The 115343-nt window shown below is 31.2% G+C and carries 94 protein-coding genes, 6 tRNA genes, 3 rRNA genes and 1 other RNA gene (2 of these 104 running past the window's edge); 11 read left to right on the forward strand and 93 right to left on the reverse strand.

The window, feature by feature from the left end; translation table 4 throughout:
* The 10 genes from CXP39_RS03215 to CXP39_RS03260 form a co-directional block, all read right to left on the reverse strand.
* Positions 1-1273, reverse strand: partial view of a hypothetical protein gene (locus CXP39_RS03215; protein ID WP_027048600.1) — the 5' portion only. The gene continues 338 nt to the left of window position 1, outside the view; only the first 1273 of its 1611 coding nucleotides appear in the window; it begins with the start codon at positions 1271-1273; its stop codon lies off the left edge, out of view.
* A 17-nt stretch (positions 1274-1290) separates the two neighbouring features.
* Positions 1291-2484 (reverse strand): hypothetical protein, encoded by a 1194-nt coding sequence (locus CXP39_RS03220; RefSeq protein WP_027048601.1) that lies wholly within the window; start codon positions 2482-2484, stop codon positions 1291-1293.
* A 227-nt stretch (positions 2485-2711) separates the two neighbouring features.
* Positions 2712-3779, reverse strand: coding sequence for a hypothetical protein (locus tag CXP39_RS03230; protein WP_027048603.1), 1068 nt, complete (start codon positions 3777-3779; stop codon positions 2712-2714).
* A 198-nt stretch (positions 3780-3977) separates the two neighbouring features.
* Positions 3978-7049, reverse strand: a complete 3072-nt coding sequence (gene potCD, locus CXP39_RS03235; protein ID WP_027048604.1) for a spermidine/putrescine ABC transporter permease/substrate-binding protein — start codon at positions 7047-7049, stop codon at positions 3978-3980.
* The gene (potB, locus tag CXP39_RS03240) at positions 7013-8026 is read right to left on the reverse strand and encodes a spermidine/putrescine ABC transporter permease (protein WP_036256570.1); all 1014 of its coding nucleotides are present in this window, start codon (positions 8024-8026) and stop codon (positions 7013-7015) included. The genes potCD and potB overlap by 37 nt, the downstream gene beginning before the upstream one ends.
* A gap of 24 nt (positions 8027-8050) precedes the next feature.
* Entirely contained in the window at positions 8051-9109 is a 1059-nt protein-coding gene (gene potA, locus CXP39_RS03245; RefSeq protein ID WP_027048606.1) for a spermidine/putrescine ABC transporter ATP-binding protein, read from the reverse strand.
* Between the two features lie 79 nt (positions 9110-9188).
* The gene (locus tag CXP39_RS04090; RefSeq protein ID WP_281253156.1) at positions 9189-9323 is read right to left on the reverse strand and encodes a hypothetical protein; all 135 of its coding nucleotides are present in this window, start codon (positions 9321-9323) and stop codon (positions 9189-9191) included.
* Between the two features lie 99 nt (positions 9324-9422).
* Positions 9423-10085: a hypothetical protein gene (locus CXP39_RS03250; RefSeq protein WP_027048607.1), complete on the reverse strand. Its 663-nt coding sequence runs from the start codon at positions 10083-10085 to the stop codon at positions 9423-9425.
* Positions 10086-10189: 104 nt separating this feature from the next.
* On the reverse strand, positions 10190-10438 hold the full coding sequence (locus tag CXP39_RS03255; RefSeq protein ID WP_027048608.1) for a hypothetical protein: 249 nt from the start codon (positions 10436-10438) through the stop codon (positions 10190-10192).
* Positions 10425-11276, reverse strand: coding sequence for a Cof-type HAD-IIB family hydrolase (locus CXP39_RS03260; protein ID WP_027048609.1), 852 nt, complete (start codon positions 11274-11276; stop codon positions 10425-10427). Before CXP39_RS03260 ends, CXP39_RS03255 begins: the two co-directional genes overlap by 14 nt.
* Before the next feature lie 99 nt (positions 11277-11375).
* Here CXP39_RS03260 and CXP39_RS03265 point away from each other — a divergent pair, with 99 nt between their 5' ends.
* Positions 11376-11738 (forward strand): hypothetical protein, encoded by a 363-nt coding sequence (locus CXP39_RS03265; RefSeq protein ID WP_027048610.1) that lies wholly within the window; start codon positions 11376-11378, stop codon positions 11736-11738.
* 691 nt (positions 11739-12429) lie between these two features.
* Here CXP39_RS03265 and trxA read toward each other — a convergent pair.
* The 17 genes from trxA to CXP39_RS03350 form a co-directional block, all read right to left on the reverse strand.
* A complete protein-coding gene (gene trxA, locus CXP39_RS03270) occupies positions 12430-12741 on the reverse strand; it encodes a thioredoxin (RefSeq protein WP_027048611.1) in 312 nt (103 codons plus the stop codon).
* 17 nt (positions 12742-12758) lie between these two features.
* The gene (locus CXP39_RS03275; RefSeq protein WP_027048612.1) at positions 12759-13592 is read right to left on the reverse strand and encodes a Cof-type HAD-IIB family hydrolase; all 834 of its coding nucleotides are present in this window, start codon (positions 13590-13592) and stop codon (positions 12759-12761) included.
* A 107-nt stretch (positions 13593-13699) separates the two neighbouring features.
* Complete coding sequence (locus CXP39_RS03280; RefSeq protein WP_036256577.1) at positions 13700-14530, reverse strand: DNA adenine methylase; 831 nt, start codon at positions 14528-14530, stop codon at positions 13700-13702.
* Positions 14530-15372 (reverse strand): DpnII family type II restriction endonuclease, encoded by an 843-nt coding sequence (locus CXP39_RS03285; RefSeq protein ID WP_157823751.1) that lies wholly within the window; start codon positions 15370-15372, stop codon positions 14530-14532. The genes CXP39_RS03280 and CXP39_RS03285 overlap by 1 nt, the downstream gene beginning before the upstream one ends.
* A gap of 108 nt (positions 15373-15480) precedes the next feature.
* Positions 15481-15589, reverse strand: a 5S ribosomal RNA gene (gene rrf, locus CXP39_RS03290).
* A gap of 88 nt (positions 15590-15677) precedes the next feature.
* Positions 15678-18588: ribosomal RNA gene (locus tag CXP39_RS03295) — 23S ribosomal RNA — on the reverse strand.
* A gap of 222 nt (positions 18589-18810) precedes the next feature.
* A 16S ribosomal RNA gene (locus CXP39_RS03300) occupies positions 18811-20337 on the reverse strand.
* The 16S, 23S and 5S rRNA genes sit together here with 2 tRNA genes alongside, the layout of an rRNA operon.
* Positions 20338-20706: 369 nt before the next feature.
* Positions 20707-20790, reverse strand: a tRNA-Leu gene (locus CXP39_RS03305).
* Between the two features lie 6 nt (positions 20791-20796).
* Positions 20797-20872 (reverse strand) — tRNA-Lys (locus CXP39_RS03310).
* Between the two features lie 87 nt (positions 20873-20959).
* Positions 20960-21841 (reverse strand): lipoprotein, encoded by an 882-nt coding sequence (locus tag CXP39_RS04000; protein ID WP_027048189.1) that lies wholly within the window; start codon positions 21839-21841, stop codon positions 20960-20962.
* Positions 21842-21917: 76 nt separating this feature from the next.
* Positions 21918-21993 (reverse strand) — tRNA-Thr (locus CXP39_RS03320).
* A 15-nt stretch (positions 21994-22008) separates the two neighbouring features.
* Positions 22009-22084: transfer RNA gene (locus CXP39_RS03325), tRNA-Val, on the reverse strand.
* A gap of 20 nt (positions 22085-22104) precedes the next feature.
* Positions 22105-22180, reverse strand: a tRNA-Glu gene (locus CXP39_RS03330).
* Positions 22181-22190: 10 nt separating this feature from the next.
* Positions 22191-22266 (reverse strand) — tRNA-Asn (locus CXP39_RS03335).
* Positions 22267-22576: 310 nt separating this feature from the next.
* Positions 22577-23407 (reverse strand): hypothetical protein, encoded by an 831-nt coding sequence (locus tag CXP39_RS03340; protein ID WP_027048190.1) that lies wholly within the window; start codon positions 23405-23407, stop codon positions 22577-22579.
* A 96-nt stretch (positions 23408-23503) separates the two neighbouring features.
* Positions 23504-24358, reverse strand: coding sequence for a bifunctional 5,10-methylenetetrahydrofolate dehydrogenase/5,10-methenyltetrahydrofolate cyclohydrolase (locus tag CXP39_RS03345; protein ID WP_027048191.1), 855 nt, complete (start codon positions 24356-24358; stop codon positions 23504-23506).
* A gap of 8 nt (positions 24359-24366) precedes the next feature.
* Positions 24367-26022: a TrkH family potassium uptake protein gene (locus tag CXP39_RS03350; RefSeq protein WP_425437676.1), complete on the reverse strand. Its 1656-nt coding sequence runs from the start codon at positions 26020-26022 to the stop codon at positions 24367-24369.
* 180 nt (positions 26023-26202) lie between these two features.
* Between CXP39_RS03350 and CXP39_RS03355 the strand changes: the two genes are divergently transcribed.
* Positions 26203-27066 (forward strand): potassium channel family protein, encoded by an 864-nt coding sequence (locus tag CXP39_RS03355; RefSeq protein ID WP_051591869.1) that lies wholly within the window; start codon positions 26203-26205, stop codon positions 27064-27066.
* A 475-nt stretch (positions 27067-27541) separates the two neighbouring features.
* On the opposite strand, the gene gatB is transcribed toward CXP39_RS03355, so the two are convergent.
* From gatB to CXP39_RS03475, 24 genes are all read right to left on the reverse strand, one after another.
* Positions 27542-28978, reverse strand: a complete 1437-nt coding sequence (gatB, locus tag CXP39_RS03360) for an Asp-tRNA(Asn)/Glu-tRNA(Gln) amidotransferase subunit GatB (protein ID WP_027048193.1) — start codon at positions 28976-28978, stop codon at positions 27542-27544.
* On the reverse strand, positions 28978-30435 hold the full coding sequence (gene gatA, locus CXP39_RS03365) for an Asp-tRNA(Asn)/Glu-tRNA(Gln) amidotransferase subunit GatA (protein ID WP_027048194.1): 1458 nt from the start codon (positions 30433-30435) through the stop codon (positions 28978-28980). Before gatA ends, gatB begins: the two co-directional genes overlap by 1 nt.
* The gene (locus tag CXP39_RS03370) at positions 30435-30731 is read right to left on the reverse strand and encodes an Asp-tRNA(Asn)/Glu-tRNA(Gln) amidotransferase subunit GatC (RefSeq protein ID WP_027048195.1); all 297 of its coding nucleotides are present in this window, start codon (positions 30729-30731) and stop codon (positions 30435-30437) included. Before CXP39_RS03370 ends, gatA begins: the two co-directional genes overlap by 1 nt.
* Positions 30724-32736, reverse strand: a complete 2013-nt coding sequence (ligA, locus tag CXP39_RS03375) for an NAD-dependent DNA ligase LigA (protein WP_027048196.1) — start codon at positions 32734-32736, stop codon at positions 30724-30726. The genes CXP39_RS03370 and ligA overlap by 8 nt, the downstream gene beginning before the upstream one ends.
* A 79-nt stretch (positions 32737-32815) precedes the next feature.
* On the reverse strand, positions 32816-34831 hold the full coding sequence (locus tag CXP39_RS03380) for a hypothetical protein (RefSeq protein ID WP_036256360.1): 2016 nt from the start codon (positions 34829-34831) through the stop codon (positions 32816-32818).
* A 39-nt stretch (positions 34832-34870) separates the two neighbouring features.
* Positions 34871-35779: an RluA family pseudouridine synthase gene (locus tag CXP39_RS03385; RefSeq protein WP_027048198.1), complete on the reverse strand. Its 909-nt coding sequence runs from the start codon at positions 35777-35779 to the stop codon at positions 34871-34873.
* A gap of 9 nt (positions 35780-35788) precedes the next feature.
* Positions 35789-36808 (reverse strand): CPBP family intramembrane glutamic endopeptidase, encoded by a 1020-nt coding sequence (locus tag CXP39_RS03390; protein WP_027048199.1) that lies wholly within the window; start codon positions 36806-36808, stop codon positions 35789-35791.
* Positions 36809-36849: 41 nt separating this feature from the next.
* A complete protein-coding gene (locus CXP39_RS03395) occupies positions 36850-37695 on the reverse strand; it encodes a phosphoenolpyruvate-utilizing N-terminal domain-containing protein (protein ID WP_027048200.1) in 846 nt (281 codons plus the stop codon).
* Positions 37696-37815: 120 nt separating this feature from the next.
* A complete protein-coding gene (locus CXP39_RS03400; RefSeq protein ID WP_027048201.1) occupies positions 37816-38082 on the reverse strand; it encodes an HPr family phosphocarrier protein in 267 nt (88 codons plus the stop codon).
* A gap of 75 nt (positions 38083-38157) precedes the next feature.
* Positions 38158-40344, reverse strand: coding sequence for an ATP-dependent helicase (locus CXP39_RS03405; RefSeq protein ID WP_027048202.1), 2187 nt, complete (start codon positions 40342-40344; stop codon positions 38158-38160).
* Positions 40331-41182: an RDD family protein gene (locus CXP39_RS03410; RefSeq protein WP_027048203.1), complete on the reverse strand. Its 852-nt coding sequence runs from the start codon at positions 41180-41182 to the stop codon at positions 40331-40333. The genes CXP39_RS03405 and CXP39_RS03410 overlap by 14 nt, the downstream gene beginning before the upstream one ends.
* 10 nt (positions 41183-41192) lie before the next feature.
* Entirely contained in the window at positions 41193-42155 is a 963-nt protein-coding gene (locus CXP39_RS03415) for a glycosyltransferase (protein WP_027048204.1), read from the reverse strand.
* Positions 42156-42246: 91 nt separating this feature from the next.
* Positions 42247-43611: an asparagine--tRNA ligase gene (gene asnS, locus CXP39_RS03420; RefSeq protein ID WP_027048205.1), complete on the reverse strand. Its 1365-nt coding sequence runs from the start codon at positions 43609-43611 to the stop codon at positions 42247-42249.
* 1 nt (position 43612) lies between these two features.
* Positions 43613-44467, reverse strand: coding sequence for an HAD family hydrolase (locus tag CXP39_RS03425; protein WP_027048206.1), 855 nt, complete (start codon positions 44465-44467; stop codon positions 43613-43615).
* The gene (locus CXP39_RS03430; RefSeq protein ID WP_051591870.1) at positions 44460-45590 is read right to left on the reverse strand and encodes an alpha/beta hydrolase family protein; all 1131 of its coding nucleotides are present in this window, start codon (positions 45588-45590) and stop codon (positions 44460-44462) included. The genes CXP39_RS03425 and CXP39_RS03430 overlap by 8 nt, the downstream gene beginning before the upstream one ends.
* Before the next feature lie 66 nt (positions 45591-45656).
* Entirely contained in the window at positions 45657-46442 is a 786-nt protein-coding gene (locus CXP39_RS03435; RefSeq protein ID WP_027048207.1) for a MurR/RpiR family transcriptional regulator, read from the reverse strand.
* A gap of 119 nt (positions 46443-46561) precedes the next feature.
* Positions 46562-47506 carry a tRNA (adenosine(37)-N6)-threonylcarbamoyltransferase complex transferase subunit TsaD gene (tsaD, locus tag CXP39_RS03440; RefSeq protein ID WP_027048208.1) on the reverse strand — a complete coding sequence of 315 codons (945 nt, stop codon included), beginning with the start codon at positions 47504-47506 and terminating at the stop codon, positions 46562-46564.
* A gap of 87 nt (positions 47507-47593) precedes the next feature.
* Entirely contained in the window at positions 47594-48523 is a 930-nt protein-coding gene (locus CXP39_RS03445) for an ABC transporter permease (RefSeq protein WP_027048209.1), read from the reverse strand.
* Complete coding sequence (locus CXP39_RS03450) at positions 48523-51255, reverse strand: ABC transporter permease subunit (protein ID WP_027048210.1); 2733 nt, start codon at positions 51253-51255, stop codon at positions 48523-48525. The genes CXP39_RS03445 and CXP39_RS03450 overlap by 1 nt, the downstream gene beginning before the upstream one ends.
* Entirely contained in the window at positions 51245-52816 is a 1572-nt protein-coding gene (locus CXP39_RS03455) for an ABC transporter ATP-binding protein (protein ID WP_027048211.1), read from the reverse strand. The genes CXP39_RS03450 and CXP39_RS03455 overlap by 11 nt, the downstream gene beginning before the upstream one ends.
* Before the next feature lie 5 nt (positions 52817-52821).
* Positions 52822-54243: a BMP family ABC transporter substrate-binding protein gene (locus CXP39_RS03460; RefSeq protein WP_027048212.1), complete on the reverse strand. Its 1422-nt coding sequence runs from the start codon at positions 54241-54243 to the stop codon at positions 52822-52824.
* A gap of 1457 nt (positions 54244-55700) precedes the next feature.
* Positions 55701-56363 carry a tRNA (guanosine(46)-N7)-methyltransferase TrmB gene (trmB, locus tag CXP39_RS03465; RefSeq protein WP_027048213.1) on the reverse strand — a complete coding sequence of 221 codons (663 nt, stop codon included), beginning with the start codon at positions 56361-56363 and terminating at the stop codon, positions 55701-55703.
* Positions 56364-56377: 14 nt separating this feature from the next.
* Positions 56378-57784: a magnesium transporter gene (gene mgtE, locus CXP39_RS03470; RefSeq protein WP_027048214.1), complete on the reverse strand. Its 1407-nt coding sequence runs from the start codon at positions 57782-57784 to the stop codon at positions 56378-56380.
* 211 nt (positions 57785-57995) lie between these two features.
* Entirely contained in the window at positions 57996-58562 is a 567-nt protein-coding gene (locus tag CXP39_RS03475; protein WP_051591871.1) for a hypothetical protein, read from the reverse strand.
* Between the two features lie 77 nt (positions 58563-58639).
* Between CXP39_RS03475 and ssrA the strand changes: the two genes are divergently transcribed.
* Positions 58640-59048: a transfer-messenger RNA gene (gene ssrA / locus CXP39_RS03480) on the forward strand.
* 85 nt (positions 59049-59133) lie between these two features.
* On the opposite strand, the gene CXP39_RS03485 is transcribed toward ssrA, so the two are convergent.
* The 12 genes from CXP39_RS03485 to hprK all read right to left on the reverse strand — a co-directional run bounded on the left by CXP39_RS03485 (position 59134) and on the right by hprK (position 71287).
* Complete coding sequence (locus tag CXP39_RS03485; protein WP_027048215.1) at positions 59134-61446, reverse strand: PTS transporter subunit EIIC; 2313 nt, start codon at positions 61444-61446, stop codon at positions 59134-59136.
* A gap of 37 nt (positions 61447-61483) precedes the next feature.
* Entirely contained in the window at positions 61484-61741 is a 258-nt protein-coding gene (locus tag CXP39_RS03490) for a hypothetical protein (protein WP_027048216.1), read from the reverse strand.
* A gap of 92 nt (positions 61742-61833) precedes the next feature.
* Positions 61834-62343, reverse strand: a complete 510-nt coding sequence (locus CXP39_RS03495; protein WP_027048217.1) for a hypothetical protein — start codon at positions 62341-62343, stop codon at positions 61834-61836.
* A gap of 9 nt (positions 62344-62352) precedes the next feature.
* Positions 62353-62802, reverse strand: a complete 450-nt coding sequence (smpB, locus tag CXP39_RS03500; protein ID WP_027048218.1) for an SsrA-binding protein SmpB — start codon at positions 62800-62802, stop codon at positions 62353-62355.
* Positions 62803-62818: 16 nt separating this feature from the next.
* Entirely contained in the window at positions 62819-64936 is a 2118-nt protein-coding gene (gene rnr / locus CXP39_RS03505; RefSeq protein ID WP_027048219.1) for a ribonuclease R, read from the reverse strand.
* Between the two features lie 35 nt (positions 64937-64971).
* On the reverse strand, positions 64972-65262 hold the full coding sequence (gene secG / locus CXP39_RS03510) for a preprotein translocase subunit SecG (protein ID WP_027048220.1): 291 nt from the start codon (positions 65260-65262) through the stop codon (positions 64972-64974).
* Between the two features lie 84 nt (positions 65263-65346).
* Positions 65347-65571 carry a helix-turn-helix domain-containing protein gene (locus CXP39_RS03515; protein ID WP_036256366.1) on the reverse strand — a complete coding sequence of 75 codons (225 nt, stop codon included), beginning with the start codon at positions 65569-65571 and terminating at the stop codon, positions 65347-65349.
* 5 nt (positions 65572-65576) lie between these two features.
* Positions 65577-66509, reverse strand: coding sequence for a DNA-binding protein WhiA (gene whiA, locus CXP39_RS03520; RefSeq protein WP_027048222.1), 933 nt, complete (start codon positions 66507-66509; stop codon positions 65577-65579).
* A 27-nt stretch (positions 66510-66536) separates the two neighbouring features.
* On the reverse strand, positions 66537-67889 hold the full coding sequence (locus CXP39_RS03525; protein WP_051591872.1) for a prolipoprotein diacylglyceryl transferase family protein: 1353 nt from the start codon (positions 67887-67889) through the stop codon (positions 66537-66539).
* Positions 67890-67924: 35 nt separating this feature from the next.
* The gene (gene trxB, locus CXP39_RS03530) at positions 67925-68866 is read right to left on the reverse strand and encodes a thioredoxin-disulfide reductase (protein ID WP_027048223.1); all 942 of its coding nucleotides are present in this window, start codon (positions 68864-68866) and stop codon (positions 67925-67927) included.
* On the reverse strand, positions 68850-70346 hold the full coding sequence (locus CXP39_RS03535; RefSeq protein WP_051591873.1) for a prolipoprotein diacylglyceryl transferase family protein: 1497 nt from the start codon (positions 70344-70346) through the stop codon (positions 68850-68852). The genes trxB and CXP39_RS03535 overlap by 17 nt, the downstream gene beginning before the upstream one ends.
* A 2-nt stretch (positions 70347-70348) precedes the next feature.
* On the reverse strand, positions 70349-71287 hold the full coding sequence (gene hprK, locus CXP39_RS03540) for an HPr(Ser) kinase/phosphatase (protein ID WP_027048225.1): 939 nt from the start codon (positions 71285-71287) through the stop codon (positions 70349-70351).
* Between the two features lie 104 nt (positions 71288-71391).
* Between hprK and CXP39_RS03545 the strand changes: the two genes are divergently transcribed.
* Positions 71392-71628, forward strand: a complete 237-nt coding sequence (locus CXP39_RS03545; RefSeq protein WP_051591874.1) for a S1 RNA-binding domain-containing protein — start codon at positions 71392-71394, stop codon at positions 71626-71628.
* Between the two features lie 94 nt (positions 71629-71722).
* Here CXP39_RS03545 and CXP39_RS03550 read toward each other — a convergent pair whose 3' ends face one another.
* From CXP39_RS03550 to secA, 5 genes are read right to left on the reverse strand one after another with little or no spacing between them, the layout of a single operon-like run.
* Complete coding sequence (locus CXP39_RS03550) at positions 71723-72475, reverse strand: folate family ECF transporter S component (RefSeq protein WP_051591875.1); 753 nt, start codon at positions 72473-72475, stop codon at positions 71723-71725.
* 16 nt (positions 72476-72491) lie between these two features.
* Positions 72492-73601: a bifunctional folylpolyglutamate synthase/dihydrofolate synthase gene (locus CXP39_RS03555; RefSeq protein WP_027048226.1), complete on the reverse strand. Its 1110-nt coding sequence runs from the start codon at positions 73599-73601 to the stop codon at positions 72492-72494.
* On the reverse strand, positions 73601-76438 hold the full coding sequence (gene uvrA, locus CXP39_RS03560; RefSeq protein ID WP_027048227.1) for an excinuclease ABC subunit UvrA: 2838 nt from the start codon (positions 76436-76438) through the stop codon (positions 73601-73603). Before uvrA ends, CXP39_RS03555 begins: the two co-directional genes overlap by 1 nt.
* 11 nt (positions 76439-76449) lie before the next feature.
* Positions 76450-78447, reverse strand: coding sequence for an excinuclease ABC subunit UvrB (uvrB, locus tag CXP39_RS03565; protein WP_027048228.1), 1998 nt, complete (start codon positions 78445-78447; stop codon positions 76450-76452).
* A 58-nt stretch (positions 78448-78505) separates the two neighbouring features.
* The gene (gene secA / locus CXP39_RS03570) at positions 78506-81337 is read right to left on the reverse strand and encodes a preprotein translocase subunit SecA (protein ID WP_027048229.1); all 2832 of its coding nucleotides are present in this window, start codon (positions 81335-81337) and stop codon (positions 78506-78508) included.
* A 79-nt stretch (positions 81338-81416) separates the two neighbouring features.
* Here secA and CXP39_RS03575 point away from each other — a divergent pair, with 79 nt between their 5' ends.
* The 3 genes from CXP39_RS03575 to CXP39_RS03585 all read left to right on the forward strand — a co-directional run bounded on the left by CXP39_RS03575 (position 81417) and on the right by CXP39_RS03585 (position 83784).
* Positions 81417-82010 carry an IMPACT family protein gene (locus CXP39_RS03575; protein WP_027048230.1) on the forward strand — a complete coding sequence of 198 codons (594 nt, stop codon included), beginning with the start codon at positions 81417-81419 and terminating at the stop codon, positions 82008-82010.
* A gap of 51 nt (positions 82011-82061) precedes the next feature.
* A complete protein-coding gene (locus tag CXP39_RS03580; RefSeq protein ID WP_084497575.1) occupies positions 82062-83042 on the forward strand; it encodes a 5'-3' exonuclease in 981 nt (326 codons plus the stop codon).
* Between the two features lie 154 nt (positions 83043-83196).
* Entirely contained in the window at positions 83197-83784 is a 588-nt protein-coding gene (locus tag CXP39_RS03585; RefSeq protein ID WP_027048231.1) for a nucleoside/nucleotide kinase family protein, read from the forward strand.
* Between the two features lie 166 nt (positions 83785-83950).
* On the opposite strand, the gene CXP39_RS03590 is transcribed toward CXP39_RS03585, so the two are convergent.
* Together CXP39_RS03590 and CXP39_RS03595 are read right to left on the reverse strand one after the other, a co-directional pair.
* The gene (locus tag CXP39_RS03590; protein ID WP_027048232.1) at positions 83951-84784 is read right to left on the reverse strand and encodes a Pr6Pr family membrane protein; all 834 of its coding nucleotides are present in this window, start codon (positions 84782-84784) and stop codon (positions 83951-83953) included.
* Positions 84785-84850: 66 nt separating this feature from the next.
* Entirely contained in the window at positions 84851-85450 is a 600-nt protein-coding gene (locus CXP39_RS03595) for an FMN-dependent NADH-azoreductase (protein ID WP_027048233.1), read from the reverse strand.
* A 245-nt stretch (positions 85451-85695) separates the two neighbouring features.
* Here CXP39_RS03595 and CXP39_RS03600 point away from each other — a divergent pair, with 245 nt between their 5' ends.
* Positions 85696-86340, forward strand: coding sequence for a phosphorylase family protein (locus tag CXP39_RS03600; protein WP_027048234.1), 645 nt, complete (start codon positions 85696-85698; stop codon positions 86338-86340).
* A 257-nt stretch (positions 86341-86597) separates the two neighbouring features.
* Here the strand turns inward: CXP39_RS03600 and CXP39_RS03605 are convergent, their stop codons facing one another.
* The 5 genes from CXP39_RS03605 to CXP39_RS03630 all read right to left on the reverse strand — a co-directional run bounded on the left by CXP39_RS03605 (position 86598) and on the right by CXP39_RS03630 (position 94823).
* Positions 86598-89438 (reverse strand): endo-beta-N-acetylglucosaminidase, encoded by a 2841-nt coding sequence (locus tag CXP39_RS03605; protein WP_027048235.1) that lies wholly within the window; start codon positions 89436-89438, stop codon positions 86598-86600.
* A 941-nt stretch (positions 89439-90379) separates the two neighbouring features.
* Positions 90380-91252 carry a hypothetical protein gene (locus CXP39_RS03615; protein ID WP_027048237.1) on the reverse strand — a complete coding sequence of 291 codons (873 nt, stop codon included), beginning with the start codon at positions 91250-91252 and terminating at the stop codon, positions 90380-90382.
* The gene (locus tag CXP39_RS03620) at positions 91253-91960 is read right to left on the reverse strand and encodes an ATP-binding cassette domain-containing protein (RefSeq protein WP_036256370.1); all 708 of its coding nucleotides are present in this window, start codon (positions 91958-91960) and stop codon (positions 91253-91255) included.
* A gap of 1 nt (position 91961) precedes the next feature.
* On the reverse strand, positions 91962-93284 hold the full coding sequence (locus CXP39_RS03625; protein WP_027048239.1) for a hypothetical protein: 1323 nt from the start codon (positions 93282-93284) through the stop codon (positions 91962-91964).
* Positions 93285-93524: 240 nt separating this feature from the next.
* Positions 93525-94823, reverse strand: a complete 1299-nt coding sequence (locus CXP39_RS03630) for a thymidine phosphorylase (protein ID WP_027048240.1) — start codon at positions 94821-94823, stop codon at positions 93525-93527.
* A 106-nt stretch (positions 94824-94929) separates the two neighbouring features.
* On the opposite strand from CXP39_RS03630, the gene CXP39_RS03635 reads away from it, so the two are divergent.
* Both CXP39_RS03635 and deoC read left to right on the forward strand, forming a co-directional pair.
* Positions 94930-96612: a phospho-sugar mutase gene (locus tag CXP39_RS03635; RefSeq protein ID WP_027048241.1), complete on the forward strand. Its 1683-nt coding sequence runs from the start codon at positions 94930-94932 to the stop codon at positions 96610-96612.
* 14 nt (positions 96613-96626) lie between these two features.
* Positions 96627-97289, forward strand: coding sequence for a deoxyribose-phosphate aldolase (deoC, locus tag CXP39_RS03640; RefSeq protein ID WP_027048242.1), 663 nt, complete (start codon positions 96627-96629; stop codon positions 97287-97289).
* A gap of 74 nt (positions 97290-97363) precedes the next feature.
* Here deoC and CXP39_RS03645 read toward each other — a convergent pair whose 3' ends face one another.
* The 16 genes from CXP39_RS03645 to CXP39_RS03720 form a co-directional block, all read right to left on the reverse strand.
* A complete protein-coding gene (locus CXP39_RS03645) occupies positions 97364-97663 on the reverse strand; it encodes a FoF1 ATP synthase subunit delta/epsilon (protein ID WP_027048243.1) in 300 nt (99 codons plus the stop codon).
* A gap of 17 nt (positions 97664-97680) precedes the next feature.
* The gene (gene atpD, locus CXP39_RS03650; RefSeq protein WP_027048244.1) at positions 97681-99090 is read right to left on the reverse strand and encodes a F0F1 ATP synthase subunit beta; all 1410 of its coding nucleotides are present in this window, start codon (positions 99088-99090) and stop codon (positions 97681-97683) included.
* A gap of 18 nt (positions 99091-99108) precedes the next feature.
* Positions 99109-99957, reverse strand: a complete 849-nt coding sequence (gene atpG / locus CXP39_RS03655) for an ATP synthase F1 subunit gamma (RefSeq protein ID WP_027048245.1) — start codon at positions 99955-99957, stop codon at positions 99109-99111.
* Positions 99957-101534: a F0F1 ATP synthase subunit alpha gene (gene atpA, locus CXP39_RS03660; RefSeq protein WP_027048246.1), complete on the reverse strand. Its 1578-nt coding sequence runs from the start codon at positions 101532-101534 to the stop codon at positions 99957-99959. The genes atpG and atpA overlap by 1 nt, the downstream gene beginning before the upstream one ends.
* A gap of 10 nt (positions 101535-101544) precedes the next feature.
* Positions 101545-102096, reverse strand: a complete 552-nt coding sequence (locus CXP39_RS03665) for a F0F1 ATP synthase subunit delta (protein ID WP_027048247.1) — start codon at positions 102094-102096, stop codon at positions 101545-101547.
* Between the two features lies 1 nt (position 102097).
* Positions 102098-102643 (reverse strand): F0F1 ATP synthase subunit B, encoded by a 546-nt coding sequence (gene atpF / locus CXP39_RS03670; protein WP_027048248.1) that lies wholly within the window; start codon positions 102641-102643, stop codon positions 102098-102100.
* 46 nt (positions 102644-102689) lie between these two features.
* Positions 102690-103004: an ATP synthase F0 subunit C gene (gene atpE, locus CXP39_RS03675; protein WP_027048249.1), complete on the reverse strand. Its 315-nt coding sequence runs from the start codon at positions 103002-103004 to the stop codon at positions 102690-102692.
* A gap of 13 nt (positions 103005-103017) precedes the next feature.
* Positions 103018-103896, reverse strand: coding sequence for a F0F1 ATP synthase subunit A (locus CXP39_RS03680; RefSeq protein ID WP_051591877.1), 879 nt, complete (start codon positions 103894-103896; stop codon positions 103018-103020).
* A gap of 44 nt (positions 103897-103940) precedes the next feature.
* A complete protein-coding gene (locus CXP39_RS03685; RefSeq protein WP_027048250.1) occupies positions 103941-104363 on the reverse strand; it encodes an MG406 family protein in 423 nt (140 codons plus the stop codon).
* Positions 104364-104491: 128 nt separating this feature from the next.
* Entirely contained in the window at positions 104492-105115 is a 624-nt protein-coding gene (upp, locus tag CXP39_RS03690) for a uracil phosphoribosyltransferase (RefSeq protein ID WP_027048251.1), read from the reverse strand.
* 80 nt (positions 105116-105195) lie between these two features.
* Positions 105196-106434 carry a serine hydroxymethyltransferase gene (locus tag CXP39_RS03695; protein WP_027048252.1) on the reverse strand — a complete coding sequence of 413 codons (1239 nt, stop codon included), beginning with the start codon at positions 106432-106434 and terminating at the stop codon, positions 105196-105198.
* Positions 106421-106861 carry an RpiB/LacA/LacB family sugar-phosphate isomerase gene (locus tag CXP39_RS03700; RefSeq protein WP_027048253.1) on the reverse strand — a complete coding sequence of 147 codons (441 nt, stop codon included), beginning with the start codon at positions 106859-106861 and terminating at the stop codon, positions 106421-106423. Before CXP39_RS03700 ends, CXP39_RS03695 begins: the two co-directional genes overlap by 14 nt.
* Positions 106862-107022: 161 nt before the next feature.
* Positions 107023-107892: an HAD hydrolase family protein gene (locus CXP39_RS03705; RefSeq protein WP_027048254.1), complete on the reverse strand. Its 870-nt coding sequence runs from the start codon at positions 107890-107892 to the stop codon at positions 107023-107025.
* Positions 107893-107926: 34 nt separating this feature from the next.
* The gene (locus tag CXP39_RS03710) at positions 107927-109345 is read right to left on the reverse strand and encodes a glycoside hydrolase family 1 protein (RefSeq protein WP_027048255.1); all 1419 of its coding nucleotides are present in this window, start codon (positions 109343-109345) and stop codon (positions 107927-107929) included.
* A gap of 7 nt (positions 109346-109352) precedes the next feature.
* The gene (locus CXP39_RS03715) at positions 109353-111926 is read right to left on the reverse strand and encodes a PTS sugar transporter subunit IIABC (protein WP_027048256.1); all 2574 of its coding nucleotides are present in this window, start codon (positions 111924-111926) and stop codon (positions 109353-109355) included.
* 97 nt (positions 111927-112023) lie between these two features.
* Positions 112024-112779: a MurR/RpiR family transcriptional regulator gene (locus CXP39_RS03720; RefSeq protein WP_027048257.1), complete on the reverse strand. Its 756-nt coding sequence runs from the start codon at positions 112777-112779 to the stop codon at positions 112024-112026.
* A 135-nt stretch (positions 112780-112914) separates the two neighbouring features.
* On the opposite strand from CXP39_RS03720, the gene CXP39_RS03725 reads away from it, so the two are divergent.
* On the forward strand, positions 112915-113208 hold the full coding sequence (locus tag CXP39_RS03725) for a rhodanese-like domain-containing protein (RefSeq protein ID WP_027048258.1): 294 nt from the start codon (positions 112915-112917) through the stop codon (positions 113206-113208).
* Positions 113209-113410: 202 nt separating this feature from the next.
* Here CXP39_RS03725 and CXP39_RS03730 read toward each other — a convergent pair whose 3' ends face one another.
* Together CXP39_RS03730 and CXP39_RS03735 are read right to left on the reverse strand one after the other, a co-directional pair.
* Positions 113411-114457: a hypothetical protein gene (locus CXP39_RS03730; RefSeq protein ID WP_027048259.1), complete on the reverse strand. Its 1047-nt coding sequence runs from the start codon at positions 114455-114457 to the stop codon at positions 113411-113413.
* A 219-nt stretch (positions 114458-114676) separates the two neighbouring features.
* A protein-coding gene (locus CXP39_RS03735) for an aquaporin (protein WP_027048260.1) crosses the window boundary here: on the reverse strand, positions 114677-115343 show its 3' portion. Its footprint extends 110 nt past the window's final position; only the last 667 of its 777 coding nucleotides appear in the window; its start codon lies beyond the right edge, outside the window; it ends in the stop codon at positions 114677-114679.

Consider the following 115343-nt stretch of genomic DNA (forward strand, 5'->3'; position numbering starts at 1 on the left):
TTCCATTAATAAGTTCTGGCTCGGCATTAGTTCACTTATTCATTTGGTTCAATATAACGAACATTTTTAGAGTATTGGTTTTTTCATCATATTCCAAAGTTGTAATTATTGCACCTTTATCATCAAAATTTAAATTTTTGTTAATGTCATTGTATAGTTCTGGAGCAGACTCATACTGCTTATTACTATTAAGTATGAAATCATTTATTTGTTTTTGAATTTCTTTGTAAGATGTCTCAACTCGATTATCAATTTTGACTGAATTTAGCTTGAACTCCTTATTTCCATTATCATCAGGTTCTCCCAATCATCTATATTTTTTAGCATCTATTGTTGCTTCAATTGTTGAATCAATTAATGCTATCGGAACAGAAGTATTATTGTCAGAGTTTTCCTTTAACAAATAGCTAATTCCATTATTGTTTAAAGATTTATGAGCAGCGATTTCTTTTTTAAACTCATCAACTGAATTGTACTGTCCTTCAAGAAATTTCACTTTGATTTCTTCAACTTCTTTAGAAAAATCAATATCTTCTCTACCGTCAACTCGTTGTTCAATTTCTAATACTTTTACGGCTCCATTTTTAGTATCTTCTCATTTAAAGTCATCTTTTAAAGAAACACTAATACTAAAATTAACTACTTCATTTACTGGCAGATTTATATCTTGCTCGTTTAAGTCACCACTCACAATTTTATTTATAATGATGTCTTTTGAAGGCAAAATATCATTTGTTGAGTTAGCAATTCTCAAAAGTGTTTTTTTAACATCCAATACTGTTTTAGGTCCACTTTTCGCAAAGCTATTTTGCAAATATAAACTAATTGTTTCCTTAACCTCAGATTCTGTATAAACATTTCTTTCATCAACTTTTACTGCTGTTGTAAATTTTATTGTTGATTTTTCATCATTTTCTCAAGAGCTTTCGCTTATGGGAGTGACGTTAATGTCAAAAATGTAATAACCATTCGCTTTTGAGTTTTCCTTAATTGTGGTTTCGTTAATTTGAGCTTCTACCTTCATGAAATTATTGCTAAGATTTTCAAAGGCACTTTTGGCTAAATCAAAACTGTTGTATGTCATATTTGATAAATTGTTAATTTGTTTTTTAACTTCTGAAAATGTCAATGTGTTTTTTTCATTTGCTTTTGATATTTCACTTTGCTCATTATTATTTTGCAAAATGTCAATTTTTTTTGCTACTTTTGGAGCTGCGATTGCTGTTCCTGCAACAATTGAAGCGGCCCCCATTAATGTTAATATTTTTTTCATTTTTATCCTTTATATACTTAGTAAAACTGGTAATTCTTTTCCAATTCCACTTTGTTATTTTGCCCATTTTTTCATTTATATTCTTCACTTAAAGTAAATCCTATTTGAATTGTATTTTCTTCATTAATCAAAACTGTAATTGATGAATGAACAAGATACTCTTTTTGATAAAGAGTCTGCTCTATTTCAAATATAGTTTGATCAGCTGACAATTTTTGATTTGTAATTTCATTTATTTCTTTGTCTAAACTTTCAAATGATACTGTAAAAGATTTTACGATTACTTCGATATTGAAAATCTTTATTAGCTCATCAGGGTTGATATTTCACTTGTGATTTTTGTCTAATATAATTGACAGATTCATAAGGAATATTTCTTTATCTTGTTTTATGTTGTATTCAACTTTTGTAACAAATGCCTTGTTATCAAATAAAGTTATATCGCTGAAGAACTTTATAGCTTCTTCAACAGATTCAAATTGTTTTTGATCAAATTTTTGTAACTCTTTTTCAATATCATCAACAGCAATTTCTTTACGATTATCAAACTTTATTAATAAATCAAAAACATAATTATCGTAGAGACCATCATCTCAAACGTAGCGTTGTTTGTCTTTAATTGCAGCTTCAATCGTTACTAAAGATTCTTCTCTCTTTGTAGAGTTCTTGTTAACATGATATTTGTACGAAATTTTTTCATCACTATTGTTTTTTAATAAAATGAAGTCATCAAATTTATTATCTTGCAAATCAAAGACAACATTATTGGTGTCTTGCTTAAAGCTTTCTAAAACTTCTTCCTTAAACATAACTTTTCGCTCATCGATTTTGATGCTAATACTAAAAGTCAATGTGTCATAAGGATTGTTTGTATCGTTTCACGCATAATAGTTATTTGGTGTTGCCTCTATTAGAACATCGTAGATTAAAATAGGCTCATCTTTTTGTGTAAACTTTTCTACAAATGTGTCACTATACTTTGCGTTTAATGAGGCTTCTTTTCAGTTACTTTTTTCAATATCGTATATTGGAGAATTCTTTCCGGTTTTTGCTTTATAAGTTTTTTTACCAAAACTATCTACCAATTTAATTTTAAAGTTTTCAATATTAATCTTTGTATCGGCTTGATTTTTTAGTCCATAAAAAATCACTAACCCATATACTCCAATGAAAATGAAAACTGCCAAAATACATAATTTCAAACTTTTCATTTTTGTTTCCTTTTTATATTAGTTATTTCTAATACAAATTAAATAACTAAGCTTTCTTTTTGTTAAGAGATTTTTTTTCTTCTCTTTTGAAAATATATACATTTTTTGTATCGTGTTTTCTGTATTCTTTTTTAAAACATTTTCAGCATAGAACCATCTCTGTTTTTATATACAAATCTTCAGTTCCTACGGATATATTAATTAGACCCACATTTTCTATTGAGCATTTAGAGCATTTCGGCATGTTTACTTTTTCCTTTTTCTATAATAATTTCAAAACTTTGGTTTGAAACTATATTATTTTCGTATTGATAATTTTCTTGTAGTTTTGGGATTACCTCAAAACTAAAAACTTCATTATTAGTTTCCAAATCTTTTATCCTAACTTCTGATACAGCTTCATTATTGTATCTACTACTTAGTCTCGTTTCCAAGTCATCAGCACTTAATATTGGCGACTCTGAATTTAAATATTCTATTAAGTTTTCTAGTTCATTTTTAATAATGCTAAAATGTATTTTTTTAAATATTTTAAAATCTTTGTTCTGATAGAAAATATAAGTTTTTATACTTTCAGAACTCTTATCTAGCCAATAATAATTTTTTTCTTTGAGCAAATTTACATATATTTCTTGATCATTTTTGAAGTATGATATTTCTCCAAATGATACTCCCGATGGTAAACTTATTTGCGAAATTTTTCGAACGACTGTTTCTATTGAATCAAAGTATTGGTTATCTAAAACTTCTTTTATATTTTCAAAAACTAAGTCACTGTCAATTAATACATCTGTATTAAAAAAAACAAAAACTGAAAAACTTTTTTTTGCTGGAGAATTATCAGATCACTCGTAACCATTATTTAACTCAAAAATGGCTTCGTATTCCACTAATTTATTGCTTACTTCATTTTGACTTTTTTTGAGAACTTCAAATTGCTTAATACTTTCATTTTCAGAAAATTTGCTTTCAAATTCTTTCAAAAAATCTTCTTCGAAAATGTAAGTTTGATTGTTGAATGTACTAACTTCTTTTTCAAAATTAATAGCATCTACTATTTTGATTTGAACTTTTTTAGAGGCATTCACTTGGTAAACAAAATATCCGGATATGGCAGCTATGCTAATACATAATAAAAATAGAATTGGTATAACGATTTTCCTTTTTCGAGTATTTATGAAATCGTTTTTAAGATATCAGGCCCTTATTTTTATTCTTTTATATCTGGTCCTAAAAAGTTTTAGCTTATGTTTTCACGCATTTTTTATGCGCTCGACACTATAATTTTTTTTCATAATTCATAAGCTAAACTCCTTTGCCATTAAAACTTTGTATTTTTTATAAAAAACAAGGTTCAAAATAGATGTTAACAAAAAAAAAAAAAAAACAAGTGTGTAGTAAAAATACTACTCCCTTGCTTTTTTAAAAATTTTTTCGTGCTATAAAATGTTTAGCGGTTTTGTCTTTTAAAAAGACCATTGTTTAAAAAGTTTTTATCTTTTACCAGCAACAATACTATTATATTTGTCGACTAAATAATCGTCAACGCGTCCATGATACTGAAAGGCTAATTTTTTATCAGCGGGATCATAACCAGCATCTTTTTGCACAGTAATTGGCTTATATAAATTTTCATAATTGCGATATGTGCCTTCCTCACTAACCATTTCTTCCATTGATTCAACAAAGGGTGAAGTGATTCCAGCGTAATCTGTCAAGTGCGTTGATTTTTCAAATAAGAAATTTAAAAACTTGTACGATAATTCAACATTTCTTGTATCTGTTGAAATTACAACATTATCTGAGAAAACATTAGTTCCTTCTTTACGACCATTAGTTTCTGCATTTGGGCGTCCGTAAATATAACTTACAAATTCGTTATCTTTTTGACTATCTTTTTGTTCTTTAAGAGTTTCTTCATCGTCAAGTTCAGCATCTCCATTATAAACAGCGTTGGCAAATGCTGCATCTCCATTATACATCATTGCAAAATCAAAAAATCCTAAGGCCACTTTATTAATTAAGTCATCTCCATTTAAAGATACTGATTTAGATTGAACCAACTCAGTAACCTTATCTTTAACTTGATCAATTTCAGCATTAGTATCTAAGTTGACTTTTTGAAATTGTACTTGCGCTGCTGCTGCAAAAATATTTTTGGGATCACTATTTAACGCTACACGTTTTTTAGCAGCTGCAGCTTTTCATAAAATATCTCACGATAATGTATTATTATCAATTTGCCCTTTGTCGTTTAGCTGTACTCCATTATCTTTCAAGAAATTCACATTGTCTGGAGTTGGATTAACAACAATCACCAAATCTCCTCAAAAGTAAGGTAATGCATACTCCAAAATTGATCCTGCAATTGCTTCATTTTTTTCTAAATTATTTACTCATGTTGCTTGATTATGTTCAGTTTCTTTAACTTTTGACTGATACATAACATCTAATAATGAACTTTCAATTTCACGACGTTTAGACTCTTCTTTAGTACTTTCAGGTGTTGGGTTAAGTTCTCCATTATTAACAGTTCCGCGAACATTTAACTTCGAATAATCCAGTTTCATCAAACGACCTTCTTCACTCATTTTTTGAACCATATAGTCACTTGGAACCATCACATCATAGTTGAAAGTATACAGTTTGTTGTACAAAGTTTCATTTGAATCATACTCCTGATAATTAATTTTAACATTGTTAGCTTTTTCAAATTCTCCGATCAAAGCTGGGTCAATATATTCACCTCAATTGGCAACAACCAAATCATAAATATTATTCATCACATAAGCAACAGTCAATCCAGCAAATGCTGAAGTTCCAATAAAGGCTACCAAAATTATTTTTCAACTTCGTGCTAAAAATCCTTTTGAATGTGAAATGGTATCAGGATTTGACGGAAAGAATTTTTCTTTGGTTTGCTCAATATGAGCTTGAACTTTTTGAATGTACACTTCCTTATTCAAAATACGTTGTTCATATTTGGTCGTTTTCATTTCCAAATAAGCGGCTCTTTTTTCAAGCAAAAAATTTTCCTTTTCTTGTGAATTGGCATGTCTAATTTGCTTATCAAACTTCGCTGTTATTGACTTGCGAGAATAAACAACTGCATGAAAAATTTGTAACTTATCGTTTAGTTCCAAAATATATGAAGCATTTTTCTGTTTCAGTTCTTTTAATTGCTCAACAACCATGCGCAAGCGATAATGATTTTTACCCTCTTCAACTTCAATTTTTCAATCTTCAAGTTCTTTGATTTTTTTAGCGTATCATGCTAAGGTTTTTTTACTTGGATTAATTTCGGCTTTTAAATCCTTTTGATATGCCCTAATTTCTTTAGTAATTTTTGCAGCCTTTTTTTCGGCTACTTCATCACGATGTTCAATTCATTCAATTTCATCACGTAAAAATGCAATTTTAATTTCTAGCTTTTCAATTTGAATTGTTAATTTTGCAGCCTTTTTAACATCGGCTTTTGTTAACAACAATTGTTTTTCCAAATTTTGAGCTTTTTTTTCGGCTTTAGTCAATCTTGAATAATAACGCTTTTCTTTATTGATTTCGGATCTTAGCTTATATTGTTTTCATTCCAATCGTGAAATGCGTTTATCATATTGTTGACTTGAAGCTAATCATATTTTGAATTTTAAAAAATAATAGCGTGCTCAAAGAGAAATCCTTCAAGTTCGAGTAATCTCAGTTTGAGTTTCAGTATTAATAATCAGCTCATTTAAACTTTTTCTTAGTTTTTGAATTTTTGAATTTTTATATGAGCCATTTTTAATTTTTTGTTTAACTTCTAAACGATGTTGTTTTGTCATTGTGACAGCATTTCATCCAATAATTGCCAAAACAATTACCAACACTAAAATAGTTCCAAAAGCAAAAACATAGGGCTTAATTTTTTTGGCAGTATAAATAAATGATGAAACATTTATTTGATCTCCCCCAGTAAAGTAAGAAATAATAAAGTCATCAAAACTCATTGCAAATGCGATTGCAGTTGCTGTAATAATTGCTGGTTTTAAAATTGGCAAAATAACTTTAAATAGTACTTGAGTATTTTTAGCTCCTAAATCATATGACGCTTCAATCAAAGATTTATCTATTTTTCGTAAGCGAGGCATAACAGTTATTAATACATATGGTACGTTAAATGAAATATGCGCTAATATTAAAGTTACAATTCCAAATTTAAGTCCTGCCATTAAAAACACAATCATTAATGATACAGCGGTTACTACATCAGCATTAATCAGAGGAAGATTGGCAATCCCAAATCAGCTCTTTTGTGTAACCTTTTTTGTTCTACTTAATCCAATAGCTGCCATAGTCCCAATCACTACAGAAATAACTGTTGAAACAACAGCTACAAAAAGTGATGTAATAATTGATTTAATAAACGGTGAGTTATTAAAAAACTTTGAGTATCAGTCAAAACTGAAATTTACTCATGAAGCAGTTGTTTCCCCACTATTAAATGAGAAACCAATCATTACTAAAATTGGAATATATATAAAGGCAATAACTATTGCGAAGTAGCTACTCTTGAAGAATCTTTTCATTTTTTCTTCCCTTTCATTTCAAATTTGCTACTAATTCCACGAATAATCAGCATCAGAGCAAAAATCATAATTGCTAAGACAACTGAAATTGCAGCTCCATATCCAAAATCATTTCCTTTTAAGAAATAAGATTCAATGACTGAGGAAATTAATTGAATTTTTCCATCTCCAATATAATGTACAATGATCAACGAAGTTGAAGCTTGAACAATTACTAAAGAAAATCCCGTTAATACACCAGGCATTGAAGATCTAACCGTAATTGTTCAAAAAGTTTTCATTGGTGATGAACCCAAATCTAAAGAAGCCTCTTCTAAATCAATTTGACGTGATTCCAACGAATCGTAAATTGGAGTAACTGCGAATGGCAAAAACATATAAACCATTCCTATGATAATTGCAATTGGTGTCCCAATTGCATTAGGCATTAATAAATAAAATAATGTTTGCAATCCTAATACTTTTAACAACATCGAAATTCAAATCGGCATTGTTATTAAAACTCACATGTTTTTAGCCAAAATTTGCGAGCGAATTTGGGCCATCATTAAAGCAATTGGATATCCAATGAACACGCATAATAAAGCTGCTACTAAGGCATAAGCAATTGACATTAATAAGGCAATCATAATATTACTATCAGTAAACATTTTTAAGAATTTGGCAATTGTGATTTTAAACATAATTGCATCACCAGTTGGCTGAACAATTGCATAAATCACAATTGATATTAAAGGTAAAATTACCAATGCTGTCATAACAATAAAGAACGGTAACAATATTGGTCAAATCTTTCCTTTGCTAAAATTGAAAAGCTTGGTTTTACCAAGAGACTTATTAAATTCAGCAACTTTAGATTTAATTTTACTGCGTTTTGCAGCAACAATTTGATCATCAATTGCTTCATCTAAATCTTCTTGATTAAAAACTGTTTTTTCAGCAGTAATTTCAAGTTCAAGATTTTTTTCTTGTTTCATTAAGTTTTCTCCTATCTACTGGTGCTAATTGTCAATTTCTTTTCACATAACATGAATATCTTGAATTCCTCATTTAATTGAAACCTCTTCACCAACTTCGTGATTAGCTGTTGTATGAACTTTTCACAAACGGCCCTTTTTAGTTTCAATAAGAACTTCAGAGTATACTCCTTTAAATGTTGTGTTAACAACTGTTCCATTGAAGAAACCATTATTTGGTTTCTTAATTTTAATATCTTCTGAGCGAATTACAATATCAATATTTTCTTCATCTTCTCCAAAGTTAGTATCAACACAATCAAAAACTTTACTATCAAATTTGACTTTCTTATCTTCTAAAAATTTTCCATCTTGAATAACATTTGAAGAACCTACAAACTTTGCCACTCATAAATTTTCAGGCTCATTATAAATCTCTTCTGGTGTTCCAATTTGTTGAATATTTCCATTATTTAATACAACAATTCGGTCACTCATTGACAAAGCCTCTTCTTGATCATGAGAGACCATAATAAAAGTAATTCCAATTTCACGTTGTAAACGCTTTAATTCTTCTTGCATTGTTTTACGTAGCTGAACATCCAGTGCTGCCATTGGCTCATCTAAAAGCAAGACTTTTGGTTTCATAACCAATGCACGAGCAATTGCCACACGTTGCTTTTGACCACCCGATAAGTCCATAATTTTTTTGTTTTCAAAGCCTTCCAAACCAACTTGACGAATTTGCTTCATGACTTCACGTTCAACCATGTCATTTTTAGTCTTTTTGTTGCGCAACCCAAACGCAATATTTTCAAAAACATCTAAATGTGGAAATAAAGCATATGATTGAAAAATTGTATTGAATTGACGTTTATTAATTGGAATAGCCAAAAGGTCTTTTCCTTCAAAAAGAATCTGTCCACTATTAGGCTTTTCAAATCCTCCAATAATTCTTAAAGTCGTGGTTTTCCCACATCCAGATGGTCCTAAAAGAGTAATAAATTCTCCCTCATGAACATTAAAATTTATTCCTTTTAATACCACTTTTCCATCATAGTCTTTTGTGATATTTCTAATTTCCAAAATATTATTTTTTTCCATTTCACTCTCTCCTTTTTAAATCTAAGTACATATTTAAAATCGTTAAGCACGACAAAATAGAAGTCTATTAAATTGACTTCTACTTAAGGGAGAGACTTTCAGTTTCCAAGACTATTTCATGTCTTTTAGAACGAGCGATTACTATGTCTAATCATTTAAAAATTAAGTATTGTTCTGTATTTGACAGTTGTTCTAATTTAATCATCTTTTTCATAGCAATCAGCCCCTTTCTTTTTCTAAATAATTGTATAACATTTTTTTAGAAAAAGAAAAAAATAGCGCTTTATGCGCTATTTTTAAAATATATTAAAACCTATTCGTCAATGAAGCCACTTATAGTCACTCTATTTCCAATATTAACGTAATAATTTGATGGTACATATACATTAGAAGTTTCTAAATCTGTCATAAAGATAAATTGAAAAACTACTTTATCATTTTTGTTATAATAAGATATTCCTGATCTAAGATTAAAACGAATCACAGCAGGATCACTTGGTCAAGCATGCTCAAAATTCATTACTTCTTTTGTAGCAAAACTTGCATTACCAAACTCTTCACGTACTTCGCCATCATATGGTTTTATAAATTCACGAGATTCAGCAAAATAAGACCTATTATAAAAGTCTATTCCATTTAAAGTATATCTATCATAAATATTAACTGGATTGAAATCATTATGAACATTAACTCATTCCACATTAGTATATTTAATATTTGTTTCAATGTCATAGATAAAGGTTTTTTTACTTGGCATTTGAGGAGATGCCGAAGTAACTTTCATAACATTTTCTCCCTCTTGTCCATTTGGAGTAAAATATTTTGATGCAGAGAATCATGCTGGATGATCCGGACTATTTTTTTCTTTTATTTGATTAACTTTTTCATTTGGATTATTTGCACTTCCCATTAATGCAACAGGAATAACTGAACCACTAACTAGTGCTCCAGTAACTAAACTTAATAATAGTTTCATATCAATATTCCTTTCGTCCAACCACACCCACCCGATAATTTCATTATATGCTTTTAAAAAATAAAAAGTCTCTTTTTGAGACTTTTTATTTTTTAAAATTTTTATTAATCAATATTCTTCATATATATTAATTTTTTAAAAACAGTTGAATAAATTAATAACATATTGGTTGTTTTCGATGCCAATGTTACATTAGCCATCGCGTGAACTAACTCACTATCCTTAGCACCCATTAGATTAAATGAATTAATTTCGCTGACCTCTTCTTCAGCACAATTACAAGTTAATAGTACTTCCTTAATTTCTTCTTCTAATTTTTGCAAATCTACTTCAAATTCATTAACTTTTGTCATTGTTTGACTCCTTTAAATTAAATACATTATCAAATAAATATTGACCAACACCACCATCAGTACATTGCGAAGTTATTGCATTGGCACATGATTTAATATGCTGATTAGCGTTTCCCATAGCTACTCCATGACCAGCTCATTTAATTGCATCAAGATCATTTTCCCCATCACCAAAGTAAATAACTTCATCGGCTGTAATGCCAAGTTCTTCAATAACTTTTTTTAATCCTTCTGCTTTATTAACTCCAATTGGATTAATCTCAATATTTTGTTTTGCATCATTAACATAGCTAAAAGCAAATACTGAATAACCCTTAGTCTCAGCTTCCGCACGCATTTTTATCATATGCTCATTTCGCCCAAAAACAATAAATTTAGTAATCGGTGAAACAAACCCTTCACTTTTTTTATATCGCAGCATTTTGCGACGACTACGGATTCACATGAAAATATTAAAAGCAGAAAATCGTACATTTTTATATGCAACTTTTTCATTTTCTGAATATGCAAAAACTTTTGCTTTATATTTTTTAGCAATTTCAAAAATTCAACGAGACTCTTCATCTTTAAAAATTTTAGTATATTCAATGGTAATTTGTCCATCAGCTTCAAACCTAAAAACTTGGCCACCATTTTGTGCTACAAATGGAAGTCCCGTATTCATAATGCCAAGTTCTTTAGCAATATTTCCAATTGTCGAAATGTTTCTTCCTGTTGCAATAACAACTGGTATATTTAATTCCTTTGCTTTGGCAATTGCTGCTTTGGTCAATGGATGAATTCCCCGACTATGACGATATACTGTACCATCAACATCTACTACAATTAATTTATACATTGAATTACCTCATTTCTTTATATTATTAATTATAACAAATTAAAAATATACAATTTATCTATTATTTAGTATCATTTATATATGACTAGGAGATACATAATGGAATTTATGGAGCTAATTGCCGCAGCTCAAAGTTGCGAAACCAGTATTATTGAAATTATTAACAGTGATGAGCAAAGTGAAACTGAATTTAAGGAATTTGCAATTGAAGAGGTCCAACATTTAGCGACACTGTTTAAAACTTTTTTAGTTGAATTGGACAAAAAAGAAGAAAGTGTCGATACTTTATGATTTAGTGCAAGTAAATTGGTCTATGAGTATATTGAATTTGAAACAAAATACGAATTAGAAGAAGATGTTGAATTAGAGACTATTGAGGATGTAAAAATTTTTCGCTTTCAGGTATTAGAATTCTTTTCATCATTTTTTGATGAAAGTGAAGATTTGGATCAGAATGTGTAACACAAAAAAGAGGTACTCATACCTCTTTTTTAAACCATAATGTTGATTTAAATACGGTTTAACCGTTATATGAATATTCAGTTTTGTTTTTTAATATTAAATATTTACTTTATTCAATACCTTTACCGTGTTCGATTTCACAAAGGCAATATGTTTATCATGATATTTTTCATAATATATTACCTATTCTTTCCAGACAATAAATTTAGAAGTTTTGAATGGCTAATAAATAGCTTACGAAACTATTTTTGGACTGACTACCGTGATTAGTCTTCATCTATATGCCGTAGCAATCTACTAAATTATATTTATCGCTGATTAGACTTAATGAATGTAAGTCTTTTAAATCGTTGGATCACTCCATTTGGCAATTACAGCAATTAAAATATTCTTTATAAACAAATTATGTGTTTTTAAAACCATTTCTAACAACCTCATTTCTGCGGCTAATCTTTATTCAGTTTTAATAAGCCCTAAGGCTTGAAAGTGTACATTGGTATATTTCTCCTAACTTAAAATTTTATACTAATATATAATTTTAAATTCCCGCAATTTCGTAATTAATAATAGGACAAATGTCATACTATCAACTCCTTTCGGAAGAAAACCTCTTCTCACTTTTATTTAATCACTTTAAAAAAATAAATCAAGATTAATAATTAAAAAAACTTCCACAAAGAAGTTTTTTTAATTATTTTACAAATTCTTCCAACTGATTTTTTGCCATAAACCCTGTGTGTTTTTTAGCAGCTTTTCCTTCTTTAAAAGTCATTAATGCCGGAATTGACATAATTTGATATTCTAACGCAAGGTCGGAATTAGAATCAACATCAACATCCAAAAATGTTACACCTTGAGTCTCCTCAGCTAATTGGTGAACGAATGGAGCCAACATTTTACATGGTCCACATCATTGGGCATTAAAGTCTACAAATACATTTTTTTCAGTAGCGATAATTTTATCGAACTGTTCTTTTGATGTAATTTTAATAATATTTGACATAATATCTCCTTTTTTAATTATTTTAATACGTTTTTATAAATATAATTAGCAACTCCATCATCATCGTTACTATCTTCAGTAACATCTTGAGCAATATCTTTTAATGAACTAATTGCATTGCTAAGAGCTACTCCCATATCAACTGCTTCAAACATTGGAAAATCATTTGGACCATCACCAAATGCATACGTTTTGACAGTATCATCTAGTTTAAGATAATCTTTAATTTTTTTAACAGCATAGCCTTTGCTAATATTTTTAGGACATATTTCAATAACTCTTTCCGTATATACATGAATATCTGAGTTTTTGCCAAACCTAGTTTTAATGTCTTTAATAGCAGATTCGGATTCTGCTGTTGTTGTTCCTTTTTTTAACACAATTGTCAAATGCGAAATTGGCTTATTAATTTCTTCAGCACTTGCAGCAACGACATAATCAGTTGCCATCATTTGTGCTCAATACATTGACATTTTTCCTTCATTAAAAACATAAGTTGTGTCATCTCCATAAAAATGAACTTTGGCTTTGTATGTTTCATAGAATGTATCAAAAACTGCCTTAACTAATTCTTTAGATAAAAACTCATTAACTATTCATTTTTTATTTCTAAAGTCAAAAATTTGTGAACCATTATTACCAGCACAAATTCCACCAATTTCTTCTAAACCCAAACGTTTACCTTGATCTAAAATATCTTTTGTAGATCTTGCTGTGATTGGAACTAACAAAATACCTTGCTCATGCAGATCTTTAACAACCTGTTTAGTCTTTTTAGAAAAATAATGATTATTTCGTAATAAAGTTGAATCTAAATCAGAAAATATAATTGTTTTCCCCTTATAGTTCATAAATTCACCCCTTCTGACTTATATTGATTATACATTATCATAAAGAAAAATATCATCACTTACAATTATTAAAATAATGTATATTTAAAATCTGCGAAAACTCTAGTTTAATAATTTTTGATTAAAACTTCTTCGACTTTACCTCGCTCAGCACCTTTAGAATTAATACTTCTACGTGCATAAATTACATCAATTTTATAGTTTTTATATATCTCCCTTATTAGTTCAGTATTGTGATTAGAAACCATAAAAAATGCACCCTTACGATCAATTTCTTCACATACTAATGCTAATTTTTTTTGATGATAAGTTCCAAAACTTTCTTTATTATATTCAACGAACGTATCCTTTTTTATTTTATCGTACGGTGGGTCAATATATACAAAATCTCTAGGTTTTATTTTGTTCAAAATACTTTCAAAGTCACTACATTCAACTTTAGAAGATTTTAAAAATTTCGATACCTGTCTTAAATTATCATTATCAACAACATTTGGCGCATTAAGTTCTTGATTCCAGGGAACATTAAATTCGCCCTTGGAATTAACACGATGCATCCCATTGAAACATGTTTTATTAATAAAAAGTGTTCTAGCAGCTCTTCAAACTTTTGTAGTATTCTTTTTGTAATCAAAGTCTCTATCAGCATTTCTAAGTTCATAATAAAAGAATTCTGGAGACTCATTATAACTTTTTTTAAACTCATCAATTTGTTTAATTAAGGCGGAAGGCCTATTTCTAACTACAGCATAAAAATCTACAAGTTCCTTATTCAAATCAGATAAGAACATCACTTTAGGTTTATTAGCTATTTCAAATGCTAAAGCTCCACCACCAAAAAAAGGTTCAAAATAGTTGTTAAAACTTTCTGGTATATTATGTTTCAATTCCTCTAATAGTTGAGATTTACCTCCAACTCATTTCAATATTGGTTTCATTATTTTAAAAGTCCTTCTATTAAATGATTTTCTAAATCACTCAAGTTAAATAAATTTTCTATTTCTTCGTATGCCTCTCTAATTTGATTTTTAGCTGTTCTTCATCCAATGCCATCTGTAAATCAAATGAATCTCATTTTTGAAGAACAATTAATTTTTTGGTTTAAATAAATATATGACTTGCACACTTCATTCAATTTACTTCCGCCAGCAGTATAGGCATTAATTTCACCCAAATATAAAATACCTTTTCTTTCAAAAGCAAAATCAAAAACCTTCTTTGCATCTTTTTCTTTGAAAATTAAATCTATTTCAGATTTAGGAATATTATATAAATTTTCCAACAATTTGGAGTTTACTTCAATTTTATAATTTATGTTTTCTTCATTGAGATAATCAATAACTTTTTTGACCATTTGAGTACCTGTTCTATTTTTCCTTGCATTGGTATCTAAACCAACTTCAATACCCAATTGAAAATCATTAAAATTAGTTAGTAATTTTTGCTCAATAAGTTTGATAAGCCCTGTATCATTTACAAACTCTTGAGCATCCATATCACTAATATTCAAAAAATTATACTGTTTCTTTTCTGTTAATATGTTTTTTTCTCTCTTAGCAATGAAGATTGGCAAAACAGCTTTCAAATCGGGATTATTTTCCAACAAATCATATAATCTTTTTTTGGAATCTTGTGTCCCCAAAATTGTATTCAAAATATCAAGTTTGTTTCTAACTTTTTTATTATTATTAATAACCTTATCAAAATCAGTGTAATACTCTAAATCAACTATACTAGTTTTTAATTCATCCATAAATTTATCAAAATTTTTTGTGTACATCTTTTTCCTCAATATTTTCATTATAATTTTATCATTTCCTGCAGCCATCTCTTCTTTTTATAAGCAAACTTCATATTAAAAAAGAAACCTTTCGGTTTCTTTTATTAGAACTGGCAACTCGCTATCTTCTCACAAATGCAATATTGTCGCCGTAATAGAGCTTAACTTCTGTGTTCGGTATGGGAACAGGTGTGACCTCTATGCTATTATCACCAGATCTTAATTTTGATTGTTCTTTGAAAACTGAATACTAGATTGAAAAATTTATTGTTTTTATATAAATGTGCGTTGAGTAATAGATTTTATTCTAAAATTCTCTCGATCTATTAGTAATGGTTAGCTTAACGCCTCGCAGCGCTTACACATCCATCCTATCAACCATGTGGTCTACATGGGATCTTACATCTTACGAATGGGAAAATTCATCTTAAAGGAGGCTTCTCGCTTAGATGCCTTCAGCGATTATCCTTTCCACATATAGCTACCCAGCTGTGCCATTGGCATGACAACTGGAGCACCAGGGATGTGTCCAACTCGGTCCTCTCGTACTAGAGTCAGCTCTCTTCAATTTTCCTACGCCCACAACAGATAGGGACCAAACTGTCTCACGACGTTCTGAACCCAGCTCGCGTACCGCTTTAATGGGCGAACAGCCCAACCCTTGGAACCGACTTCAGCTCCAGGATGCGATGAGCCGACATCGAGGTGCCAAACCTCCCCGTCGATGTGAACTCTTGGGGGAGATCAGCCTGTTATCCCCGGGGTAACTTTTATCCGTTGAGCGACGGCCCTTCCACTCGGGACCGCCGGATCACTAAGTCCTACTTTCGTATCTGTTCGACTTGTAAGTCTCGCAGTTAAGCATTCTTCTACCTTTGCGCTCTTTGTATGATTTCCAACCATACTGAGAATACCTTTGAGCGCCTCCGTTACATTTTAGGAGGCGACCGCCCCAGTCAAACTACCCACCAGACACTGTCCTCAACCCAGATAATGGGTCCAAGTTAGAAAGTCAATGTAACGAGGCTGGTATTCCAAGGTTGACTCCACAGTCCCTAGCGGTACTGCTTCAATGTCTCCCAGCTATCCTCTACACGTTACACCAAATTTCAATATCAAGTTATAGTAAAGCTCCACGGGGTCTTTCCGTCTAGTTGCGGGTAACCGGCATCTTCACCGGTACTAAAATTTCACCGAGTCTATAGCCGAGACAGCGAAGGGATCATTACACCTTTCGTGCGGGTCAGAACTTACCTGACAAGGAATTTCGCTACCTTAGGACCGTTATAGTTACGGCCGCCGTTCACCGGGGCTTCAATTCAAAGCTTCGCTTGCGCTGACTTCTCCTTTTAACCTTCCGGCACTGGGCAGGTGTCACCCCCTATACATCGTCTTGCGACTTAGCAGAGAGCTGTGTTTTTGTTAAACAGTTGCCCCTCCCTCTTCACTGCGGCTCAACATAGTTGAGCACTCCTTCTTCCGAAGTTACGGAGTCATTTTGCAGAGTTCCTTAGCTATAGTTATCTCGCTTGCCTTAGGATTTTCTCCTTGATCACGTGTGTTCGTTCTAGGTACAGGCGATTAGTTATTAAGTTAGAAGCTTTTCTTGGAAGCATAGAGTCATGTACTTCGTTACTAGGCGAACCGTTCACTCCCCATCACGCTTCAATGTTGAATATAGAGCGGATTTGCCAACTCTACCACCTTTGCGCTTAGCCCAGGACAACCAACGCCTGGGATACACTATCTTTCTCCGTCACTCCATCACTAACTAATCGGTACAGGAATATCAACCTGTTGTCCATCGACTACGCCTATCGGCCTCGCCTTAGGTCCTGACTAACCCTGGGTGGACGAACCTTGCCCAGGAAACCTTGATCAAATAGCATGAGGGATTCTCACCCTCAAACGTTACTCATGCCGGCATAATCACTTCTAAGCGCTCCACTGGTCCTCACGGTCCAACTTCATCGCCCTTAGAACGCTCCCCTACCACTGTACTTACGTACAATCCGTAGCTTCGGTAGTATACTTAAGCCCCGGTACATTTTCGGCGCAAAATCACTCGACTAGTGAGCTGTTACGCACTCTTTAAATGATGGCTGCTTCTGAGCCAACATCCTAGCTGTCTGTGCAATTTCACATCCTTACACACTTAGTATACATTTGGGGACCTTAGCTGACGATCTGGGCTGTTTCCCTCACGAGCATGGACCTTATCACCCATGTTCTGACTGCCGTACAATTGGACATTGGCATTCGGAGTTTAATTCTATTCAGTACCGCTAGGTGCAGCCATCATAGATTCAGTGCTCTACCTCCAATGTTTTAATTACGACGCTATCCTTAAAGATATATCGGGGAGAACTAGCTATCTCCGGGTTCGATTGGAATTTCACCGCTAGCCACAAGTCATCCTCGGTCTTTTCAACGAACGTAGGTTCGGTCCTCCATTAGGTTTTACCCTAACTTCAACCTGCTCATGGCTAGATCACCCGGTTTCGTGTCTACTACAACGTACTCAACGCCCTATTAAGGCTCGCTTTCACTACGGCTCCCCATATTCTGGTTAACCTTGCACGTTATAGTAACTCGCCGGCTCTTTCTACAAAAAGCACGATATCACCCATTAACGGGCTCTATCTTCTTGTAAGCATATGGTTTCAGGAACTATTTCACTCCCCTCTCGGGGTACTTTTCACCTTTCCCTCACGGTACTGGTTCACTATCGGTAAAATGGTAGTATTTAGGCTTGCCGAGTGGTCTCGGCGGATTCCGACAAAATTTCACGTGTTTCGCCGTACTCAGGATATCCATTTCGAGATCAATGCATTTCGTATACGGGAGTATCACCCTCTGTGCTGCGACTTCCCAATCGCTTCTACTATACATTAATTTTGTAACTCTAACTATGGTCCTACAACCCCAGTCCGTAGACTGGTTTGGCCTGTTCCGCGTTCGCTCGCCGCTACTAACAGAATCATTATTTATTTTCTTTTCCTCTTGGTACTAAGATGTTTCAGTTCCCAAGGTTCCCATCTCACAACCTATGTATTCAGTTGTGGACAATACGAGATTAATCGTACTAGGTTTCCCCATTCGGACATCACCGGATCTAAGCTCACTTCCAGCTCCCCGATGCTTTTCGCAGGTAGTCACGTCCTTCTTCGGCTCCATTTTCCAAGGCATTCACCATATGCTCTTACTATTTTTTAGAAAAAATCTATTTGCAATTTATAACATTAATTTTAGTTTTTTTATAACTGATGTCAAATTTGATAATTGAATATAATTCAATTAAGAAAATTGTTTTTTCATCTAATATTCAGTTTTCAAAGAACAATTCTTTTCAGAGATTAAATTAATAACCTCTGAAAACTAAATAGAACAGAAACAGTCAAAGCAGTTTCACGCTGCTTTTTAAAATTTACTCCATAGAAAGGAGGTGATCCATCCGCACGTTCCCGTACGGATACCTTGTTACGACTTCACCCCAATCGCTAATCCTACCTTGGGAAGCGCTCTCCTTACGGTTAAGCTACCTACTTCTGGTATTACCAACTCTCGTGGTGTGACGGGCGGTGTGTACAAGACCCGAGAACGTATTCACCGCGACATAGCTGATTCGCGATTACTAGTGATTCCGGCTTCATGAAGTCGAGTTGCAGACTTCAATCCGAACTGAGACAGACTTTTTGAGATTAGCTCCCCCTCGCGAGATTGCGACTCTTTGTATCTGCCATTGTAGCACGTGTGTAGCCCAGGACATAAGGGGCATGATGATTTGACGTCATCCCCACCTTCCTCTAGCTTACACTAGCAGTCTCGTTAAAGTCCTCAACTAAATGTTAGTAACTAACGACAAGGGTTGCGTTCGTTGCGGGACTTAACCCAACACCTCACGGCACGAACTGACGACAACCATGCACCACCTGTCTCAATGTTAGCCTCCACTACATCTCTGTAGCTTTGCACTGGATGTCAAGCCCTGGTAAGGTTCTTCGTGTTGCTTCGAATTAAACCACATGCTCCACCACTTGTGCGGGTCCCCGTCAATTCCTTTGAGTTTCACTCTTGCGAGCATACTACTCAGGCGGAGTACTTAATGCGTTAGCTGCAGCACCGAGGTATAACCCCCGACACTTAGTACTCAACGTTTACGGCGTGGACTACTAGGGTATCTAATCCTATTTGCTCCCCACGCTTTCGTGCCTCAGCGTCAATAACAAGCCAGTAAGCCGCTTTCGCCACAGGTGTTCTTCCATATATCTACGCATTTCACCGCTACACATGGAATTCCGCTTACCTCTCTTGTATTCTAGAACTGCAGTTTTCAAGGCGAACCGGGGTTGAGCCCCGGGCTTTAACCTCAAACTTGCAAATCCGCCTACGCACCCTATACGCCCAATAAATCCGGATAACGCTTGCCACCTATGTATTACCGCGGCTGCTGGCACATAGTTAGCCGTGGCTTTCTGGTAAGGTACCGTCAGCTTAAGAGCATTTCCTCTCCTAAGTGTTCTTCCCTTACAACAGAGCTTTACAATCCGAAGACCGTCATCACTCACGCGGCATTGCTTCATCAGACTTTCGTCCATTGTGAAAAATTCCCTACTGCTGCCTCCCGTAGGAGTCTGGGCCGTATCTCAGTCCCAATGTGGCCGATCAACCTCTCAGTTCGGCTACGTATCATTGCCTAGGTGGGCCTTTACCCCGCCTACTAGCTAATACGCCGCATCCTCATCTTATAGTGCACCAAACGGTGCTTTCAATTTCTTCTCATGCGATAATGAAATTCTCATGCGGTATTACCCTTCGTTTCCAAAGGCTATCCCCCGCTATAAGGTAGATTAGATACGTGTTACTCACCCGTTCGCCACTGGGGTGCAAGCACCCCCGTTCGACTTGCATGTATTAGGCATGCCGCCAGCGTTTATCCTGAGCCAGGATCAAACTCTCATTTGAAAAAATGTGAATTGATTCTGACTGTTTCTTTTTTTATTGTATATATAATATTGTCTACTCAAATTAAATTGATATTGATCAAGATTTGTACAATTGTTGTTCTATTTAGTTTTCAAAGATCATTGTGTTGTCAAACGACGACTTTTTGATAATAGCATAGTAAAAATAAAAATGGAATAGTTTTTTTAAATATTTTTATTAAATTATTTCTTTAAATTTCTGCAAGATATGTTCACAAAAGTCTTAAATATATTTTATGCTATTTTCATGACTATGTAAAGGCATTTTTGAGAGAATATCAAGAAACTTTTGACTCAATTTTTCAAATAAAAAATACTTCGAAAAGTATTTTTGTATATTTATCTACAATGGTGCGGGATAAGGGACTCGAACCCTTACGTCGAAGACGCTAGATCCTAAGTCTAGTGCGTCTGCCAATTCCGCCAATCCCGCATATAATGGTGACTCGTCGGGGATTCGAACCCCGGACCCACTGGTTAAAAGCCAGTTGCTCTACCGGCTGAGCTAACGAGTCAAATAATTTGTGGCCATGTTTGGACTTTTAAATAATATCACTTGATTAAAAATTATTCAATTAAAAATAAAAAAGATAAGGAAAACCTTATCTACGTCATGATTGGATTCCAATATTAAATGAAACCATCAATCCCGGATATTCAAATTTTTCTTCTTCGGTTTGCTTTTCCGTTTCAACTTTGACTTTTTTATTAATTGTTCATCCTAAATTGACAAACTTATCAAATCCTCTAAAGATATCCCAAATTCCATTTGCTATTTGCTCAGTAGTTTGATTTAAAGTTTCTGGCTCAATCAAATATATTCTCAATTCTCTAATTTTTGAAAGTGAACTACTAATACCTTCACTAACTAATTCATTGTTGCGATCAAGAATTCCATTAGCTTGTAAAATCAAATACATTCCTGGTTCCTGATTAAAGTCATTAAAAGTTTTTCAAGGCGTTCAGGGGTGTTGTTCAGACCCTAATGTCTCACTAAAAGCCTGATTTAGTTTGTTTGCAAAATTACTTTTATTATCAATTCCCAAAAATAAGTTTTCCATTAACTTTTTGTTATTGTCGTCTGCACTTAAATCCAAGCTCAAGACTGCTCGATTGTTAATTAAAACTGGTTGACCCTCTTTAGGCTTTAATGTTTCAATCATTGCATCTAAGTTATAAGAAAGTAACTTAAATAAGGTCATTATATTGTTAAGTTTTGCTTCAGCAATTAAATTACGCTGAATACCAATTGCTTCATTATTAGGATCGCTTGGTTTAATATCGACTCCTAATTTTGCTGTATAGCGTAAATAACTTACCAAATCAGCAAATGTTAGCTCAGCATTATAATCTCATCCATACCTTGTGTCACTAGGAGTTCAGTTCCCTTGTTGAGGATCTAATTGAACTCCACAACTGACAACTGTTGTACTAGCAGTCGCTGTTAAAGTAATTGCCCCAAATATCGCCAAAAGTTTTTTCATATAACTCCTTTAGTATTGTTTAGATTATACTTTAAAAATAAAAAAAGACACCAAAGTGTCTTCTTAGTTTCTTTAATGGTGCTGACTAAAGGAGTTGAACCCTCGACCTACTGATTACAAGTCAGTTGCTCTACCAACTGAGCTAAGTCAGCATTAAAAAATAAAAATGGTGGGATGCAACGGGCTCGAACCGCTGACCGCCTGCTTGTAAGGCAGGAGCTCTCCCAACTGAGCTAGCATCCCAATATAAAGATAATAATAAATGGTAGCCTGTACGGGGTTCGAACCCGTGTATCCACGGATGAAAACCGTGTGTGTTTACCGCTTCACCAACAGGCCAAATATAAAATGGCGGCTTTTACAGGACTTGAACCTGTGACAAACCGGTTAACAGCCGGTTGCTCTACCAACTGAGCTAAAAAGCCAAGTAATATTTGTGCGAATCTTCAATTTTTTGTCTTTTATCAAGACAATAAAAATATTATCATGAGAAAAAATAAATGTCTATATCTTTTTTTATTTTTTACGAAAATTTTTAAAACTTTTGACTTTTCAAATTTTCCAAATAAAAAAGCGACATTTTGACTGTTCGCCCGCTTTTTTTTGATGTCAACGACATCGGCTCATCCCTTTTATATTATAACCTAAATTACTTTAAATTGAAACTAATAAAAATCGCAAACCTAAGCTTGCAATTTTTTTGTGGTTTATTCGATATTATATTAACTAAATCTTTTAGCTATTTGTTTTTTCGTCATTCGCTTCTTGAGTCCATTCTGAATCATCAATTTTATCCAAAACATTATCTGAAATTTCTTTATTAATAACAATTAAATTTTCATTTTGTTCATGAGCCAATTGTTGAGCCAATTCTTCATTATATGTTTTATCCTGAATTTTTCCTTCAACAATCATATCGCGCTTAGCTTGTAAGAAAATTACTTTGAAATCACTTGAAAATTTTTCAACTAACTTTTCTTCGTCAATCTCTTTATTTTCAATTTGCTCTAAAAATTCCACTGCTTTAGCATACTTTGCTTCATAAATACGTTGTTCTCTTTCATCACGATTATGAACTTGCTCCTTATTTAAAGTTTGTTCAACAACTTCTTCTAAAATTCGAACTTCATTATTTAATTCAATTGCCTCAACTTCTTTTACATCAGTATGTGGAGTCAATAACATTACGATTCCTCCCAACATACAAATACCAGACCCAATCGCAACAATGGCTAAAATCATTTTAGTACTTGTTGTTTGATTTGAAAGCGTAAATGAAGCCATTGTTAATGAGACAGCTGTTAAAGTAAAAATGTAAGCCCCAAAAAATGCTAAAATAATCGCTGATGTCATTGACAAATTAATTGATGAGGTATTTCCATTTTGTAATGAATTTTGAATCACAATTCCCACAAGTCCCATAAAAAACATTAATGCTGATCCCATTAATCCAATTCCTGAAAAAATCAAAATCAGTACAATTCCTGTTTTAAATGTTCCATTAAATTGTCATTTACGTTGATCATGTCTGGCAATCTGACGTTGCTCTTTTTTTGTTAAAGCCATATTTTTCTCCTATATTTTATTTAATTAAATGATACACCTATAATCTTTTTTGTAGAACCGCTTTCTCAAAAAACTCTTGCAAAATTTTAAACACACTTATAAATTTAAATGTTTTTGATAAAGTTTAAAAGTATTTTCCATTAAGGTAATTACTGTCATCGGTCCGACTCCTCCTGGAACTGGAGTAATAGCACTTGTAATTGGAGCGACGTTTATATAATCAACGTCACCTACCAATTTGTTAGTTTTCAAATCTCGAGTAATTCCAATATCAATCACTGTTGCTTGAGGTTTTACCATATCTTTAGTAATAATAAATTGTTTACCTGTTGCTGATATCAAAATATCAGCTGCTTTAGTATGCATTTTAATGTCTTGAGTATTTTGATTACACATTGTAACTGTAGCGCCTAAGTTTAATAACATGACCGCTAATGGTTTTCCAACAATATTTGAGGTTCCTACCATCACAACATTTTTTTTATGAACAGAAATTTGATATTCAGCTAATAAGTTAATGACACCTAAAGGTGTACAAGGATAAATTGAATCATAACCCTGAAGCATTTTCCCTTGATGAATATAATGAAAGCCGTCAACATCTTTATTGGGTTCAATTGCCTGAAGATAATCTTCTTCAACAAATCGCTTTGGCAATGGCAATTGAAGCAAAATCCCATCAATATTTTTATCAAGATTGAGTTTGTCAATAGTGCCATATAACTGTTCATGACTGACATTTTTATCCAAATGAATTGTTAATGGTTCGATTCCAACTGCTTGGGCAATTTGAGTTTTATGCTTAACATAAACTTGCGAAGCTTCATCATTTCCTACAAGAATTACTGCCAATGTTGGTCGGCGATTACCAGCGCTAACTTCTCTAGAGATTAATTGTGCAAGCTGTTGACGTCTTTTTAAAGCGACTGCTTTGCCATCAAGTATTTTCATTAGTTCACCTATCCTATCGTTACATCTTCTTCAAGATACTGGTACGGACGTTTTCTTGAAGGCTTAATAAATACTAATAAAGTATTCGAAATCCCCAATTGTCCTAAAAACATTCCTATAATAATTACTATTTTTGTTAAAGTTCCAAAATGCATCATTTGATATTGAGTAAACGGATTAAGCCCAACTGTTCCAAAAGCACTGGTAATTAGCGTCATGATTTCAATAATTGAATTATTCCCATTTAGCTCTGGAGAATTTGAGGGCGAAAGAACATTTGAAGAATCACAATAAATAATAATAAGTGCTAAAACAATTAAGGCAACTGAAATGAAAAATACCGCAAATGCTCGTTTAACGGTTTTATCAGGAATTGTTTTTTTAAAAGCCGAAGTCTGACTACGATTTTTAATAATGGCTCAGTTTGCCAAAATAATAATTGCAAAAGTTGTTGTTCTAATTCCTCCAGCTGTTGAACTTGGCGCAGAGCCAATAAACATCATTACTGAAAGAATTGTTTTTGAACCAGCATTAAAGTCATTTGTGTTAATTGTTGAAAAACCTGCATTTCGAGCCGAAGTTGTATTAAAGAATATATCCATTAAAGCTACTCCCACTGGTTTAGCATTAGTGATTGCAATGTTGCTTGGTTGTCCAGTCGTTGGGTCAACATCAAATGAATAGTTGTGGAATAGCAATGACTTATCATAGTTTCCCAATTCAGCTCCTAAAACAGACAGTGGTCCGACCACAAATAAGGTTATATAAACACAAAAGTTTAATTTAGTAAATAAGCTAAAGCGTACTGTCTGACCTGAGCGACGAGCACGAATTTTACGTTTAATGTCATGGAAAGTTGGATATCCCAAGCCACCAATAACTCATTCTAGTAAGAAAATCATTTGCAATAAATAGGCATAATGATTCTCTACATTATATGGTTGTAACGATGCTTCAGAAATAATGTCAAAACCTGCATTATTAATTGCTGAAGTTGAGTGGAAAATCGCAAATCATAAACTTTTACCAAAATTGTGAAATGGTGAAACAACATTCAAGGTTGCATCATTTGGGCCATTTACTGAATTTTGAGAATTATTAGTTACGATTCCCGGTTCTGTAAAAAAGAATACAAAAAATAAAAAAATCGCTGCAATAAATTGTACAATTGTTAACCAAATAAACCCATCACGGATCATTTCAATTGTTGAAGATGTCACTGATGATCCACGTTCAGTTTGTGCGGTTACTGTATCGTTTAAAGAAATTTTTTTGTTAATTGCCAAAAATAACACAATCTTTAGTGTTAAAACCCCAAGTCCTCCAACCTCAATCATTATTAAAATCAGCAGTTGTCCTCAAAAAGTATAGTCATGTGAAGGATCAACAATATTAATTCCCGTATCACTAAATGCTGATGAGGCTGTAAAAATTCCAGTCAAAAAGTCTCAATGAAAAATATTTTTTGATTCATCTTCATAAATTGTTAAAACTCCCGGAATTGTTAGTAAAAAACCACCCAACAAAACAATTAACGTATAAATTAAAAAGATTCTTCCACTAATCTTTGATAGTGGTCATCATTGCTTAACTTTTTTGAATAAATTTCGATTAAAACTTTGACGTTTTTCAGAACCATAATCTGGACGCTTATGTTCCTTAATTGGAGCTGTTTTAGTCTCGGACTCAGATGAGTTTATTCGAAAACTATTATTTGGGGTTTTATTCACTAAACTCACCTTCATTTCATAAAATCTAATTTATATTATATCTTATACTTAGTTATTGGACTATAATTTACACTATATTATGTATAATTAAAGTGCAAAAGAGGTTTATATTTTATGGCAAAAAAGAAAAGTTTCGCGATTATTGGAGCATCAAATTTTAGTTTAGCAGTCTTAACAACTCTTGTTGATAAACGCCAATCAATTACAATGTTTGATATTGATCAAGATCGTTTGAATTTGTATTTGGCTGAATTTGATTCTGTTGATGCAATTGTTTTAGATTCAACTAACAAAATGGGTTTAGCAAAAGCGGGAGTCAACTCTTATGATGGAGTGATCGTCGGATTAGGTTCAAATATCGAAGCATCAATTATGACAGTTTTAAATTTGATTGATTTGGACTGTCATAACATTATTGCAAAAGCTCGTGATGAAAAACATAGACGAATTTTATTGGCCTTAGGTTTAAGTGAGAATCAAATTATTATTCCAGATCGTTTGGCTGGAAAAATGATTGGAACTCGTGCTGTTTTTGATATTGACATTGATATTGATTTACATTCAATTGATGATGAGTTTATTTCAACAACTTTAACTGTTGCTAATCCCGACATTATTGGTAAGACTTTGCAAGATGCAGGATTATCATCAACAAAAGACTTTAATATTATTCAAATTCGTCGTAAAGGAAAGACACTGCTTCCTGATGACTACACTGAATTAAAAGAACAAGATGATGTTGTTGTTTTTGCTAAAATTACTGTGATTAATGGCTTAGCCGAAAAAATTCAGTCTAATAAAGAAAGCGAAGAAGATGTTATTCCAACTTTATTTGATTTTGATGAACTGAATAATGGTGAAAACTCTAACGTTGATGAGAATTTATTTGACAATTTAGTGTTTGAAGAAGATGCAACTCAAGGTATGACAAATTCAGCACCAAAAACACGTCGCAATAAAACAAAGTCTAATACTTAATAAACATTGATTTTGAAAATAATTAACTCAATAATTCAAAAAACTCCCAATCTTTTTGGGAGTTTTTATTAAAATATTTAAATGGATTTTGGTAATAAATGAGCAATTTACCAAGTATTCTCAAATTCTAGTAAAGAATTCAAAAATACTCCATAACAGCTTATATGAATAAATTTATTAAGTCCTAAGCATGAACTTTACAGTAAGTAAAAATATACCGATTAGTTGAATATATTAATAGTCAAAAATATTGTGTGGGACAATAATCAACTTTCAACAAGAAAAAGAAAACTAATAAGTATTATAAAAAAATAATATTGGCAACCGCGACTTAATAAATTTAATTATTATTGCTAGTCAGAAATGAGTAAACGAACATTCGCGATTTCTTTTAGACTAAATTTTTACTTTAGTGGGCCTATCTAAAAGCTCAAATTTATTTTATTTTTTCATTACCAAAAAACAACCATAATATTTAGTTATGTTTCACCAACCCAATTATGATTTTCATTGCAACGTCTGGATTAACATTCCCTTGTGAAACCTTCATTAACTGACCCATAATTGTCTTTGTTACACGTTCAGGACGTTCATTATATTGAGCAATTAATTCGCTGTTACTTGCAATAATTGGTTTCAACATTTTTGCAATCGCTATTTCATCTGAAATCAATTTTAAATTTAAGCGATCCACAATTTGCTTTGGAGTTTCAATTGAATTATTTAAAATTAATGGCAAAATCGTTTTAGTGTGCTTAGAAGATATGATTCCTTGTTCAACTAAATTTATCATTTCAGCTAAATTAGCTGGAGTTAGTGCAATTTCATCGATGGCTTTATTTTCTCTATTTAACTCTGACTGAACATCACTAATTAAAAAATTAGCAATTTTATTAGCAGCCGTTGTTAATTTCAGTGCTTCTTCAAAAAACATTGTCATTTCCAAGCTAGATAAAATAATGTCCACATCTTCAATTGTTAATCCATATTGACTAGTGTATCTGACACGTTTTTGATCAGGCAATTCTGGTGACTTGGCGATAATATCTGCAACTCAGCTTTCATTTAATTGAATTGGAGCAATGTTTGGTTCGCGGAAATATTTATAATCCAAAGCATCAGATTTAGAGCGCATGCTAACTGTTTCTTGAGTGGTATCATCAAAGCGACGAGTTTCTTGTTCAACAATTTTATTTTTTAGCAAAATTTTTGTTTGACGCTTTACTTCAAATTCAATAGCCTTACGCATGTTTGAAATTGAATTCAAGTTTTTGACTTCAACTTTATTAGAATAAGTTGTTGCTCCAAATGGACGTAAGGAAATATTCAAATCTGTTCTTAAAGAACCCTCATTCATTTTGACATCTGATACTCCCAAAAATAGCAAAATCTCACGTAATTTTTCGACATAAGCAACAGCTTCATCAGCACTGCGCATAACTGGACGAGTGACAATTTCAATTAACCCAATCCCACTACGATTATAGTCAATGTATGTTAAATTGTCTTTATGAATTTGCTTCGCCGTGTCTTCTTCCATATGCAGTCTTTCAATATCAATAACTTTTGTTGTTTGATCTGAAAGACTAATATCTAAAGAACCGTTTTTACCAATTGGATTAAACTGCTGTGTAATTTGAAAGCCTTTTGCTAAATCTGGGTAGAAATAGTTCTTACGATCAAATTTTAATAGCGTATCAAGCTCCATGTTTAAAGCATTAACTGCTAAAATTGCTAATTCAACTCCCTTTTTATTAAGAGTTGGCATTGCTCCCGGATATCCTAAGCAAACTTCGTTAACCATTGAGTTTGGAACTGCTCCATAGCTAACTTGAGCTGCAGAAAACATTTTTGTTTGAGTTTTCAATTCAACGTGATTTTCGATTCCAATAATAATTTCAAAATTAACCATTACTCAACCACCTCATTTTTTCTCCCAATAATAGTTTCACATGTTTTAGCAGCTTGCAAAACTTTTAAATCTTCTGCAACTTGAGCAGTTAAATTAATTCCCACTGGCATTCCCTCTATTTCAATAAACGGAATTGTAATTGAAGGCAATCCTGCAAAATTGGCAACAATTAAAATATCGTCTAAATATTCTTTGATTGGACTATTATGTTGGTCAAACTCTTGAGCTGCTTCAATTAATGGGGCAGGTCCTGGAGCAGGAGGAATAATTAGAATATCTAGTTTGGCAAAAATATTTGAAATTTCTTCAACAATTAAGCGACGAACTTGTTTGGCTTTTAACAAAAACTCAATTTGATTTTGTCGACGTAAATTTAGTGCTCCAATAATGAAACGACGTTTAACAACTTCTCCAAAATTTTTAGAACGGGTTCTTGTCATAATTTCATTAAAATCTTTCCCTACTTCGCGGGCTCCAAAATTAATCCCATCCAAGTTGGCATTTGTTGAAACTGCCTCACTAAATGAAATCATCATATAGACTGGTGCTAGTGCCTCCAATAAGTCTTCACGAAAACTAATTTCTTGAACCTCATAACCTTGCTGTTTTAGTTTTTCATAAAACTGATTGTATTCTTTTTGCATATTATCATCTAAAGCTTGATGAACTTCTTTAATAAAACCAAATTTAGTAGTTGATGGTAGGTTATCAATATTTTTGAGGAAATTTTGATAATTAACATCAATCGAGGTAAAGTCTTTTTTGTCATATCCAAAACTAGCCTCTGCCAATATTGCCATATCATCAACATTGCGAGTAAAAAATCCTACAGTATCTAAACTTGGTGCATATGGTAAAACTCCATAACGAGAAATTGCTCCGTATGTTGGCTTAAATCCCACAACTGCATTATAAGATGCCGGCTTACGAATTGAATCTCCAGTATCTGTTCCGGTTGCAAAAGGGACATACCCTTTTGCCACAACATATGCAGATCCAGATGAAGAACCACCAACTAAACGCTTTGAATCACGGGGATTAAAAATTTTCCCATAGGCAGAATGTAATCCAGTTCCACCCATTCCCAATTCATCAAGCGCCGTTTTTCCGACCATCACTGTACTTACTTTATTAAGTTTTTCTATAACGGTTGCATCAAAAACTGGTCGATATTTATCCAGAATTTTTGATGATGAAGTTGTTCGAATCCCTTTTGTTGAAAAATTATCTTTTGCCAAATAAGGAACTCCGTATAACAAATTGTCATCTTCAAAATTTTGGTCCAATTTTTTGGCCATTTCCAAAGATTCAGCTTTAGCTAATGTTAAAACAGCATTTGATTCTCAATCTTTCTCTAAATTATTAAATACTTGTGTAGTTAATTCTGTTACTGATAAAGTTTTGTTTTTCAAGGCCTCATGAATCTCACTAATTGTCATTTTTTTATAATTCATCATTATTTAACCACCTTTACAATTGTAATATATTCTCCATCAGCTGAGGGAGCATTTGCCAAAACTGCTGCTTGATCAACATTATATGGTTCATCATCTTCTCTTAAGAAATCGTGATTTTTATCAAATGGATAAAATAACGGTTCTACATTGTCAGTATTAACACTTGTAACTTTCTCAAACTTAGTTTTAAGAGATTTATCAGTTGCTAAAATTACTTGAATTTCTGCTTCTGACAATTCCAGCATAATATCTTCAGCTAACTCCAAAACTGTTTTATAATTGATTTGTTTATCCATTTTTTTCTCCTTTTAATAAGTTATGAAGCATTTCTTCATTTATAACCATAACATTTAATTCCTGAGCCTTACTCAATTTTGAACCGGCATCTACTCCAGCCAACAAGTAATCAGTTTTTTTAGAAACGCTTCCTACAACTTTACCACCATTTTGCTCTACAAGCTCTTTAAAATATTCACGCGGTTCTGATAAGGTTCCTGTAATCACAAAAGTTTTTTTCACGATTGGCGAATTAAAATTAACTTGAGGGCCGTTATAAATTAAATTAACACCAACTTCTTTTAGCTTCATAATTATACTTTGATTAGCTTCAATTTTAAATCAGTCAACAATTGATTGCGCCAAAACTTCTCCAATTGATTCAATCGCATTTAAATCTTCATATTTAGCTGCAGCTAAATTGTCAATTGTCATAAAACGTTCTGACAAAATTTTTGCAGTCTTTGATCCAACATGACGAATTCCCAAACCAAATAGAGTTTTGTCTAAGGAATTCGTTTTTGATTGAATAATTGATTCAATCAAATTCTGATAGCTTTTTTGACCAAATTTTTCAAAGCTGACAATTTTCTCTTCATGATCAGCAATTTTATAAATGTCAGCAATATTTGTAATAATTTTTTCTTCATACAACTTCTCAATTGTTCGACCACCAAGACCAACAATGTCAGCAGCTGGTCTTGAAGCATAATGTTCTAACGAACGTACAATTTGAGCCGGGCATGAAAAGTTGACGCAAAATTGATCAACTTCGCCCAATGATTTTTCTAACAAATTTTCACAAGCTGGGCAAATCTTTGCTGGAACTCACTGTTTTAAAATTTCATATTCTCTATTTTTAACTACACTCAAAACTTCTGGAATTATATCTCCTGCTTTTTTGATTTTAACAATCGCCCCAACTTTTAAAGCCTTTGTTTTAATTTGCTCAGCATTATTTAAAGTTGCTGCTGAAACAGTTGTCCCTGCAATTTGAACTGGCTCTAATTTTGCATTATAGGTAATTTTTCCTGTTCTTCCAACTGTTGGAAAAATGTCCAACAATTTTGTTTCCTTAACTTCTGCTGGAAATTTATAAGCCACCGCTCATTTTGGAGTTTTAGCAGTATACCCAATTTGTTCATGCAAATTGAAGTTATTTATTTTAAATACAATTCCATCAATTTCATAATCAAGTTGAGAGCGCTTTAAAGTGTATTCTTCAATATACGCTTTAACCTCTTCTAAAGTTTTGCACAATCTTCCTTCTTTATTAGTCTTAACTCCCAAACTGTCAATTTTTGCTAAAGCTTTTGCTTGGGTATTTGTTTGGCTATCTTTATCATTCAGATAATAATATAAAAAGGCATCCAAATTTCTTTTTGCAACAATACTTGAGTCTAATTGACGTAAAGTGCCTGCTGCTGCATTTCGGGGATTGGCAAATAATTGTTCTCCTTTGAGAATTCTTTCATCATTGAGCTTTGTAAACTCTTTTTTGGATAAGAAAATTTCGCCGCGAATTTCAATTGTCGATTTATCAGTAATTGATAGTGGAATTGACTTAATTGTTTTAACATTTGTAGTAACGTTTTCTCCAACTTTGCCATCTCCACGAGTAACTGCGTTTTGCAAAATTCCCTTTTCATAATTTAAAGAAACCGATAATCCGTCAATTTTTAATTCAGCATAATATTCATTATCAACAGTTCCAGTTTCCTTAGCTACTTGTTTGTTAAACTTTTCAAATTCTTCCCAACTGAAAATATCAGCTAAAGAAAGCATCGGTTTTTTGTGAACATACTTCTCAAATTTGTCTGAAACAGTTCCTCCTACTTTTTGAGTTGGCGAATCACTAGTGACCAATTTTGGAAACTGCTGTTCAAGGTCTTTCAGTTGTTTCATTGCTAAATCATATTCAGTATCGTCTACAGATGGCATATCATGAATATAATATTCTTTTGCCCATTGATCAATTTTTGACTTCAAAGCTGCAACCTTTATTTTGGCTTCATTAATATTCATAAATTGCCTCCTCTACATTTTAATAATTATATCTTTTTTATAAATGTCTTTTGAATAAAAAAATAAAACACTTTGTGTTTTATTTAGCTTTTGAGCCTTTAATTTTATAAACTTTTGGCTTTTCCTTAAACTTATATTTTTTCATGAAATCTTCTTCATCTAATTCTTTTTCTTTCACAGAAAATCCATTAATAGCACGAAGGATAATTTCTTTTTGATCCTCAATTGCTGAAATATTGATATTTTCATTAGCCAATAATTTAACTTTTGATTCCTCTTTTTGTTTTTCAGCAATTTGCTTAATAATTGGCAAATTTAAAACAATACTAATCGCCACTTTTGGACGAATGATCAGCGGCACAATCATTGTTGTAACAAATCCAACAATAGATGAAATAACTGAGACTGAAGCAATTATTGGAAGAGTAACTTTAGTCGTTAATTCATAAAGACCGTTTTGAGTATTAAGAACTACTCCTAGTGGTACTGTTTTTCACTGTAAGAAAATAATTACAATAACTGACACAAAAATTGGAATAATTAGTGCAATAAAATTGGGAATAATGTTTCTAAGTGATGAATTATAAGTAACTCGTCTAAATGTAAATAGCCATAGATATAAATATCCAACTACCAAAAACAAGGTTTTAATTGAATAAAACAAAATAAGTACAATGTTAATTGATTGTCCACTGATATGTCCACTGACAACGGAAACTAATCCCGTTGAAAGCGCGACAACTGATATGTATACTCCAGCAATAATATTTGACGCCTTAGATACTTCAGAGTTAACTCCTTTAGCTTGAATCAAGGTCATTTGTCCTTGATATAGCAAAGTAGCAGCAACTGTTCCAGCATAAAGTAATGAAAACCATGGAGTTGTAAAAATAAATTTGAAAGCTGACAGCTGATTTGATAATGCTTCATTTGTTAAGGTTTTACCTACTTGCTCAGTTGCCAAATTAATATCTTTTAAAACCAATTCTCCATATAATCCAGTCACTAAATATGGTGACAATGAACCCATTAAAATAAAGGTCAAAGCTGCAATAACAAATGTGTACAGTTCATACTTAGAATAAGCATCTCACGATAAGCGGCCTTCTTTAATTGTTACAGCCAAGAAATATTCCCTAAATGAAGTAATTAAATTAGTCATAACCAATCTTAGATTGACTCCAATAACCATATATAATGAAAGCATAGAAGTAATTCTAAGTCCTGAAGTTCCTAAAACGACAAGCAAAATTACTATATCGGCATTAATCATAATATTTTGTCCTAAATTAGCTCAAAATAACTTGGCAGCTCTACGCTTTAGTTTAAAGTTATTCATGTCTCCATAAAACTTAAGCCAACTATAGTATCGTTTAATATATATTTTAATCATTCATCCTCTTATAAAAGGATAAGCTAGCAAAAATAAAAACGGAATTATTGGTGAAATATTTTCGGTCCTTGTGATTGAGACATTTAATAATGCAAACAAACTTCCATAAACGACAACATCGGCAAACAAGATAATGATCCGACGAACTCCATTTTTTTGGTCAGCTTGTAAAATATTTTCATAAACACCAAAAAATCCCATGGTAACAACTTGCTTAAAACCAAAGATTAAAATAATCAATGACATATGTCAAAACTGAATAAAATTAACAGTTCCATCAGTATTGGTTCCTGCTTGAATTCCTCACTCTGAAAATGGCGGAATTTTCTGCCCATTAACAATATATGGAAATATGACAACTTCTAGAGGATATAAAATTGAAATTAATCCGATAATAATAATTCCTCTTGTAACGTTATTATGATACTTTTGTTTGGCAGTTGAATATATTTCGTTAGCCGCAATATAATCATGATTAGCAATTGGCTTCATCAATAAGATTACTGTCGAAATTCCCATTGCTCCTTCAGCTGTTCCACCTAGAACTGCTAATGCTGTGGTAATTTTGATAAATCCGTTGAACTCAGTTCCATAGGCATTCAAAATTCAATAAATCATTAAAAACTGGATGACAGTATTAGTAAGTGAGATTAAAACACCCACAAGAGCACTAAAGACTCCATTTTTTGCATATGTACGCATTTTATCCCCTCCTTGTCCAATAATTTATTTTAAAGCAAACTATTCTTCTAAAAATAAGTTCAGTTCAATAATCTCTTCATTTAAATATGCCAAAGGCTCTGGCAATTTTTTAAACACTAATTTTGATGCTGATAAAAAAATCATGCGCTCACTGTTAATTTTAATTCCCTTATATCTATAATCGTTAACGATTGGATAACCATAATAAGCTAATGTCGCTCTAATTTGGTGTTTTCTACCAGTTAATAGTTGAGCTTCAATGACATTAAATTCATCCTGCTCTAAAACAACTTCAAATTTTGTTTCACAATATTTGTAACCAGGCTTCTCTTCTTCAGAGAAGATTGAAATTTGTTGATCTTGGTCATATCAGATTCACCCCTTTGCAGTAAAACTTTTTTTAAAGTGATTTGATACTTTGGCAATATAATATTTTTCAATGTCATTTTTATTTTGTACTGCTGTTAATAAAATATCTAAGGCAACTTTATTTTTAGCATACATCACTAATCCTGAAGTTAATTTATCTAAACGATGTACATGAGATACAACAAATGAATTTTCTTGCTCAGGGTCATACTCTTCATGATCATACAAATACGATTTAACCATATCGTCTAATGAGACATTAATTGGGGAATGCATTTCAATATTTGCTTCCTTATTGATAATGATGATATTTTCATCCTCATATGCAACCATCATTCCCTGTCATTCAACATACTTAAATTCATCACGAACCGCTGGTTTATTAGTATCATAAACTTCAATAATATCGTTTTCATGAATTAAATATTTTTGATCTTTGATTCGCTTTCCATTAAGTTTAACATCGCCTTTACGAAATCACTTATAAATAACTGATAATGGTGTTGTTGAATAACTTTTTTTAACAAACTTAAATAGCGTTTGCTGACTGTCATTTTTATTTACTGTAAATTTTGTCATTTTTTTCTCCTATTTGGCCACAATCAGCATTAATGCAGTAAAGTTATACCCCATATGCACTAATCAGGTGTAAGTAACATTTCCTCTTGAAATGCTAAAAGTTATTGCTAAAATAAATCCCGCAATTAAATAATTAAGTAAATTTTCTATATCGCCATTTGATACATGCATTATTCCAAAATAAAATGCACTAATGAAAATAGCAATTCCTCGATTACCCACTCCGACAAAAATTGCATGACGGCAGGCAAGTTCTTCAGCAATTGGTGCTGCCAAGACCGTAAAGATAATTAAAGTAAAAATATAAATTCCCTTAAAGGTTGAATTTGCATCTTTTAACGGTCCTGTTATTGTATTTTGATTTTCAGACTCTTCCAATCCGATTTGACTGGCAAATGCTGCATAACCAAAAATACAAATACCCACCATTATTAATATTCCAATTGCAACTGTAATTGATAGCAGCCTCCAGTTTTTTTTAAAAGTTTCTAAAACACGACTTTTTAAATCAGTTGTAGATTTGAAAGCTATTCAGATCACTACTAACTCTCCAATGATTTGAAATCAAGTAACAAGCAAGGTTCCCCAGTTATTTAATTGGCTCGTCCCTTCTTCATTAACATTAACAAATGTTGGAATAACCGAAATTATCATCATACCAATCATTGCTACAATAAAGGGAATTAATAAGAAGGTATAAAATGTCAACAAACCCGTCTTAACAAATAATTTGGTATTACGATTATATAAAACATAACCACCGATAAGGGCTGACAAGATTACGACTCCTTGATTTGCCATTGGCAACCATGCATTGACATCTTTAACCGCTGGATTCATTCCAAAAGCAAAGCGAAAAATGAATAAAGAAATAAACGGAATTAGCAAAATAGTTACTATAAAAATAATGCCATCTGTTTTTGGATTATAAATTTTAAATAAGAACCCATACTGACGATCAACATTTGTTTCTGGTAATTGAACTTTGTTTCAAAAATTCACTTTTGTACTTGAAATTGTTGAGTCCATATTTTCCTTTCTAAAAACAGCAAAGAATGCCTTTATATTCTTTAGTTTTGTTTACTTCAATTTTCACTTTTAAAATCAACAAAAGTTTTTGTTGTCATAATTATAAATTTGTCGTTGATGCTTGCCAATATCTGAACTTCTTGTGTTGGTTTTGTACGAACTACAAATCCTTTTACCTGATCATTTAAAATTAGCCCACGATCTTTAATCGATAATGTTGGTGCATAAATTGCCAACGGCCCATCATAAACTGATTCAGTTTTATAACCTCGTGTTTCCAAATCTGATAAAATCAAGTTCATTGTATACTTTATATTACTTGCTGTTTTTGTAGATTCCTCTGAGCGCATAACTTTGTAGGAATTGTAAAACTTATTGTAAATCATAAATACAGAAAACATAGCATTATAACGCTTACTATTAATGACATTTTTAATTTCATTAATTAATGTTTGATTTTCTAATACACGTAAAACTGCGATTGCCTCATCAGCGTCTTTCTCAAATTCTTTTGAAGTTTTAATTTGATTTTTAACCGCATTAATGCTCTGACTTAAATTATAAATCTCGTTAGACAAATCTGCTTCAGAAATTTTATTTTGAGGAATTGCAACTTTTTTATTTGTGCCTTCAACTAAAGTGATTTCTTCAAAAGAAATTCCCAGTTTTTCTTCAAAATTAGCTATTTCCTGCTTAACAGAAAAACTGCTGCTTTCTTGTGCCTCAGCAATACGCTTCAATATATTTTTTTTGGCTTTTTCAAGTTTGTTCAAGCTTGACGGGGAGTTGTTTTCTCCATTTGCAATTTTTTCAAGTTCTGCAACAATTTTAAAATCAACATTTGTCAAATATTGTTTTAAACGATCAAGATATGGATTTTCAAACATTATAATTTTTCCTTTCTTTCCTTTCAATATATTTATTGTTCTTATTATTTTATCATTTCTAAAAAAATAAAAACAATCTACAAAATAGATTGTTCTTTAATATGTCAATAATCGTTATAATTATCCAATTAATCCTGAATCAACCATTGCTTGTTTAACTCCAGCAATTGCAGCTTCTGCATCAGTTCCATCTGCTTCGATAGTTACTTCAACTCCATTTTTAATAGCCATTGCCATAACGTTCATAATTGATTTTAAATTACCTGATTTATCACCAGCAATAATTTTAATTTCTGATTCATATTTTGAAGCTTCTTTTGCTAATACTGAAGCTGGTCTAGCATGTAAACCAACTTTATCAGTAATGATGGCTGTAAATTGTGCCATATTATTTCCTCCTATTTTACAATAACTAAATTATATCTATATTCCGAGCTTAAAGCAATTAAATAGAAGTTTTTTCTACTTCTTTGAAAGGGCTTTATTGCCAATTGGAATAACCATAACACCATACATAGGGTTGTTAAAAGCAACTTGCAATTGAGTTCCAATTATTTTAATAACAATCCCTTCTCCAAAAATGACGTGTTCAACAAGATCACCTGAAGCATAATCATTTTCATGCTGCTCATCAAATTTTTCAGACCACAAATCTTTTTCAGTTTTTACAACCTTTGTTGATGTAATTGTCCCATTTGCATGAGCAAAAAGTCCACTCTCAAACTCATAAAGTTCTTTGTTAAGCTCAGTAATAAATTTTGACGGTGATAACTCTCCTTGGGAAATATATGATCATTCTCCGCGAATATACGAAATATATAACTTCTCTTGTGCTCTAGTCAAAGCAACGTACAATGCACGGCGCTCTTCTTCTAATTCTTCAGTTGAAAACATTGAACGTTTGCCAGGAAAAACATCACGATTTAATCCCGCAACAAATACAACTTTATTTTCTAGGCCTTTTGCAGAATGAATTGTTAGTAGTGTTACCTTATTTGGGTGAGTTTCATCATCTTCTTCACTAGCTAAAGATTCTTCTTGTAGAAATGCAATAAAACGATCTTCTTCATTATATTCAAGAGGATCAAAACTTTCATCAAAATGACTTAATTGATCATATAAAGCCTTAATGTTTTGTAATGCATCTTCATCTTCTAAAATTTCCAAGCGTTTTTCATATCCTGAAGCAGCCAACAAGTATTTAATTAATCCTGCAATTGATATATTTTTTTCATAAATTCGTCGTCCTTCAATTAGTGTCAAGCGTAAGTCTTTTAAATTTTTTGTAGCTAAATTAATAAGCGATTCATTCTCATGTGTTATTAAATCAAAAATATTCATTGCCTTGTCACGGCTAAGTTCAAAAATTCTTTGAATTGTTATATTCCCAATTTTGGGAGTAAAATTTAAAACTCGCTCTGCAGACAAGTTATCTTTAACAACAACCATTTTTAACATTGAAATAGCATCTTTAATGACTTTGCGGTCGCGAAATTTGATTCCTCCAATTAGCTGAAACGGAATTTTTGAATTATCCAAAACTTTTTCAATTTCTCGAGATCAAGCATTCATTCGGTATAAAACATAAACATCACCATACTTATAACCTTCTTTAACCAAATTCTTAATTTCGCTGGCAATAAACTTAGCCTCGGTATACATCGAAGCGCACTCCTTAACTTGAACTTTATTTCCACTACTATTGTTAGTAAAAATATCCTTTTTCTCGCGATTTTGATTATTATTAATAAAATCATTAGCAATATCTAAAATTTGCTGAGTTGAACGATAATTCTCATTCAAAACTACACTTTTGGCATCTTTATATGTTTTTTCAAAATTCAAAATAATATTGACTCTTGCTCCTCTTCATGAATAAATTGTTTGGTCCGGATCACCCACAACAGTTAAATTTGTTTTACCACGTGTCAAAAATTTGATCAAATCAAATTGAACATCATTAGTATCTTGAAACTCATCAACCATTACATAATCATATCGATCCCTTCATTTATTAACAGTCTCGGGATTTTGGTTAAATAGTTGATGAACTTTAATTTGTAGGTCATTGAAATCAACTGAATTATTTTCTAGCAGTTTTTGTTCATAAATTCTATAAACTGCTGCTAAATTTTTTTCTAGCAGAGAATAACTTTCATCCATTACTTCTTTTGGTGAAACAAAATTATTTTTTCAATTAGAGATTTGATTGACAGCTTGCTTATTTAGATCACGAATTAAAGGCTCGTCAAACAAATCTAGCTCTCTAACAATTTTTTTAATCATCTGTTTTTGATCATTCTGGTCAATAATTAGAAAGCCTTTTTGCAGTCCAACTAAGTTAAATTCTTCACGCAAAATTCTTGAACACCATGCATGAAACGTTGATATAAAAGGCTTTGATTGCAAATTACCTGTTAATAACTCTACACGCTCTTTCATTTCTCTTGCTGCCTTATTTGTGAAAGTAACTGCCAATATTTTTCAGGGAGCAATATGCTCTTCTTGAATTAGGTAAGCAATTTTAGTTGTAATTACTTTAGTTTTTCCCGAACCTGCTCCAGCAATAATTCTTAAAGGCTGTTTGGTTGTTACAACAGCTTCTAATTGCTTTAAATTTAATTCATCTAATAAGTTACTCATCGAAATTTTCCTTTCTTGTTTCTAATTGTTTTTTCTTTTCAGATTCAACCTTCAAATTTTCTAAAAGATTCTTCTTGTCAAGACTAATTGATTGATTAAATTCAGACAATTCATCAACTGCAATTTCTTTAAGAACATTTTCATCAAAATTTCCTGGTTGATCACTTAAAGCAATATGCTCTTCACTTCTTTTTAGAATCCTTGTAAACTCTTTTTTTGCTTTAGCTATTTTAGGTTTTGATTCTACAACATAAAGTCCAAATTTAATGTCAACAAAAGAGCGTTGTTGTTCTTGTAATTTAATTTCAAGGCATAAAAATAATAATCATAATGTATAAAATAAATAACTCAAATTCACAATTATTTTGGCCAAATTGAAAATGCTATTATTAATAGGCTTGTCTTCGTTATAAGGTCCCATAAGTAAAATTGCAGTAATTTGAGCAACTAGCATTACAACTCAGGGAATAAACAAGAAAAAAGCCTCACGACTAATTAAAGCCTTCATTGAAACTTTATGTTCGTAATTTACCAGTCGAATTTTAAATAAAAATTTGCCTATTGTGTTACCTTTTAACAAAAATGGTACCAGCACAAAATAAACTGCCATAATTAGCAATGATGCAAAAAGCATTCCCAAAGCCAATGCTCATTGCGCCGGTTCAATTTTGAAAACAAATGTTAAAACAAATCCGGGAGTGGATGCCAAAAATAAATCAAAAAGTCTAGCAAATAACACCTTATAGATGCTTGCTAGACGATAAGCATTTTCCTGGTTTAAAGAAATTTCATGGTCTTTGTCTTCTAATTTAACCATATCATATTGCAAATTATCAGAGTTCATGTTCTTTCCTCTATTTTCCGATTTTTCTTAGTTCAGAAGAAACAAATCCTTCAAATTCTTTAATACGCTTTGTAAAATCTGGATTACGATCTTCTAAATATACTGAGTTAGTTTTCATAAAAGATCTAATTTTATTTTCCATTTTAGTATCAGCATATTTTAGAGCTTTTTTATAAAGTTGTTTATTTCCAAATTCCTTAACCAAATTTAAAAAATCATAAGTCATTTGATAATAATATGCGTAGTTCAATTCGTCTTTTAATTCTTTATAAGCACCAATACGGCGGTAATAATTTAAAATATGCGGTCATTGATTGACTAAGTCAAAGGCAGAATATTTTAAAACTGTTGAACGATGATTACATAAAACTTTTGAAGTAAAGTAAAAAGTTCTTGCTTGCCCCAATGCTTTATACAAAAATAAGGTATCAAAACGAACGCTTCTTCTAAAATTAATTCTAAAGTCTTTTAAGTACTTAAGACGAAAAATTTTTCCATAAATCATTTGGTTAAAATGAGCAAAAACTTCTGTTGATTTAGGAAGTTCGTAAACTTTATCCATTTGCAAAGCAGTTGTCGAAGTAGCTTCAAATAAACCACTAAAGTTTAAACGATACTCCAAAATATCAATTTTAGGTTTTTTTCCTTGAGTTATTTTTTTAATTTCTTCAATAAAATTAGACTCCAAAATATCTCCTTCTTTAATAAATGAAACATATTCTCCTGAAGCTAATTGCAAACCAGTATTTCAGTTAGTTGCTGAACCCTGTCCCTTATTATTAAATGCTACTATTATTTTTTCGTTTTCTCTAAATTGATCTTTTAAAAATTCAATAGACTCTTTTTCAATTGAAGGATCATCATTAACAATTATTAACTCATAATCATCAATTGTTTGTCTTTTTAAAGAATTAATAGTTTTAAACAATTTGTTTTCTTTTCCTTGTGCAGAAATAACAAATGATAACAACATGATGATTCCTCCATTTTTCTATATCATTATTATTTTACACCAAAAATATCGGGTTTTTATAATGGTATAAAAAAATGCCAAAAGGCATTTCTTAAAATAATAAGTTTTTAGGTGTTCGGGGAAAGGGTATAACATCACGAATGTTTGATGCTCCCGTAATGTACATTAACAGTCTTTCAAAGCCTAAACCAAAGCCAGCTGATTTATAATATCCATAGTCACGAAGACTAATATATCACTCTAAGTCGTTAGGATTAATTCCAATTTCAATGCAGCGTTCTTTAATTTTATCTGTATTGTCTTCTCTTTGACTTCCACCAATTAATTCTCCAATTCCTGGAACCAGTAAATCGACTGCTGCAACCGTCTTACCATCAGAATTTTGCTTCATATAAAATGCCTTAATTTCTTTTGGATAATCAATTACGAAAGTTGGACATTTGTTGACAACTTCACAAATATAGCGCTCATGTTCTGTTCCCAAGTCTAAACCAAAGTAAATATTATTGTCTTCAAATTGATGACCATTATCGATAGCTTTTTGTAGCACTTTTAATACTTCTTCGTATTTCATTGTCTTAAACTCTGAATTAACAATTTTAGAAATTTTATCAATTAATCCAGCTTCCAAATTTGATTCCAAAAATTTTAACTCTTCAATATTTTTCTCCATTACATACGAAACTGTCGATTTAAGCATATCTTCAATCAAAATAATATTTTTAGCTAAATCATTAAATGCAACTTCAGGTTCCAACATTCAAAATTCAGAAGCATGACGATTTGTATGTGAATTTTCGGCTCTAAAAGTTGGGCCAAATGTGTAGGTATTTTTGAAAGCCTGTGCAAATGCTTCAGCATTCAATTGTCCAGAAACAGTTAAAGCCGCTTTTTTAGCAAAAAAATCATTAGCATAATCTTTGTCTTCATTAACAGTCACTACAAATTGTTCTCCTGCTCCTTCGGCATCATTGCTTGTAATAATTGGAGTTTGCACGTAAATAAAGTCTTTTTCTTGAAAAAATTTATGCAAAGCAAATGCTGCTGTTGAACGAATTCTAAAAATAGCATTAAACGTTTTTGTTCTTGCTCTCAAATGAGCAATTTCTCTTAAGAATTCTGAAGAATGTTCTTTTTTTTGCAGTGGGTAGTCCTCTATTGCCTGATCCAGCAATTCAATTTTTGTAGCTTGCATTTCAAAAGGCTGTTGTTTTCCTGGTGTCAAAACAATTGTTCCCGTTACTTCGACAATCGAGCTAACTCGAGCTTTTAAACCTTCTTCAAAACCATTAGTCGTTGTTTTATAAACAACTTGCAAATCATTAATTGTTGTTCCATCATTTAGAATCATAAATGACACTACTTTTCCTTGACGATTTGATCTTACACGGCCTAAAAAAACCAACTCCTTATGTTCTAAAGTTCCTTGACTTTTAAAAATTTGCGCTAATTCCATTTTATTTCTCCTCTTTTAAAATATGTTGAGTTATAAATTTTCCTACTCCACCGTTTTTATTTGTATCAGTTATATATTTTGCAATTTCTTTAATTGGTTCAACAGCATTTCCCATTGCTACAGAATTAGGAATTTCTGTAAACATTGAAATATCATTCATGTTGTCTCCAAAAATTATAATTTCATTCAGATTAATATTAATCATCTTTGCTAATTTTTTAATTGCATTTCCTTTGCTAGCATTGATATTAATAAATTCATATATTGGCATACTTTCAATGTTACTTTTCATTGAGTTAATATAATTAAAAAGTTGCTCACTTTTTAGTCAATAATCAAATTCTATTTCTTGTTCCTCAGGAACAAAAATCATTAGTTGAATTACATCTGTATATTCAAAATCTTTTTCATCTGATAAATCTTCAACAACGAACTTATCAATTCAGTTACGTTCAATCAGTGATTGCGCTCTTAACGGAATTCCGTTTCAATAAACATGCTGATTTTTTAAATAAAAGCCCAAAACACAAACATTCATTTCAATCATTTTTTCAAAAACCTTTTTAACGATGTCAGCATCAATTGCTGAATAATACAAAGGCTCATATTTACTGGCCTTTGATATCATTGCTCCATTGGCAACTATTACCAAATCCAAATGATCTTCAATATCAAAAAAATCAGCACGTGGTTTTGCACTATGCCATGATTGTCCAGTTGCAATTGTTACTCCAATATTTTGTTTTGCTGCGTTTAGTAAAACTTCCTGATCAACGTCATTGGCTAATTGACCATGCTCTAAGACTGTTCCATCCAAATCAGTTACTATTAATTTAATATTTGCTAATTTACTCATTTTTACCCCTACTTTTGACTAATACTTTTGTGCTTGGTTTTTCTGATCAGTATGTTGACAGCTCTTTTGCTTCATAAAAATTACTATCAAGCATCTCTTGGTCAATTCCAAAATACTTCATTGCCTTAGCAGTTGCATCATCATCTTTAACAATTTTATTTTCAAATTTTAATCAGTGATAAGTCGTTTGATAAAAATGAGTCATTAAAGAAAAGCAATGTTGTGAATAATCGTAAATTAAAATTTCATCATTTGGCGAATTTGGTTTTCGATCCATGTACATTCTAATACTGTCATATGGTGGAGTTATTAAATCATTTTTCCCATGCGAGTAAAAAATAGGAAAATTTGGCATTACATTTTTATTTTCATAATAGTCAAAAACGTTCAAATCTTCTCAATCTAATTTCGTATCCTTAATTTGCGAAGCCAAAATTTTATCAATAACTTTTTTTGTGCTTTTTTTGCGAATAAATTTGCTCAGTCAAGAACTTCTTGTGTGTGCTAATAAAGTTCTAATTGAACCATAAGAAATTTCACTAATGGCAAATTTGACTTTGTATTTTTTCATAAGTTCAGTGTCTTTAACACTTGTATAGTTTATTGTAAAAGCTCCCATACTTGCACCTGTTAAACCCAAAATTTCATATTCATGGTTTTCATAAAGTCATTTCATAGCTGCTAATAAATCTTCACGCTCTAAAATTCCCATTGTGGTATATTGTTCTTTTTCACTATCTCCATGATTACGAAAATCATACGCCAAAATATTATATCCTAATTCAATAAATGGTCTTGCTCAATAAAGACCTCAATATTTATGTCCCCCAAATCAATGGTTAGCAATAATTCATTTTTTAGAGTTGGGATTTGTAATGTATTGAACTCCTGTTAGAATAACTCCATCACTAGTTTCAAATTTAACTGGAAGTAGATTTGATGAAACATCAATTTGTAGCTGAGGACGTTTATAAAATTTGCGCATAATTTTGTTCATTTTTTTAATTTCTGGATATAAGTAAACATTACTTCGTTTTTTGAAACCTGAAAATAAAATGTTTTCTAAATCTGCATAAACGCGACTTGTAATCCGATTAACTCGGCTAAATAATTTGTTTCCCATTTAATAGTTCACCTCTACTTAATATCACTTATTTCTATTATAAAACAAATAACCCTATTTCTAAGGTTATTTGTTTTCTTTCGTATTTAAAAAATGATAAATTAATAAGTCATTGAAATAATGAAATGGGACAGATTTGGAAATAAAAACATGATTGTCTTCCATTTCAACTCCATCAACTATTAACGTATGAATTGAATCAACAGTTCTTGAAATTGCTACTGATGGCATTCTCCCTGAAATGAAAATAACTTTTCCGCCACTTTGATTAATTTTCAAGATAATTTTTTCTAAGTGCTTTGATGTTCCATACTTTGTAAAAAAAATAAATAAATCACCACTCTTAACAGATTCAACACGCTTATTAATTGTGTCTCAATCAGAATCTAGCAATGTTACTTTCAACTCTTGATCAAATAAGAAATTTTCTAAATCCATTGCAGGACCTTTTAAAACACTTTCTCAATAAGATACAAATACTCTCGGGGCATTTTGAATTAATTGCAAAGTTTCAAATAATGTTCGTTTTTCAATTAATGAGTAATTCTGCTTAATTAAATTAACATAGCCATTTACAACATTTTCATCATCTTTGGCAATTTCAATTTCTGCCGAATCAGCATCATTCGCTAATGATATCGAAAAATCACGATAACCCTTAATATTTAATTTGTTTAATAATCCGTAAATAGCACTATATCCAGTTCCCACTTCCTGAGCAAGTTGTTCGATTTTCATATTATTTGATACAATAGTTTGTAAATTATTTTTTATATACTCAACAATTTGCAGTTCTCTAGTTGTTAAGTTCTTATCATCAACAGTTGACAATTTAGCAAGAAACGATCTCATTTTTACTTATTCTCCATTCTTTGTTTCAATAATTTTATCATTTTAAATACTGTTTGATAATTTTTTCCAAAGTATTTCCAAAATTTCCAAAACAAAACTTTTGATTATTTGCCAAAGTTTTATTTAAATTTTTCGTATGCTAATTTTGCCATCATTGCTGCGTTATCTGTACAATATTCTGATTTCGGTACAAATGTATTATTAATATTATACTTTTGACCTAATTCTAAAATGACTTTTTGAATTTGAGAATTGGCACTAACCCCTCCGGCTGCAGTTAAAGTTTTCGGATTATAGTTTTGAATTGCTCTTTCCAATTTATGTTCAATTGCAGTTACTGCAGCTAGTTGAAAACTAGCAGCAAAATCAACTAAAATAATTGGTTCACTTTTTTGATTAAGATTATGAATTAAATTAATTGCAGCTGTTTTTAATCCTGAGTATGAAAAATCATAACTGATATCATCTTTTGGAACAGGCAATTGATAAGTTTGAGAATTTCCTTGCTGAGCAAGTTTATCTATAATTGGTCCACCAGGATAATCTAATCCTAAAACTCTAGCAACTTTATCATAACATTCTCCAATAGCATCATCATTAGTTGCGCCAACAATTTCGAATTGACTTGGTGAGTGTACAATTTCAATTTGTGTGTGGCCGCCGCTAACGACCATTGCCAAAACTGGATAAATAAATTCATGATCAATTGCTGCTCCAAAAATATGTCCCTCAATATGATCAAGACCAATAATTGGCTTATCCAAATATAATGCAATTGTTTCAGCAACAACTTTTCCAACAATTAGCGATCCGATTAAGCCCGGTTTTGCTGTATAAACAATATAGTCAATTTCATCTGTATTAATTTGGCTTTCTGCAATTGCCTGTTTAATTACTCAATACATATTTTGTAAATGCAATCGAGCTGCTAGTTCTGGGACCACTCCCCCAAATTCTTTATGCTGATCAATTTGTGATGAAATCACATTGGTTAAAATTTTTCCATTATCAATTATTGATAGCGAAAATTCATCACAACTAGATTCAATTGCGAGTATCTTCATGTTATTCCTCATATTTTCTATATATAATTTTAAAACAAAAAAAATCTAAAACAAAATGTTTTAGATTTTTTATTGGGTATTAATTATTTATCGTTTAGACTTATCAAATGGAACCCCATTTGCTGCTGGCGCCCTCGATGATTTTGAAAAGATTACCATTGTAATAATTGTAATTACAAAGGGTAATACTTTAAAGATTGTCGAACCAGTAATTAGTCAACTTCCTTCAGGAATAAATGACAAAGTTCCCAATCGTGATCCAAGTGTAAATAAGAAGGCAAAGATAACAACTCCCAATGAAATTCAATGAATTTTTCATTGTCCAAAAATCATAATTGCCATTGCTAAAAATCCCATTCCCATTGTTGTTCCGCCGAAGTTACCTCCCATAACAACTGTTGTTATCATAACTCCACCAGCTAAACCAGCTAAAACTCCAGAACAAAAGACTGCAATATAACGGTACTTATTTACATTAACTCCTGCTGCATCAACCGCATTTGGGTTTTCCCCAACCATAGCATAACGCATTCCTTGTTTTGAAAACTTAAAGAATAACATTAAACCAACTGCAATTAAAATTGCAAATATTAACCAAATTGGAATTACTGAACCAATGTAGATTGGAATGTAAAATGTTGAAATAACAGAACCTTGATCTCCAAATATTCTTGATGTTGCAAAAAACATTCCTAAACCAAGAGCTAAAATGTTAATTGCAGTTCCAGAAATGATTTGATTTGATCTTAACGTTATTGACGGGAAGGCATGTAACATTGCAAAGATTCCTGTCATAAGTCCTGCAACTAGCACAACTCAAATTTGTGATCCATTATGTACATTTGATGAATCTTTATTAATTGATGACCCAATCATAGCTACAATTAGCGCTCCAATTGTCATCATTCCCTCAATTCCAATATTAACAACTCCAGCTTTTTCACAAACGAGACCTGCTAGCGACGCTAATAATAAAATGGCACATAATGCTAAAGTATATTGTGTAAATCCACTCATTACTGAACCTCCTTAATGTTTGGCATAAATTTAGCTGAAATTGTTTTAATATAATTTTCCACTTTTTGGTTATAATCTTTTTCCAGTTTTAAGTATCTATCAAAGGTTTCCTGACCTGCATTTTGTTTTTGCTTAATTTCTTTGATTTTATTTCTATAAGTTTTTTTGATTCTTATAATATCTGCTTTTGATTCATTATTGCCTTTATTTTCTGTCAGTTTTGCTGCTTTTTCTTTCTCCAATTTAATAATATCTGCTTTTGATGTCAATGACATTGCTTGTTTAAGTTCTGCCAATCGAGATTTATAATCTGATTTATAGTCTAATAAATTCAATTTAGCTTCCTTTAAAATATTATTGTTAATATCATTGTTTATTGAAATTAAAATTTTGTCGACTTTCATTATTTTTTCAATTGCCACTTTCATTTTAATTTTCTGAATTTCCAAAGCAATTTTTACTTTTTTCATAACATACTGATTGTTATCATAACTGGCAAAAACTTTTTCTCCAAAAATTTTAACCAACTCCAAATATTGTTGTTCAGCTAAATTTATTAAATCATCAAAACTTTCTTCAATTTTTGATAGCTCACTAATTTCAGAAACCTCAGAACTTTTTATATCTATCAATTTATTTTCAGTTTTTAATTTTAGCTCTTCAAGCAAATCAATTGCCGCTTTTAAATCTTGTTCCGATTTTGCTAAATCATATTTGGCTTGATGTTCAAGAACTGATTTATGCAACGCTTTAGTTTGTCTTTCAAACTGAGCATTCGCTTGAACAATTTTTTGCTCAAATTCTTTTTCAATTGCTATGATTTGGGTTTGCTCTTCTTTCAATACAGCTACTTTATCTAAATGCTCTCTTTTTAAATGAGCAATTTGCTCCATAGCCTTGTTTTTTACTTCTTGCCTACTTGCCTTTAAGTTTTTAATTTGAACTTCGCTATGAGACTTGACCTCAATAATTTGATTTGACTTGTCAGTTTCGCTTAAACTGTCATTAAGTTTTATCAAATCAATTTGCAATTTAAGATCAGTTCTTAAAGAAACAATTTTATCTTTGATTTGACCAAGTTCTTTTGCCTGATCACCTTTAATTTGAACTTTTCCATTAATATATGCGTACTCAAGACTTAGTTCCCCAATGGCTCCTTGTTTTCAAACTTTGGCAGCTGTGATTTGTTGATTTCTAATCTTTTTGACATTTCTTATTTGCGTTTTTTCAAACGCCACATAGTTTTTTGCTCGTTCTATTAAACTATCTTTAAATGATAAGTAATCCAATTTAATATCGGTGTACCCTTCTAAACTATTTGAATTAATTTTATTCATTTCAGTGTGTTTACGATATTTTAGACCTCTTAATCCAGAAGTAATCTCTTTTTCAAGAACACCTTTTTTGAAAAGGTTGATTTGATTTTCAATTCTATGAATTTCCATTCGACATGTTTCTTTAAAATCTTGGCTGTACAATTTAATTTCTTCATGCTTCATTGCCTCAATTGTTTTCGCATACTCAGGAGACTTTTTAGGAAACGCTATTCAATGACGATATTTTGCTTGTTGAGCGTTATACCCATTTAAAGTTATTTTGCGTGTTTTAGATTTCATTGTGTAATATTTCATTCGAACTCATAATGTTGGTGCAAAATTCATAAAAATTATTGAAATTGCAGCAAAATAAATTATAACTCCAAAAATTAATCCGCTAATTTGTGTAGGCATTCCAAACAGCCCTGATGTCAATGGACCTGCTGATTGAATTACTCCTCATAATCCTCCAACAAAGATAATTCCAAACGGATTATTGAAAGCTACTAATGAAACCGCAATAGCTTCATATCCAATTGTTGGCAAATTGTCAACAGTGAATGAAGTGTTTGGAGAAATAGTATACATATTAATAAATGCTGCTACTCCTGCGAAAGCTCCTGAAATTGTCATTGCTTGAATAATTTTTGTTTTAACATTAATTCCCGCATACTTAGAAGCACTTTGAGAACTTCCTACTGCTTTTAACTTAAATCCAAAAGTTGTTTTTGCAAATAGTATTGCTACTATCAAAATACATCCTCCAGAAATTAATAACGGAATTAAAATATTACTTCCATTAATTGTAAAAATATCTGTTGGCATCATCTTACTTGTTGATGGTACAGAATCATCAGCATACTGCTTAAATATTGAAAAGACAAATTTAAATAAATATCATACAATTCAATTCAGCATAATTGTTGAAACTACTTCATGAATATTAAAGTAGGCCTTCAAAGCACCAGCAATAGCTGCTAGAAAAGAAGCTACCACCAAGCAAATTATAAAAGTTACAAATACCATGATTGGGGTTGCGGCAGTGTTTGTTCCAACAACACTCCAAAAAACAATTGTTGATATTGAACTCGCCGCTAACATTTGTCCAGCCATTCCAATATTGAATACTCCTGATTTAAATCCAACCGCAATTCCAATACCAGCTATCATATAAACTGCAAATCAGTTCATTGTTTGTTCAACATATAATCCATTAAATGCTACTTTAAATAACTGATAAAAATATTCAAACGGATTAACATTCTGCACCATTACGATAATTGCTGCAACCATTAAACCAGCCAAAATAGATAATAATGAGCCTTTAATTGACTTTCCCTTTTGCTTAAACTCATTAGAAGTCAAAAACTCATTAGTTTTCTTCTTGGTTGATCAACTAAACTGCCTAAAATTCATTGCCAAGTACCTCTTCTTTCTTACCTGCCATTAATGCCCCAATATGTTCTCTACGAGCTCCCTTACCGGGAACTTGACCAACTAAGCGTCCATCATTAATAACAACAATTCTATCTGCTAGTGCCATAACCTCACTAAGCTCATAGGAAACCAATAAAATTGCTGAACCCGCTTCTTTTTCTTTTAATATTTCCGCATGAATGTATTCAATTGCTCCAATGTCTAGACCCCTAGTTGGCTGAACGACAACTAACAAATCGTGTTGTCTTCTAAGTTCTCGACCAACTACAGCTTTCTGTTGATTTCCTCCAGACAATCCTCTTGCTATTGAAACTCCACCACGGGCACCGCGAACATCAAAATCTTTGATAATTTTTTGAGCATATTTTTTAATTTCAATTGTGCTTAATAAACCAAATTTTGAAAATGGCTTTTTGCCGATTTCCTGAATAACAATGTTATCTTGTACGGTAAAGTCCAATAACATTCCGTATTTGTGACGGTCTTCAGGAATATGACTCATTCCCAATTCGTAGCGCTTTGCAATTGAATATTTTAAAATATTTAGTTCCTTATAAACAACTCCACCTACTGCGGCTTTACTCAATCCTGTAATAACCTCAACTAGCTCTTTTTGACCGTTTCCTTCAACTCCAGCAATAGCTACAATTTCTCCTGATTTGACTTGAACATTAAAATTTTCTAATGCATTAATTTTAGGATTATTTGATGACTTAACAGTTAAGTTAATAACATTCAAAATTGGTGTATCACTTTTTGGTTTTGAATATGAATTTTTGACTTCTACAAGTTTTCTACCTACCATCGCTTCAGCAATTTCTGTTCCTTGAGATTGCTTTACATCAATTTCAGCAACTTTTTTTCCAGCACGAATAACTGTTGCAGTGTCAGCAATTTTTTTGATTTCCTCTAACTTATGTGAAATAAAAATAATTGTTTTCCCAGCAGCCTTCAGTTTTAACAAGATGTCCAGTAAACTATCAATTTGCTGAGGGGTTAGTACTGCCGTAGGCTCATCAAATACTAGAATATCGGCACTACGGTATAAAATTTTCAAGATTTCAACACGCTGCTGCATTCCAACAGAAATATTATGAATTTTCGCATCAAGGTCAACATATAATTCATATTCTTTCATAATTTTTGTTATTTTAGCTTTGATTTTTGTTTTATTTAAAAGCATATTATATGACGTATCTTCAACGCCCAAAGCAATATTTTCTCATACAGTATTAACTTCAACTAATTTAAAATGTTGGTGAACCATACCAATTCCCAAACGGTTTGCCTTAATTGGATTAGTGATATTTTCAATTTTTCCATTAATAAATATTTCACCACTAGTTGGTTGATATAAACCAAATAAAATACTCATCAGTGTCGATTTACCGGCTCCATTTTCACCCACAAGAGCATGAATTTCACCTTTTTTAACATTGAAATCAATGTTGTCATTTGCTACTAATGTTTCAAAAAAAACTTTTGTAATGTTTTTCATTTGAATTGCATACTCATTTGCCATTTTTTCCTCCGCCTTCATATTTATTATTCAAATCCCTCATCGTCAACAGTCTGTAATCAACTTTTATCTTTATCATAGAGCTCTTTAATTTTTAAAGCTGTTTGATAAATTTTTTGTCCTTGCATGTAATCATTGATATTTTCACCAGCACTTGCAAATGCCTGTATAATAATTTCAGCCACATCTAGATCTTCTTCTAAGCTTAAAATTTTTGCCTTGTCTTGATATTTAACATAAGTATGCTTTGATAAATTTTTTCCACCATAAGTGTCGACAGATCAGTTAGAACGCGGTTTTGCAATTGTTCCATCGTCAATTGGAAATTCTTGCTCATTGTCAATGTCTTTTTTGTTAATCTCTATTAAATTATTATTTTTGTCGACAACCTTTTTTAGTGATCTTGAGCGTCGTAATTCATCAGTAATGGCTTGCTCTAAGTTTTTAACAGCACTTGTTATGAAGCGACCTTCATAACTTGGAAATGATTCAACTTGGTCTACATCAACTCCAATTATATAAGGATTATAACTTGCCCCTGAAAAACTTAACACATCAGAAATTTGAGGACCAGCAACCGGGAAAATAATATCTGCTCCATTTTGTGTTATCAGACGATCCAAAATTCCTGATGAGGTTGCTCCTCCTAATGCAAATGATTGTGAAAACCATCTTGCATCTGTTGTACCTTGAACATTTGTTGCGGAAATTGGTTGATATTTATTTTCCTTAGCGTCATAGTTATTTGCCAAAACAATTTCCTTTACTTTGCCGCTATCAATTTGTTCTTTGTGAACCAAATTAAAAACTTCCATTCCTAAAATTAATCCTCACATGTAATTATCTACTGAGTATTTTGATGACATTCCAGCAAATGTCCCAATAGCAATTTTTCCATCCTTATTTGAATCACCTTGAAACTCATTTTGATTTGCTCAAATCGATGCATCATACCCAGCAGCAAAACCGGCCAATTCAGAATTGAACTGAATGCTAATAACATTTTGATTTTTCCCATTTGAATAATCAGCAACTCCATCTGCTAAAACTATTGTTTTACCATTCATCAATTTCGAAGCTGCATCAATTGTCCCAACATGAATAAATCCCGATAATACCATTGCATCTGTTTCTTTAAAAGCAGCCATTTTATATCCGCTAATCAAATCAGCAGCTGTATGACCTGAAGATTCAACATAGTTCCCAGTGCCATCATATGATATATCATTAACTTCATTTCAGTCATCAAGCTCATTTGCATATTTTTTAATTGAATTGTATGACCCTTGATTAAAGGATTTATCGCTTACATTCCCGCCATCTGTTACTAACAAAACTCTTTGCCCATTAGGTCCCTTTGCGTAGCTTGCTGGTATACAAGAAATAACACTAGTAGATGTCACAATGATAGCTGACGCAGTGTATAAAGATAACATAAGTTTTTTCATATACTTCCCTTTCTTCCTTTCAAAGAAAACAAAGGGTTTTGCGCAAAAAAAGTTTTCTGTTGTTAGACAGAAAACTTATAAGCTTATACTTACAGTCCCTTCTTTGGCAAGGGGTGGAGTCAGTAGCCCATTTGCTACCCTATGTAAGTTTTCTCATATTAAGTTATTTTTAGTATATAGTTTTCTTAATTGAAAATGTTGGTTTTTTTTCGTTAATAAAAAATTCCATTTTTCCTTTTCAATTTCTAATCCAAGAAATGTGGAAAACTATAAAAATAACACATTTTTCTGCCCTCATAATAATTATTAGACCTATTGCAAAAAAAGAGTTTCCATTTTAATTAATTGTTTGAAAAAAAGAAAAAGGGTTTTAAACCCTTTTTGCTCTTTGATATTATTTTTAGCAATCCTTTGAACATGTAGATTTACATTCGACACATGTGTCACATGAATTAGCGCAAGTACATACAGAATTTGCATTTTGTTTGCACATACAGTTCTCACATTTCATATTTTGATTATTACAGCATGCAGAGCTCATATCTTTACTCATGATGTTTTTCCTCCTCATTAAAGAATCATAATAATATGTTACGTAGAATAAATTCAAACTGAAATACTCTACATTTTCATATTATCACTTATTTTTGCTTTTATGATTAAAGGCAAATAAAAAAACAAATATATGAAAAAACCAAAACAGTAAATATTAAAAATAGTTTTGTACTTTTGCGTATTTTTTTAACCAACAAGCTATAACATCTTATTCAGGCTTTTCATTTTTAAAATTTAAAAAATTTATTGTAGTTGATTTGGCTACGATGATTGATAACAAAAAAACAAAATCCTAAAATGAAAATTTCTTTAGCATATAATAAGCGTCACAAAGTCAGAAACTTTAAATACTTTTTGAAATATAGTTTATGAATGTGATTTTGCTTATAAGAATGTTCAGAAAACGAGTTCAAATTATATTATCAATATTCGTTGTGTGGGCTTTAAATTCTTGATATATTAGTTCCTATATCCTATAATTTCATTGCCTTTTGCGGTCGCATGTTTGGCAGTCAATGCAGCTTTATTATTTGCCATTGAGATTCTGTTAATAACGGCACTCGCAAAGGAGTATATAGTATTTTTGTTTTGTACCTACTTGGTAAAACAGTAAAATCAAAATAAGATAAAAAGTCATGTTAAGTATAATTTTTCAAAGTGCCACAATAATTTGACTTCAACTGCATTGTTTTTTAATGATGTGGCAGTAGTTTGTTCAACGCCTGTTAATTTTAGTTTTGTCTATACATTGTAAAAATAAATAAAATATAAATGTAAATATTTGAATAACTACTTGCTTCTAAAACGAAGACTTAAAAAACACAGAAAAACAAGTTCTGTGCTTTTTTTATATTAAGACTTTTCAATTGGTAGTTAGTATTTTGGTGCCTCTATAAATGACTTTATTTTTTATTTCTCAAAATTAATTTATTAATATTTTTACCCAAATTATGAAATTTAGTTTCATATTCAGTAGCAATATTATTTTGTAGTAACGTTTGTTCATTATATAGGTCTGTTGTTTGGCTAATAATTTCTCATTTATTTGTCAACTTTAAGTTTTCCAAAGTAGATTCAAATAATCCATCATTATCAGTTTTAAAATGCAACTCACCATTTTCTTTTAAAATTTTTGAATACATATTTAAAAACTCAATGTAAGTTAAACGTTTCTTTGCATGACGCGATTTTGGTCAAGGATCTGAAAAATTTAAAAAAATTTGATCAACAGAATCATCTGAGAACATTTGACTTAAATCTTCAGCAAAATTATTAAAGTACTTTAGGTTGAATAACGGAGTTTTTCCAAACGTAGCTAGAGTTTTTTTAAGAGCAACTCCAGTAACGGTTTTTTCTTTTTCCATTCCAATAAAATTAAATGTAGGATTTAATAATGCATGCTGAGTTATAAAAGTTCCTTTACCACAACCGATTTCCAAGTAAACAGGAAAATTATTCTTAAACTCTCTTGCAAAATCAACTTTTGCTGTTTTATCTCAGGTAATTAAATACTCCTTATTAACTTCTAAAAAATCGTCAGTTCATGATTTCTTTCTTAATCTCATATTTCTCCCTTATTTTATAAAAATGCAGTTCCAACTCCTAAGAAAATTGCAACAGCCGCAATATCTACTAAAGTTGTAACTAACGGCGATGACGCCAATGTCGGATCTAGTTTAAAAGTTTTTGCCAGCAATGGCAACATGCATCCCAAAATATTCGCAAAAATTATGCTCAGAATTAATCCTAACGAACTTGTCCCAATTGCAATTCAAACATTTGAAGAAGACAAGTCACCCTTATATTGAACCAAATAAATTAAAATTAATCTAACAATATTAATTAATACTAGCGGCAGGGTTATTAAAATTGAAACAGTAAACTCTTTTAAAATAATTTCTTTGACTTCTTTTTTGTGAATTTGGCGTAGCGATAGCGAACGTACCATCATTAAAGCTGACTGATTACCACTGCTTCCAGCAATTCCAGCAACAATCAAAATCATTGGTAACAATAACAATAAGAGTTGATCGCTGTTACTTTGAGAAGCCTCTTTATTGTAAATTCCAAAAAACACCACCAATAAAATTTGAGTAATTGTTCCCAAGACTAACATAGCCATTAATCAAATTGAACGTGATTTAAACATTTTAAAAATAGTTGTTTCAAAATAGTCTGATTTGGCATCATTAATGCCGGCAAATTTTTGCAAATCTTCTGTAGCTTCTTCAACTAATACATCAATAACATCATCAACAGTAATAATTCCAACCAATTTTTCTTGCTTATCAACAACTGGCAATGTATTAAGGTCATAGCGCTTGAAAATAATTCCTACTTCTTCTTGATCCAACTCACTTGCAACTGACACAATTTTTGAATCCATGATTTCCGACATTTTTTGACTTGGTTGATTTAAAATCAAATCCTTAATCTCAATATGACCAAGAAGTTTTCCGATGCTATCAGTTACATATAAATCATCAATTTCATCATAATCCTCATGACGACGACGAATAATTTTAATAGCTTTTTCTACGGTATCATCAGCTTTTAATTCAGTAAAGTTAACTGACATAATGCCTCCAGCCGTTTCCTCATCATATTTTAAAATGCTATTAATTTCTTTGCGTTGCTCCTTAGTCGCAGCTTTTAAAATTTTTTTTACGACCTGAGCTGGCATATCATCAATTACATCAATAATGTCATCAGTATATAATTCATCTACAATTTCTTGAACTTCTGCTGAAGTAAATGAACTAATGATAAACTCTTGATGTTCTGAAGACAAGTAAGTAAAAATTTCAGCAGCTTCCTCAATTTCAAGCATACGAAAAATTCTTAGAACAGCTTTTTCATCAGTTTGCTCTAAAGCTTCTGCAAAATCAACATATTGACATTGTTTTGAAATTTCTCTTACTTGTTTAATATTTTTTGATTCACTAGCTTCAATTAAAAGTTTTTCAAGTTCTGAAATATTTAGCATCCAATTCTCCTATTTTATTTTTAAAGATAATATTATTATATTAACAAAAAATGAGGTATTATGGTTCAGTACAAGTAAATTACTTTTATGAATGAATTGATAAAAATTAATGAAACAAAAATACCTGCAAGGATATCAGTACCTTTGCAAGTATTATCAGTTAAATTTTACTTAACGTGTTGCTGGTCAGTTTTGATGACCACACTATCTTTTAAAAATACATCGCTCCATTTGCATAAATAAATTTGCAATCCAATTTAGCATTTTTTTCCAAATATTCTTTGTTATGAGTATCCAAGAATTTTTCATAGTTTTTAATCATTTCAATTGCTTCGCTGTGTGACTTTGCTAATCAAAGACGATTTTCACTATTTAATTGAGTATCGAAAATTGCTCCAAAAACAAAGTGATTAATTGAAAATTCATTAAGCTGTTTTGTAGATGACTTTTGATGATAACGAAAATCTGATATCACTGGAATCAAAACTTTTTCGTTTTGTGTGGCTTTTGCTTGCTCAATTGCAATTGCAAATTCCATAATCATTCCATGATCCAGACTATCTAATTCAAAAATTATATATTGTGAATCTTGTACACATTTGTAGTCTGCATCTCAAATTTCTAAAGGTGTTGGGCAGTTTCCTAAATTTGTATCAAAATCAATTGGATTTGAAATCACAAAATTAGGAAATGCTTCTCTTAATTTTTTTCCTTCTAGTCTACGTTGATTAACTTGAGCTTCATTGAACATGCTTCCGGCATTATAAATTTGTTTCATTCTTTTTTCCTCGTTTCGTATATTATTTTAACAAAACATTCGGGGTTATTTTATTTTTAAAGGTATAATTTTTATATGGGGATGTCCCGGTTTCGACAGGATATGCCTCCATGCAACTGCAGTGGTCTGGTAGACCATACTACTTCTAGGTTTGATAAAATGCAAACAAAAACGAAGAAAATTTTGAAATGCCAGCATTTATGTTCAATAATGAATATGCTGGAGCAGCAAACTTTGCTGTTTAATAAGTCTTAGAACTGAAAGCATTCAACGTATAACTATATCGCAAACTTTATATGTTATATGAATTACCCAAGTTTGATAGAAGTTATGATCGTAATAAATAACTTTGAATTTAATTTACGAACGACTTTTTTAACTTTTGTTAGTTTTAGTAAAATTGTCGAGTTAGAAAACATAACTAAACTGTAGACGTTGCATGGTGAAGTATTTTGGACGCGGGTTCGATTCCCGCCATCTCCACCATTAAAGAATCAAATTAGCTTAGCTTTTAAAGCTAAGTTTTTTTACGCAAAAAAGAACCCAAAAGGGTTCTAAAAATTATTTATAACTATTTTGTTGTTTTTTTAGTTTCAACTTTTTTTGCTACAGGTTTCTTAGCCACAGGTTTAGAAGCTGCGGTACTTTTTGCCTCAACTTTTTTAGTTGTTGGTTTCGAAACTGTTGTTTTTTTAGCTTCAACTTTTTTTGCTACTGGCTTTGAAACTGTTATTTTTTTGGCATCTGTTTTAACTTTTGCCTCAACAATTTCTGGCTTAGCAACTTCAACTTTTGTAGCCTCAGTTTTAACGCCAACAGTTATTTTTTTCTCTACTTCTGACTGAGATTCTGACTGAGATCTTTGAATTTCAAGAATTTCTTTAATACGAGGCTTAATGGCTTCTTGTTCTCCACCATAAACCACTTGTACGTTTGTTCCTCTAACTAAAGCTCCAGTTGACCCACCTAAAGACATAATTCCATCTTTGTTTACAACAGAAGAATCAATAACAGTTAATCTTAAACGTGATGCACATGAATCAACGTCAGTGATATTTGCTTCACCACCTAAGAATTCAATAATTTTAGCTGCTTTTTCATATCTAGCAATTTCTGTTGGATTTGAAGATGCAGTTCATTTACTTGCTCCTGTTGAAGCCTCAACAGCAACAATTTTTGATCCATCACGGTTTTGACCTTTTGATGCTTTATAATCATCTTTTGTAAATAATTCAGTTGGACCTGATGTATCACGTCCTGGAACCATAACATTTCCATATTTTACTGCAAAATAGAATGCACAGAAATATACAGGTCCCATTACTGCAGCAACTCCTAGCACACCAAATACTGATGTTGCTGACATTGCTCCGTTAAAGAATGGAATAATTCCGAATACGATGTAATCGATAAATCCACCAGAAACAGTCATTGATACGTGAGTTTGCAACATTCCTGCAAACATAAATGAAATAGCTGCTAATGGCATATGTACTCCATAGAATAATCATGGTGCCAAGAATAAGAATGTATACTCAATTGGTTCTGTAATACCAGTTAAGAAACAAGTAAACGCAGCTGAGAAGTAAATTCCCATAACATTTTTACGGTTTTCTTTTGGTACATTAAATCACATAGCTAAAGCAGCCATTGGTAATCCTAATAACATAAATCCAAATTTTCCTGATTGGAAACGTCCTAAATTTAGTCCTAGCAATTGGAATGATGTAAAGTTAATTCCTTTTGAGTTATCAATGTTTGCAATTAAACGTGCCATCATTGTTTGATCACCCATTGCTTCAAATAAATCTTTATTACCTGTTACGGTTGTAAAAAATTCAGGTCAAGTAATGTTATGACCTGCAAATGCTGAAGCTTGTTCTTGTCAATTAAACATATCCAATCCATTAATTAGTGCAGTTGGATTATTATTGACAATTCATTCAGTATTTGCACGAGTAACAATATCAGCTATTGATCCTCCTGCACTTGTTCATCATAATGGTGAATAGAATACATGGTGTAATCCAAACGGTACTAATGAACGTTCAATCATTTCGAAAACTAATGAATCAATTCCTTTAACTGGAATATCTCCTGATTTAGTTCCGAATCATGCTAATCCTTGTCCAATTCATGGTCAAAAGAACACGAAAATGAAACCTAAAGGAATAACAGCGAAGAAAGTAATAATTGGTACTAATTTAGTTCCACTAAAGAAACTCAAAGCTGATGGTAATTGAGTTTTATGGAAAGTATTGTAACATTTTGCTGAAATTGCTCCAACAAAAATTCCTGCAAACACTCCAGTATTTAAAGAATTAACACCCAAGTTTGAAGTTATTAATCCATTAGGAATGTTGTTGTGTCATAGTAATGAATACATTACTTTTCCAGCAGCATCAAGGTTTGCAACTTTCATCCCTAATACAACTTCTTTTCCTTCGTAGAAACCGTTAAACAAATCTTTATATTGTTTAACTAATTCCTCTGTTGCATTAACCATTGTTGGATGTAATAAAGCCCCTTGTAAAGCATTCATTACTAAAAATCCTACAACAGCTGTCAAAGCAGCAACCCCAGCGTCTTTAGTATATGCTAAAGCAACTGAAATACAGAATAGAACAGGCAAGTTACCAAAAGCAACGTCCCCCATCTTATTCATAACTGTTCCAAAGTATCATAGACCTGTTTGTGCATCTGCTGCGTTAGCAATAGCTGCTCCAACTCCTAGAAATACTCCGGCGATTGGTAGTAAAGCAATTGGTAGTAAAAACGCTTTACTCAATTTAGATAAAGTTGGCATGATTCCGTCTTTGAACTTGACAAGTCCACTGACGAAACTATTGTGTACTTTACCTGTACTTACGGTTTGTGTCCCCATAAGATCCCCTTTCAAATTTTATAATTTGGTTAGTTAATTAAAATATTGCTGTCACAAAACCAGTAACAAACATTACAAGCCCGAATAAAAAAACATAAAAGACAAAGTTCTTTTTCATAAAATCTCATACGGTTTTTGATTCTTGTTTGTATTTGTGAAAATCGCCACGGCGCTCTGCTTTTTTTCTTTGTCAAAAATAAAGTCATAAAAAAACTGCGGCAATAATTGCTCCAATAACTGCAAGTGAAGTCCCTACAATTACATTTTGATTTGATACTGAATCTGCTAGTAACATTTAATCCCCCCTAACAATAATAATTATATATTATTAATATCGGAAAATTCTCCAAAAAAACCAAAAAAAACCAAAAGCAAAATTTTGACTTATTATTTACTTTTGAAGCCTCTTTTATTTGCCTTTGTCAAATCTAAATATTCGTTTAAAGTTTTATCTATTTCATTTTCAGAAACATTAACTATATAAAAATTTATGTCTGTTGCGGTTAACCCTTTTTGTAACAAATAGGTTGTTACCTCAGCTCCAATAGAATTCTTATTATTGCTATAAATTTGTTCTTTTATTTTTAAAACTTCTGCCTTAATACTTTGAGCTTTATCAATGAAAATAGGAATAAAAAACTCTTTGTCATCATATCTTTTTCCAATAAACATTATATAAAGTCCTGAAGTTTCAGGAAGTTCATCGGTCTGCTTTCAAGAATATTTTTTTGTAGCCAAAATTACTTCAATTGCATTATTGGTATTTATCTTGTTTGAACTTTTAAAACCGCTTAAAAAGCTTCAGATTCCTAAGACTATTCCAATAATTGCTAAAATCGTAATGATTACTCAAAATCATCAGGGCATTGCTGTTGTATTATTTGTTGCTAAAATCATTAACTCTCCTTAATACTTATTTTTGGCAAGCTCGCGTCGTTCCATGTCACGTTTTTTAATGGTTTCACGTTTGTCATAGTTTTTCTTTCCACGACCCAAACCTAATTCAATTTTGGCATAATTTCCTTTTAAATAAACTCGCAAAGGGACAACTGTTAAATTTTCCAACTTTATACGTTCCAGCATTTTTCTGATTTCTTTTTTATGAAGTAATAACTTTCGATTACGAGTTGGTTCAATTCCCTTAATATTATTTGCATACTGATATTTATTGATGCTCATGTTGATGACAAATGCCTCTTCTTTTCGAATTAAAATAAATGCCTCAGCAATTGAAATTTCTTTATTTCGAATTGACTTGATTTCTGGTCCATTTAAAGCCAATCCGGCCTCTCATTTTTCAAGAATCTCATAATTAAAATAAGCTTTCTTATTGTTGACAATTACATGTTCACCCATAAGATCCTCCTAAATATTATTTTACTATTTGAAAATCAATTGTTCTTTTTTTAATGTCCGCTCCAATGACTTTCACGTTAACTTTTTGACCCATTCTGTAAAATGTATTATCTTTTTTAATTAAGACTTGATTACTTTCATCATAAACAATGCCTTCTTCAAGATTTGAAATATGAACTAGCCCCTCAACCATATTTTCTAGCTGTACAAAGATTCCAAATTTTAAAGCTACTGCAATTGTTCCCTCGTAAATATTTCCTACTTTATCAGCCATATATTCAACCATACAAGCTTTAACAACTTCACGCTCACATTCAACTGAAGTTATTTCTGTGTCATTAATTATTGCACATGCTTTATCAATAAATGCAATATTTTTTTCTAGCATAAAATCTCGAGTATCTTTATTCAGAATATATTGTTTTAAATAGCGATGTACCATTAAATCACTATAACGACGAATTGGTGAAGTAAAATGTGTATAACATTTACTTGACAATCCAAAATGCCCAATATTTTCCAAACTATATTTAGCTTTATCCATGTAACGTAGCAACGATAAATTTAATAACTCTTTTTCAACTGGATCAGTTGTTTGGTTATCAATTTGCAACAGTGTTTTATTAATATTAAGCGGATCAAGCATTTCTTTTGGAGTTAACTTTGGATCAATTCCAAAAGACTTTAGTGATGTATATCAGGTAATTAGATCTTGCTCTTCTGGCTTACCATGATTACGATATACAAATGGTAATTCACGATCAAAAACAATTTCTGCAACGGCTTCATTGGCACTAACCATAAACTGTTCAATTAGCTGTTCCGATTCTCCAGTTTCACGTGCTTTAATTTCAACAACATTTGAATCTTTGTCCATAACAACTTTCGCTTCACGAACCCCAAAATTAATTGTTCCTCGCTTTATTTTTATTGCATCAATTAATTTGTACAGTTCAAAAGCCACATCCATCATTATACGTGACTCTTCACAATGGTTTCACTTTTTGTTATCAAAATATTCATTAACTTCGCTATAATTTAATCGCACCTTTGAAATCATAACCGTTTCATAGACTTCTTTTGAAAGCATTTTTCCAGAAGCATCAAATTCCATTTCACATGCTAAAGCTAATTTTTCAGTATTTGGGTTCAGCGAACATAAATCATCTGATAATATTCTTGGCAGCATTGGAATTACTTTATTTGCCAAATACGTTGAATTTCCTCTTAGTAATGCTTCATTATCTAATGCTGATTTAGGTTGAACGTAATGAGAAACATCAGCAATTGCTACAATCAATTTAAAGTGACCATTAGACACTTTTTCAACATGAATAGCATCATCCAAATCCTTTGAATCAATTCCATCAATTGTTACAACCATTTTCTTTAAAAGTGAACGCTTCAAACGTTTTTTAATTAGTTCTGATTGTTGTTTCAATGGAATGTTAACTTCTTCAGCATTATCTAAAACACGCTTAGGAAATTCCGTACGAATATCTAGTTCTTCAGCAATTGATATGATTCTGTCTGCTGCTTTAGTAGCATCTCCAACAATTTTTTTAATTCTAACAAACAGTTTACGATCCTTCAATTCTAAAATCTTTGCCTTAACAATTAAATTGTCTTTTAAAATAAAATCAGCTTTATTAACCATGATTACTCTAAAATTAGAAAATGTTTTATCCATTGGAATGAAATCTAAAAACCTACCATCACGAGATTTTGTAATTTCTCCCATAATTGAAGTTTTCTCGCGCTTAATTAATTCTAAAATCTCAGCACGTAAACGTCCATCTGATTCAGTTTTAACTGTATACACAACTTCGTCATTTGTAAAAGTTCCATTCAAACTTATTGGCGGAACAAAATAGTCTTCATGCCCAGAATCATTTAAATTTGATACAAACCCAAATCCTTTTGCATTTAGTTTTAAAATTCCATGCATATAGTGACCATCATCTAACAAATAAATATTATTCGCAGGAGAAATTGCTATTACATTTTCTTCACTCATCATTGTTAACATTTCTAAGAATGCCATGTGATCTGTTGCTTTCATTTTATTTGCTAATAAATCAAATGCCATTTTATTATTATTTTGCTGCAATATTTCCACAATCTTTTTTTCCATTTTTTTCTCCTTGAACTAATATATAAAAAACACTATTAGAGAATAGTGTTTGTTAAGATACAAATAACTAAAGCCACTATGAAGAACACAATTCCTAAAGACAACATTCAAATAGATAGTGTTTTATCCATTCCACGTTCCTTAGAGTTAGAAAATAATTCTTCATTTCCCCCATTAATTGCGCTCAAACCCGTTTGCGATTTTTTATTTTGCAAAAGACCAACAATCACCATAATTATTGCAACAATCATTGCCACAATCTCTAAACCTAATATCACTTTGCTTCCAATGTTTGAAGCGAATAAACTAATAACTGCATTTATCATGATTTTCTTGTCCTTTTACTTTCATTATATATATAATACTAAACTTTGAGCAAAATAAAAATGGGAAGTCCCATTTTTGAAATATTATTTTTTAAATAAATCTTTGACTTCAACCCCAAGCCCTTCAGCTATTTTTTCAATCACTTTCAATGAAACATTTCTACGGCCTCTTTCAGAATCAGATATATAATTTCTGTGCAAACCTGATCTAAAACTCAACTCCTCTTGAGTAATTTTTGCTTTAGTTCTCAATTTTTTCATATTTTTGCTTAATATATCGATAATGTCATCTTTTTTTTCTACAGTCATCTTAACTATACCTCTTCACTAATTTTTTTTATTGTTTTAAATAAGTTGCTTACCCCAGACTTTGTAATCGGGGTACCATGGCTATTCATAATATATTCTAACTCACTAAATGGCGCTTCGGGGTTTTCTAATCTCAATTTCGCCAAAATTTGGGCTTTTTTTGATAATAAGTGAAACATTTTTTGAGTTTTTATATGTTCTATCTGCTCAATTTGCTTTTGACTGGCAGCTAACGCTTTAGTTTGATTAGATATATCAATGTTATTCATTCGATTAATATTGTTATAAACATCTCTTGAAATTCTTTGATTTTCAAATGCCATAACTGCCTGTGAGGCATCAATTAGTTTAATAAAATCTGAAACCATTAATGATTTTTTAATATAACAAACATAACGATTATTTTTTCTTTCCAAAATTTTAAACTCAAAGTTGAAAAGATCAGTAATGGTTACAAAATCTATGGCAGCTGCTTTATCTTTAAATTGCACCTCCAAATGATAGTTAGTGGTTTCAGGAGAATTAACTGACCCCGTAGCAATAAAAATTCCCGCAATATATGCTCTTAGCAGTGAGCTTTGTTTCTTAAAATTATTAAAGCTGAATTTTTGTTTTTCAAAATTTTCATCATAAATGCCAATTTCTTTTAAAAAAATATTCAGATTACCGATTAAAGTTATTTGAAATGTTTTTTGTTTCTTTAGAATTTGGGACTGAATTACCGAAATTTCAATTTCGCCAACAAAAAACTCTTTGCAAAAACTTAGTAAACTTCTTGCTATTCGATTGCTAATTGTGACTAACTTTAGTTTTTCCTTACCATTTGAAAAAATCATTTCAGCATTATTTCTTACAAAACCATTTAGCAGTGATTTTCGCTGTTCAATTGAAAAAGTGTGTGATATTATTTCTTCTTTGACTTCTAAGGCAAATGACATAATTCCACACTCCTTCTATAATTTTTATTATTTTTCTAAACGCTTCAACTTTTCAAGTGCTTTTTGCTCTTTAGCAGCTTGTTTATTTTGCTTTGCAGGTTTAACCTTGTTTAAAATTATGCGATTAGAATTTTGTTTTGTTGGAGTGCTAATTCCAAAATATTCTTTTTCGTATGAATAACCTGGTTTTCTAAATAACTGAGGAATTCCATATTGCGTCAAAATCATTCCTATTAATCCAATTAATGCTGTTAGACCAATTATTGTTAGTGAAAGCGGTTTGTTATACATTATAAATAAATGATCATCAGGTCTTTCCATCTCTAAAAAGAAACGAACTAAATTTCAACCAAAGAAAAATGCAAATCCTTCAAATCCCGCTTTAATTACTGTGTAATGATGTGGATTGTTAGCTTCGACTAATGCCTTCCCAGACTGTCAGCGTTTTTTTACTATGTTGGTATTGCTTGAATTAATTTTTGCAATTTTCTCCAAATACGCTACTTTGTTGCTTTCGTTTGAGTTAAATACAAATGCTTCATCCCAAACTTGTTTATAAGTTTTTTTGTCGCTTTTTGATCAGGGAGCAAAGAATTTTTTAAAACTAAATTTAAGATCAAAAGAATACTCATCCGGATTAATTTTTCAAGGCTTATTTCCCAATAATTTGATTACAAATGGCACAACTAAAACAAAGAAAATTCATACTGCCAATAATGACAATGATTCTCACAAAAAAATTGGATTCATTTGATAAATTTCACCTGGAACCCAGCCAAAAGGATTATTTGCACTACCGTCATAGACAGCAAGTGTATTATTTAAAATTCATTGAGGCAACTTTAATGATCCCTGTCCCCCATTATATATATAGAGCGGTCGACCCATAACTTCATGATTAAAAAAATTTCCTCATCGACCGATTACTTGACCCCAAAGAATATTTGGTAAAATTGCATCCATATAAGTAAATAATGAGACTTTAGTTTTCTTACCAAGAAGCGCAAACATAATCAAGCCAACAAAGGTTGAAGTGTAAATTCCTCCATGAATTGCCATTCCTTCTTTTCAAAAGTATAATAGCTGAATTCCATGAGCATCTCCAGAATGCTTTCCAGGACCATCGGCGTTTAATTTACCAAAAAAACTTGCTCCCATTAAAGCAATTGGAACCAAAATAATTACAGCGATTGAAAGTTCCATTGTATTTAAACCACGACGAGAAAACTTTCAAAGACAAAAAATAACTGAAACCAAAATTCCCAAAGTCATTGCTAAAGCATAAACATGAACAAATCCATAATCTGGCTTAACTCAGCCTCATAAATTCTTGACTCTTTCATCAAATATTCAGTTTTTGCCTTGTACTCAATCAATCACAGTATCACCCCATGTTTCTTTTTATTATAACTTGTTTATCTTAAGTTTTGTAAATATTCTACAGCCATTTGACCAGCCATTGCTCCGTCTCCAACTGCAATTGCAATTTGACGTAAAGGCACATCACGAACATCACCAGCTACATATAATCCCTCAATGCTCGTGCGCATTTTTGGATTAGCTAGTACATAGCCACTTTCATCAGTTATTTTCAAATCTGATACAAACTGCGTAATCGGAGTTGCTCCAATATAAGGAAATATTGCACTAACTTTCAATTCTTGAGTTTTTCCTGTCACTAAATCTTTGACCTTAATTGCTTCAACCTTAGTTTCCCCAATTATTTCTTCAACAACAGATTCCATTAAGAACTTAACGTTTGACATTGAGCGAAGTTTTTCAACTGCTACAATATCAGTTCTAAAGTGATCCTTACGAACAATTACATATAATGTATCAACAAATTTTTTTAAGTACATTCCTTCTTGAACGGCAGAGTACCCACCACCAACAACAGCAACATCTTTGCCTTTATGAAATGCACCATCGCAAACTGCACAATAACTAACACCTTTACCATATAAGCGTTGTTCTCCAGGAACTCCCAATTCATTTTCTTTTGTTCCTGTCGCCAAAATAACTGTTTTTGCATATAATATTTTTTCATTTAATAAATGAATTTCAAACAGTCCTTCAGAAATTTTTTTGACATGAACAACTTCATTAAATTCAAAGCTTGTTCCAAAACTAGTTGCATGTGCATACATTTTGATTGACAAATCAGGACCCATAATTGCTTCATGCCCTGGGAAGTTTTCAATCATTTCAGTCTTGATCATTTTTCCTCCAGGAGCTTCTTTTTCAACAATAACTGTATTTAAACCAGCTCTTGATGTATAAACGGCCGCAGTCATTCCTGCAGGCCCTCCTCCAATAATTAGAACGTCAATAACTTCTTTATTAGTATGATTTTTCATATAATCATCCTACCTCTCTTCATTTATAAGGTGCAGTAAATTGTGCTATTAAAATAATTCCTATTCCGACTAATAGCAAAATTGCTAAAACTGTGAAATTTAATTCTGGCATGTTTTGAATAAAGTACTCTTGAGGATTTCGAAAAGCTTCCAAAATTATTCTAATAAGTAAGTATCCAAATATATATGATCCTGTAATAACCCCAGAGCGAATAACAAAAAAACTATTAGGATTATTAAGCTTTTCCAATGCTCTTGCATCAGGATTAACATTAAGTCTTCTACTTCACTTACCGATTTGACTATATATTTCGTTGCGCTTTAAAATATAGCTTTTCTTATATTCAACTTTTTTTAACTTATTATTTGTTTGTTTAGCTTTAATTTTTAATTGTGATTTAAGTTGTAAAATTCGTTGCTCACCTTGATAGCGGCGATTAGCACGTTCTTCAGCACTATTTTCAAATTCTGCTACAGCCAAAGAATTGGGTTCATATCAATAATAAGCTTTATTCCATGCTTTTCAAAATGATAGCTTAAGTTCGATAATTTCGCCATTTTCTCCCGTAAATCGAACTTGTTTATATTTTATAGGAACAAGCGTACTTTTTGTAGTTAATTTATCTTCGGCAATTGATTTGTAGTGTTTGTTATATCATCCGGGATAAGCAGTTGGCTCTAAGTCCCATGGTTTTGACTTGTTAAAAAAACGGCTTAAATTAGCAATTAAAAAAGTTATTATCAGTCATAAACTAAAAGTTGCTATTGCTTCATATAAAAATAATGGTTGGCGAAATTCTAATGATGTTTCTCTTAAAAAAGTTTCAAGCGTTATTTCGCCATTGCTATAGGTACTTCAAATTTCTGGGCTACTAAATCAATTTGCTGGTAATCCTTGACCTAACCCATCTTTAAATTCGCTTAAATTTGGAAAATAGAAAAGTTTATTCCTAATAAAATCTGGTAGCCAATTCAAATCTTCATAGTCAACAACAGTGCCCATAATTTCGTGATTAAAAAAGTTTCCTCAACGTCCAATTGATTGTCCCAGTAAAATATTTGGAATAATACAATCGGCATAAACTCATACAGAAATCATCGTTAACTTTGATCGCTTATACAAAAGCACGAACCCTGCTGTGATTCCTAAAAATAGCGAACCAAACAATGACATTCCTGGCTCCCAAAAGAAAAATATGCGTCACCATGGCATCCCTGGAATAAAGGCTTTTCCAAAGATTGATGCGCCAATAACTCCTATAGGTACAACTAAAACAACTGCTCATTCAAATTCGCGTAAAGGAATACCCTTCATTTTGAAGTGAATTATTGAAGCAACTATTGTAAGCAAAATCCCACCAAACATAAAAATTGGGTATGCTGGAACTATTCCAAATAATAATCGTTCATTCGCCGGATCACCAAAATTTGTGATTCAATCCCCAAGGCTTCAACCTCCAATATTTGTCAACAATGTCATTGTTAATTTTCCTCGTTAATCTCTAAAATGCGCTTATTCATCAATGAAATTATATCTTCAGCAACATCGCTTTGGTTAATTTTTAATTGTGCAACAGCAGACTCAATAATATTTGCAATATTACGTCCTGAAGATACCGGAATTTTTAAATATGGAATATCTACTCCCAAAACTTTCTTGTTAGTTGTTTCACGTCCTAAACGTTCAGAGGCATCAACTCCGTCAGCTCCAAACTTAAATAGCTCAATAATCATATCTAAAGTTGTTTCTTGCATGATATTTTTATACCCATTTGTTTTTGATACATCAATAATTCCAATTCCACGAACTTCAACTAAATTGCGCAAAATCGGATGAGATTTTCCGTAAATTCGACTACCTTTGTTTGTTAAAATAATTCGATCATCTCCTACAAACAAATGATTATTCTTAATTAATTCTAGAGAAATCTCTGATTTCCCAATTCCTGATTCTCCGGTGATTAAAATTCCCTTGCCAAAAATATTTATCAAGGAAGCATGGACTTCTTCAGTAGGAGCGAAATACTCATCGTATAAATCTAAGATTTTTTGTGTCAACTCGCTTGTTGAAGGATAATCAGTTCTTAATAAGGGAAAATCTAAATCTTTTGCCACAGAAATTAACGTTTCATCAACAAATTTTTTAGTGATTAGAATCACCGGAGCCCCTGATTTAATTACTTCTGCGTATTTAAGACGCTTAGTTTGTTCATCAAACTGATTCATATAAAGATTTTCTTTTGAAGACATCATTACTGCTCTTTTATGTTTTTTATCACTAGCTGGACTAAAAAACCCAGTTAATTCTAGACCTGCACGATTTAAACCGTAGACCCCAATTTCAATATCCAAGTGGTCTTTTCCAGAAATCACTTCTAGATCAAAATGTTCAACTAATGTCCTAATCGTTAATTTTTTCACGAAAAACCTCCAAATGTTTTTATAAACATATTTTACTATAATTATGGTTTGATATTGATATTTGAAGTTTATAACATATACTATTTTCTAAGGGGGAATTTAAAATGGAAAATACAATCGTAAAAGCAACTATCACTGATATCGTTGATTTTGGAGCATTTTGTACTGTTGAAATCAATGATGAACAATACAAAGGATTAATCCACATTAGTGAAATCGCGGATCAATTCGTAAGAGATGCAAAAGAATTCGTAACATCAGGTGAAGAAGTTGATGCAATGATCTTAGAAATCAACCACGACAAAAAACAAGTTAAATTATCAATCAAAAGAGCTAAATAATTATTATCATTTTCGTTTTAAATCCTTAAATAATGCCAAATTGATATTATTAAGTTAAATTGAAATTAGATAAAAATAATGCTAAAAAAGATGCCTAGGCATCTTTTTTTATTTTTATTATTGGCTTGTTTCTAAAACTTTTTTTATTGATATTAGATTCCATTAGCTTTTGATACTCAGTTTTTTTAGGTCTCGCAATTAAATTTAAAGATCCGTTACGGCCAACTCAAACAGTTTTTGTTGTTCCTGCTTCCTTGCGCAGTAAAATTCATAGTATATTGAAACAACTGTAAGTTAAAAATGGATAAACAATCATTTGAACCGGTGCCAAAATTGCTTTTTTGATAAAATCGACTTGCGCAAATGAAGTACCATATAATGCTCACATAAATAATGGAGTTAAAAAGAATAAGTGGATCAAAATAAATAAAACATAAGCTACAACCATCTTAATTACTCAAAACCGATTACTTTTAAAAACAAATACTAAGGCTCCCGTAAAGCCTATCAAAATTTTAATAAGCATAAAACCTAAGTGATAAACTCCACCTAAATTAATTAAAGACCCAACAGTATCTGATGCTAATCCAGTAACAACTCCAGCCAGAGGACCAAAAACCATCCCCGTTAAAAAAATCACAAAATTTCCTAACATTATTTGGAATCCAAATATTGAAGTATACCCAATAACATTAGTTAAACTAACACTTAGTGCCACTAGAACCCCCAAAATTGAAATATTTTTGACTGTAAATCGACGTCAAGTAAATTTTTCCATTGCAAAACTAATTGCGAATAAAAAGATAATTCCTAGTGCTGCTCCAATTGTTGTATACAACATTAACATTTTTAGGCCCCCTAAACTATTTATTTAAATACTCATATACTTGTGGTATAAAATATAGACTTCCACATATTAAAATATTATCATTTTGATGAGTTTCTAAAAATTGCTTTCAAGATAAGACTTTTTTGCAATAATTAATTTCTGACAGATTTCAAGCTTTAAAATGATCAAATGTTGTAATATAAACATTTTTAAAACTACTAACTAATTTATCAAGACTTGCCTGATAATCTTTTGTAGTAATTGAAGCATAAAGAACAACGTAGTTATTCTTTTCTGTCTTAACTGTGTTAATAAGCTGTTCAATCCCATCAATATTATGAGCACCATCTAAAATAATTATTCGATTATTTTTAGCAACTTTTGTGAAGCGTCCCAATGGTGGATTTAGGGTCCTAATGTCAAAGTCTCGAATATCCAACTCTTCTAAAACTTTTTGAGCTAATCCCTTATTTCCCTGCTGATATAAAACCTTGTCAGTTAAGGAATTAGCATATATGATTTGTACGCCTTGGTTTTTAATAGTGCAGTCAATAATTGCTTGATACTTTTTGTTATCATCGCTGACTATTAACTTAGTATCCGGCTTGGCAATGTTAATTTTTTGATCTAAAATTTCTTCAATTGTCGTTCCCAAAAGCTCCGTGTGGTCAAAAGATACTGATGTTAGAACTGTCAAAATTTGGTTACTCATTAAACTTGTGCAGTCATTTTTACCACCAATTCCAGCTTCCATTACAACAATATCTACTTTTTGATTAGCAAAATATAAAATTGCAATTAAAGTTCAAATTTCAAAAAATGTCAAATTGTATTGTTCAATATCTTCAGAAATTTTTTTCAAATACATATGCAAGTCTTCGTCGCTAATATATTGATTGTTAATTTGAATTCGTTCGTTTTGTCATAAAAAGGCAGGCCCAATAAAGAGACCAACTTTTTCATATTTAGTACGTAAACCTTTTGATAAATAATAGGAAGTAGAGCCCTTTCCATTTGTTCCTACAACATTAATTGTTGCTAAATCTTTTTCAGGATGCCCTAATTTCTCTAAAACTTTAATTAAGTTATATTCTTTAGCAAATCTCTGTTTGACAGGAATTAGTTCTTTGTCAACTGAAATCATTATTTCAAATACTCTCTTAAGTATTTAGCAGTATAAGAAATTTCGCTAGCAGCTACTTGCTCAGGTGTTCCTGTCGCAATAATCATTCCTCCACCGCTTCCACCTTCAGGTCCTAAATCAATAATGTAATCAGAAACTTTGATAAAATCTAAGTTATGCTCAATTGCAATTACCGTATTTCCCAAATCAACTAAACGATCTAAGACAGCAATCAAACGCTTAACATCATCATTATGTAAACCAGTTGTTGGCTCATCAAGTAGGAAAATAGTTTTTCCTGTCGCTTTTTTAAGTAAATATGTTGATAACTTAATTCTTTGTGATTCTCCACCAGATAAAGTTGTGGCGCTTTGCCCCAGGCGAATGTATCCTAATCCTACTTCGACAATGGTATCTAGTTTGGTTTTAATCTGAGGAATATTTTCAAAAAATTTTGTAGCTTCTTCAACTGTCATGTTTAATACATCAGAAATATTCTTGTTTTTAAATTTAACCTGCAAAGTTTCATCATTATAACGTTGTCCCTCACAGATTTCACATTTAACTTCTACGCTTGGCATAAATTGCATTGAGATCGTAATGATTCCATCTCCTTGACAGTTTTCGCAGCGTCCACCTTGAACATTAAATGAAAAACGCCCTTTTTTGTATCCTCGAACTTTGGCTTCAGGAAGATTTGTAAATAAATCACGAATATCATCAAAAACTGTAGTGTAAGTTGCAGGATTTGAGCGAGGTGTTCTTCCAATTGGTTCTTGAGAAATATAAATTACTTTATCAACATTTTCAATACCTTTAATTTCTTTAAATTCTCCAGCAATTACTGGCTCTTTCGAAAGCTTTTGCATAATACCTTTATAAATAATATCCTCTAATAAAGTTGACTTTCCTGAACCAGAAACGCCAGTGATCGTTACAAATTTGTTTAATGGGACTGATACACTAACATTTTTTAAATTATTTTCAGTAGCACCACGAACTTCAAGTTTTTTACCATTGCCACCGCGGCGTTTTGTAGGAACTAGAATTTTTTCAGCTCCAGATAAGTATTTACCAGTTAAACTATCTGATTTTAAAATTTCTTCATAAGTTCCACTAAAAACAATTTCTCCCCCATGTTCTCCAGCTCTTGGTCCAACATCAACAATTCAATCAGATGCTTTCATTGTATCTTCATCATGTTCTACAACAATCAAAGTGTTCCCTAAATCACGTAAATGCTTTAGTGTACCAATTAGTTTATCGTTATCGCGTTGGTGTAGACCAATTGAAGGCTCATCAAGGACATATAAAATTCCAGTCAACTGTGATCCAATTTGTTTAGCCAATCGAATACGTTGTGCTTCTCCTCCTGAAAGAGTTGTAGCAGAACGTGATAAATTTAAGTATCCCAATCCTACTTCATATAAGAAACTTGTTCTCGAAACAATTTCCTTTAACACTAAGTTAGCAATTTTTGCTTGATTTTCAGTTAATGAAATATTTAACAAAAAGTCTAACTCTTCCTGAATTGATTTTTCAGTAAACTCAAAAATGGAAACTCCATTAATTTTAATTGACAGCGCTGTTTTATTTAAACGTGCTCCATTACATTCTTTGCATTTTTTTGAACTCATGAATTTTGCATATCATTTACGCAAATCTTCAGATTTAGTTTCAAAATAACGGCGTTGAATTAACGAAGCAACACCCTCAATATATTCATATGACTCATAACGACGACCATTTGAGCTAAGTAGTTTAGTTTCAATTTCTTCATCTGAACCTCACATTATATAATTTAATTGTTGCTTACTTAAATCTTTAATTGCTAAATCCAAATCAATGTAATAGTAGTCACATAGAGTACGAAACTTTTGTCATTCAAGATTATCTGAACCGACCAAATTTTTAAAATATGTAATTCCACCTTGATTAATGCTTTTTTCTTTATCTGGAGCTAATAAATGCGGGTCTGCCTCCAAACTGACTCCTAATCCTGAACATTCCTCACAAGCTCCTAAAGGAGCATTAAATGAAAATAAACGTGGTTCCATTTCTGGAATAGTAAAGCCACAAACACTGCATGAATACGCTGTTGAATATAATTTTTCTTCTTTATCAGCAGTTTCAGGGTAAAAGATCTTAATTAATCCATCTGAATATTTTAAACTGACCTCAATTGCTGAATAAATTCTTGAGTTAATTTCATCATCAGTTTTATAAATTAAACGATCTACAACAATATCAATATTGTGGCGAGTATTTTTTTCTATTTCAAATTCCTCATCCAACATTCGAATTTGGCCATCTACTTTAACTCTAATAAAGCCTTCGGCACGAAGCTTTTCTAATAAATCTTTGTGAGAACCTTTTTTATCTCTAACAACAGGCGCCAAAACATATACTTGTTCCCCTTGGTCAGTATCTTTTGCGACATTTAAAACAATTTCTTTAATCGAACTTGCATTAATAATTCCATGTCCATTAATACAAAATGGAGTTCCGACTCTTGCATACAATAGACGCAAATAATCATAAATTTCTGTAACTGTTCCAACTGTTGAACGAGGATTGTGTGATGTCGTTTTTTGATCAATTGAAATTGCTGGACTAAGTCCCTCGATTGAATCAACATCTGGTTTTTCATTTCCTCCTAAAAATTGACGAGCATAAGCAGATAATGATTCAATATATCGACGACGACCTTCAGCATAGATTGTTGAAAATGCCAATGACGATTTTCCTGAACCTGACAAACCTGTAAAAACAATTAACTTTTCTTTGGGAATCTCTAAGTCAACATTTTTTAAATTGTTTTCTCGAGCTCCTTTTACTATAATTTTATCTAAAGCCATAATTTAATCACCTAAAAATTCTTTTGCCCTTCTAATTCAATAATTGTATCTCGAAGTGTTGCAGCTGTCTCAAAATCCAAATCTTTTGCTGCCTGCAACATCTCTTTTCTCAAACCGTCAATAACTTTTTGAATTGCCAGTTTTTTATTTTTTGTTCCTTTTACTTTGTTCAATTCGTTAATATTTTGTCGCGCTTTTTCTGTCAACATTGTCTCACCAATTGACTTAATAATTGTTTTTGGTGTGATGTTATGATCCAAGTTGTATTGGTGTTGAATTTGTCGTCTTCGAGAAGTTTCTTCAATTGTTTCTTGCATTGCTTTACTGATACTGTCAGCATAAAAAATTACAAGTCCATTGGCATTACGAGCAGCACGTCCAGTAGTTTGAATTAAAGAACGAGTATTTCTTAAAAATCCTTGTTTATCGGCATCCAGGATACATACTAGACTTACTTCTGGTAAGTCCAATCCTTCACGAAGGAGGTTGACTCCAACAACAGCATCATAAACCCCTTTACGCAAATCATTTAAAATTTCACTACGCTCTAATGTTTTTAGCTCTGAGTGTAAATATGCAACTTTAATTCCTCGTTCTTGCAAATAAGATGTTAAATCTTCGCTCATTCTGATTGTCAAAGTTGTAATAAAAACACGTTCATTACTTTGCTTACGAATACTAATTTGCTCAATAATGTCCTCAATTTGACCTTGCGATGGTCTAATTTCAATAACTGGATCCAATAAACCTGTTGGGCGAATAATTTGTTCAACAACTTCGCCTTTGGTTAACTCAGTTTCATATTCTCCGGGTGTTGCTGAAGTATAAATTGTTGTATTTAAAAGATTAGTAAATTCTTCAAAATTTAAAGGTCGATTATCCAACGCTGATGGTAGTCTAAAACCGTATTTTACCAATGTTTCTTTTCTTGAGCGATCAGTATTGTACATTCCCCTAACTTGAGGAATCATCATATGCGATTCATCAATAATTGTCAAAAAATTGTCTTGAAAATAATTTATCAATGAATATGGTGTTTGACCTTTTTCCCTAAAGTCTAATTGGGCTGAATAATTTTCAATTCCACTGCAAAATCCGAATTCCTCTAATGATTCCAAATCATATTTAGTTCTTTGTTCAAGCCTTTGGGCTTCTAGTAATAATCCTTGTTCTGTAAATTCGTTAACTCTTTGCACCATTTCTTTACGGATATTTTCACAAGCCTGCTTTAATTTATCTTCTGGAGTTACATAAGCTTGAGCTGGAAAAATAGTAATGGTTCTTGTTCGATCAATGTAGCTACCAGTTAAGGTATCCAAAACATCAATCATCTCAATTTCTTCGCCAAACATTGATATTCTAAACATTATATTTGCTGTTCAACCTGGAACAATTTTAATTACATCGCCTTTAACACTAAAAGTCCCAGGTGCATTTTCAATATCATTTCTGGTATATCCTGTTTTTACAAAAAACATTAGTAATTCTTTTTTGGACAACTTTTGCCCAACATTAAGTTCAAAAAAAGATTTACTATAAACCGCAGGATCTTGAGCTGCATAAATTGAAGCAACAGAAGCAACAACTATTGTATCGTTTCTGGTCATTAATGCATTCATTGCACTCAATCTCATCATGTCAAGTTCAATATTTTGACGAGCATCTTTATCAATATATAAATCTTTTGAAGGCAAGTAAGCTTCTGGTTGAAAAAAATCAAAGTTAGAAACAAAATATTCTACTCGATTTTCCGGAAAAAACTCTTTAAGCTCATAATAAATTTGCATTGCCAAAGTTTTATTATGAGCAAGCACCAAAGTTTGGCGATTTTGATTGGCAATAATATTGGCCATTGTAAATGTTTTACCAGTTCCTGTTGCTCCCAATAAGACTTGATCTTTCTTTCCCTGAGCAATTCCTTCTAATAATTGAGCAATTGCTCTTGGCTGATCACCTGCTGGTTGATATTTTGATACTAGCTTAAATTGATTATGCTTTTTGAATTCCATATGTCTTTATGTCTCCTATTTATAGAGCAAAAAAACTAGATTGTAGTCTAGTTTTTGCTTAACCAATTCTTGTCTTTGTTACTTTAGTTAATCCATCATCATTTTCATCAACCCTAGTAGGTTTTTTGATTTTGAATAATTCGTTTTTCAAAATGAAATCATTTAGGATTTCTTTAGCCATTTTTAATTGAAGCTGTTCTTGTTCTTCATTTTCAGCTTCTCTTAACAACTGCTGATATTTTTCCTCGATTATTTCGACTTTCATGTCTTCAGGATTAGTAATTCCAAAAATCTTAAGCATTGCTTCAATTGCTTCAGCTTCTATTTCAATTTGCTGTGGTTTATTATTGCCAAATCGTTTTTCAATTTCAATAACTAACCCTAACATTATATCTCTTTGTATTTTCAATTTATGTAAAACTTGAATATTTTCTTGATTTTTTGCCTCTAACTCATCAAAGCGTTTATTAATTGCTTCATTATTGACCATTGATTTATCGAGTCCTGTTTCTGCAAAAATATCTTCAATATCATTATCGGTAATTTCAATTGGAAGTGGTGTTTCTTCATTTTCAACGGCTTTTAAAACAACATTTGATAATTTATTAATCACCTCTGAAGCAATGTTTATCTTCATTTTATTAAACAAAGTTGTTGCTTGTTCGACATACTCAGCCAAAGGATTATTTTGAGCATATTGTTGCAAGTAAATTCCCGACTTTAATTTTGAAGATAAATCGATATGCTTTGTTCAAAAGCGATCAAAAGATTCCAAAATAGTGCGTCTTTCCATATCAAGAATCACATTTTCAGGAACATCAGCAACTCTAATTGAATAAAACTCCATCATTGCTTGTGCAATTTGTTCCGCCAATTCCATTTTTTCCTTATTAAAAAAGTCTGTTTCTTTAAACTTATTATGCGCCACTAATTTTCCATCTAATGCTTTGAATAATTTTTTAGCATCAATAGTTCTTTCACCATGAACCAAAATATTAAACTCTTCAATTAAATCATAAGCAACAGTAATTTGAAACTTTTTCAAAACGACTTTTAAACTTTCCGCCTGCAAGATATCATCACGTTGCGCATACATTGCTTCACGTTGTTGTGCCAAAATATTGTCATAATCTAAAACATTTTTACGTTGATCAAAGTTCATCCCTTCAAGTTTTTTTTGAGCATTTGTAACTGCTCTAGTAAAAAATTTAGACTTAATATGCTCGTCACCAAGTTTTGCGAAATTAGCACGCATTTTTGGAGAAGAAAAACGAATCATTAATTCATCATCCATGGAAATATAGTAACGTGACATTCCAGGATCTCCTTGACGACCAGCACGTCCACGAAGCTGATTATCGATACGACGAGCTTCATTTCGTTCAACTCCAAAAACGACTAGTCCACCAAGTTCTTTGACTACTTCACTTAACTTAATATCTGTTCCACGTCCAGCCATATTTGTGGCTAATGTAATTGCTCCTTTTTGGCCAGCCATGGCAATAATGTCAGCTTCACGGTGGTGATTTTTAGCATTTATCATTTCAAATTTTAAGTCCGCTTTTTCCAAATATCTTGCTATTTGCTCAGATGACTCAACTGATGTTGTCCCAATCAAAATTGGATTTCCCTTCTCATTAATAATCTTTGCATCTGCAATCATTTTTTTAAGAGCAGCATTTTTTGTTCCAAAAGTGTAATCTGGCTCATCTTTACGAATAACGGGTCTATTTGTTGGAGTCACAACAACACGAGTATTATAAATCTTGATAAACTCTTCTTCCTCTGTTTTAGCAGTTCCTGTCATTCCAGCAATTTTAGCATACAAACGATAAAAGTTTTGGTATGTAATTGTTGCCATTGTAATAGTCTCTTCTTCAATTTCAACACCTTCTTTGGCTTGAAGTGCTTGTTGTAAACCATCTGAATAAGCACGGCCATCCATAATACGGCCAGTGAATTGATCAATCAATACAATTTCATTATCTCGAACTGTATACTCAACACCTTCTTTAAAAGTAAAATGGGCCTTTAAGGCATTCATGATTAAGTGAAAGATTTCTGTGTTTTCTAATGCAAATAAATTTTCCAAAGTGAAATATTCTTTAGCTTTTTTCATTCCCTGTTCATTTAAATAAACCTGTTTAGATTCTAAATCAATATCAACATCTGTTGGATTTTTTAAAGTCTTTGCAAAGGCATCAGCATGTTTGTACAAATTAACTCTTGATGATGTTCCTCCAGAAATAATTAATGGTGTTCTTGATTCATCAATTAAAATTGAATCAGCCTCATCAATAATTGCATAATTTAATCCACGTTGAACTTTTTGAGCATAGTCTGTTACCATATTGTCTTTTAAATAATCGAACCCTAATTCTGAGTTTGTAGTATAGGTAATATCTTTTAAATATGCCTCACGTTTAGCACCTTTGTGAATTTCTGAAGAATTTAATCCGACAGTCACTCCCAAAATATCATAAACTTTTCCATTAATTTCTGAATCTCGTCGTGATAGGTACTCATTAACAGTAACAATGTGTACTCCTTTACCAGTTAAAGAATTCAAATAAGCTGGGAACAGCCCTGTTAAAGTTTTTCCCTCTCCAGTTCTCATTTCAGCAATATCTCCAACATTCAAAATAATTGCTCCAATTAATTGAACGCGATAAGCTTTTAATCCTAAAACTCTAAATGCAGCTTCACGTGCAGCTGCATAAGCTTCAACTAAGATGTCATCAAGTTCTTCACCATTAGATAATCTTTGTTTAAATTCAGCAGTCACATCCTTAAAATCTTCGTCTTTTAATTTGGCATATTTCGACTCTAATTTAATGATTTGATCAGCTATTTTCCCATAATATTTTATTAATTTTTTATCTGAAGCCATCTAGTTACCCTCCTTTATTAAATACATAATATAATTATACTAACTTTATAAGTATTTTTAAAAAGAAAAGGAGTTAGCATTGAAAACAATTTCTAAAGGCACTTTTCAAAACTCATTTGAAATCAAAAAGTCAAAATTTATTACTATAGCAGCTCAAATTAACTCTAAAGAAGAACTTATCAAATTTCTTTTAAAATATCGTGATCTGGAAGCTCAACATAATTGTTATGCCTACAAAATTGGTGTAACTCAGCAACAAGGTGGTTTTAGCGATGATTCTGAACCTGCTGGAACTGCTGGAAAACCTATTTTCAATGTGATTGAAAAAATGGAGTTAACCAATATTGCTGTCTTAGTTATTCGTCATTTTGGTGGAACTAAACTTGGAGCCGGCCCATTAACTCGGGCTTATACAACAAGCGCTAGCGAGCTTTTAAACAGTATAAGTCTCATAAATCTTCAAAAAGCTTACAAAATAAGTTTTAGTTTTTCAATTAGAGATACCAAAAAAGTCGACGCTTTTTTGCGTCAAAATGATTTACTGATTAAGCAGCGTGAATACAATCATGATCCAACTTATACTGTAGTTTGTCAAAATCCTAAAATTTTTGAAGCATTGTCATTTTTAATTGCAAATTTCAAACAAGAGCAAATATATATTGAAATGATTTAAAAACCTGTTTTTGAATATGTTATTATTTATAGGTAAGGAATTGAAATAACAATGAATACTAAAAATGAAAAACAGACAATACTTATTATTGACGGTTATCATTTATTACACAAAGGTTACTACGGATCATTAAAAAGAAAAACAGTTGCTGTAAATCGTGATGGGGTTATGATTAATGCCATTTATACTTTCGTAGCAAAAATTAATGAGCTAATTGATATGAACATTTATCATACAATTATTGTTACCTTTGATGTTGGTCAAGGATGTTGAAGAAGAGACTTATACCCTGAATACAAAGCAAAGCGAAAAGAAACTCCAGAGGAATTAATTCCTCAAATGCAAATTATTAGACAGTTTTTAACGTCAGCAAATATTCCATGATATGAAAAGCCTCGTTACGAAGGTGATGATGTTATGGGAACAATTTCAAAAATTGCTTGCAAATTAGGGTACAATGTTCACATTCTGTCTAATGATAAAGATACCTTTCAATTAGTAAGCGATGACGTAAAAATTATTACTAACGTCAGTAAAAAAGAAAAACCAACTTTTGTAGAACTTTCTGAAGTTTACGAAAAATTTGGTTGTTCTCCAAAACAAGTTCCCGATATTAAAGCTATGATGGGTGACTCTTCAGATAACATCAAGGGAATTAAATGTTTGCACTACAAACAAGCAACAGATTTATTAGAAAAGTTTGGAACTGTGGAAAATATTTATGCTAATATTACTCAAATTCCACCATCAATTTGTAGCAAGCTTGTTAGTTCAAAAGAGCAAGTGTTGCTAAATAAAAAGATTGCCACTATTCAAAATAATGTTCAACTTGGTAGAATTGATTTTCGCAAGTTGCGTATTAATTGATACGCATATTTGAAATTTTTAAAGGAACAAAAAATGTGAGCTTTCACTGGAAATGTTGTTAAAAACATTGAAAATATTAAGACTAACGGCTACGACCATTCAACACAAAAATGTGCTGACACAACAATGAATAAAATTTGTGGAAATAAAAAGGCAAATATCTAATAGATTTAAAAATCGAGACATTACAATGGCTTGATTTTTTAAACTTTTTTATCAAATTTCACTATTTTAATTGCATAAATATTTATTTTTATTAGTGTTACAAAATATTTTTCAATCGTAGTTATAATTAAAATGAAATGGGAGATCGAAAAATATGAAGGCTAAAAATATATTTTTTTTGTCAGGATTGAGTGAATCTGGAAAATCACTTGCTGGTGAATGAGCGACAAGTATGGGAATATTTAGGTTGAAAATAATTTACTTTGAAAAAATAATTGCTAACATTAAGGGATTGTCAATGAATAACAAAACTGAAACTGAGAATGTTATTAAAATTTTATACTCTGATGAGCAAAAAATGTTTAAGGAATTTCGAGATCATATTTATGAGTTTATGGTGGCAAATAAGTGTTCTGCAATTTCATTAGAGTCCTTGTATAGAGCAAAGCTGGCTGATTCTTTTAAAAAAGATTCAAGATTTAATACTGAAGTTATTTATATTGAGGCTGATATTCAGAAAAGAATCGAGAGAGAATATCTAAAACAAAAAGATGCAAATAAAACAGCTAACATCAAACAAATTGAAAAAGAGACAACAGAAAAGGATTTGTTCAAAATTTCAAATGGCGTCTTGGATGTTAAAAAAATTGCAACAAAAATTATTAATAACGACAATTCGATGGAAGAATTTAAAGCTGAAATAGTTAAAATATTTGATTCCAATAAAAATAGCAAAGCGTAGCAAAAAAATGATTAAAGTGAATCCATTTTATGTTCACTTATATACTTAAATTGAAATAAATTAAATACACAAAAAAGTCTTTTCAAGTTCGAAAAGACTTTTTTAGTAAAACATATTGATATAAAAACTGAATACTTAAATTACAAATTTAATATATAATGAAATTTTAATTTGCTTCAACAATAACATTAGTTACCTTTGCTTTTGAAACACGATTATTCAAAATTTTAGTAAAGCCTAATGATAATCCAGCAATAATAACAATAATAAATATTGCTGCAATTAGTAATCATACTGCTCCGTGAATAGGAACCCCTTTAATTGCTTCTTTTTCATGAATTTCTAAAAAGAAATATGGATATGAGGTAAATCTTGGTCATCCACCAGCTCTACGAATTTCCCCTCTTATTAAACTGACAATTAAGTAAGCAATCGGATATATGTAAAGTTTTCATAAATATTTTTTGGCAAATTCTTTAACAGGTATAACTCCATCTGGTTTCAATTCAAATAATGTGTAGCAAATCATTACTAATGGTGCAATTAAGTGCAGAGACAATTGTCTAAATCAATCCAACCCATCTTTTGGAACATGAATTGGTAACAGCATTGTATTGTAAATTAACATTGTAACTGAGATATATGTTGCAATTGCAATTGAATAAGTCGGTGAAATTAATTTAATTTTTCCTACTTTGCTATTAAATAACGCTAGGACGAAAAATCAAACTGCAATCATTATATTAGTTTGAATTGTAAAAAAGGAAAAATAATTAACTATAAATCCTGCTCGATCATAATACATAGTTTTTCCATCACCTAAGAAATATCCTCAAGTTTTAACATCTGTTCCATCATCAGCTTTGTAAGTCAATGTATCAATAGTGATTAATTTATGAATAAAATCTTGAAAAATAATTACAGTAATAATTATAAACATTGTCATACAAAGAAGCGATCTTCAATTTAAATAAGTTGTTTTATCAATTTTAAGTTTCATTTTATTTCTCCTTTCTTACAATGATATATCAATCAAATAAAAAAATGGGCTCGCTATTAATTTTTATTAAAAATTTTTAGCAGCTCCTTCAATTATTGGTAAATACTCTTTAACAATTGATTCTGCTGAAACTTTATAATTCTTAGGCAAATCTAAGCTACCAATAAAAATTGGTTCAGCGACAGTTGCTCCCATAAACTCTCAGACTCCTTTTAATCAAATAGTATGGTCGGCTCAAGAGTTAGAAGTTAGTTCCCCTCCTCTAGTTGCCAAAATTTGCACTTTCAAATGATTTAATAACCCGCGAGGATTTCCATTTGGAAGAGGATTTTGGTATGAAAAAGTCAAATTTGGAACTGCTATATGGTCAACATAATTAACCAGTTGTCCTGTTGATTTAAAGTTGTGCATTGGCGCGGCAATAACAACTTTATCAACTGACTTTAATTGCTGAATATATTTTACCGAATTTTCATGATTATAAAATTCTTCAAGATTATTTGAACTTAATGACATAATTGCCATTGATTCCTGATTCAAATCTAAATAAATAATCTCGTCACTAATATTTGCATTTTTATAGGCTTTTAAAAACTGCTTCATCATTTCTAATGAACGTGAATCTGTTTGATTAATCGTTCCTGATATTGCTAATACTTTGCTCATAACTTATTTTCCTTATTCTATTAAATAGTCAAAAATAATGTACTTATCAATTTGATGAATATCAAAATAACATTTATTGTTGACTTTATAAATTTTGATAACTATTTTTTAAGTAAACCACAGAAGTTTACTTAATGATTTTACTTTAAATGTTCAAAAATATGTGCGCTTTGCTTTTTTTTATAAACTTAGCTTTTTAAAAATAATGAGTTAAAATAAAGATGTATAAGAAAGGTTTTATAAAAATGCATATAGACAAACAAGCAAAAATTGCTAAGACTGTATTAATAGCTGGAGACCCAAAAAGAACCAAGTGAGCAGCTGAAAAGTTGTTAACTAATCCAATTTTAGTATCTGATGTTCGCGCAGCTTCTGTTTACACAGGAACATACAAAGGGCACGAAGTTTCATTTGCAACTTCAGGAATGGGACAGCCTTCAATTGCAATTTATGCAACTGAATTATTTGTTGATCATGATGTTCAAAAAATTGTTCGTGTAGGAACAACTGGAACTTATAAGGATGACATTGATATTGGAACTGTTGTAGAAGCATATAAAGTCGTTAGCCAAAATAGTATTTTTGAGCCTAATAAAAATGGATGACAAGCAATTGAACCTAAATTCACTTTGGGAATTGGTCGTCCGGTTTTAAGTCATTGTTCGGATTTGTTTTATAATGACAACGAGTTAGGAAGAAATGACTTAGATGTTGTTGATATGGAAAGTTATGCGCTTTTATATTTGGGAAACAAGTTTAATCGTCACGCTCATGTTATTTTGACAGTTTCTGATAATTTGAATGATTCTTCAAAGATTATGACTGCTCTTCAAAGAGAACAAGCAACACTGGAAATGTATCAAATGGTGCTGAACAAATTATTTGAATAATAAACAATAACTCTTTCAGTTTTTAACAAAAAAAGAAAGCCCAAAGTGGCTTTCTTTTTTTAAAATTATTTTGCTTTTTATTAGCAATTTATAAAATATCCTTATATATTCACTAATTGAATTCAGTTTTGATAAATAGGTACTCTATTATTTTATTAAGTTTTATAATTATAAAATTATGCAAAAATATTATAGCCTTGAATATCTATCGTTCGTTCTTATATGCAAAATAAAAAGCACACTACTTTTTAAAAAAACTATTTTTCATAATTATATTTGGTATCAAATTCTACAAAACTGATTTTGCCCATTTTGCCATTTTTGTATCTTGGTTGTACTCCAATATAAATTTTTTGATTATCTGATTCATCAATTTCTCTAACATAATATTTATTTTGTGAAGTCTGCCCTACTCTGTATCAACTATCTTTATCAGTTGAATAATAAATGTGATAATAGTCAACTAAACTTTTATTTTGATCATTTCATGAAAACCTAATGTTGATATTATTTTTGTTTTTTCTTTTGACAATGTAATCATTTTGAATTTTACTAATTGCATCCTTGATAGGTAGATCGAATTTACCTACCTGATTTTTTTCTAGTGTGAAACCACCTACATTAAAAATAAATTGTTTTTCAGCATCAGAATCATCTTGACCAGGATTTATTTGAACTCCAATTTTGGCAATTCTTTCTTCCTTACCAATATTATTCAACTCTGACAAGTCAGATGATATTTTATACCATCCATCTTTTTGGTACTCTACATTAGTTTTCAGAACTTCTGGTCTTGCGTCCACTTCTTGTTCAGATAGTTTTGAAGTAAAGGCGGTTATTTTTGTATTCTTAGCTATTTCAGAAATTTTTTCATTAGAAGACTTCTCATTTGAGTCTTCAAGTGTTGACTTGACATAAAAGCTCGCCGTGTAGCTATTTTTTTGGAGATTTGTTCCCATTATATTTCAGTAATACGAGTTATTTTTTCATATTCCTGGTTTGACTGTACCTTCTTTATCAAAGTCATATCCCATACCAATTGCCAATGAATTACCTTTTTGATAAGCATCATAGTAATCATAGTAGCCTGTAAGTTGACCATAAGGCGTTATTTTACTTACATTTTTTTTACCATCTGCAGTTTCTATTTCAACAGTGCTGTCATTTTGCTTTTCAGATCAAAAGTCTCATTGATAAGTTGGAGCGACATCCGCCATTCTTGAATTAGTTCATGGATATATTTGATTATTAATAATATTCTTGTTTTGATCTCTATTCAAATACTGAATTCCTGAGCCTGTTGAAAAGTATGTTTCAATAGTGGGATCATTTTCAATTTCATTTGCCACATTTTTATCTAGAGTGCTATAGTCATTAGATAAAACCGAATCTGCCACAACAGTTTTTTCTCAAAAAGAATTTCCTATTCCATAGCTCTTAGTCTTTTGACCATTTTCTTTTAGCATAAAATTTTCTTGAACTGATTCATTTCAATCATTCCTTTTATCAAAATCCTTATAGCTTAATCTTGGATCAGATTGATAAATTGCTGAGATATTTTGCTGATTTTGAGAAATTAGCTTATCGTAGCCTCTTGCTGAATTATCTAAGTAACCATTGGTACCAAAAAATTGATAATTTGAATATAAGTTTGATACTTCTTGTTGCATTAAAAGAACCTTATATTTGTCAACATAGTTACCTGTCTCTTTTTGCTTTCTATTAAATCAATTTTTAAAGTCTTTTGCGTATTCGTTGGCGCCTCCTGAACCAAATATTGAAAATGAATTATTTGCGGTACTTGAAAAGTCAAACGCGTTTTCCGACTGTTTTTTTTCAAAAATTAAATTTCTCACATCGTAATTACCTACACCTGGTATATTTGTACTTTCATTTAGTAGTGAGTAAATTGTTTTTCTCTTTGAGTTATCTCCTTTTCAAATATTTTCCAAATATTTATCATAATTTGAAACATTATTATCATAAGTAAAATCTAATTGCATTTCGCTGGCATACTTTGCTGCCTCAATAGTTTTTTTAGAATTTGGAGTATTATTAATGGGGTCATAAGTTAGCGAACCGTCATTTGTGTAGTGTACAATATGGAGTTTCTTACCAATTTTTGGCTCCAATTCGTCTGCTCTTTTGCTAAATTCCTTCATTATTTCATTAATTTCTGAGTTTTTAATAACATAACCGTCGCCTTGAGAGCCGTTTGCTTCATTATTTATCATTCAGCCATCAAAATTATATTTTAGACATTGATCTATTAAGATGTCTACTATTTTAAATTCTCCATTAGAGTTTTTTTCCAGCAATTTTCTTAATGATTCTCTTGTCAAATCTTCTCATCCCGACATATATCATAACCCCAAAACTGGCACACCATTTTTGTGCATGTAATCCGTATAATCTGCAAAAGAAGTTGTTAATCATCCCTTATTTGTTATTGCAGGTCATGTATACATTTCGTGAATATAACTTAAGTTAGTTAAATTTCCTCCAAAAGGATTTTTGGTTCCAACAATTGAACTTGAAGAATTAGAGGGGTCATGAAACATATTAAAGAAAGTTTCTTTTTGCTGACCATTTACGCTGTTTTTTGCAACATAATTTCTACCTCTTAAATCTGTAGAAGCAATGTTATAGTCCAAATCCATATCTTTTCCATTATTTCACTCTTGTATTGAATTTATATGCAAGTATTTTCTGGACTTACTGGATAATCCGTAGTCTGATCACATATTTCCATTTGGTCTATAGGACTTTATAACTGGCGAACCGGTTGTCGCCTGTTTTTTTATAAAGTTGGCTCCTTTATATGACGTAGAGTACTTATCATAGTCAAAGATCTTGTCAACTGGTCCTTGAGCAGAGTCAACTTCTTTTAAGTCAAGGTATTTTGTGCCATCATTATATTCATTGTATTTTCAATTAAAGCCATCACCGTCATCAACTTGCTCTGATTCCCAATTAAAATCATTTAAACTCTCTAAATATTTTCTTGTTGAAAATTCCCCGATGTTGCAAGAAACCACATTTAAAACTGTTCCCGTCGCAATGCTTAATGCTGATAGGCCTACTATTAACTTTTTCACTTTTTTTCTCCTTTTAATTTAAAATCTAAGCTTAGTAAAAATATACATAGTGTTCAGCAAATAGAACAAATTAGCGATATGGGCAATATTAAATTTGCCTTATTTGTTAAAAAAGTAAACGGTATCTCAAGATTTGAACTCACAATGGTTTCTAAAATATTATATTGAATTAAAGTTGTGTTTGTAAAAAGTGAAATGAGCAACCATTGGAAAGATTTGGTAGGAATTAAATATCCTACTGTATTATAAATCATTTGTGCAGTTCTATTTGTAATTAGATTTGTATCAAATATAGTATCGCTTAGCCCCAAAAATAGAATAATTAGTGTCAGGTTCAAAGCTTGAATAACCACTATCGATTTAATCTTAAATGAGACTATAGTTGACATGCAAAACATTAAAAACATATACATTAAAAAAGTAAAGAAAATAAATAATACTGCTACAAAAAAAGTTAAGTATTGTTTCACTTTATCATTTGACTTATAAAAATTTGACATGTTAAAAAAGGTATTCGTAAAGTTCCTTATTAATAAAAAGTTGTCGATAAAAACCAGAAATGAGAAACAAAAAATAACTGCTAGAAATGTTAATAGCAAAATAGATACAAAAATTGACAAATATATTTTCGTTTTTCCTATTGAAAATATCTTGGACTGCTTCATGAGTACGCTTTCTTTTCAATTGGTTATTGTAGAGGAAAATGCAAAAATTGAAAAGGTAAAGGGAATTATAAATAAACAATACATTTGTCCCGAAATTTCAGAATAATCTTTATTACCAAAGGATGTTTTTATTAAGTAAATTGCTACAGTTATGAAAGTTGGTAGTACAATCGAAAATAAATAATTTCTTATAGACTTGAATGTAGAATTCAACGTAAACATCAAAACTGATTTAAATGGTATACCTGTTTGCTTGAACATAAAGTTTCTCCGATTCTATTTTCATTTAAAAGTTTTTATCGATAATAAAAATAGCACTAATATTGTTAAAATACTTATAATTATTAGGGCAGCTAAATTATTTAAAAATATAACAGTTTCTGTCATTCCCTCATCATAAATTATTTGCTGAATGCCACCATTATAATCTGCAAAAGTAAACGAGGAAGTCACTAAAGAAATTCAAGCGGGATATTTAGTTAATGAAAGATATCCAGCATATGTCAAAATGGGAGATCTTGCCGAAATAAATGAAGGTATTACGATATCAGATGTTAATATTAAAATGATTATGATAATTAAAGGTGTTGAAAATCTTAGATTTTTATTTTTTCATAAATCACCAATGCATGTGCTTAATAAGAAAGTTGTAGTCGTAATTAAAATTGTAACAAACGCAAATCAAATTCAATTTCAAAAGAAAAGATCGGTTACATAATAAAATTTAACTCTTATAAACATTAAAGAAACTAAATAAGTAGCAAAAATTGTGAATATTTCTCCAATAAAAGCAAAAAGTACTGCACATAGAATAAAAGAAAAAATGATGCTTCATTTTTTTATTCCAAGAAATCTAATTCTTTTGATCAGTGATGAATCTTTTCACTCAGATAAAAAAATAGCGAAATACGTTGTTGAAATAAATGAAGGTATTAAAAATATGTTGACCATTTGAGGTGGAAGCAATTCATAAGAATTTGAAAAAGTTGAATACCCAATAAAGCAGGCAACTGAAAAAATTGTAGAAGAAAATATAACGAAAACTCATGCTCTTTCGTTTTTTAAGGATGACAATAATGAGGCTTTGACTATTTTTCCAAGATTGGCTGCTTTTTTTGTATCAAAAAAAGCCAATTTAGTATTTTTCATTTACTGTAACTTTCCTTCAAAAAATAACTCTAAAAAAGATCTTACAGAACTGTATTCTTTTTTAATTTCTTTAATTTTTTTGTCCATGTAAATTTTTCCTTTATCCAAAACTATAATTCTATTGCAAATTTGCTCTATTTCTTCAGGTATGTGCGAAATTATAATGAGAGTTATTTTTTCTTTTTTTCTTAGATTATCGAAAAAATTAATTAGTTTAATCTGCATTTTTAAATCCAAGCCTGTTATCAATTCATCAAGTATTAAAACACTAGGTTTTTTGATAATAGAAAGCATAGAGTTAAATCTTTGCTGCTCACCACCTGAACAATCTGATAACCTCTTGACTATAATCTCCTTGACCTCAAAAATTTCAATAAGTTTGTTAACATATTCATCCTTTTTTCATTTTTTACCGATAAATAGATTTAAGAAATCTGTTCCTTTTGTATTAAATGGTCAGTTACCACTTTGAAATTGCACTCCTATTTTTTCTTGAATATTTTTTTCGATTTTGTTGTCCTTGTCATAAAATAAAATTTTTCCTTCAGTAGGTTCTGTTACCCCAGAAATTATTTCAACTAGTGTCGTTTTACCAGCCCCATTGGCTCCTAAAACTCCTACTGCCTCTCCATCCTTTATAATTAATGACAAATTATCCAAAATTATGTTTTCGTTATATTTTTTTGTAAGATTTTTAATTTCTATCATTTTAACTCATTTCATCCATTGCAAACATTAGCAGATTTCATGTTTTATCAACAAAATTTCTCATTGTATTATTAAAATCTATTCACGGATTGAATGGTAACCTTTCTCTATTTTTGATATCATTTTTTGTTTGATGCAAGTCCTTGTCAAATTTATTAACGTCCTTCCCATCATCATTTTTTTCAAATTCAATTATATTATTTTGATCATAGCTTATATATGATGTTCTCTTTAAATTATTTTGATCTGTAAAAACAAAAATTCTTAAATCAAAATAAGCATTATATTTATATGCATAATAAAGAGTAGACGCAGGATTTGAACCATTGTAATTAAAAGGAGTTTTTACTCCTTCCAATGGCGGAGCTTTAACTTTATACATTTCAGAATTAGGATCTATATAATTTATATAATTTAAAGCTATTTCGCAATAAATTTTTATGAGATTATTTGCTATATAGCATTGCAAATTTGTTGTATCAGAATTGTATTGGTTTCAATCTCACATTCTAAAATTTATAAAATTCTCAGAATTATGATAATCAACTAAGATTTCTAATGATTTTCTATTATAGTAAGGATCATATATATTTAGAACTTTATTTTCATTGTCATCTTTTTTAACAGCCTTAAATTCTAAATTAATGCTTGTTCCTTGATAGTCTTTTATTGTGTTCTTATTTATTTTTGAAGTCGTTTTAAAAAAAATATTGCTCGTTTTGTTTGAGTTATCAACTTGATAGAATATGTTTTCTTTTCCTGACTCATCAACATCTTTATATATAGAATTCTCAATAATGTTTGTTATTTGAATTAAGTCTTGCTTGTCATCTTTTTTTCTGACATACATTTTGTAACCTTGTTTTTCCAACTCTTCAAAATTTGCTATTTCATATCTTTCAATTTCATTTAACTCAGAAACTGTTGGCTTACCATAGCCAAATGTTTGTAATCCTAAATAAATTGCATCTGTAAGTTTAGATTTATGAGATATAGGTTTCATTTTGTTCATATCAATATCAATTGCTGCTGGTTTTTCTGACAAAATGTCTTTCATGTACCCTTCCATTTGTCATTTGTAACTTCAGTCATATGCAGAAGAAAAAGAGCTTGAGTCATCCAAAAGTTTTTCTCAACTTCTTCTAAACTCTGGTATTAAAGGTATATCTTTAAAATTTAGCAAATTTTCTAAAGCCTGAGTGCTTTTAGGACCCTTTCTTATTGCCAAACTTTTTCTAATTATATCTATGCTTGAATAAATTGGAATAGAAGCTAAACAAAGGAAACCAACTGTAAGACAGCTTATTATACTTTTCTTTTTCATCTTTTGCCTTCCTATTTCAAATTTGCATAGTGATTTTAACTTTTAAGATTTTATCATACAATAATTTCTTAATCCAAAATTTAAATCAAATATTAATTAATCAACCAAAAATTTTGAAAACTATTGACTATTATTGACAATTAATTTATTGATTTTTATTATTTTATATTTACCTTTGAAAGAAAAAAGCACTTTTATATATAGCAAAAAAAATCTAAAATCACATTAGGATTTTAGATTTTATTTAATAATCTTTAAAATAACTGGAGTTTTTGTTTGCTTTTGAGAAATTTCAAAAGTTTGATATGCCATATCAATTCAATTTGGATCAATACCTTTATTAGTAAATAAAGTCATAATAGTATCTCCTTTATTTACGCGGCTACCGCTATCAGCATTCAAATAAATTCCTGCTGCAAAATCAATTTTATCCTTTTTAGTAGCACGGCCAGCTCCTAAACGCATTGATAATAAACCTAGCTGATTAGCATTTGTAAAATTAACATACCCAGAACTCATTGCCTTAATTTCTAAAGAGTTGGCAACAGCAAAATGCTTATCATAATTTTTAATTACACTAAAGTTTCCGTGTTGAGCTTTTACAAATTCTTCAAAAATATGAGCCGCTTCTCCAGTTTGCATTTTTTGGCAAACACTTTGATATGCAATGTCAAAATCATCAAACAATTGAGCTTGTACTAAAGTTATTGCCACAGCAGTAGCCACTAAATGATTAAAATCTTCAGGACCTTTGCCATTTAATGAATCTCATGCTTCTTTAACTTCCAATGCATTTCCAATCGCCTTTCCCAAAGGTTTGTTCATGTCAGTGATCATGATAGCAATCTGACGATTGTGTTGTCTTGCAATTCCAATCATTGCTTGGGCTAAGTTTTCTGCCTCTGTCAGGGTTTTCATAAATGCGCCATTTCCCATTTTAACGTCAAGAATCAAGCTATCATTTTCAATTACAAGTTTCTTGCTCATAATTGACGCTGCAATTAGTGGAATTGAGTCAACTGTTCCCGTAACGTCTCTCAATGCATAAATCTTTTTATCTGCAGGAACTAAGCCTTCATTTTGGCTCATTAGCGACATTCCTACTTTATTAATGACTTTTTTAAATTCATTATCGCTAATTTCTGATTTTCAACCTGGAAAGGATTCCAACTTATCAATAGTTCCTCCCGTTTGGCCCAATCCTCGACCACTTAATTTACATACTTTAATCCCATAACTAGCTACTAATGGTGCGAAGACTAGGGTTGTTTTATCGCCAACGCCTCCAGTAGAATGCTTATCAGCTTTGAAACCTTGAATATCAGAAATATCATAAGTAATTCCTGATTCGACATATGCCTTAGTTAAAGCTGCTGTTTCTTTTTCTGTCATTCCATTAAATCAAATTGCCATTAACATACTAGCCATTTGATAATCAGCTATATCTTCTTTTAAGTAACTTTTAATCAGCCAATCAATTTCTACTTCTGTTAATTGTTGATTCTGTTTCTTTTTTTCAATTAAATCTGCGAATGTCATTTTGCCTCCTATGCCCTTTATTAATATTTTATTCCTAAAATTGCGTTATTTCACAACATCAATTGCTTATTATTTAGATTAAAATAAATGTAAGGGGGTATTAATAATGATTTATTACAAGAATAATCCTGTCTACAAGGAATGAATGGAGAGCAAAAGTCTGGAGCCTCAATTAAAGAGAATGCTTCAGAATGCTTCTGAAGAAGAACTTTTTGCAGCATTTAATTTGGAACTAGAATTTGGAACTGCTGGAATTCGTGGAATCCTTGGAGCTGGTCCTGGACGTTTTAATTTATATACAATTAGAAAGGTTACAATTAGTTATGCAAACTTGCTGATTAAGAAGCATTTCGGACGTTTAAAAGATGGTGTTGTTATTGGCCATGACAATCGTCACAATTCTGCAATTTTTGCACAAGAAGTGGCTAACATTTTAACCAGTTTTGGAATTACTGCTTACTTGTTTGAGGATAACAAAATGAAGCCAACACCAGTTGTTTCTTTTGCCACTAAAGCCTTAAATTGTATTGGAGGAGTTGTAATTACTGCTTCTCATAATCCTGCTGAATATAATGGTTATAAAATTTATGATCAATTCGGATGTCAACTGATGCCTGAAGATACTGACATAATTGCTGCTGAAATGAATAAAATTAGTAACATTATTGATTGAAAATACACACCTGATATAAGACTTTTAAAAACAGTTAATAAAGAAATCACTAATAAGTATTTAAATATGATTTGCAATCTAGAATTTTATCAAAATCATCAGTCTGAAAAAAAGATGTTAAAAATTGTCTTTTCAGCAGTTAATGGAACGGGAACAGAATTTACTCCAGTTATTTTAAAAGAATCTGGTTATGAAGTTATTGAAGTTGCAGAACATGCTTATGAAGATCCTACTTTTGAACATGTAGTGAATCCAAATCCAGAATTTGATCCAGCATGAAAAATTCCATTGCAGTATGGTGCTAAGCACAATGCCGATTTAATTATCCTAAATGATCCTGACGCAGATCGCATTGGAATTGCAGTTAAGCATAATAACAAATTTTATCGCTTAGATGGAAATCAGACTGGTCCTATTTTAATTGATTGAAAACTTAAAAATTTAGTTCGCACTAATCAAATGCCAATAAATCCTGTGCTTTATTCAAGTTTTGTTACTTCTGATTTGGGGGATCGTATAGCTCATGAGACTTATCAGACTGCAATTGTTAAAACCTTAACAGGATTTAAGTGAATGGGAAATGAAATGGCTAAAGAATCTGTCAATGGTTTAAACTTTGTCTTTGCCTATGAAGAGAGTTATGGTTATGTTCTAGATCCTTCCACAAGAGATAAAGATGGAATTCAGGCTTCAATTATGATAGCTGAGGCCTGCTGATTTTATAAAAAACAAGGACAGACTTTGATTGATTATTTAAATGAGTTATTTCTTAAATACGGTTACTACTACACTGAAACAATCAATCTAAATTTTAAACCCGAAGAAAAAGATTCAAAAATTGACCCACTAATGACTTCTTTAAGAACTGACGGCTTAAAGCAACTAAATAATTTAAAAGTTATTAAGACCGAAGACTATCTTGATGGTTTGTATAATATGCCGGGCCAAGATTTAGTTAAATATTATTTTGAAGATGGTTCTTGATTAGCTGTTCGTCCGAGTGGAACTGAACCGAAATTGAAAATCTATTTTGTAACAGTTGGCCAAAATGAAAAAGAAGCTCAAGCTAAGACAAAAACGATGTATGCTGAGTTAAAAAAGAAAATGAATATTTAAGAGGAACATAAAACATGAAATTAAATAAATATATCGATCATACACTACTGAAACCAGAAGCCACCAAATCTCAAATAATCAATTTATGTAATGAAGCGAAAGAATATGACTTTGCAACCGTTTGTGTAAATTCATACTGAACTAAATTTGTAAAGTCACAACTGAGAAATTCAACTGTTGGAATAACTACTGTTATTGGGTTTCCATTGGGAGCTTGTTCAACTGAAACTAAAGTTTTTGAAACTATTCAAGCAATCAAAGATGGAAGCGATGAAATTGATATGGTAATTAATATTGGAGCACTAAAGGATCAAGACTATCAAGCAGTTTTAGCAGATATGAAAGCAGTCAAAAATGCAGCTCAAAATAAAATAGTTAAATGTATTATGGAAAACTGTTTGCTTTCAAAAGAAGAAATTGCGACGGCTTGTAATTTAGCACTGGAGGCAGGTTTGGATTACGTTAAAACTTCAACAGGTTTTAGTAGCCATGGAGCAACTATTGAAGATGTTGCGCTGATGAATGAAATTGTTAAGGACAAAGCACTTGTTAAAGCCGCTGGTGGTGTTCGCAATTATCAAGAGGCAATTGCTATGATTGATGCTGGCGCTAGTCGTTTGGGAACATCTGGTGGTGTTGCAATTGTCAAAGGTAAGGAACATAATCAGGATTATTAAGTAATGTAAATAAAATAAAAAAACTTAAAACTATGCTAAAAGCAAAGTTTTAAGTTTTTTTATTTTTTTTACATTTAAAATAGTTTATCTGGTGTTTCGATTTTTTGACCTTTTTCATCAACCAAATATAAGCGCTCTGTAATAATTTTACATTGCTTACCATCAACAACTACTAGTCCACGATGGACATGAATATGTGTAACTTTATCTTTAATTCTAAAAGACATTGTTCCTATTTTTAGTGCCGATACTAATGGAACAATATTAACCAAAATTCCCATGTCTCCATCAATAGTTTGTACGTTAACAATATCAACTTCTTTATCGTTAATGAAAGTTCCGTTTGGAGTAACAATTTTTAGTTTAATTCCCATAAATTATTCTCCCTATATTATTTTTTATATTTTTCAATAACATCTTCAATTGTTCCAGCATACATAAATAGTACTTCTGGAATTTCATCAACTTCTCCATCCAAAATTGCTTTAAATGATTTTACAGTATCACTAACTTTAACATAAACTCCTGGACGACCTGTAAATTTTTCTCCAACAAAGAATGATTGCGACAAAAATTTACGAATTTTTCGAGCTCTTGAAACAACTAGTTTATCCTCTTCTGATAGCTCATCCATTCCCAAAATTGCAATAATTGATTGTAATTCTTGATATTTTTGCAATATCCCTTGAACACCTAAAGCTACTTGATAGTGCTCTTCTCCTACAATTTCAGGATCTAGCATACGCGATGAAGAAGCCAACGGATCAACTGCTGGATAAATTCCCAAACTAGCAATTGAACGATCCAGCACAATACGGGCATCTAAGTGAGTAAATGTTGTTGCTGGAGCTGGGTCTGTTAAATCGTCAGCTGGAACATAAACTGCTTGAACTGAAGTAATTGAACCCTTCTTAGTAGAAGTAATTCGTTCTTGCAATGAACCCATTTCTGTTGATAAAGTCGGTTGATATCCAACAGCTGATGGCATACGTCCTAAGAGTGCAGATACTTCCGATCCCGCTTGTGTAAATCTAAAAATATTATCAATAAATAATAACACATCCATACTTTTTTCATCTCTAAAATATTCTGCCATAGTTAAACCTGTTAATGCAACACGCATACGTGCTCCAGGTGGTTCATTCATTTGTCCAAATACTAATGAGGTTTTTTCAAGAACACCTGCTTCAATGAACTCGTGATAAAGATCATTACCTTCACGTGTACGCTCACCAACTCCGGCAAATACCGATACTCCGTTATGTGCTTTAGCAATATTGTTAATTAGTTCTTGAATTAGAACAGTTTTACCAACTCCGGCTCCACCAAATAATCCAATTTTTCCTCCTTTAGCAAAGGGAACCATTAAATCTACAACTTTAATTCCCGTCTCTAAAATTTCTGCTGTAGTGACTAATTCATCATATGCTGGCGCATTACGGTGAATTGGCATTGTTTTGCCAGTAAATTCTGGTTTTTCATCAATTGCATTTCCTGTCACATTAAACATTCTTCCTAAAACCGCTTCTCCAACTGGAGCTTGAATTGGAGCTCCAGTATTAATTACTTCCAATCCACGTGTAAGTCCATCAGTTGCATCCATTGCAATTGCTCTTACAATTTCATCACCAATGTGTTGTTCAACTTCCAAAACAATTTTTTTGCCATTTTTTTCGACAACTAATGCATCGTAAATCATTGGCATATTTTCTTCATTAAACTTAACATCTACAACCGGTCCCAAAATTTGAACAATTTTACCGATTGTCATTGCTGTATTGGTAGTTGTTTTTTTAGCCATTTTATTTTCCTCCATTTATTATTTTAGTTGTGCATTAGCACCAGAAACAATTTCAGAAATTTCTTGTGTAATTGCGCTTTGACGACGACGATTATATTTAATATTTAATTCATTTGACAAGTCTTCTCCATTGTTTGTAGCGTTTTCCATTGCCAGCCTTCTGGAAGCTTGCTCTGAAACTTGTGATTCAACAATTGTTCCGAATAAAATAGTGTTTAAAAACATGTTTACTGTTGTTTCTAAAATTACTTCTGCACTTGGTTCAAATAAAACTTCACCTTTATAACTTGATTCCAAATTATCACTTTTAATAATCGGAAATAATCTTAATGCTGTTGGCTCAAATGTGACGTTATTTATGAATTTTGTATAAACTATTTTAATTTCATCGAATTCTCCGCTTGTATATCATGACATAATGTCATTTCCCATTTCACGAGCTTGTTGGTTGGTAAATGTAATATCTACATCAATTCTTTGATCTTTAATTTTGGTTTTACGATTTTTATAAAATGCAACTGCTTTTGTTCCAATAGCATAAACTTCATCATTTTCTTTTAAGTTATTGACAACAAGCTTATTAATATTTTGGTTATATCCACCACATAGTCCTAAATTTGAATTAATAACTATTCACAAAGTTTTTTTAATTTCGTTGTCTGATTTTTTTAGAAATACTGATTCATTACTCTGCTTAATAATATTATTAAAAACTGTATAGACTTCTGAAACATATTCCTGAGTTTCGACTACTCTTTTACCAATACGGCGTAATTTAGCACTGGCTACTAACTTCATAGCATTGGTAATTTTACCAATATTGTTAATAGCTATAATTTCTGCTTTTAATGCACTTAAATTTGCCATTAAATACCCAATTTACTAAATTCTTTTTTAGTTCCGTATATCTCTGGTTTGTAGTCTTGAATATTTTTAATTAATTTTAGAACTATCTTTTCAAGTTCGGTGCTGATTTGTGATGTTAGTTGATCATCAAACTCTTTAGTTTTAGCCAATTTGTTTCGCAGCTTTTTAGCAACAGTGTCTTGTTTAAAATGCAATAAAATCTCATTTTTTAATTCACTCATTAACTCGACAGGTAATCATTTAATTACATGTGTTTTAATTGCCAATAACAAGATTGCTTCATCAACTTGCTCCAAAGGTGAGTATTGACGTTGAATTAAAATTTGAATAATTCTTCATCCGTGATCTAATGTTGCTTTTGTAGTTTCATCCAAATCCGATCCAAATTTTGAAAAAGCCTCTAATTCATAGTAAAGTGCTAACTCTAATTTAAGAGTTCCTCCAACTTGTTTAATAGCTTTAATTTGTGCTGAAGAACCAACACGAGAAACAGAAGGTCCAATGTTAACAGCGGGTCTAATTCCCGCTTTAAATAAATCCCCTGACAAAAAAATTTGTCCATCAGTAATTGAAATTACATTAGTCGGAATATATGCTGAAATATCTCCTGCTTGAGTTTCAATAATTGGTAAAGCAGTAATTGAACCTCCACCAAACTTTTCGTTAACTCTTGCTGCACGCTCTAATAAACGTGAATGCAAATAAAATACATCTCCAGGATATGCTTCACGCCCTGGTGGACGTCTTAATAACAATGACATTTCACGATAAGCAACGGCGTGTTTTGATAAGTCATCATAAACAATTAAAACATCATCACCGTTTGCCATTCATTCTTCAGCAATTGTTACTCCAGTGTAGGGTGCTAAATACTGTAAAGGCGCTTGATCAGAAGACCCAGCATTAACAACTGTTGTATATTCCATTGCTCCATGTTTTTTAAGTTTTTCAACGACTTGAGCAATCGTTGAATCTTTTTGACCTATTGAAACATAAATACATTTAACATTTTTACCTTTTTGATTGATAATAGCATCAATTGCAATTGCAGTTTTACCAGTTTGACGATCTCCAATAATTAATTCACGCTGCCCTTTTCCAATTGGGATTGCGGCATCAATTGCTAAAATTCCTGTTTCCAGGGGTTCTGAAACTGATTTACGAGCCATCACTCCAGTCGCAATTTTTTCAACGGGACTTGTTTTGTTAGTAACAACTGCACCTTGATCATCGATTGGTTGTCCCAATGCATTAACAACACGCCCAATCATTGCATCACCAACTGGTGTTTCAACAACTTTACCTGATCTTTTGACCAAATCTCCTTCTTTAATTAGTGTGGTATCTCCAAGAATAACTGCACCAACTGCACCCTCTTCAAGATTTAAAACCATTCCAAAAATGTTATTTGGAAAAATTAAAAGTTCACCCATCATAGCTTTATCTAATCCGTAAATTAAAGCAACACCATCTCCTACAGTCGCAATTGAACCTTGTTCTGATTCAATTATTTCCTTACCGTAGTTTTTTATTTGTTTTTCAATTACTTCAGAGATTTCTTTAATATTTAAAGCCATTTTCTACCTCTTACTTTCTTTTAAGAACTTCATAACGCATTGCATCAAGTTGGCCTTTAACGCTCCCGTCAAAGATTTGATTATTAACAATTACCTGAAGCCCTCCAATTAATTTATTATCTATTTTGTTAACTAATTTTACATGTTTACCAATTTTTTTAGCAATCTTATTTTCAATGTCAATAATTTGTTTTTCGGAAATTTCTTTAGTCGATCAAATAACTCCATAAGTAATATCATGCAGAGCTGTTAAATTTTTACGTAAATGTTTTAAAATTGTTCTTGTGCTTGAAAAGGCTTTCATTTCTACAAGAATTTTCATAGCATTAAGAATATTTTCATTAATACCAAAAGCGCTAAAAGTTTCATCAATTATCTTAACCTTAGCAAGCTCATCATGATGACTTTTAATAGTTAAAATTTTTATAAAGTCTTCTTTTCCTTTTAAAGCATCAATTAAGGCATTGCTTTGTTCAATAAAATCATCAACTTTATTTTGTTCAATAGCAATATTTGTTAAAGCTGCGGCTCAATTTTTAACAACGTTTTCTTTTAAATTCATATTATTCCCTATCTAAATTCTCAATAAAATTTTCAATAATCTTTTCATTTTTGTTTTTATCAATTTCAGATTCTAGAATTTTTGAAGCGGCATCAAAGGCTACTTCAATAATTGTTTGCTTAATTTCTTCTTTAGCTTTAATTTTTTCTCTCTCAATTGAGCTTTTAGCATGATTTTGAATATTACTTGCCTCAGATGCGGCATTTTGTAAAATTTGCATTTTTTGAACTTCAGCATCAACTCTCGCATTCTTGACAATCAAAAGTGATTCTGATTTAGCTTGATTTAACAAGGCCTCCGCCTTTTTAACATCTTTGTTAGCAATTAGCTGCTTTTCAACAGCATCGTCTAATAACTCATTAATCTTTGCTCGACGGTTATTAATTGTTTTTCTAAATGGCTTATAAACCAGTTTCGAAAGAATAATAACAATGACAATAGTTGCTAAAGCATGTGCAATAAAGTTTGGTAAATTTGGAAACAACATTCCAACAATTTCTGGAACTCCAGGAGTTGAAGGTGTTTCTGCTAATAAATTTAAAACCATATTTCAGCCTTCCTTCTAATTTTATTTGTCAGTTTTTAATTTAAAATTAAGCAACAAAAATTAGCAGAATTGCAATAACCAAAGCGTAGATAGCTCCTGATTCAGCAATTCCTGCTGCAATAATCATTGTCGAAGTAATTTTTGAAGCCATTTCTGGATTTCTTCCGATTGCCATACAAGCTCCTTGACCAACTTGTCCTTGACCAATTCCAGCTCCCATAAATCCAATTGATGAAACACCTGCACCTAAGAACTTTAATCCTTCTCCAATAGTATTGTCGGCTAATAATGTTGGTATAACCGCTGCAATTGAACTAAATAAATTTGCATAAACGTTTACCATTAAATTTGTAAATAACATAATAATCTCCTTTTTAAACTGTTTGAACAGTACCTCTATTTTTTAATTCAATAAGTTTTGAGCTTTTTCGAGCTCTTGTTGTTGTAGTTAAGTCATCTTCAGTTAAATCACCCATTGCCTCTGATCAATATGATAACGTCAACATTATGAATACGATTGATTGAATGACAGCGTCAAATAAATCAAAATACATATGCAAAAATGGTGTAACTACTGTTGTAAATATATTTAGTCCTGATCAGAAATAAATATATTGTTGTTTTCATGTATCTGGTTGATACATAGGATTTCAAAAATCTCAGTTGGGTCATATGTGACCATCAACTGTAGATGTTCCCCCTCAACTAGCTTGCATCCCAATAAACAAGGCATAAACTAACCCCATTATTATTGATCCACCTAGTAAATTTCCAAATAAACGAAATGAAATTGAAAGCAGTGGTGTAAATTGAGTAAAAATTTCAATTGGGTTAAGATAGCGTTTTAAGTATGCAGCTTTTTGATATTTAAAACCAAAATAATAAATCATAACAAAAGTTACAAAACCCATCGATAATGTAACTGTATAAGAAGTTGTTTGTGATTCTATTCCTAGTAAAGCAAACAATGATCCTACACAAATATACAAAATAATAAACATTGCATAAGGGGTCAAAACACGATACTTTCGACCCATTATTGAAACAACTAAATTTTCTACAGAACTTACAAACATATCTACTAAAACTAAAAAACCACTTAATTCTTCGCCCTCTTTATGAGCACGAATTTTCACGTTATAAATAATTGATATTGTACAAATAACGATTGTTGTAAGAATGATTGATGTTAGTTGGTTAGATAATGCTCAAAGATTCCCTTCAATTTCTTCTTTAAGCGAAGTAAATAGCATTACTTTCCCCCTTCTTTTTTTCCTCCAAACAGAGAATTTATATTTTAGGAAACTAAACTCTCCTTTTCAGCGACTTCTTGTTTAAGCAATATTCCACTTAAATACGATAAAGCTATAACTGGAATCATTCCAATCAAAACTCCACCATAAAAAAATGGTGTTGTTGGAAGTAAAAACGCTAATAGGAATGGAACAACATATACTCCGATACGCACTAAATACATAAAATAATACAAATAATGATTTTCCGTTTTTAACAAAATTTTAACTGAAAGTAGTATTAGTATAATTGCAACTACTGTTGTAATTTCACCAAGAATAAGTCCTGTAAGTCAATTTCAGCCAATTGTTTCTGTACCAACCAAGATTGCAATAACAATTAACGATATTAAACTTATAATTGCAAAAATTCATAATACTTTCTTGTTTTCCTTTAGTCTTTCTTTAATCTTTATTTGCTTGTACATTCACACCTCTTCCGATATATTTATCCATTGTAAATATTTTACTCCTCTTTTTTAGTTAGTATTAACCTTTTTACAGGCAATAATTTTTTTCCAATAAAAAAAATACCAAGCGGTATTTTATTCTATTTTTATTTAGTTCCAAATATACGATCTCCAGCATCTCCTAATCCCGGAACAATGTAACCTTTTTCATTTAACTTTTCATCTAAGCAAGCCGCATATACTTCGACTTCAGGATGTCTGTGTGCTAATTTTTTTAGTCCTTCTGGGACTGCTACAAGGCAAACAAATTTAATGTTTTTAGCTCCCCATTGTTTAACAATATCAATTGCTTTAATTGCGCTTCCTCCAGTTGCCAACATTGGATCAACTATTAATGTGTAGCTATTTTCAATATCTGTAGTAGTTTTAGCAAAATATTGATGTATTTCTAGTGTCTCTTCATCACGGTATAACCCAATATGAGCAATTCTAGCTGTTGGTATTAACTTTTGAATTCCATCTAACATTCCAATTCCAGCTCTCAAAATTGGCACTAAAACAATTGGCTGTTCAATTGTATATCCAACTGTTTTTTGAATTGGAGTTTCAATTTCAATTTTTGTTAACGGAATATCTCTACAAATTTCATAAACCATTAATTGAGCAATTTCATTCAAGTTTTCTCTAAAATCTTTTGACGATGTATCTTGCTTGCGCATACGAGTAAGTTTATCAATAATAAGCGGATGTTTTAGTTCTGTAAATGGCATAGTAGTTCCTCTTTTCTTTTTAAAAGTAATGTTATAAAAAAAACTTGCAAAAAGCAACCAAAATGGTTGCCAAAAAATTATTAGTATTTAAGATTAGGATAAATTGGAAAACGATCACAAAGACTTAAAACTTCTTGTGACAACTTTTCTATATTTTCAGATGATTGATCTTTTAAAGCACTGGCAATAATTTCTCCAACTTGAATAAACTCAGCTTCCTTAAATCCACGTGTAGTCATAGCTGGTGTCCCAACTCTAATGCCTGATGTATGAAAAGGTTTTTCTTCATCAAATGGAATCATATTTTTATTAGTAACGATTCCTATTTTCTCAAGAATTTTTTCTGCCTGACGACCAGTCACTCCAAAAGCTTTTTTAACTTCTAGATTAATTAAGTGATTGTCTGTTCCACCAGCAATTAAACGCATTCCGTTTTTTTCTAGTGATGTTGCAAATGCTTTTGCATTTGCAATTACTTGTGCAGCATATACTTTAAATTCAGGAGTGTCAACTTCAGTCAGTGCTTGAACTTTACCTGCAATTAAATTTTCCAATGGACCTCCTTGAATTCCTGGAAATACTGCCGAATCAATTTTTTTTGCAAATTCTTCTTTACATAAGATCATCCCTCCACGAGCTCCTCTTAATGTTTTATGTGTTGTAGTTGTTACGATATCGGCATATTCCATCGGGTTTGGATGTACACCTGCAGCAACTAAACCCGCAATATGTGCCATATCAACCATTAGCAATGCTCCAACTTTATCAGCGATTTCCTTAAATTTTTTAAAATCAATTGTTCTTGAATATGCACTTGCACCAGCAACAATTAGTTTTGGTTTATGTGTCAATACTACCTTTTCAACTTCTTCAAAATCAATTTGCTCAGTTTTTTTGTTAACACCATAAAAAGCAAAATTGTAAGCACTTCCAGAAAAGTTTATTGGATATCCATGAGTTAAATGTCCACCAGCATCAAGACTCATTGAAACAATTTTATCTCCATAATTTAAAATAGCACGGTAGGCTGCTTCGTTTGCTTGTGACCCTGAATGTGGCTGCAAATTTGCATGATCGGCGTTAAAAATTTTTTTTGCCAAATCAATACCCATTTGTTCGATCTTATCAATGTATTCACAGCCACCATAATAACGTTTTCCTGGATAACCCTCAGCATATTTATTAGTTGCAATTGATCCGCTACATGTTAAAACTGCCTCTGATACATAGTTTTCAGAAGCTATTAGTTCAATATGATTTTGTTGACGTTTAAGTTCACTATTTAGCATTTCACTTATTTTTTTGTTAACAGTATTCATTAATAGTCCCTACTCTTTCTGCATGTCTTCCGCCTTCAAACTCAGTTTTCAAAAAAACATCAACTAATTTAATTGCTTTATCAACTGCAATTAATCTTGCCCCTGTTGCAATTACATTACAATCATTATGTTGTCTTATTAATTCAGCTGTTTGTGTCTCATAAACTAGACCAGCTCTAATGCCTTGAACTTTGTTTGCTGCAATGCTAATTCCAATTCCAGTTCCACAAAGAGCAATTCCGCGTGAACCTTTATCTTCAACAACTGCTTTTCCTAAGTTTATTCCATTTAATGAATAACTACACGATAGACCATCATTATTACCCATGTCAATAACTTCATATTTCAATTCTTGCAAATGCTTGACAATTGCTTGTTTCATTTCAATCGCTGTGTGATCATTTGTAATATAAATCTTTTTGCTCATAGTTTTACCTAACCCTTCTAAAATATATTTTACCTTTTAAATAAATTTTTCATATTTTATTTGTAACATTTTAAAAGTTGTTTTTCAATTTAAAATTTTATGTCTCTTATTGTATTAAAAAACGGGAGCAACCCGTTTTTTAATATTACATAAAATACAATTTATATAGTAATTTTTTTTAAGTAAGCCGCAACTCCTTGATCTTGTGCACTTAAAGTAACTTCATAAGCCAATTCTTTAATTTCTGGAATTGCATTGTCAACAGCAATTGCATATTTTAAGTTTTTAAAAACTTCATAATCATTATGTTGATCGCCAAAATAAACAACATTGTTTAAACCAATATTTTGCTTTTCTTCATTATTAATAATTTTTAAAAGAGAAATAATACCCTGATATTTATTTGGACCAGCAATACTGAAATCAACTCCATCCGGACTAAACCATGTGGCATAAATATTAAGATTTGGGAAATCATTTTCAATCATATTAACAACTAATTCTTTATCTTTTGGCTTAACATTTTTTAATGTAATTTTTGGACATTTTTCAATTTCTTGAAGAACACTGTCTGTCAATAATACACGATTTAAATGCGCATCTTTACTTAAACCTAAACCAATCATAAAGTTGCGGTATTCGCTACTTGAATAATAAATAGTTTGTAAATCGTATGATGTGATATCATAAATTAACTCAAGATTTTTAATTTTATTAATAATCTGATTTGTTGTTTTATTGTCAAAATAAGTTGATACCTTGCATTCATTTGTTAAATAATTATGAATTGCATTTCCATTTGATACTATAATATATTTATTTATATTTGAAATAGGGCTAATATTTTCAATAGAGTTTTTCATTTCAAATGGTAAATTTCCGGTATTTAAAACAAAATAGACTCCGTCATTAATAACTTTTCTAATTGCTGCAACATCATCGCTTTGAACAATCACATTGTGTCCGTCTCTAAGAGTTCCATCAAAGTCACTTATAACTATCTTTATTTCATCATTGTTAATTTTTAGCATATTTATTCTCTTAACTTCTAGCCTATTTTAGGTCCTAATCTATATTTTCACCATTAGTGCTGATTACTTTTTGATATCAATAAAACGAGTCTTTACGATATCTTTTCAAATCTTTTAAGTCTTTTTCATCTCGGTTAACATAAATGAATCCATAGCGTTTTGATATTCCCTGGTGAGTTGAAACTAAGTCAATAGCACTTCATGGATTATAACCAAATAAATCAACACCATCATTAATAATGTCAGGAATTTGCTTGATGTGTTGTCTTAAATACTCAATTCTATAATCATCGTGAATTTTGCCATCACTTGTTAGGACATCTTTCGCACCTAACCCATTTTCGGTAATAATAATTGGCAAATCATATCTTGTTTTTAATGCTCGACATGTCATCCTAAAGCCGATTGGATCTATTTCTCATCCATACTCGGTTTTCTCTAAATGTTCATTAGTAGCTGACTGAAACATATTTTCAAGATTAAATCCCATTTGTTGATCACCCACTATGTATTCTTTGTCGCTAGTAGGTGCCTCCACTGTCATTGTACTATAATAGTTAAAAGCAATGAAATCAATTTTTACAGATTTTAATAAATCCATATCTTCTTGAGTAATTTTGATATCGTAGCCATTATCTGATCAAAAATTAAGAAGAATCTGATCATAAGTTCCTTTGGCTAAAATATCAATATAAATTCAGTTTCTAATTAAATTAGCGGTATCTGCTGCCAAGACATCATTTGGCTTTGAAGTTTTAGGATAGACATATGAGATATTCGGTGCTGGTCCTATTTTAGCATTTGGGCACATTTTTCTTAATAATTGAATTGCCAATGCTTGGGCAACATTCATGTTGTGAAAAATTTGGTACATCTTTGTGCCTTCATCAACACCAGTTTTTTGTCTTTTAAGAATATGTCCAAACAAAATAACCATGTTTTGCTCATTAATGGTTTGTCAATATTTTACTCTATCACCAAACTCTTTAAACAAGACTTCACAAAATTTTGTATATGAATCTAAAATTAGTTCCTTGTTATTTCATCCTCCAAGATCTTCTAAACCCTGAGGTAAATCAAAGTGATGAATTGTAACTAGGGGTTCAATATTATACTTAATTAATTCATCAATTAGCTTATTGTAAAAGTCAATTCCTTTTTCGTTTGGTTTTTTATCCATACCTGTTGGAAATATTCTTGTTCAATTAATAGAAAATCTATATGATTTAAATCCCATTTCTGCCATCAAGGCAACATCTTCTTTATAATGATGGTAATGATCAGCTGCAACTTTGAAATCAGTTATACCATCAAAATTTAGTTCTGCAATAAACCCACCAGCATTTGCATCTTGAACAGAAGGACCTTTTCCATCTGCATTTCATCCACCTTCAACTTGATAAGCACTAGTCGATGCTCCTCATAAAAAGTTTTTTCCTATTTTCTTTTTCATATTTTACCTATTTCTTTCTTAATGCTTTTTTGTCAATTTCATTTATTAATGATTCATTGATCATGTAATTAATATCTAATGAATGAATAGCATTTCAATATCAAGTGTTTAAATTCTTGAGCTCAGAATTTTTAGCGCTTATTGAAATGTCATCTAAATTTATCTCAATTTTACTAAATACTTGCTCTTGTCAATTTTTAAGTCAAAGCATATTACGATTATTCTGTTCATTTAATAGCTCTAATTTTTGTTCCAATTCATTTACTTTTTGATTGTCGCTCAGCATTTCAAATTTTGTAAGTAATTCGTTAATTGCATCTTCATCCTGAACATTTTTAGTATGCATAATTTTAACTTTTTTAATAATTGCAGCTTTTTCTTTTTCATTATTAATAATAGCTTTTTCTAATTGAACTCCTACAGTAGTAATTTTTACTAACTCGTTTTCAATTAACTTAATTTTATCAATATCAGCAATAGTTACCAAACTTTCAATTGCTTGCAAATGAGGCTGCAATGCTTCTTTAGCTTCATTTTTTTTAATTCCCAATGACAAACTATAATAACCAATCAGCATTTTGTTTATTTTGCTAATTTCTTTTTTCTCATTTTTTCTTTCCTCATACATAAAGTAAGAAAAAACAATTCCACATGGTATAACACCTAAATTTATTACTAGCCAAAGTACTGTATTTAAAACTAATGAATTGGGAATTCCAGTAAAAATATTGTTGACTGATTGTATTAATCCTTCTGTCACTGGTTCGCCCATTGCTCCGGTAAACCCAAAGATTCCTAATCCTCCTGGTATTCTAGCCTCAATTGCCAACATTCCAGATATTAATCCAAATATTCCAGAAGCTATTATTCCTGCCAAGAATGGTCTTCATTTTGGTAAATTTATTCCATATAATATAGGCTCAGTAACTCCTACAATTGCTCCAGGAATAGTAGCAATTGAAGCAACTCTAAGTTTTAAATTTTTAGTTCTTACCGCTACCCCAATTACAGCTCCTAATTGAGCAAATACTGCTATATTGAGTGCTAACAAAGTTGAAGGAATCCCTTGGGCAACATTAATACCAATTGGCATAAATACTGCTACATGCATTCCAGTCAATACTAAAGGCTGCCAAACAATGCAAAAAATCATAACTCCAATTCCAAACGGAATTTTTGTTGCCAAATTGACAACATAAGCAATTCCTTGCTCAATAATATACAGTATTGGACCAAACACAAAAAATACTGCTGTATATACTATTATAAAACTTAGCAATGGACGAAACAAAACATCAATGGTTGTTGGCATTCATGTTTTAATTCAACGATCTAAATAAAATAGTAGGAATGCACTTACGATATGGGGGATTATTGATGTTGTGTACATTCCTGCTTTTACTATAAATCCATTAATGTTAAATATTACTAATTCCGGTAAATTTCCTTGCCCTAATGTAGCTCCCGCAATTGCAAGAGAAACAAATAACTGCATTATTGTTGAACCACCTAGTCATTTCATTGTATTATATCCAATAAAAATTCCTAGCAGTTTAAGACCAGTTTCAGCAGCAATGTTGATAAAGGCACTAAATGTGTCAACATCCATATTTATTGGGCCACCTGCTCCAATGCCCATATCAACAATTACACCGCTAAGAACTAATATGGCTTTTAAACCCATTAACAATCCTGCAGTCATTAGTATAGGCAATCCTGGAAGAATAATTGAAGTTACTGCAACCATAAATCTCTTAATCTTTGGTTGTTTTTTTGTATTTATTGCTGTTGTACCCAAAGACAACTTTGTTACATAGTTTTCAACAGCGTCTTTTACTTTATATACTTCTCCTCCAATTACTATTTGACATTGATTGCCAGCTCAAACAACTCCCTTTACAATTGGAATTTTTAAAATTGCTGTTTCATCTACCAAATCTCTATTTTTTATTTCAAAACGAAGTCGTGTCATACAATTAAAGACTTTAACATAGTTTGAATTTGTTCCTACCAACTCATAAATTTTTTCTGCAACCAGTTCATATTTTCCTTTTGTGTTAAGCAATATTTGGACTTTTTCAGCGGTAGTCAATTCTTTTGTAATATTGCTTTTTGCTTCAAAAATATATTCACCAATTGGCTCACCATGCTTAACTAGACCAGTTTTTGTTAACCTAAACTTATAGCTGCTATTTAAGTTTGTATCCATAACTATTGGAGTGTTTTTTGAAATATTTCTTTGTTCAATTAAGTCAAAATCTACTTCAACGATTGCAGTTTTTAAGTCAACTTTTGAATTACTGGATATTTTCGTTTTAAAAGGTGAACCATTTAAATTAACTGTATCTAAACCGATATGCATTAAAATATTTATGCCATCTGATGTTTCAAAAAAATATGCATGCTTGGTATCAAAAATTTGCCCTAGCTTACCAGTTTTTACTGGAGAATAAAAAACATTTGACTTTGGTTCAATGTAGCAACCTTCACCAAGCATATTTTCTGAAAATACACCATCATTCAGCTCTTTTAGGCTTTTAACAAATCCGTCAACAGGTGCGTATATAGTTATTTTTTTCATATTTTCCTACCTTCCTACATTTTTAAAATAACTTATTGAGGACAATAAGTACGACAAAAAAAACAAAAGTGAACAACTTCACTTTTAATGATTTTATTTATTGTAGTTCTGTAGCAATTTGCAAAATTATATAATTCAATAAAACTTTCCTGATTTCAGGCATATGTGGCAGCAACTGATGATCAATGACAATTTTTTCGCTACTTTCATTAAATTTAAAAGTTTTTGAATGAGACAAAAAAACACAATGAGAAACTTCTTCCTGTTTAAGATTGTCGTAAATCTTTTCTAATCCTTTTGTATCTTGTCCTGAAACAATAAAAATTACGAAATCATTTTTAGTGATACTTTTATGAATTTGAAAGTTGTATAACATTACTTCTGAATAAACGACATTGATATTTTTAAGTAAGAAAATATCATGCATACTTTTTGCTTCACTAAATGCAATATAGCTTGAAAAAATGAAAACTTTTCGGCTTTTTAAAATGTTATTGGCTATTTTTTTGATAATGGTTTTATAAACTCTAAAATCATAAATTGCTTGAACTATGCGTTCTTCTATATTATCATAATGAGTTCCATTAAAAAGAATTTCATTTTTGCAAATATCTCTACGATCATGAATTTCCATTTTTAATTTCGTTTGCAGTTCACGATACCCAGAAAAGCCAAGTTGCTTAGCAAACTTGGTAACACTTGATTGAGCAACAAAACATTTATTTGCCAATAGCTTAATATTTAAAACTTCTTTTGTTTCAAAAGCCTTTAATAACTCTTCAGAGATACTTTTTGAAACAGTATTTTTTTGTGATGTTGAAATAATAAAAATACTATCTAAAATTGAATTCATATGTCTCCTTTAAAATAGCTGCAATACTTTTAAAATATAAAAAGTTAAAAGACTATCGTTATAATATTACTCCAAAACTTTTGACTTATTTTGTTATACTAATTGTGACAAGAACTTTAAGGATAAGGAGATTTTATGCACTACCATATAAATAAGGCTGAATTTGATGTTTTAGTAGCACGTGGTTGACAAGTTATAGATGTACGTGATCCTTATGAATTAGTTTCATATGGAAAATATGAACCTTCTCTCAATATTCCTTATCCAAAAATTATTACTAATCGTGAAACATTATTTCCTGATAAAGATTCTCGATTAATTATTATTTGTAATTACGGTAATCGTTCAGGACTGACCGCTCGTCATTTTCAACAGCAAGGTTATGAAAATGTTTATGTTCTAGAGCGCGGATTACAAGAACTATCATAAAAGTAAAAATTATTATGAATTTTATGAAAAACATCCTAGTTGATGTTTTTTTTAAACATGTTTTTTGAGACACGTCAATAATAAAATTTAATCGCCCCTAAAAATAAGATTGGCGATGCCGCTAAGGAAAATCAAATATCAGTAGGTCAATGAAACATTTGAATCATTAATCCCATTGTACAAATTATTACAAATACTGCTGTTACTGTAGTATAAATTTTTGAACGATATTGAATGTTGTATTGCACTTTTCTTCACCGGTAAAATAAAAAAAGTATACTGTGGCAAATCAAATTGTGTAAGAAAACATATGACCTGATGGAAAGTCCATATCCCAATAGTGGTCTTTATAATCAATTCATACATTTTCGGGAATTGTAAATCAATTAATTCAATTTTTAAAAAAATTATTTGGCTGTCATCATTCATAGTATTGAGCATTACTATATTTACCGATTCCCTGAGGGTTAAAGTCTCATCCATAATACTGAAATAATGCTTCAATGGAAAGATCCGAATTTAAGCCTTGCTTAGTTGCATTTTCTTTAGTTCATCCAACGTTCATATACAATGGACGCCCAGAAATGTGTTTTAAAATTATAACCATCATATAAGCAAATATACAATAAATCATAATGACAACAGCTGGTTGTATATAGTTGCTTGTTGTAATTTTATTATTTGATAATCTTGGTACAAAAAATAGAAACAAAATTAAAAACTGAGCTATTACTACAATAAAAGACAATATTAAGTCTACAATTCCTGTAGCAAAAGTTGTTGACAAAAATTTAATATCAATATTTTCAAAAGTCGCTGGACCTATCAAAGCTGCAGCAAAATTATTAAAATAGTCAATAATTTGTTTTGTTGACTTACCAAATAAAAAGGAGAAAAGAATTAGCGAATATATAGTAAAAAATATGATAACTATTTTTTTTCGATGTAAATATGTTCGTTTTAAAAATTTTCATTTTTTTTCATTTTCTAAATAAAATAAAGTGATAATAGTTAGACACGTCGGTAGCAATAAACTTGGTATAAGTAGGTTTCCCAATTTATAAGTTACTATAGCACTAATTTTAAAAAAAGATATTTTGAAAAAAGCGACAAAAAATTCTGCAATTTTGATGTCCAAAAAAGAGCTAACAATAAAAAATATCACAGAAATAAAAACTGTAACTGTTAAAAAAATCTTGAAGTTGTTTTGACTTCGGAGTTTAATTTTGAAAGAATTTTTTGTTTTCATAATTTTAGTTTATCAAAAAAAAGATTACTTTGTTGAATACGAGTTCTTCATTAAATTGAAACTTCCAATTTGGAATTATTTTTTTGAGAAGTATAATGTTTTTAAAAAGACGGGTCCCTTGGACATTAGTTTCTACAAGTTTTTTGGCATTTTTAAAATACGGTAATATAATCAGTTCTGTGCAAACAAAAAACGGCTATGCCGTTTTAAAATTGACTTTTAATTTCCTCAAAATCTTATAATTATTCCAATTGTTGTTGCTGCTCCTAAGGGTAACAAGACCGGAATTCAAGCAAACTCTCATTGTGCTTTTACTTTATTCTTAAAGGGCATAAAGTGATACAAAATTCTTAAGGTCAAATCTTTTGTTGGATTAATTCCACCAGCAGTTGTTCCTCCAAATGCTAAGCAAATTGCTGTAACCAAGATAAATAAAAACATAAATGAAGTTCCATTAAGAATAATGGCCTTATTTCCTAAAGAGCCAACCATAAATGAAAATCCTACTAAAAATATTGCCATAGATAAATACTCATTTGCCATACTTACACGCTTATGTCCAACACGTGGACTTGAGCAATGAACAACCAAAAGATTCACTGCTAGTCCCTTTTCGATAGTCATTTTCATATTGGCTCAGTACAAAATGTAAACCAATATTTGACCAGCAATGAATCCCAAAATTTGGCCTGTAAAATATATTGGTATCAGTCCGTAAGGTCCAACATATTTTTCTCATCCGCCAACAATATACATTAAGGTAATTGCAAAGTTAATGTGAGCTCCACCGTTCACTTTTGCACTAATTAATAACGCGATCGTCACAGCAACTACAACAGCTGCAGCTCAACCAAAACTAACAGATAAAGCCATCCCTTTATTTTTA

Origin of the sequence: Mesoplasma syrphidae (genome assembly GCF_002843565.1) — a bacterium.
Taxonomy (GTDB): Bacteria; Bacillota_I; Bacilli_A; order Mycoplasmatales; family Mycoplasmataceae; genus Tullyiplasma; species Tullyiplasma syrphidae.